The following is a 115343-nucleotide window of genomic DNA, read 5'->3' on the forward strand; positions in this document are numbered from 1 at the left end:
TACCGGCTACTGATTGCGTTCCTACTTATTTCGCTAATGCTCCCAGGCTGCTTTAGCAATAACCGCCACCAAGGGGAGCGGCTGTATGCGCAGCACTGCGCCAGTTGCCACGGCGACCAGGGCCAGGGGCTGGCGCGCCTAGTGCCGCCGCTGGCGGGCTCGGATTACCTGGTGGACCACCGCGCCGAGCTGCCCTGCCTGCTACGCCAGGGCCAGAAGGAAGTCATCGTGGTAAACGGCGTGGGCTACCACAACGTGATGCCCGGCAACAAGGCCTTGAGCCCCGCCCAGCTCACCAACCTGCTGAATTACATCGAGAGCCACTGGGGCAACGAGGCCGCTCCGCGCACCATCCGCGACGTGCAGCAGCAGCTCGACAGCTGCCGCGTGCCCTAGCCCAGCTCCGGCCCGGAGAATGCAGCTAGTGGCAGTGGTGGCTGAGTAGCAGGCCATACCGCAGAAATGGCTCAGCTTAAGGCCCTGATTTGGCCATTTAACCTCTGCAATTGCCCTTTTTCACCCCATCGCAACGCGGTTTTCGCCGTAGATTGCACTTTCAACTCACTCGCTTCGCTTTTCTATTATGGGTCTGCTCGACTTTCTGAAGAATAAACCCGCCGAGGACAAACCGGCCACTCCCGCTCCGGCTGCTCCCGGCACCCCACCCGCCGCCAACGAAAAGCCTGCCGGCGGCCCCCGCTACCAGGGCGCCAAGTTTACGGCTCCTCCCGCGCCCGCCGAGCCGGTCTTCAACATTCCGGAGCCCGAGCCTTTCCCTTTCGAGCCCGAGAACGTGCTGGAGCAGCTCCTGCTGCTGGCCGCTACCGATGAAAACGCCCGCCCGGCCTTCTACCAGGCCTTGTTGCAGGAAGAAATCCTGATGATTTTGGCCCCGATGGAAGGCATTGCCGAAGGGGAAGTGGTGCTGGCCGAAGGCCAGGAAATCCAGCTCCAGATTCTGTCTGATGGGAAACTGCCCATCTTCTCCTCGGTGCCCCGCCTCACCGATGGCGGCGTCGACAACGGCCCCGTGAGCTATGTGCGCCTGCCCGGCCACGCGTTTTTCAACATGGTGCAGGGCCAGGACTGCGTGCTGAACCCCTTCTCGCCCGCTGGCAAGCTGCTGCCCAAAGACGAACTGGCGGCGCTGCTGGCCGGTCAGCTCACCGGCCCCCTCTCGCCCGCGGGTGGCGATGCGCAGGTGCTGCTCAGCCAGCCCGCCGAGTATCCTACGGCTGTGGCCGAGGCCATCAAGACCTGGGCCGCAACCCAGCCCAACATCGAAGCCGCGTACCTGGCCCAGATGCAGCTGGCCGACAACCCCGATGTGCCGCGCCTGCTGCTGGCCTTCGTGAGCAACACCCCCGACCCCAGCTTCATGCAGGAGCTCGGCCCGGTGCTGCAAGGCCAAACCGATGCCTATCAGTTTGTGGACCTGATGCTACTCGACGTGAGCTCCGACGAGGGCGTAAACCCCTACTTCCGCCAGGTTGAGCCGTTTTATAAAGCTGGCTAACGGTTGGCCTGAGTCAGCTGTTGTTTCAGGAACGTCATGCTGAGCGAAGTCGAAGCATCTCGCGTGGGGTAGTAATCCATTTACTATGACACGCGAGATGCTTCGACTTCGCTCAGCATGACGTTCTTTTTTCTTTGTTATTCTGCTCCCCGTCATACCTTCCATCCATGAAAATCGCTACGCTCCTATTCCTGGCGCCCTTTGCCGCCCTCTCCCAGACCAAGCCAGCCCCGCTGCTGCCCCCCGCCGACCCCAAAATCCAGAAGCTGGTCGATGAGATTTCAGCTAAAAACCTGGAGGCCGACATCCGCAAGCTCGTATCCTTTGGCACGCGCCACACCCTGAGCGACACCCAAAACCCCACCCGCGGCATCGGCGCAGCCCGCAACTACGTGCGCGATGAGTTCCTGAAGTACAGCAAAGCCGGCGGCGGCCGCATGACCGTCGAGATGGACACCTTCACGGTGAAGCCCGACGGCCGCCGCATCAACAAGCCCGTGCTCATGGCCAACGTGCTGGCCACCCTGCCCGGCACCGACCCCACCGATACCCGCGTGATTCTGGTGAGCGGCCACATCGACTCCCGCGTGAGCGATGTGATGAACGCCACCGCCGACGCACCCGGCGCCAACGACGACGGCTCCGGCACGGTGCTGGTAATGGAGCTGGCCCGCGTGCTGGCTGGCCAGAAGTTTCCCTGCACGCTCAAGTTTGTGGCGGTGCAAGGCGAAGAGCAGGGCCTCTACGGCTCCGGCCACCTCGCCGAGCGCGCCAAAAAAGAGGGCTGGAACCTGATTGCCATGCTCAACAACGACATCGTGGGCAACTCGCACGGCTTCGACCCGGTCATCAACGACGACAAGCACCTGCGCGTGTTCAGCGAAGGCGTGCCGGCCAATGAAACGCCCGAGCAAGCCAAGATTCGCCGGCAGCTCAGCAACGAGAACGACGGCATCAGCCGCCAGCTGGCCCGCTACTCGCAGCGCGCCGGCAAGCTCTATGGCAAAGGCCACGAGGTGGTGCTGGAGTACCGCCCCGACCGTTTCCTGCGCGGCGGCGACCACACGCCATTCAACCAACAGGGCTTCGCGGCCGTCCGCTTCACGGAGATGAACGAGGACTACACCCACCAGCACCAGGACCTGCGCACTGAGAAAGGCCGGGCCTATGGCGATGTCATCGAAGGCGTGGACTTCGCTTACCTGCGCCGCAACGCGGGCATTAACCTCGCCACCATGGCCAGCCTGGCCCTGGCCCCCGCCGCCCCCGCCAAAGTGGAAGTCCTCACCGCCAACCTCACCAACCGCACCGAGCTGCGCTGGCAGGCTCCCGCCACCGGCGCCAAGCCCGCCAGCTACGTTGTGCTGGTGCGCGAAACCAGCGCCCCCCAGTGGCAGCAGCGCATCCCCATGACCGGCCTAACCGCCGACCTGCCCATCAGCAAAGACAACTTCATTTTTGGCGTGGCCTCGGTTGATGCTGCCGGGCACGAGAGCGTCCCGGTGCTGCCGGTGGTAGGCCGGTAGAAGACTATCCATAATCACCAGTCATGCTAAGCGGAGCGAAGCATCTTATCACCGTTGACGGAATCGTTGACACGTGATAAGATGCTTCGCTCCGCTCGGCATAACAGGTAGTTGCGATTAGGCTGTAATGCCCACGCTTTTTCGGCGATACATCTACCAAACCCTCACCAATCTCCTTCGGTCATGTCGCCGTTCGCCCTCCTTCTCATCGTCGTTCTTCTTCTGCTTTCTGGCATCCGCATTGCGCAGGAATACGAGCGCGCCCTGGTGTTTCGGTTGGGCCGGTTCACAGGGCTGCGCGGGCCTGGTCTTTACTGGATAATCCCGTTTATCGAACGCCAGCAGACCATTGACATCCGCACCAAAACCGTGGATTTGGAGCAGCAGGAAACCATCACCAAAGACAGCGTGACCATTAAGGTGAATGCCGTGCTGTGGTTTCGGGTGGTGAACCCGGCCGATGCCATTATCAAGGTGGCCAATTTCAACCAAGCAGTTTACCAGTTGTCCGTCACGGCATTGCGCAATATTATTGGGCAGCATCAGCTGGATGAGGTACTGCGGGAGCGCGCTCAAATCAATGCGTCGCTGATGCAAATTGTGGATGCGGCCACCGAATCCTGGGGCGTCAAAATTGAGCTGGTTGAAATCAAGGATGTTGAAATTCCGGAATCCATGCAGCGGGCCATGGCCCGCGAGGCCGAGGCCATCCGCGAGAAGCGCGCCCGCATCATCAAAGCCGAGGCGGAATTAGAGGCTAGCATCAAGCTCACGCAGGGCGCTTTGGAGATGGAGAAAAGCCCCATTGCCCTGGAGCTGCGCCGCATGCAGATGCTCTCGGAAATCGGCATCGATAACAACACGACCACCGTCGTGCTCATCCCGTCGGAGTTTACCAATGCGGCCAAAAGCTTCACGCAGATGGTGAACCAGGGCAATAACTCCGCTACCTGATTTATTCGCTTCGCTCGGTAGCAAAAAGGCTCCGCGCAAGTTGCGCGGAGCCTTTTTGTTAAAGTTAAACATCAGCCCAGGCAGCTCTATTTCTTGGCGCCAGCAGCAGTTAGCACCTCCTGGTTCAGGCGCGTGTACTCGGTGCGCGAGACCTCGTTCTTATCGGCTTTTACCAGCTCCAAGGACTTATTGGCCGCCTCGATGGCTTCCTTATTCTTGCCTTGCTTCTGCAGCAGCTTGGCTTTCCAGTAGTAGCTATAGTAGTCAGGTTTGGCCTTAATGGATTCGTCAATCCAGCCGATGGCGGGCGTCAGGTCTTTGCCGGTGTTGTAGTAATACTGAGCGGCCGTGATGTAGGGCTTCTTTTCGCCTTTCATGGCCTCCTGAATCTGGCCCATTACGATGCGGTCGGGGTCGGCGGTGATGGGGAGGGCCACTTGCGTGCGGTCCCAAATCACGACGAGGTCGGCCGCGTTGGGCCGCATGTTCTCGACGGTCAGCGACATGGTTTCGACCGGCGCGGCCAGCTTGGTGGGCTTTGCTTTCACGCGCAGCACGTCGAGGGCCTGCTTGTACTCGTAGGTCCCCCACTGTGCAGTGTCGCGGTTCAAAATGAAGGTCCATTCCTTGGCGTCGGGGATTGTGAGCAGGGCGTAGGCGCCGGCGGGCACGGTTTGGCCATTGATTTTCACTTCCTCGCCAAAGCGCACTTTGGTGATGGTATTGGCCCCCGTGCGCCATACCGTGCCGTTGGGCACCAGGTTGCCGAAGGCCACCCGGCCGCGCAGCGACGGCCGCGAGTAGGTCAGGTCGATGTATGACGTGGAAAAAGATTGGCGGATGTGCGTACCGGGGCTCAGCGGTGGCGCCGTGAGCTTGGTTTGGGCCTGGACTGCGGGGGCAAGCAGCAAACCCGATGCGAGAAGGGAGACGAAGTATTTCATGGGCGCAAAGATGCTGATTAGCCCTTGATAATTCAATAGTTGTAGATAGTCATATTTAGCTGGCAACGAACAACACAGTGCCCTCATTAGTATTCTAAAGGTCGTGCCTTGGCAAGCCGGGCAGCACGGCCGGCTTCACCAGGAAGTACCCGCCCTGACGTCCCCACTGCCGCATGAAAATCCTCCTCACCGGCGCCACCGGCTACATTGGCCAGCGCCTGCTGCCGCTTTTGGCCACAGCCGGCCACGATGTAGTGTGTCTGGTGCGCGACCCGCGCCGCTTTGTGTTGGCCGACGTACTGCCCGCCGCCTTGCACGCGCGGGTGCAGGTAGCCAGCGGCGACCTGCTCCGGCCAGCCACGCTGGCTACCCTTCCCACCGACCTCGACGCCGCCTACTACCTCGTGCACTCCATGAGCGGGCACAGCGAAGACTTCTTCAACCTGGAGCAGCAGTCGGCCGCGAACTTCGTGGCGTACCTGAACACGACCACCGCCCGGCAGGTCATCTACCTCTCCGGCATTGCCAACGACGAGGGCCTGAGCGTGCACCTGCGCTCCCGCCGGGCCGTAGAAACGGTGCTCGGCAAGGCCAGTCCAGCTCAGCTCACGGTACTGCGGGCCAGCATCATTATCGGCTCGGGTTCGGCATCGTTTGAGATAATCCGCGACCTGGTGGAGAAGCTGCCCGTGATGATAACGCCGCGGTGGCTCAACTCTCGTTGTCAGCCTATTGGCATCCGTGACATCATGTTTTACTTGACGTCGGTACTGGACAACCCGGCATGCTTTGGCAAAGGCTTTGATGTAGGCGGCCCCGACATCCTTACCTACCGCGAAATGCTGCTGGGGCTGGCCGCCGAGCGGGGATATAAGCGCTGGATATTCACGGTGCCCGTGCTCACGCCGCGGCTCTCCTCGTGGTGGCTGTACCTGGTCACGAGCACCACGTTTTCCCTGGCCCAGAGCCTGGTCGAAAGCCTGCGGAACGACACCGTGTGCGACCCGGCCAAGAGCATCAATGCGGTGATTCCGCACGAGTGCATGAGCTACCGGGCGGCGCTGGCCCTGGCGTTTCAGCGCATCGAACAAAACGAAGTGGTGAGCAGCTGGAGCGATGCACTGAGTTCGGGCACGATGCGCAAGAACTATATGGACGCCATCCAGATTCCGAAGAACGGCATGTTCTTCGACCGCCAGGTGCTGCCCTTCACGCGGCCCGTGTCGGAAGTGCTCGACAACATCTGGAGCATCGGCGGTGAGCGGGGTTGGTACAAAACCGACTGGCTCTGGCGCCTGCGCGGCCTGATGGACAAAGCCGTGGGGGGCGTGGGCCTGCGCCGGGGCCGCCGCTCGCCCAACCAATTGCGGCCCGGCGACCCCCTCGACTTCTGGCGGGTGCTGGTGGCCGACCGCGACGGCCGGCGGCTCCTCCTCTATGCCGAAATGAAGCTGCCCGGCGAAGCGTGGCTGCAGTTCCGCATCCTGGACCAGCCCAACGGCGGCCACGCCGTTGAGCAGCTCGCCGCGTTCCGCCCTCTGGGCCTGGCCGGGCGCCTGTACTGGTACTTGATGCTGCCGTTTCATGGCGTCATCTTCAAGGGCATGCTCGAGAACCTGGTGCATTTTGGCGAGGCAACACCGGTGGCTTCAAAGTGACCAGGGCTCCTAACAACTACAAAGTATAGCCTTGCTGTAATGTCCCTTATTCACCAAGTGTCATTCTGTGTTGTAGCGCGTTAACTACAGTATCCTTTCAATAACAAAGTCTGGGTTACGCACAATTTGTAGTAGCCCCGGGTGGTAAGTGGAAGTACCTTGCTTCACTCTCTACTTATTCCAACCCTGGATGCCCCAGCTAATGCTGCGCCTGGCTGTTTCCAGCCCAAACGCCTTACTCTACACCACTTTACTTGCCCGGCTTGGCATAAACGCCAGCCGCTTCGCTTGCCCTGCCGTCAAACCCGAGCCTGGCTCTGGTAGTCGTTCGGATAGGCCGGCATGGACGCTGCCAATGGCCCAGCTTCTATTCAACAGCGGGCTGATAAGCCAAATCAAGGCGTACGAGCAGAAGCATTCCTTTCTGCCGGCGAGTGGCTGCATTAGCGAGGGTGTGATTCCTGAGAAACCAGCGCATGGCTTTGCCAAGCTCATTTAATTCGTTTCGCCCATGACCCTTCCTGACTTGCACGGCTACGACTTCTACACCCCATTTTACCTGCTGGCCACGCTTACCAATGTTTTGCTATTATTGGTGGAAGGCTGGCGGCGCGGCTTTCCGTTGCGGCCCTGGCTGGCCCTGGTGGCGGCTAGTAGCCTGGCGCTCATTCTTGGCACTAAGCTTATTACGCATCCCATTGGCGATTGGGGCGAGCTCCTGATTAGCGACGTGCCCGGCTCCACGGCACGCTCCATTTTGGGCGGCGGCCTGGCGGCTGCGCTCACGGTGGCGGCGCTCCGGCGTTGGCTTGGCCTGAGCCGGGCCGCTTTGGATGCATTGGCCCTGCCTCTGTGCGGCGCGTTGGTAGTGCAGTGCCTTGGCTGTGTGCTCACGGGCTGCTGCTTTGGGGTGCCTACGGCCAGTGCCTGGGGCCTGCGCTACGCGGCTGGCACCCTGCCGTGGGTGGTGCAGGTGCAGGCGGGGCTGCTGCCGGCTGGCGCGGCCCATAGCCTGCCGGTGGTACCCACGCAGCTGCTGGCGCTGCTGCTGTGTGCGGCCGTGGGCGGCGTGCTGCTGGCTACCCGGCGTCGGCAGTGGCCCGTAGGCTCGTGGCTACTGCTGCAAACGGGCCTGCTGCTGCTGGGGCGCGCGGGGCAGGCCATTTGGCGGGACCCCGCCGGCGAGCCGGTGGCGGGAACTGTGCAAACCGTACTGGGCGGGCACTGGCTGGGCTTGCAGCTGATATTGCTGCCCATGGGTCTCTTGGCTCTGGGAATCTGGGCATGGCGTGTGCGCCGGTACCGCCCCACTGTGCTGGCGGCCCCGGCAGTGGTTACGACTGTTAATAACTCTGGGCGCCACTTGGCGGTGGTGCTGGCCATGCTGGGCCTCACGGCGTTGCTGGGCCGGCATGCCCTCACGTTCCCCGAGATGCTGGTGGTACGGGCCCTGCTCCTAACGGTGCTGGTGGCCGAAGCCAGCGCCGGGCTGGCCTCCCTGCATGCCCGTGGTCCACGACTGGTAGGACTGCCGGTGAGTTTGCTCCTGGCCGTGATTTTTCTGGTTGGTACCGCGCAGACTTCACCCGAAAAACAACCCCTTGCGGACAGCACCGGCACCACGCGCACCATCACCGTTACGGGCGGAGCGCTGGCGAATCACCACGAAGTAAACCAGGACATTCTTACCAGTAGCTCAGGCTGCAGCGGCCGGCAACGGCTCGCCCTGCAGCAACAAGTAAGTGCCGTGGGCGGCGAAGTAGCCTTTGAAACCGCTCAGGCTTCGGGCAATACCAAAGGCTGGGGCGCCGGCGTATGGGTTGGCCAGCAGCGAATTGACATGCAGCCATTTCCCGACCCCAACGGAAACACCCCCATTGCGTCCCGCGATACCACCATGCGCCGGACCCTGGCCGACCTGCACATCTACCGGGAAGCCCACCGCGAAAATGGCTGGCTCAGTCTCGACTTACGGTTTGGGGTGCATGTGGGGAACCTGGGCTACTTCAGCTACTTCGATGACGGCAACTCCAAGGATGCCACGCCGATAATGCCCGAGGCCATGATTAGGCTGGGAAAGCCGGCGGTGCTCTACGGGCAGGCCGACTTTTGCTACGGCGCCGAAAACGCCCTGGGAGCTTACACCACCCGCCTTGGGTTGGGCTCGGGCCTGGGCATCAGCAATGGGCCGCGCTTGCTCGTTGGCTACGCGCACTCGCCCCATCAGCCCACTCCCAGCCTGGGCTTTGTCAGCGCCTTGCTGCGCCTGCCTGGCCGCACCGGCTTTAGCCTGGAACCGTACTACGCCACCGACCTCGGCCGCCACAATAGCCTCAGCCTGAAGCTCAACTACCAATTCAAGCGCTAGCCTTGTGGGCTCGGCTTAGGCGAACACCGGCACCACGCGCCCTTCCTCCACCTTCAGCGCGGCATCGTACTTCTTCCCCGTTTTGGCGGAGATGAAGCCTTTGATAACACTGGTTTCGCCGCGGCGCAGCAGCAGCTTGAGCTGGGTTTCGGTGAGCGCCTTGCCGCCCCACTCGAAGGCCACCCGGAACTGGCAGTCCTCCCGGAAGCGCGAGCAGCCGTAGGCCGCTTTGCCCTTGAGCATGGTGCCGAGCTTGCACACCGGGCACGGAATCTGACCAGAGTCGGGAGCGGCCCCGGGCTTGCTTTCGGCTACAAGCAGCAGCGTGGGTTGGAAGGCCGTATCGAGCCCAATGGCGGCATCGAACTTCTGGCCATCGGCGCCCACAAAGCCTTTCATGATGGGCGTCCGGCCTTTGGCAAGCAGGGCTTTCACTTGCGGGTCGCTCAGCTTCTTGCCGTGCACTTCGGCGGGCAGGCGGAACGTGCAGCCTTCCCGGAAACGGGCGCAGCCGAAAGCAGTTTTGCCGCGCAGCACGTGCCCGGTTTTGCACATCGGACAGTAGCCCAAGCCGTTGCCGCTGGTGGTACCCGCGGGGTTGGCAGTTTTCGCGGCCTTGGTTCCGGTGAGGCCGGCGGGCACTTTGTTGCCCGCGGCCGCGGCGCCATTGGCCGGGCCCTGGCTCATGGCCAGTTCCGCACTGCCGGACGTGACCATGCGCCCGCGGCCGTCGGTTTTCACTTCCTGCACCATTTCGCGCACCAGCCCGGTGAGTTCGGCCAGAAACTGCTCCGACGACAGTTCGCCCTTCTCAATCTGGCGCAGCTTCCGCTCCCACTGGCCCGTGAGCTCCGCCGATTTCAGCGTGGGGTTGCGAATCAGCCCAATTAGCTCAACTCCCGTGGGGGTAGGCAACAGGCGCTTTTTCTCGCGCCGGATGTAGTTGCGCTTGAACAGGGTTTCGATGATGGCAGCGCGGGTGCTGGGGCGCCCGATGCCATTTTCCTTCATGGCCTGCCGCAGCTCTTCGTCGTCGATGTTGCGGCCGGCAGTTTCCATGCCGCGCAGCAGGCTGGCTTCGGTGTAATCCTTGGGCGGCTGGGTGACTTTGCTGTCGAGGCGTGGGTTGTGCGGGCCACTTTCGCCCTTCACGAAGCTGGGCAGCACGGTGCTCACCACGTCTTCCTGCTCCTCGCCACCGGTCTTTGCATTGGGCGCGGGGGCTGGGGTGGGCGCCTGCTGCTCCTCGGGGTTGCCGTACACCACGCGCCAGCCGGGGCTCAGAATCTGGCGGCCGCGCACCCGGAAGGGGCGCTCGGCGGCTTCGGCCAGCACGGTGGTATTGCTCACCTCGCAGTCGGGGTAAAAGGCAGCGATGAAGCGGCGCGTGATGATGTCGTACACGCTGCTTTCCATGCCACCGCCCGGGCCTGCCGCGCCGGTCGGGATGATGGCGTGGTGGTCGGTCACCTTGGCGTTGTTGAACACCTTGGGCGTCTTCGGAATCTTGGTGGCCAGCAGCGGCGCGGTCAAACTCTCGTAGCCAATGCCGCGCAGAATGCCAGGAATTTTAGCATACTGGTCGTCGGGCAGGAAGGTGGTATCGACGCGCGGATAGCTCACGGCCTTCTTTTCGTAGAGCCCCTGCACAATCTTCAGCGTGTCCTCAGCCGACAGCCCCAGTTGGTTGTTGCACTGCACCTGCAAAGATGTCAGGTCGAACAAACGCGGTGGCGACTCCCGGGCCTTTTTGATTTCCACGTTGGTGATAACCAGTGGGACAGGCCGCACAGACTCAAGTGCTTCTTGAGCTTCCTGCTCAGTCACAAAGTACCCCAGGGCCCGCAGGCGGGTCTTTTCGTCAGGGGCATCTTCGGCGTCCTTGGCCTGCTTGGGTGGGGCAATGTGGCTGAACATGGTGCCCCGGTATTCGGTGCGCAGCACCCAGTAGGGTTCGGGCTTGAAGTTCTGGATTTCGTGCCAGCGGTCTACCAGCAAAGCGAGCGTAGGGGTCTGCACCCGGCCGATGCTCAGCAGCTGCTTGTCCTGGTAGGTGGTGTACTTGAGCGTGAAAAGACGGGTGGCGTTCAGGCCCAGGAGCCAGTCGCCCACGGCCCGGCTCTTGCCGGCTTGGTACAGTTTGTCGAACTCCTTGCCGTCGCGCAGATTGGCAAAACCCTGGCGGATGGCCTCCTCGGTGAGCGACGAAATCCAGAGGCGCTTCACGGGCTTGCGGCACTTGGCTTCCATCAGCACCCAGCGCTGAATCACCTCCCCTTCCTGCCCGGCGTCGCCGCAGTTGATGACTTCCTCGGCCTCGTCTACCAGTTTCTTAATGGTGTGGAACTGCTTCACCACGCCCTCGTCGCGGCGCATGAGTTTGATGCCGAACGACTCCGGAATCATGGGCAGGTTGTGCAGGCTCCAGCGCTTCCATTCGGGCTGGTAGTCGTCGGGCTCCTTGAGCTGGCAGAAGTGCCCGAACGTCCAGGTGACTTGGTAGCCGTTGCCCTCAAAGTAGCCGTCCATGCGGCGGGTAGCGCCTAGTACGTTGGCAATTTCACGCGCTACACTAGGCTTTTCGGCAATACAAACCTTCACTGATTTCGAGTTGATTTTACGAGGACCACCGAGGGTATTCGGGGTGCAGAATCAACAAAGGTAACCGCGAAAAAGGTCGATTTTAGAGCAGCGAGATGCGCCTAACGGGACAGATGGAATTATCCGCATTTCCCGCCTCAGCTACCCTATATGATAGATGGTCAGCCTGGCCTCGCTCTATACAGCTCAAGCTTCTTTCGCAGCCAGCAAACCTCAATTTCGACTTCTGAAAATTAGCTGGTTTGCTTTGCGGATTACACCACCTCGGCCAACGCCGCCAGTAGCTCGCGGTGAATGGTTTGGGTCAGGTAGCGGGCTTCGTCCACGCGGGAATCGTCGTAGCGCTGGGCTTCTTCGGTATCGGCTGGAGGCGCCAGCTGGCGCAGCTCGGCCAGGGTAGCGAGGCGGGTGAGGGTCTGCTGCACCGGACCGTCGAGGCGGGCGCGCAGGGCCGGCACCAGAGTGGCATCGGCAATGCGAACAACTTGCAGGCGCAACAGCTCCTGGGCCACCAGAGCCAGGTCTTTCAGCAGGAGGCCCTCGGCGGGGCTGAGCTCGCGGCGCTGGCGGTCCAGTACGCACAGGCTCCCCACGGCCAGGCCGTCGGGGGTGCGCAGGGCCTGCCCGGCGTAGAAGCCCAGGTTCATCTGCTGCGCTACGAGCGGGTTGACCAACTCACAAGGCTCGGCCACGATGTCATCAAACACGGTGAGGCCGTCGTTCAGGATAGCCACGGAGCACATGCTGTCTTCGCGGTTCACCACCAGGGCTTCCGGTAGGCCCGCATTGCCAATGAATACCACATCGGCGGCGCGTACCAACGACACCAGCGCAATGGGCATGTCGAAGAGCTTGGCCACCACACTCACAAAGTCGTTGAACAGCTCCTGGCCTGGCGTGCCCAGCACCTGGTAGGGCTGCAACGCCTCCATGCGCTCGTGTTCGTAAGAGGGAATAAGGCCGGGGTATTTTATCGTATCCATAGTAAGCGGGCGAACCGAATGCACCATTGTCATGCTTTTAGCATAATGCATCCAGTAGAACCACAAAAGTACACCGCTCTTGCGCAAGCGGCAGGCACCGTTCGGGCAATTGAATATTAAAATCATTCATTGCTACTACCCCAATCCTTATTTGAGGCCAAAAGTTTTCAACCCGCCTCTCCCCTATCTAAACTTGGCGAGGCGCAGCTCAACTAGCGGCTCCGGAAGCATGCGTACTTCCTGCAGTTTAATACTTTGCTATCAGAGCATGGCCATTAGTTTCACGCCCGGCGCGTAAAACCGAGCGCAACCCCAGCCGTAAACCAAGGCTCATCCATTTCCTCGTCATGGCCCGAATTGTCGTTGGTTTATTCACTAGCACCCTCGAAGCGCAGGCTGCCCTCGAGCAGCTGCTGGCGGCTGGTTTCGAGCGCAGTCAGCTCAACCTGGCCACCCAGGACACTTTGCGAGCCCAGCACCTGACATCCGACACTGCTACTCCTACCGAATCGGTTGAGGACGGCATTGTCCGGTTTTTCACCGACCTCTTTGCGGGCAATGAGAACGCCGATGCTCAGGCACACATCGCCGCATCCGGGCCCGACACCGCCGTGCTGACCGTGAATGCTGCCACCGATGAGGAGGCAGGGCGGGCACGCACCGCCCTCAACGCAAACGGCGCCATCGACGTGTATCGGCAGGCGCAAAGCCCTGGCAACGCAGCCGCCGGCAGCACCGTCGAGGATGACATTGTGGACCTGGAAGGCAGCCTTTCCCGCGTGCGCGACGACGATGAGCTGGATGCCAATGGACTCACTACGCACTAGGCGAAGACTGGCAAGAGTAATTAAAGTGAGCCCTAGCCGTGGGCGAAGTCCTGACACGAACAGCAATAAATCTTTAATAAGATTTTGCACTTCCTGAGCTGCTCAACCCCGGCAAGCAAGGCCAGCCACTACTCGACTTTAAGCATGCCAACCTTCTGAATTGCAATCGTCACAATTGGCTGCCTCATCTCAGACCGCAAATCGCATTGCACTTCTTAGCGCAAGCCGCCGCTGGCCTTGCAGGGGCTTGGCCATTTGGCAAAATCAACCCCTTTCTGCTACGACCGTATTCTACGCCATGTCTCCAAACGACCCCGAATTCCTCCCCTCGTCGGCTACGCCCGAGTTCCTGCCCCGGACCATTCCGGTCATCGAAGAAGTAGCCCACATCGAGAAAGAAGTGGTCGAAACGGGCACCGTCACCGTGCGCAAAACGGTGCACAATGAAACCCAAACCGTGAACGTGCCCACCAAGCACGAGCAGGTATCGGTAGAGCACGTGCCTGTGAATCAATATGTGGAGGTGATACCTCCCGTGCGCCACGAAGGCGATACCATGATAATTCCGGTGTTCCGCGAAGAAGTGGTGGTGACTACCCGCATCCTGCTCGTGGAGGAAGTGCACGTGCGGAAGCAGGTAGTTACCACCAATACCGCGCACCAAGTTGAGCTACGCCGCGAGGTCGTCACGGCCGAGCGAGTAGCAGCACCAGCCCCCGGTCCGGCTGGCCCAGCGGCAGCAACTCCCGGAGCTCCCACTAGCTCCCTCCCCTCCTAGCCTTCCCATTCCTTTTCCTTCCTTTCCACATTTTTAGTTAGTTACTTATGGCCCAACAAACAGTAGTAGGCTTGTTCAATAGCGCTTCAGAAGCCCAGCAAGTCGTTCAGAAACTTATGTCCGCCGGTTTTGTAAGCAGCAACGTGGACGTAGCCGCCCAAGACGCCCAAAATGCCCAGCGCATGACCGCAGGTAGCACCGGCACCAGCAATAACGACCCTTCCGATTTCCAGAATACCAGCGGCACGGCCGTTGAAGGCGCCGCCGATGCGACCAGCCGCGCGGCCGGCAAGGCCGAAGACGGCATCAGTCGGTTCTTCAGTAACCTGTTTGGCACCGACCACCAAGACACCCACGCCTACACCAACGCCACCCGCAGCGGCCGCTCGGTAGTAACGGTGCACGCCGCCTCATCGGAAGAAGCCGAGCGCGCCCGTGACATCATGGACGGCAACGGCGCCATCGACGTGCGCGACCAAGCCACCGCCCAAGGCTACGGCATGACCGGCACCCAGGGCAACGCCGCCAACACCGGCACTACCCAAACCGCCACGGGCCAGCAAACCGGTTCGGTGCCCATCATCGAAGAAAACCTGCAGGTGGGCAAGCGCGTGGAGCAAACCGGCGGTGCCCGCATCCGCAGTCGCATCATTGAAAAGCCTGTAGAAGAGCATGTACGCCTACGCGAAGAGCACGTAAACGTGCAGCGCCGCGACGTGAACCGCCCCGCCACCGAAGCCGATTTCGCGGCCTTCAAAGAAGGTGAAATCAAAGTAACCGAGCAGGCCGAGCGCGCCGTGGTATCCAAAGAAGCCCGCGTGGTGGGCGAAGTCAACATTGGCAAAGAGGTGACCGAGCGCGACGAAACCGTGCGTACCACCGTGCGCAAAACCGACGTTGACGTGCAACAGCTCGGCGCCAACGACGCCCGCACCGGCAACGCCAACATGGACAATGACAACCGCACCAACCGTTAACCTACCTTAACGGTCATAAAAAAAGGCAGCTGAGCAATCAGCTGCCTTTTTTATGACCGTTGGGCCCGGAGTTACGCCACCGCTTTGGGAGGAACTTGAGCGGCTGCTTCTTGGGCCAGCCGCAGCTTGCTATGCTTTTTGCCGTAGCCATAGTATATCGCCAGCCCAATGGCCAGCCACACTATCAGGCGCAGCCAGGTTTCGCCGGGCAGCGAAAACATCATCACCAGGCACACGATAATGCCCAGGATGGGCACCACCGGCACCCATGGCGTGCGGAAACTGCGCGGCGCGTTGGGGTTGGTGCGGCGCAGGATGAGCACGCCCAGGCACACCATCACAAAGGCTAGCAAGGTGCCGATGCTCGTCATTTCGCCTACCACGGCGATGGGCACAAAGCCGGCAAACAAGGCAATGAACAGCCCCAGCAGCAGGCTCGACTGAAACGGCGTGTTGAAGCGCGGGTGCACCTTGGAAAACACCGGCGGCAGCAGCCCATCCTTCGACATGGAGAAAAATACCCGCGACTGCCCCAGCAAATCCACAAGAATGACGGAGGTGTAGCCGATAAGAATAGCCAGAATCACGGCCGAGCTGAGCCAGGCGTAGGGCGTCTTTTCAATGGCAATGGCCACGGGCGCCGCGCTGTTTTTGAACTCGGTGTAGTTGGCCACCCCCGTAAGTACGTGGCCGAAGAGCACAAACAACACTGTGCACACCGCCAGCGAGCCCAGGATGCCGATGGGCATGTTGCGCTGCGGGTTCTTGGTTTCTTGCGCCATGGTGGCTACGATGTCGAAGCCGATGAACACGAAGAAAATGACGCCGGCGCCGCGCAAAATGCCACTCAGGCCGAACTCGCCAAACACGCCCGTATTGGCCGGAATATAGGGTTGGTAGTTGGCCGGGTCGATGTATTTCCAGCCCAACGCAATGAACACCAGCACCACGGCCACCTTCAGGGCCACTACCAGCGCATTGAACCACGCCGAGCCCTTGGTGCCCCGCGTGACGATGGCCGTGATAGCCAGCACAATGAGCATGGCCGGCACGTTGACAAAGCCCGACACCACCGAGCCATCGGCCAGCGTGGCTTTCTCGAAAGGCGACATCACCAGTTGAGCTGGAATGTGCAGCCCGTATTTGCCCAGGAACTTGATGAGGTACTGCGACCAGCTGATAGCTACCGTGGCCGCCCCTACTGAGTATTCCAATATCAGGTCCCACCCGATTATCCATGCGAACAGCTCGCCCATGGTGGCGTACGAATAGGTGTAGGCACTGCCCGAAACGGGCACCAGGGACGCAAACTCGGCGTAGCAGAGCGCCGAGAAAGCACAGCCCACTGCAGCCACAATAAAGGAGAGTGTAACGGCGGGCCCGGCATTATTGGCCGCGGCAATGCCCGTGAGTGAAAACAGGCCGGCGCCGATGATAACCCCGATGCCAATGGCAATGAGGCTGATGCCGTTGAGGCTGCGTTTGAGGGTGTTGGCCCCCGTTTCGGCCGCTTCCAATCGAAGCAGCTCCAGTGATTTTTTTAACATGTAATTCGTGAGTACGCGCCATAGGCACGTTAAGTACTAATGCGCATTAATGCGCCTAAAGAACCGTCATGCTGAGCGCAGCCGAAGCATCTCGCTGGCAGTAGTAACTCAATCGTGAGAATTACTTGCACAAGCGAGATGCTTCGGCTGCGCTCAGCATGACGTGCTGGTGTTTGGCAATCCGAAATTGCCGGACTACGCTAAAACTTGAATCACCGACTCGGAGAACCGCTCCATCTCCTCGAGCTGCGGGCTGGCCTGCAGCAGGAAGAAGTCCACGCCTACTTCTTCAAAGGCGCCGATGCGGTCCTGAATCTGGGCCGGCGTGCCGGTGAGGCCGGTGCGCAGACCCCGGTTCGACACCGAGTAATCGTGCAGCGACACCTGCTGCTCGAGCTGGGTGCCGGCCAGCCACTGCTGGTAGTTACCGTAGCCCGCGGCTGACGCCTTCACGTTGGTGATGCGGTCGAGTTCCTTCTTCACGTCCTGGTCGTTGTCGCGCACGATGGTGTAGCCGGCCACGCCAAACTTCATGGGCGGCAGGCCTTTCTGCTCGCGGCGGCGGCGCATGTCGGCAATGCGGGTGCCAATCTGCTCGGGCGAGTCGCCGTGCATCACGTAGCCGTCGCACTGGGTCGATATCAGGTCCTTGGCTGCTTCCGATTCGCCGCCGGCGTACAGGAAGGGCGCCTTGGTGGGCTTGGGTTGCAGCACGTTATCAGCCACCTGGTAGTACTTGCCGTCGTAGCTGAAATGGTCCTGCTTCCACACATTGGTCACCACATCGAGCCACTCGCGGGTGCGGGCGTACCGGTCGTCGTGCTGCTCAAAGTGCAGGCCGTACTTGGTGGCCTCGTCGCGCCACCAGCTCGACACCACGTTCAGCGACAGCCGGCCGGGCGCAATCAGGTCGATGTTGGCGGCCTGCTTGGCCAGCTGCGCGGGGTTGTGAAAGGTGGGGCGCACGGCCACCATGATTTCCAGCTGCTCGGTCACGGCAGCCAGTGCGGCAGCGGTGCTCCAGGCTTCCAGCGAAGGTGCTTCCTGGCCTTTGATGTCGTTGAGGTACAGCTCGGCGATGAGCGTGAGGTCGTAGCCGAGGGCCTCGCTGCGCTGCGCCAGTTTCTTGACGTAGCTCCAGTCGGTGGGCATCTGCTCGTCTTCCACGTTGCGCAGCCAGCCCCCAAAAATGGGCATCCAATATCCGAATTTCATGGCTTAGTGTATTGATTCCGTGACGAGTTGTTGAGCTGATGCGGCCGTAGTTGCAGCGGGTTGGGCCAGTGTGCCGTTACCGGGAAGCTGGGTTTCCAGGTAGTCCACGAAGCGGGCGTAGGGGTCGAAGCCCACCACGTTCACGGCGTCGGCCACGAAGTTGGACAGGGCGTTGATGTCGTAGAACAGCACGTCGCCGGTGCGGTCGTCGATGAGGTATTCGATGCCGCCCACGTCGATTTTGGCGGCGGCCACGATGCGCTCCACGGCCGCAATCACGTCGGCGGGCGGCGTGAAGGCTTCCACCTGAATGCCCTTCTTGGGCGCTTCGGTCAGGCAGAATTCGGCCGACTGCTCCTCCGGAATCTGGCAGATTTCGGCCGGGCACAGGTTGAAGCTCTCGCCGGTGGTGAACACCTTCATGGCATAGAGAAACTTGCCATCCAGCGTTTCCACGCGGTGGATGTTGCCGCCGCGGGGCGTTACATATTCCTGCACCAACGCGGTTTGGTCGATGCCCAGGTCAATCTGATTGTTGTCGACTGCCGCTTGCAGGCCTTCCAGCGTGTCGAAGCGGATGATGCCCGCGCCGCTGCCGCCAATGTTCACCTTCACCACGATGGGGAAGCGCAGTTGCTTAGCCGCATCCACCGCCCGCGAGGCGTGGTTTATCACAAACGACTTCGGGTATTTCAGCCCCAGCGACTCAAATAGCGAGAGTTGGCGGGCCTTGTTGGTTTCAATGGCCGTGGCCGCCGAACCGTTGATAATGCGCGTGCCGATGCGCTCGAGGTGCGTCGCGTAGCCTGCCGTATGGAAAATGCCCTGCCCGTGCCCACGCAGATAGGCCGAGGAGCTCATCCGGTTCACTACCAAGCTGTAGCCACTCTCCTTTTCGGAGGGGTCGAAGAGGTGGTGGGCGGCGTCAATTTTCTCGTAGGCTAGCCCACGGCGGTCCAGCTCCGTAAAGAGTGGCTTAAACCATTCAGGGTGCTCGAAGTAAATACCAATGGGCTTTTGGTTCAGCGACATATCAAAAGAGTTAGTTGAAATAAACGTAGTGAGAGCAGCAGCCTGCAACCAGATTGAGCTGGGCTGCGGCTACAAAAAATCCAGTAAAAGCGAGGGATGATGGGCCCGAAGAGCCTTCCATTCGGGGCAGGCGAACCCTGTGCCGGCGCTTGCCCAATTGGGCCACAACAGCGCAGGCAGTTCGACACGAAGCCGGCTTCGCGCACAGCGAAGCAGCAAGCAGCAACCCAGAAAAAGAGGAAATGAACGCCGCGGGGCGGCAGCACACGGCACACGCAGGCTCCCAGCCTGCGCTACCGCCTACCTACCCGCGAAGAAACGCTCCGGGTAGGCTGGCTAAGCCATACAACAACAGCAACAACAGCCCATGCCAGCCCAACGCATGACAGCGAGGCGAGCAGTAACAGCAGCAATCGGAAGGGGGAGGTTGTTGGCAGCGTCCACGGCAACTTGTTTTTATATGGTCAGGAATTGGCACCTTGCCCGCGGTTGCGGATGGTTGCCGGCGCTTCATTGAGCCTGTCTCTCAGCGCCTCTGTATAAAAACAATCCTTTAGGGAGAAAGAATTGATACGGCAAAGATACAGCGAAGCCCCCGATATGTTCCAAATCGGGGGCTTCAATTGTAAAAAGTACTGGTAGGAACGCGCCTTGGCGCGTTCGGCGTCAGAACGGCGGCTTCAGCATCGTTCAACGATTGAACGCGCCTCGGCGCGTTCCTACCGCTGCAGGGCCAGCCGCAGGCCGCCCATCAGCCAACGGGTGGGCATCTGGGCGCCCAGTAGGTCGGAGTACTGCTCGTTGAACAGGTTTTGCACCTGCCCCGTGAGCCACAGTTTCTTGGGCAGCAGCGCTACTTCCAGGCGGGCATTGAACACCACGTATTCGGCGGCCTGGCTCCGGCTGATGGCGGCCACGGCGGCGCTATTGCGCTGTTTCCACAGGCCGCTCAGGCTGCCGTTTACGCGGTGGGAAGTAATGCCGACCGTGCCCGAAATAACCTGGCGGGCAATGTTGGCCAGGTACTGCGAGGCAATGTTCTCATTGTTGGTAACCCGCACGTTGGTGTAGCCTACGCTGCCATCGAAGCGGGTTTTGGGGGTGAAAGCATGGGCCCAGCTTAACTCCGTTTCCAGCCCCTGGGTGGTCACCTCAAACAGGTTCTGGGCGAAACGGTAGGTGCGGGAGCCGGACAGGTTGGTGAGCCCCGTCACGTAGTAAATGTGCTCGCCGGAGTCGGGCACGTAGTCTATCTGGTTGTTGCCCTTGCGCACGAAATAGGTGGCCTTGGCCGTAAGGCCTGGCAGCGGGCGCACGTCGGCCCCAAGCTCGTAGTTTACCGTGCGCTCAGCTTCCAGAGCGGGGTTACCCACGTTGAAGCCGTTGGGCACAATGCCGGCCCGGCCATTGGAGGTGTAGCGCTCCGTAAAATCGGGGGCCCGGATGGCCCGACCCACGGCGCCGCGCACGGTCAGCACCTCGCCTATCTGCTGGCTGATGTTGAGCTGCGGCACCAGCTCGGTGCCGTAGGCCTGGTCGTGGTCGAGGCGCAGGCCGCCGGTGAGGGCGAGGCTGGGCGTGGGCGTGAGGGCCACCACGCCAAACGCGGCGTAGTGCCACTGCGCGTGGGTGCCCCGGTCGTTGCTGACCACGGCCCGGCGGTCGGCCTGCCCACCCAGGGTGGCGCGCACCTTGTCGGAAAACTGCTGCTGGTGGCTCAGCAGCACGTTGGTGTAGTGCGTGAGGTGGTCGCTGGCCGCCGACGTGGGCGTGAACACATAGTAATCGGTGCTGCGGCTGGCCGATACCTGCGCCTCGGTGCGGCTGCGCTCGTTGTGCTGGTAGCGCAGTTGGCCCTGGTACCAGTCGCGGTTGGTGGTTTCGCGGGCCTGGTCGGTGGGATTAGTGGTGTAGAAATACTGGGCGCTGTAGTCGCGGCGGTCGAAGCTGCCGCGGGCGGCCAGGCTGAGCTTGGGGGCCAGTTCGTAAGCAGCGGAGAGCGAATACGTTTTCAGGTTGGCGTCGCTGCGCAGGGTGCTGGGGTAGTCGCGCGGCTGGCCGTCGGTGGTGTTCAGCAGGATGCCGCCGCCCAAGCGCAGCTTGTCCTTGGCCAGGAAGCCGCCGGTGTTGGTGTGCCACAGGTTCCACTCGCCGCGCATGGTGGTGCTGGTGAGCTCCGCTTCGTTGCGGCGCTCGGTGGCGGCAAAGGTCTTGGTCACGATGTTAATGACGCCGCCCACGGCATCGGGGCCGTAGAGGGCCGCACCGGCCCCGCGGATGATTTCAATCTGCTCAATTTCGGCGGGGGTGATGGGCAGGTAGGCACCGAAGTGGCCCGAAAGCGGGTCGTTGAGCCGCATGCCGTCCAGCAGGAAAAGCACCTGGTTGAAGGTGCTGCCGCGCAGGCTCACGTCGGCCTGGGCCCCGAAGCTGCCGCGGCTCTGCACCTCCAGCGCGGGCAGGCAGCGCAGCAAATCGTCGAGGGAATTGACGGGGTACCGCGCCACGCTGGCCCCGGAAATCACCGTCACGGCGTGGCCGGTCTGGTTCACGGGCTGGCTCAGGCGCGAGGCATACACCGTCACTTCACGCAGCGCACGGCTGCTGTCGGCGGGCGTCTGGGCCAGGGCGTTGAGCGTGGGAATGGCGAGAAAAAGCGGCGTGAGGCTACTGAAACGAAACATTGGGAAATGGTGAATTCGGCCACAAACTTACGCGCCGGCTTGGGCTGGCCGCCGAAACAGGATTTGCGGCATGGTGGGCGGTGGCTCACCAATTACATTCGTGGCTGGAATTGGCAACCTTGCCTAGGCGGCCGGGTCCTTCGCGCGAATCCTCATTTTTTCAACCACTTCTTTTACATGAAGCACCTTTTAGCGTTGGGCCTGCTGGGCTTGGTAGCCGCAGCACCGGCCCTGGCGCAGCCCCCCACCACCCCCGCTGCGAAAGCGGAATCCCCCTACCGCGCCTCGGCCACCAAAATCAACGACTTGGTGCACACCAAGCTCGACGTGCGTTTTGACTACGCCAAGCGCTACCTCTACGGCAAGGAATGGGTAACCCTGAAGCCCCACGCCTACCCCACCGACTCGCTGCGACTCGACGCCAAGGGCATGGACATCAAGACCGTGGCCCTGATGAACGGCGACCAGCAGCAGCCGCTGAAGTACACCTACACCGATGCCGCCAACCTGCGCATCAACCTGGGCAAGACCTACAAGCCGGGCGAGCAATACACCATCTACATCGACTACACCTCCAAGCCCGATGAGCTGAAGGTGAAAGGCAGCGCCGCCATCACCGACGCCAAAGGCCTATACTTCATCAACCCGGACAGCGCCGTGGCCGGCAAGCCCGTGCAAATCTGGACGCAGGGCGAGACCGAAGGCTCCTCGGCCTGGTTCCCCACCATTGACCGGCCCAACCAGAAAACGACCGAGGAAATCAGCATGACCGTGCCGAGCAAGTACGTCACGCTGAGCAACGGCGCCTTGGTAAGCCAGAAGCCCGCCGGCCCCGGTTTGCGCACCGACACCTGGAAAATGGACCTGCCCCACTCCCCCTACCTGTTTATGATGGCGGTGGGCGACTTCCGCATCACCAAAGACACCTGGCGCGGCAAGGAAGTGAGCTACTACCTCGAGCCGAAGTACGCCCCCTTTGCCAAGCAGATTTTCGGCAACACGCCCGACATGCTGGAGTTCTTCTCCAACCGCCTCGGCGTGGAGTATCCCTGGAACAAATACGCCCAGATTGTGGCCCGCGACTACGTGAGCGGCGCCATGGAAAACACCACCGCCACCCTGCACGGCGAGCAAGTTCAACTCACCGACCGCGAACTGCTGGACCGCGAGTACGGCGGCGAATCGGTGATTGCGCACGAGCTGTTTCACCAGTGGTTCGGCGACTACGTGACGGCCGAATCTTGGGCTAACATCACGGTGAACGAGACCATGGCCGACTTCTCGGAAGGCCTCTACGCCGAGCACAAGTACGGCAAAGACGCCGCCGATGCCCACTACTACCGCTATCTGCGCCGCTACCTCAGCAGCCCCCGCGACGCCACCAAAACCCTGGTGCGCTTCCACTACGACGAGCAGGAAGAGGTATTCGACCTGGTGAGCTACCAGAAAGGCGGCGCCATCATGGACATGCTGCGCACTTACCTCGGCGACGACGTATTCTTTGCCGGCCTGCAGAAGTACCTCAAGGATAACGCCCTGGGCAACGGCGAAGCCCACCAGATGCGCCTGGCTTTCGAAGCCGTATCGGGCCAGGACCTGAACTGGTTCTACAACCAGTGGTACTTCGCGCCGGGCCACCCCGTTGTAACTATCGACTATGCCTGGGATGCGGCCAAGAAAGTGCAGTCCGTGACCGTGAAGCAGACCCAGCCGGGCCAAGTGTTCCAGCTGCCGTTTGTTATCGACTACTACGTGGGCGGCAAGGTGCAGCACCAGCCCGTGACCATGACCGAGGCCACCCAGACCTTCACCATGCCCCTCGCGGCCAAGCCCGAACTGGTGAACGTGGACGCCAACAAGAAAACGCTCTGGATTAAAACCGACAACAAGCCGGTAAGCGAGTCGGTCTATCAGTACAGCCACGCGCCCCTGTTCGTGGACCGCCGCGAGGCCGTAGAAGCCGCTGCCAAAGTGCAGACCACTGATGCCGCCGCGCGCAAAATGCTGCTGGCCGCCCTCAACGACAAGTTCTACAGCTTGCGCATTGCCGCCATCGAAGCCCTGAAAATGGACGACAAAGCAGTGGCCAAAGCCGCTGCCCCGGCCCTGCGCAAGCTGGCCACCAAAGAGAAAGACCCGGCTGTTTTGTCGAGCCTGCTCACCACCCTGGCCAAGGCGAAGGACAAGAAAGACGAGAAGTTTTTCTCCAAGCAGCTCAACAGTCAGTCGTACAACGTGCAAGGCGCGGCCCTGCGCGCCCTGGCTGCCGTGAAGCCCTCTGTGGCCCTACTTGAGGCTAAAAAGTATGAAAGCGACAGCCACGCCGCTCTCGCCCAGGCCGTGACGGAAGTGTATGCCAAGAACGGCACCCTGGCCCAGTGGCCTTATGTGCGCGACAAGTTCGACGCGGCCCGGCCCCAGGGTAAGCTCAACCTGATGGCGCCCATAGCCACCATGCTCGGCCGCCTCGACGACCCCACGGCCCTGTCCGAAGGCATCACCCGGTTGAAAGACCTCGGCGTGAAATACAAATCCTACGGCGCCGACAAGCCCATAATTGGCCTGCTGCAAGGCATAGTGCCTGCCAAAGCCGGCCGCGCCAATGCCGCCGAAGCCCAGCAAGCCGTGGAGAAAGCCGTAGCCGAAATTCAAGCGGCGAAGTAATCAGCTCATCGCAATACAAAAAAGCCCGGCGACACTAGCAGTCGCCGGGCTTTTTTGGGCGGTTGAGGCTTGGCCCAATACACAAAAAGCCTTCCGCACAGTGCTGTGTGGAAGGCTTTTCGTGTATTGGGCCACTGCTTATCCTGCTATGCTGGGCAGCGACTGCTTTTCCTTCTCAGGTTTCTGGGCTTTGGCGTTATTGGCGTTTCCGGGCTGCGAGGCAGCGGGCGTTTCCTGTGCAGGGGTTACTTCGTGTTCCTCGGCTTCGGTGCCGTATATGTGCGCCATTTCGCGCATCACGTAGTTGCTGTCCACCTTCATGTCTTTGAGCACGCCATCGGCTACATCGTACACGAGGCCGTGCAGGCGGGGCGGGTCGTCGGAGCGCATGGCGTTCTGGATGATGTTGGTCTTAGCCAGGTTGCGGACCTGCTCAATTACGTTCAGCTCCACCAGGCGGCGCAGGCGCTGCTTGTCGTCTTTGATGCGCAAAAGTTCGGTTTCGTGCAGCCGGATTACGTCGCGGATGGGCGTCAGCCAGTTGTCAATCAGGCCGTACTGCTTGTTGGAAGCAGCGGCGGCCACGCCTCCGCAGCCAAAGTGGCCTACCACCATAATGTCCTTTACGCCGAGCACTTCCACGGCATACTGCAGCACGCTGAGCAGGTTCATGTCGCTGTGCACCACCAGGTTGGCAATGTTGCGGTGCACAAACATTTCGCCCGGACCGGTGCCGGTGATGCCGGAAGCCGGCACCCGCGAATCGGAGCAGCCAATGAACAGGTACTTGGGCTGTTGCCCGTTGGCCAGCCGCTTAAAAAACCCGGGGTCCTGAGCATTTTTCTCGGCCACCCAGTGACGATTGTTTTCAAGAATATTTTCTACACCGGCCATGGCATTGGGGGATTTAGTGATAAGGGAGTGAGCAGTCAAAGTATACGGGATTGTAAAGAAAGAAGAGAACAACCGAAGCCGCCGGCTAATGCCCAGCTACGGCTACCTGAGAAATGCCGCGCAGCTCCAGCTCGATGTGCCGCTCGGGGGCTACCTGGCGGAACGATTCGATGGCTTCGAGCACGTCGTGGTCGATGTCCATCGATTTGCTGCCGTCGAGAATAACGCGGCTGCCCCGGGGCAGGCGCTCAAGCGTGTTGATGATGCTGGCCTTGTTGAGAAAGGACACGTGCTCGGAAAGGCGCAGGTAGAACGTGCCGGGCTCGCGGCCGGGGGCGTCGCGGGTCAGGAAATACGCCTGCTCGGCATTGGCCTTGAGGATGAAGAAGAAGCCCACCACCAGACCCACGCCCACGCCCTTGAGCAGGTCGGTAAACAGCACAGCCACGATGGTCACGATGAACGGCAAGAACTGGGCCCAGCCCAATTTCCACTGCGTGCGGTAGAGCGCCGGCTTGGTCAGCTTGAAGCCCACGGTGAGCAGCACCGCCGCCAGCGCCGAGAGCGGAATCATGTTCAGCACCGAAGCCAGAAACAGCAGGCTGGCCAGCAACAACAGGCCGTGGATAAACGAAGACAGTTTGGTTTGGCCACCGGAGTTGATGTTGGCCGACGACCGCACAATCACGGCCGTCATGGGCAGGCCACCGATGAGGCCGCTCACCATATTGCCCACGCCTTGGGCCATCAGCTCGCGATTGGGCGGCGTGCGGCGCTTGTGCGGGTCGAGTTTATCGACGGCCTCCACGCTGAGCAGGCTTTCCAGTGAGGCTACAATGGCGATGGTCAGGGCCACGCCGTAGGTGGCGGGCCGCGCAAAAGCCGACCAGTCCGGCAAAGTCAATTGGCCGAGCAAACCGCTGAGCGACGATACGATGGGCAGCTTCACCAGGTGCTCGGGGCGTACCTGGTAATCGGGGGCTACGGCACGCAGCAGCTGATTGAGGCCAATGGAAACCAGCACGACCACCAGCGCGCCGGGCACCTTACGGGCCCAGGCCTGGCGCTGCACCGCGCTGGTATCCCACAGGAGCAGCAGCGCCAGCGACACAAAGCCCACCAGCACCGAGCCGGGGCTCAGGGCCTTGGCAGCAGCGCCAATAGCCGAAAAGGTATTCTGGCCGTTGAACTGCAGAAAGTCCATGTCTTCAAAATAGTCGGTATCGGCACCGAGGAAGTGCGGAATCTGCTTGAGAATCAGAATCAAGCCAATGGCAGCCAGCATGCCGCGAATAACCGCTGCCGGGAAGTACATGCCGATAACTCCGGCCTTGGCCACGCCCATCAGCACCTGAATGGCCCCGGCGATTACCGTAGCCGCCAGCAGCGCCTGGAAAGACCCCAACGTGCTGATGGCCGTGAGCACAATCACGGTGAGGCCGGCGGCGGGGCCGCTCACGCTCAGCTGCGAGCCACTGAGCCAGCTCACCAATACGCCGCCCACTATGCCCGTAACGAGGCCCGCGAGCAGCGGCGCCCCCGAGGCCAGCGAGATGCCCAGGCACAACGGCAGGGCCACGAGGAAAACCACCAGCCCGGCCGGAGCATCCTGCCCAATTGAGCTAAAAACCGAAGGCTTGGGCGCCGGGGCGGCCGGCTCGGTGGCCGCCGCAATGCGTGCACCGGTGCGAGCCGGTGAAGAAATAATTTCTGACATAACCGTGTCTTAATTATAGGACGACTGCTGCAGAAGCGAGCAGGCGTCGTAACCGTTGTAATTCTGACACAAGGTTACGGGGGCGCTATTAAGACCGAATTAAACTCGAATTAAAAGGAAATTAAAACCGATAAAACGCCAAAATTGGGCTAAACAGGCCAATTGAGCCATACCTGGGTGCCCGTACCCACTTCGCTTTCGACGCGCACCGTACCGCCGTGCAGCGCCATAATGCGGGCCGCCAGCGGCAGGCCAATGCCGTGGCCGGGCACCGCCCGCGCCGTGGCCGCCCGGAAGAACGGCACGAACACCTGCTGCAAGTCGGCCGGGCTCAGGCCGGGGCCTTCGTCCGAGACCAGCAGCGTGAGGTGGTGGGCGGTGCGGGCCAGCGAAGCCGTGACCGTGCCGCCATTGCCGGCCGAAAACTTACAGGCATTGTCCAGCACGTTGAGCACGGCCGAGAGCAGCAGCGCTTCGTTGCCGCGCACGGTGAAGCAGTTGGCTTCTTCGCCTTCGCGAAAATCGAGGTCGACCCGGCAGGTGGGGTGGCGGCGCAGCAGCTGCTCGTGGGCCTGCAGCAGCAGCTCGTCGAGCCGCACCGGGCCCATGGGCACTTGCGACGGGTCGTCGGAGGCCCGGGCAATCTGCAGTAGGCCGTTCGTGAGCTCGTTGAGCTGGCGGGCCGAATCGAGGGTGCTTTGCAGCACGCGCCGGTACTCGGCTGGCGGGCGCTCGGCTTGCAGCAGGGCCACTTCCAGCTCCCCAATCAGGGCGGTGAGCGGGGTGCGCAGCTCGTGCGAGGCGTCGCGCACAAAGGTGCGCTGGCCGGCAAAGGCCGATTCCAGCCGGTCGAGCAGGCGGTTGAAGCGCTGGGCCAGCCGCCCAATTTCATCGGTTGTACCCGCGGCCTGCGTGAGGCGCTGGCTCAGGTCGGTGGCCGTAATGCCGTCGACCTCCTGCACCATGCGGCGCAGCGGGCGCAGGGCCTGCCCGGCAAAAAACCAGTTGCCGATGCCCATGACCACCAGCGCGGCTAGTAGCCCAACGGCCAGCAGCTGGCGTAGCTGCGCCAGCTGCTGGCGGCTGTCTTCGTCTACGGACGAGGCCACCACCACCAGCGGCCCCAAGCGGGCATCCTGGTAGAGCAGGCCCACGGTTTCGTGGTAGTGGGTTTCGGGCTCCAGCACGGCCCGGCCGCTGCGGCGCACTTCGGCCAGCCAGGCGGCGGGCACTGGCTTGGCGGGGCCCTGCCCTTCCCGAAACACCAGGCGGTTGGAGGCATCATAAACCCGTCCTTCTTCTTCGGGCAGGGTGCGGTAGAGCTGGCGCAGGTAGCGCCGGTACGAGGCTTGCTGGTTGGCGTTGCGGCTTTCCTGGCCTTCGGCGTAGGCATGGCCTACCACCAGCGTCCTTTTAAACAAGCTTTGGGTAAACAGCGCCCGCCGCGACTGCTTGGTGGCAAAGTAGATAGCCAACGCAAACAGCAGCAGCGTCACGGCCAGAATGGCCCCAAACTGAATGGCAAGACGCAGACGTATGGACACGGAGAGGTAGCGTTTAAAAGGATGTTAGATAACTCCCCTCCTTACCAAGGAGGGGATGTTCGAGCCAACGGCTCGGACGGGGGTGGTTGTGCCGTTGAACGATACCCGAACGAACCCAGCGCCCATCGTTCAACGAATCCAACCACCCCAGTGTCCGCTTCGCGGCCACATCCCCTCCTTAGATAAGGAGGGGAATTTTGTTCTTCTACCCTTCCGTCTTCATCACGTAGCCCATGCCTACCAGTGTGTGAATGAGCTTGGGCTCAAAGCCTTTGTCAATTTTCTTGCGCAAAAAATTGATATACACGTCGATAACATTCGAGCCCGTATCGAAGCTCATGTCCCATACGTGCTCCAGTAAGTCGGCACGGGAAACCACGCGGCCTTGGTTGCGCAGCAGGTATTCCAGCAGGGAAAACTCCCGCGCGGTGAGCTGCACCGCCTGCCCGGCCCGCTCCACGCGCTTGGCCGCGGGGTCGAGGGTGAGGTCGGCGAGGTGCAGCACGGCCTTGGGCGCGGGGGCTTCGGTGCGGCGGCGCACCAAGGCGCGCAGCCGGGCCAGGAGTTCCTCAAAGGCGAAGGGCTTCACCAGGTAGTCGTCGGCTCCGGCGTCGAGGCCGCGAATTTTATCATCGGTTTCCCCGAGCGCAGTGAGCATGAGGATGGGCACGCCGGGGTCGTGGGCGCGCACCTGCCGGCACACTTCCAGGCCGCTCAGGCCCGGCAGCATCTGGTCGAGAATCAGGCAGTCGTATTGCGTAGATTGGGCCCGGCGCAGCCCCAGCAGACCGTCGGCGGCCAGGTCCACGGTGTAGTCCTGCTCGGTAAGGCCCTGGTGGAGGAAGGCCGCCACCGCAGGTTCGTCTTCGACTAAAAGAATTTTCATGGGGCCGGAAGGTAGCGCCGACGGCCCGAAAATACAGTCGGCCCGCTCCAGTAGATTTACTACGGAGCGGGCCGGCTTGTTTTACAATCGGGTTCGGCGGGGCGGGCGGGGTTAGCGCGCTGCCACCGTACCACCCGCACCAGGGCCCTGAAAGCCAGCCGGTGCGCTCGTGGTTACTTCTTCCTTTGCAGTCGTTCCTGAGCCCAGCGGGGCAGCTTGCAACCGGACTCCAATAGCCAACAGAATAGATAAAGCCAACGCCAGGTAGAAGCGAAAATACTGTTGAATATTGGTAAACATCATCCAGGAGACCGAAAGTGAAGTGCCGAAAACGACTGTTGCCATTCTCACACTTCGAAAGTATCAGCCACGTGAATATCGTCCCGGTTATTTTAGCCTAACCACACCCTTTTCCAGACGAACTCACGCAACTTCTCGGTGAACCAAGTACTACTCCAACGGTCTAGTTGAGCTAACGTCTTAAAGTACAAAACCAGCAGGCACGTACCATTACCCGAGGTTTGTGGTGCAAAGCATTTCCATTTGATGGACTATAAAAAGGAATAAAACCTCCCGAAAGCGCCTACAAGAAACCCGAAGTCCCGTAATGTAAATCCGAAGTCCCGTAATGTACTTTTCCTATGCCCCACCCATCCCCACTGCAGGTTGCCGCGCAATCCAAGCCTGCCGTTGGCTGTTACTTAATTCATGACTGAACTGCAACGCCTGCTTCTAGCCTACGACCAGCACCGCGCCGATGGGCGGCCCTGCGCCCTGGCCACGGTGGTGGAGGTGCTGGGCTCGGCCTACCGGCGCCCCGGCGCCCGCATGCTCGTCACCGACGACGGCCAGCTCACCGGCGCCATCAGCGGGGGCTGCCTGGAAGGCGACGCCCGCCAGCGGGCCCGGCAAGCTATTTTCCGGGGCCAACCTGCCCTCGTCACCTATGACACCCGCGACGAAGACGACCCACGCCACGGCCTGGGCCCTGGCTGCCAGGGTGTGGTACGCATTCTGCTCGAGCCGCTTGATTTCGCCAATGCCGAAAATGCCATGGAGTTGCTGCGCAGTTTTGCCAGCTACCCGGAGCCCGCCGTACTGGCCACCGTCTTTGCCACCGAAGCGGCCGACTTACGGGCCGGGGTGGGCCAGCGCCTGCTGCTCACGGCGGCGGGCGCAGTACGCGGCACGGCTACCCTGGCGGCCCCACTAGCCGAGTCGGCCCGCGCCACGCTGGCCCAAGGCACCTCGCAGGTGCTGGATATCGACACCGAAGCGGGCCCGGTGCGGGCGCTGGTGGAGCTGCTTACCCCGCCCCTGCGCTTGCGCATCTACGGCGCAGGCAACGATGCTCAGCCGCTGGTGCGCCTGGCTGCCTCGTTGGGCTGGCACATCATCGTACTCGATGGCCGCCCCAACCTGGCCACCCCCGCCCGCTTCCCCGAAGCCGCCGAAGTGCGCGTGCTCCCGGTAGGAGCCATGGCTCAAGAAGCGCCGGGCACTGCCTACGCCGTGCTCCTAAGCCACAACTACGCCTACGACCTGGCCGCCCTGCAGCTGCACCTGGCAACGCCCACGCCCTACATCGGCCTCCTCGGCCCCCGCGCCAAAGCGGCGCGCCTGCTCGACGAATTGGACCTTACCGAAGCCGAGCAGCAGGAACTGCTTGCGACCCGCCTCCACAGCCCCATCGGCTTAGACCTGGGCAGCGAAACACCCGAGGAAATTGCTTTGGCAATAGTGGCCGAAATTCAGGCCAGCCGCAGCAACCGCAATGGCCGCCCCTTGCGCGAGCGGGCGGGCACCGTACACGCGCCCAACACCTTCGAATTGCAAGGCCGGTAACCTTTCGGTTTAGCTCAATAAAAACCGGGCTGCTCACACTTTGCAGTGCGGGCAGCCCGGGAGAAGTGCGGTCGACAAAACCGCGGCTAAGAATGCCTTCGGGTTAGTCTAACCGGCGCCGGCTGTGGCCATAGTTGCCGTAGCCATTGTTGCCACCATCGCGCCGGTAACCATCATAGTGTGAGCGGTAGGGCGGGCGGTAGTAACGGGGCACCACAACCACGGGGCGTGGCGGGTAATAGTAAGGCCGAACGGGAGCGTAGTATGCATGAACCGGTGGATAATACCCATAGTCGGCACCTACCCCAACCGAGGCGGCGCAACCGCTCAGAAGCAGCGCGCAAAAACCAATAGCAAACAACAAGGATTTCGTTTTCATGACCAGCTACGCAAGCGCGCAGAATTAACAAGTGGATACTTCCGTTAATACAAAAAACAGACCAGATTAATTGCGAAAGCTTGCTCTCAGCAATCTGGGCACCAATTTTTTACGGCTTATCCGAGAGTAGGTTTTCCCCTTGTTTTGGCAATGAAATTCTTGGGTTTAGGCGGTGGCTGGCACCTCGGTTTCGCCGTTCAAAATGCGGGCTTTGCCGGGTAGCGTTTTGTGGCGCTCTTTTCCCAGGGCAGCGGCCGGCTCGGGCACCCAATGGTGGCGGCCACCGGCGCGCTCGTCGTTGAACTCGGTGGGTGCGGTGCCGGCTTCGGTGCGCTGCTTCCAGGTGAGATGCTCGGTGCCGTCGTCGGTGCGGTCCATGGTGATGCAGTCTTCCACGGGGCACACTAGCGAGCAGAGGTTGCAACCCACGCAGTTTTCCTCGATGATTTCGGGTACCCGCGTGCCGGCGTTCAGCTTGATGGCTTGGTGAGCACCGTCTTCGCAAGCGGTGTAGCAGAGCTGGCAGCCAATGCACTTGTCCTCGTGGATGTTGGCCGTCACCTTGTACTTCATGTTCAGGTCTTCCCAGTGCAGAACGTTGGGCAGAGCCTTGCCTACGAAGTCGTAGATGGTGTTGAAGCCCTTGTCGACCATGTACTGCTCCAGCCCGGAAGTCATTTCGCGAATGATGCCGAAGCCGAAGTGCATGGCGGCCGTGCAAACCTGCACGCTGCTGGCACCCAGCAAGATGTGCTCCACGGCATCGCGCCAATTCTCGATGCCGCCAATGCCCGAGATGGGCAGGCGCACGTCGGGGTGCTGGGCGCAGTTTTTCACCATGTTCAAAGCAATGGGCTTCACGGCCGGGCCGCAGTAGCCGCCGTTGGTGCCCTTGCCGTCCACAATGGGGTACGGCGCAAACTTGTCCAAATCCACGCCCACGATGCTCTGAATCGTGTTGATAAGCGAAATGGCATCGGCCCCGCCGCGGCGCGCGGCCATGGCCGGCTCCGTGATGTCGGAAATGTTGGGAGTTAGCTTCACGATGACGGGCTTGGTGGCTACTTCCATCACCCACTCCACTATCATCTGCAGCACCTTAGGCTCCTGGCCTACTGCCGAGCCCATGCCCCGCTCGCACATGCCGTGGGGGCAGCCGAAATTCAGCTCAAAACCATCGGCGCCGGCGTCCTGCGATTGCCGCACGATGTCGTGCCATTCCTGCCGGGTTTGCACCATGAGCGAGGCGATGACGGCGTGGTTCGGAAACCGTTTTTTCACTTCCTCAATCTCGCGCAGGTTGTCGGCCAGCGGGCGGTCCGAAATCAGCTCAATATTGTTGAAGCCGACCAATCGTTTGTCGCGGTAGTTTACCCCGCCGTAGCGGCTGGAAACATTGACTACCGGAACCCCCAGCGTTTTCCACACCGCGCCGCCCCAGCCGGCGTCGAAGGCTTTCATGATTTGGTAGCCGGAGTTGGTGGGCGGAGCCGAAGCCAGCCAGAAAGGGTTCGGCGATTTGATGCCGGCGAAATTGATGGATAAATCAGGCATTTTAATTTTTTTATCTGTCATCCTGAGCGCAGCGAAGGACCTTATCACGGTCGACGAATGGGCTTGAACTATGGAGTTACTGCGAATTGTGCTGCTGTCCTTGGGTCCTTCGCTGTGCTCAGGATGACACTTTTTATAGCTTGGGTGTAAAACCTTACTTGCTCAGGTAGGCGTGAATGCCGCGGGCCGTGAGCTTGGCCTCGGCGGCGGCGTTCACCACTTCGGCCCCACCATTCCAGGCATCGCCGGAGGCGAAGTACTGGGGGTTGGTAGTTTGGCCGGTGTGGGCATCGGCCACGATGCGGCCCTTGCCGTCCACCTTCAGGCCCGGAATCAGGCTCAGGAAATTGGTTTGCTTGGCCTGGCCCGTGGCTTTTATCACCATGTCGCAGGGCTCCACGAATTCTGAGCCGGCAATTTCCGATACCTTGCCCTCCTTGGTTTCCGTGCGGATAAATTTCACGCCCGCCACGTAGCCGTTGCCCATAATCTCGACCGGGGCCACGTTGAACAAGCCCTTCACTCCTACACCTTTGGCCAGGTCGTATTCGAAGTCATAGGCGCCCATTTCTTCCTTGCCACGGCGGTAGGCCAGCACTACATTCTCGGCCCCAAGGCGGGCCGATTCGGAGGCCGCATCCATCGCCGTGTTGCCGCCGCCCAGCACAATTACCTTCTGGCCCACCGCTACCTGGTGGTGATGCTGGCGCAATTCCGCAATGAACTCTACGGCGCCGGTGCAATTGATTTTGTCTTCACCCGGCAAACCCAAGTCGTTGGTTTTGCCCAAGCCAATTCCGAGAAAAATGGCGTCGTATTTACTCTCTAATTCCGCTAATTCTTCGCGAGAATTAATCGGCGAATTAAAGTGCACGTTGTAGCCGAATTGTGCTTGCAAATAGGCCATTTCGGCCAGTGTTTCTTCGTTAGTGATTTTGTAGGGTGCCACGCCGTAAACCGTGAGGCCCGAAGGCTGGGCTTTGGCTTCAAAAACGTCCACTTCGTACCCCAACGCCCGCAGCTCGCAGGCTGCCGAAATCCCCGAAGGACCCGCGCCAATTACGGCCACGCTTTTCCCATTGGGCGCCCCCGGGCCAAACAACTTTTTGCCGCTTTCAATGACCTTGGTGGTGGCGTAGCTCTGCAAGCGACCAATTTCGATGGGCTTCACATCCTGCAGGTTGTACACACAAGCACCCTCGCACAGCACCTCCGTAGGGCACACTTTGCCGCAGGCGTTGCCGAAGTAATTAGCCTCGTAAATAGTCCGCGCCGCACCAGTATCGTTGCCCGAATTTATCTGGCGAATAAACTGCGGAATGTCAATTCCTGAAGGGCAGGCTTTGATGCACGGCGCGTCGAAACAAAACAGGCAGCGCGAGCTTTCGTACAGCGCCTCCGTCCGGTTCATGTGGGGCTTGAGCTGCGCAAAATTGAGCTGGAATTCCTGTTCGGTGGTGGGGGTGGAATATTCGGCCATTGGGGGCGGGGGACTCGAATTGTAAGAAAGAGAAGGAGCCGTCATGCTGAGGTCGACAGAAGCACATTACCCGCACCGTCTGTCATGCTGACGAAGGAAGCATCTTCTCACGTTGAAACGATTCGTTCGAACCTGATAAGATGCTTCCTTCGTCAGCATGACAGACGACGTGGTTGAAATGACTTCTTCGACCATTTCAGCATCACCGTTCTGATTACTGGAGTGGCCTACAGCTCCACAAGCTTCTCGTAGGTCTCGGGGCGACGGTCGCGGAAGAACTGCCAGGTGTTGCGCACCTCGTCAATCATATCCAGGTCGAACTCCGATACCAGCAGCTCGTCGTTGTCCTCGCTGGCTTGGGCGATGATTTGGCCGCGTGGGTCCACGAAGTAGCTGGTGCCGTAGAACTTGCCCAGGTTCCAAGGCTTCTCGGTGCCGACGCGGTTGATGCAGCCCATGAAATAGCCGTTGGCAGCAGCGTGCGCGGGCTGCTCCAGCTTCCAGAGGTACTGCGAGAGGCCGGCTACGGTGGCCGAAGGGTTGTACACGATTTCGGCACCGTTGAGGCCGAGCACGCGGGCGCCGTCGGGGAAGTGGCGGTCGTAGCAGATGTACACGCCCACTTTAGCGTACTTGGTCTGGAACACGGGATAGCCCATGTTGCCGGGCTTGAAGAAGAACTTCTCCCAGAAGCCGGAGGTGTGCGGAATGTGGTTTTTGCGGTACTTGCCGAGGTAAGTGCCGTCGGCGTCAATCACGGCGGCCGTGTTGTAGAGGAAGCCAGCGGCTTCGCGCTCGTACACGGGCACAATCATTACCATGTTATATTTCTTGGCGTACTCGGCCATGCGCTCCGTAGTCGGGCCGGGCACGGCTTCGGCCGAGGCGTACCAGGCTTTGTCCTGGCCGGGACAGAAATACGGGGTATTAAAGATTTCCTGCAAGCACAGGATTTGCACGCCCTGACGGCCGGCTTCCTCAATCAGCGGAATGTGCTTCTGCACCATGGCCTCCTTGATTTCCTCAATGGTGCCTTCGCCTTCGGTCATCGGCAGGCTCATCTGAATCAGGCCGGATTTGATAATTCTGGACATGCGGTTGGAGTGGGTTGGGATTAATTGTCATTGCGAGGAGGCACGATGGAGCAATCCGTCCTGGTCTCCGCACAAAGGATTGAAAGGTGATGAATTAAAATTCTTATTCGTCAGCCCAAAGTGGGCTAAAAGTTAAGCAAAAAATAGGGCATTGCGCAAGGTTGAGCTAGCCGCATCGGCACAAGGATTTCCTTCGCTCCAATCGGAACGGAAAAGCGCTTGCCTATCAAGCCAATTAGTTCATTAAAAAGCGGTTTTGCTCCGTTTAATAAACTGTCCGTAGCCTTTCGCCACCTTCGTTTCGCCGGCGTCTACAGCTACTTTGCCGCGCAGCAAAACGGTGTCAATCTTGCCGGTGAGTTCCCACCCTTCGTAGCCGGAATAGTCGCAATTCATATGGTGCGTTTCGGCCGATATTTTGTGCTTTTTAGTGGGGTCAAAAATCACTAAATCAGCGTCGGCACCAATGCTGATGGTGCCTTTGCGCGGGAACATGCCAAAGATTTTCGCGGCATTGGTGGAGGTCACTTCCACGAATTTATTGAGCGTGATTTTGCCTTTGTTCACGCCTTCCGAAAAGAGCAATTCCATGCGGTGCTCCACGGCGGGATGGCCATTGGGAATCTTCGAAAAGTCGTCTTTGCCCATCAGTTTCTGGTCCCACATAAAGGGGCAATGGTCGGTGCCCACTACCTGCACCAACCCTTGGTTGAGGCCGGCCCACAAGGTGGCCTGGTCTTTCTTCTCACGCAGCGGCGGCGACATTACCCATTTGGCTCCCTCCTCTTCGTTTTCATACAGCGAGGCGTCGAGCAGCAGGTACTGAATGCAGGTTTCGACCAGCATGCGCTGGTTGCGCTCGGTAGCGCGGCGTACCTGGTTGAGGGCGCCCTCGCAGGTGAGGTGCACGATGTAGGCATTCACGCCCGTGTAGTTCGCAATGTCGGCGAAGCGGCCCGAGGCTTCGGCTTCGGTCACTTCGGGCTGCGAGAGGTAGTGGTAGAGCGGCGTGAGCTTGCCCTGCGCCCGGTGCTGGGCAATGAGCGTGTCTATCATGTCGCCGTTGGTGGCGTGAGCCGTCACGAGGCCGCCGTGCTTCTTCACTTCCTGCATCAGGCCCACCATTTGCGCGTCGTCAATCATGAGCGCGCCTTTATAAGCCATGAAGGTTTTGAAGGAAGTGATGCCTTCGGCAATCATGTCCTTGATTTCCTCCTTGGTATCGGGGTTGAAATCCGTCACGGCCATGTGGAAGCTGTAGTCGCCCACCGCATTGCCGGTGGCGCGGCCACTCCACTCGTCAAAGGCGGCGCGCAACGAGTTGCCCTGCTTTTGCAGTATGAAATCGATGACCATGGTAGTGCCGCCGTGCAAGGCAGCGCGGGTACCGGTCTCATAGGTATCGCTGCTGAACGTGCCCATGAAGGGCATCTCCAAATGCACGTGCGGGTCGATGCCGCCGGGCACAACGATTTTGCCGGTGCAGTCGATAACCTCCGCCCCTTCGGCCGACAGGTTGCGGCCAATGGAAACGATGGTTTCGCCCTCAATCAGAATGTCGCAAACCGCGTCGGAATCGGCGGTGACGACGTGGCCGTTTTTCAGGAGTATAGCCATAAGGAAAAGTAGCGCGGACTTTGTAGTCCGCGTCCACGCACATTTTTAGCTGTTCAATTTAGGTTACCGCACTCGGACTAAAATTCCGCGCTACTGCTTAGTACACGTACTTATCAGCAATGCTGATGGCCTCCGAAATGATTGCCAGGCCTTCGTCGATTTCCTCTTTGTTAATCGTCAGCGGCGGGCAGATGAAAATGTAGTTCCAGCGCACGAAGGTGTACATGCCTAGCTCGCGGATTTTGGCCGCAACCTGGTTCATGATGGCCATCTGGTCGTTGGTCGCATTCCAGGGGGCCATGGGCTCTTTGGTGTCGCGGTTCTTCACCAGTTCAATGCAGCCGAAGAGGCCAGTGTTGCGCCAGTCGCCGATGCTGGGGTGGTGGCGCATGAGTTGAGCTACCTGCTCGTCCATGTACTTGCCCATTTCCACGGTGTTTTCCAGCAGGTTATCAGACTCATAGATATCGAGCACAGCTACGGCGGCGGCACAGCTCACGGGGTGGGCCGAGTAGGTCAGGCCCAGGGGCAGCGGCTTGTCGTCGAAGGTCTTGGCAATTTTCTCGTCTACCATCACGGCGCCCAATGGCAGGTAGCCAGCGGTAATGCCTTTGGCCATGCACATGATGTCAACTTTTACGCCGTGGTGGTCGGAGCCGAACCACTTGCCGGTGCGACCGAAGCCAGACATCACTTCATCAGCAACCAATAGGATGCCGTGCTTGTCGCAGATTTCGCGGATGCGCGTCCAGTAGCCGGGCGGGTACTTGATGCAGCCCGACGTGCCCGACTCCCCTTCCAGAATAATGGCGGCTACGCTGCCGGGATTTTCGTAGCCAATGATGCGCTCCATGGCATCGGCGGCACGCTGGGCGCACTGCTCGGGCGTTTCGGAGTGCCAGGGGCAACGGTAGAAAAACGGGTTTTCAACGTGCACCACGTTGGGCATGGCCTGGCTATCCACGGCAAACTTGCGGGGGTCGCCGCCGGCGCTCATGGCACCATAAGAAGCACCGTGAAACGACTGGTACAGCGTCACAATCTTGTGGCGGCCGGTGTACACCCGCGCCAGTTTGATGGCGTTTTCGATGGCCTCGGCGCCGCCCAGCGTGAAGAAGGCTTTGGTGAGGTTGGGCGCAGTGATTTCGGCCAGCTTCCGGCCCAGGTCGCCGCGGGCTTTGGTTATCATGCCCGGGTACACGTAGCTCAATTCGCGCATTTGGGCGGCTACGGCTTCGGTCACGCGCTGGTCGCCGTGGCCGATGTTCACGTTCATGAGTTGCGACGAGAAATCGAGGTAGCGCTTGCCGTCCCGGTCCCACACGTACACGCCCTCGGCGCGCTCGGCGTTAATGGGGTTCAGGCCCGTTTGCTTCGACCAGGAAAAGAGGGTGTGGTCGAGGTTGTCGTGCAGGATTTGGTCCTTGTCGGTATCGAGGGTCGGGTGCATAAGTATCGAATGCAAAGGAATGAAAGGAAACGGAAGCGAAGGACTTCCCCGTTCGGCGCAACAACTTACGAAACAGGGGGCAGCCTTCTATCTCTGCGGCCCCGAAGCCAGTAAGGTGTTTGGTACTGTGCGCCGTTCAGAAAAGCCCTCCGTTCCGCCACGGCGCGCGGCGGAAGCGCGACGTGTTGAGTGGGAATTCTCGCCGGGTGTTTATGTTGGTTATCAGTTGTTAGCCAAGCTTCAACAACGAATAACAAGGTCGTCGTCATGCAGAGCGGAGCGAAGCATGACTGTGGTGATTTCAAACTAGCTCATCCAGTTCACCCGGGACTCGGGGTTCCACTTTGTGGTGGTTTTCTTGAGCTGGGTCCAGAATTCGATGGAGCTTTTGCCGGTGATGTCACAGGCGCCAAACTTCGAATCGTTCCAGCCGCCGAAGGAGAACGGCTCGCGGGGCACCGGCACGCCGATGTTCACGCCAATCATGCCGGCGTTGGCGTGGTCCATGACGTAGCGGGCGCTGCTGCCGCTGCTGGTGAATACCGCGGCGGCGTTGCCGTAAGGATTGGCGTTTTCGATGGCAATGGCTTCGTCCAGCGTATTGGTGCGCATGATGGCGAGCACTGGGCCGAATACTTCCTCCTGAGCAATGCGCATGTCGGGCGTCACGTAGTCAATCACGGTAGCGCCCACGTAGTAGCCGTCCTCATGGCCGGGCACCACGGCGTTGCGGCCATCGAGCAAGACCTTGGCCCCGGCCGCTTCGGCTTCGGTGATGTGCTGCTCGATGCGCTCCTTGGCCTCCTTACTGATAACCGAGCCCAGGTTCTGGCCGGGCACAATCTTCTTGGCTTCTTCTACAATCTTGGCCACGATGCCATCAATCGCACCCACGCCCACCATGGTGGAGCCGGCCATGCAGCGCTGGCCCGCGCAGCCCGACATGCTGGCGGCCACGTTCGAAGCCGTCATTTCGGGGTGCGCATCGGGCAATACCATCAGGTGGTTTTTGGCGCCGCCCAGCGCTACGCAGCGCTTGAGGTTGCTGGTGGCGCGGATGTACACCACCTTGGCAATCTTGGTTGAGCCCACGAAGGACACGGCCTGAATATCGGGATGGTCGCAGATGGCTTCCACAATTTGCTTGTCGCCGTTCACGATGTTGAGCACGCCGTCGGGCAGGCCCGCTTCCTTCAGCAGCTCCGCAATCTTCACCGCGCTCAGGGGCACTTGCTCCGAGGGCTTCAGCACCATGGTATTGCCGAGTACAATGGCGTTCGGGATGGTCCAGTGCGGCACCATGTTAGGGAAGTTGAACGGCGCGATGCTGGCCACCACGCCCAGCGGCTTGCGCTCGACGCGGGCTTCCACGCCCTTGCTCACCTCCAGAAATTCGCCCTGGATAAGCTGCGGCATGGAGCAGGCAAACTCGGTCAGCTCAATGGCTTTCTCGACTTCGGCGCGGGCCTCGTCGTAGGTCTTGCCGTTCTCTTCGCGTACCAAATCCGCAAGGGCTTTCATGTCGCGCTCGAGCAGCGTTTTGTAGCGGTAAAAAATTTGCACCCGCTCCTTAATTGGAATCGCCGACCACGCAGGGTAAGCCGCCTTGGCCGCTTGCACTGCGGCGTCTAGGGCGGCTACTCCGCTCAGCGGAACGGTAGAAATTAAGGCCCCGGTGAGGGGGCTAAATACGTCCATTGTGGCAGTACCGGAATCGTTTGCGGGTTGCCCGCCCACATAATTCTGGATGGCGGGATACTTCAGAGTTTGAACTTCCATATTACTTAAATGTTAAGCGGGGCGCAAGCTAAGGGTTTTGCGCGAATTGATGCAATTAGACCATATGTAAATTTATTCTTTTTCATCAGGCAAGCTCAAAAAGCCCTGAAGTCGCCAGCCATTATGGGGTGCAATGGCTGACGACTTCCGGGCTTTATTTTTTACAGGGTTGAGCTAAAAATCAGAGCGAGCGTACTACTTGACTACTTCCCCGCGCCGGTCAATCAGAAAGCTGCGCCCCTTCTGGGTGACGCGGGCGTGGCCATCGACAAAGTCGGCGGCCTGCTCGTAGCGCCCGAAAGGAGCTGTGCCTTCGCTGGGGTCGTCTAGATAATCGGCGGTAATGAAGGTGTAGCCATCGGTGAGTTTCACCCGCGCCAGGCCATCGGCGAATGAATGCGCCTCTTGAAAAATAACGGGCTTGGCAGGCTCGGTGGGGCCGGTGATGTAGTACCAGCCGCGATGGTCGAGCACGGCGGCGTGGCCCCCGGCAAAGTCCCGGGCGTTGAAATAGTAGTTGCCAAACTCCTCCCCGTCCTCGTCAATAAAGGTGTAAGCATCACCAACGCGGGCCCGGGCATAGCCACCGGCGTAGGCATTGAGAGCATCGTAGGCCGGGGGCACCACTTCTTTGCCCGCTTCGTCCACAAACCCATAGGAATGGTCGCGGGCTACCACCGCCCTGCCCGCCTGAAACGGACTTGCCGACGTGAATTGAGCTGGAATCACGGGCTGGCCCTTGCCATCGGCAAAGCCCCACTTCCCATTTTCCTGGTAGGGCACCGGCGGGGTGCTGCCCAGGTGGCTCAGCCCCCACACCCCAAACCCGCCGATGGCGACCACCCCGGCCACCACCGTGAGCCGCGGCAGACGCCGACGCCACACCCGCAGCTGCCGGAACCACGGGCTGGCGGTAGCCACAAGGGCAGGCCGCAGCGCTGCCAAATTAATGCCGCTGGGCTTGGGCGGCTCCGTGGCTGCGGCAGCCGCTGGTGGGCTGTCAGCTGTAGGTGGCGTGGGGCTGGCCGGCTCCGCGGCCGGCTGCGCGCTCAGGCGCTCAATGAGCTGGCTGAGCTGCTGAATCTTGGCGTCGAGTTCCTGGTTGCGGGAGGCCGATTCGGCGCGCGAAGCCTGCATGGCCGCTTCCATGGCGGCTTTTTCGCGGTTTTCGGCGGCCAGTCGGGCGGCGAGCGCCTCCGCTTCGGGGGCAACGGCTGGAGCCTGGGCCAGCGCCGTTCGGAGCTGGGCAATGCTGCGCTCCCGCTCGGTTTCGCGGGCTTCCATGGCTTGCAGCTGGGCGGCCACATCGGCTTGCATTTGCAGCCGGATTTGCTCGAGGCGCTCCTTTTCCTCGCTGCGGGCCGCTAGGGCATCGGAGCTGTACCCGTAGGGTACGTCGTCGGGGATGTCGTCGGCACCAAGCCAGCCCCATAGCTGCCGGGCTTTCTGACTTAGAAAATTAGCCGGCTTGCTACCATCTAAAGGCTGAGGTGCGGGTTGGCCGGCTGGCTCAATTTCTTCATCAAGACCCTCTTCAGCCCAGTCTTCCTGGCTAGCCGGGTTGGCAAAGGCGTTTTCGTTTGTTGCTTCGAATTCGGCCGGCTGGCTGGTATCGGCTGGCGCCAGGGTGGCGGCCCACTCGGCCAGGTCTTCTTCGCTCAGGTCAATTTCGGGGCTGGCGAGCTGGCGCAGGCGGCGGGGCAGCTCGGCGGGGTTGGTCAGGAGCTGGAAGCCGTTGGCCGCCGCGCTGTTGAGCGACGGCTCCACATCGGGTCCAAAAGTGACCGGGCCGCCAAATACCACAATGCCGCTGATAAAGCGCAGGTTGGCCTGCTCGGGGCTCAGGCGCGGGCTCAGCCAAGTTTCCAGCGCCATCCGCTGCTGAATAAACTGCTCAAACGGGTTATCGAACTCGCCACCACAGGCAAACGGTGCGCCATCGAGCAGCCACGAGCCATACCCAAGCGCCGGAATGCTGAGCCGCCCGCCCCGGGGCACAAACACCAGCAGCGTAATGCCATGGGGCCGCATAACCACCGCGTCGAGCGGGCCAATTTCGGCAGTAGCCAAGGCCAGGTTTCCCACCAACAGCGAATCGGGGCCGGCGCTTTCTGCCTGCAGGGCCTCGGCCGCTGCATCAAAAAGGCGCTGGCGAGCGGGGTCAGAAAAAGGAGCAGAAAGGCAACGGTAAAGCATACATGATTAACTAAAGAAACCGGGTGCTAAGAGCTTGGGCTGGTTTCCGGACTTTGGGCGCCTCTGATGTACCAGGGCGCCGGGGTTTGGAGGCAGATACGGCCCAGGCCGTTAATCGTCCTCGCCTTTCCAGCGGCCGTGGCCTTTGCCCTTGCCTTTGCCGTGGTGCTTTTTCGCTTTCTTCACTTTGTACTTGCCCTTGCCTTCGTCCTCATCTTTGTCCTCGTCGTCGGCACTTTCGCCGAAAAGGGCTTGCAGCACGGAGCGGGTAGGTGGTTCTTCGGGGGTGGCCTGGGGTGCAGCTGCTCGCACGGGAGTCCCCAGCGCCAAGGCCCCGCTGGCCGTGGTGAGCACCTTTACGGGGCGGCCGCGCAGGTCGCAGCCTTGGCCGTCGCGCAGCTCGGTGCGCTGGCCGTCGGGGCTCACGATGAAGCCGTCTTTGGTGACCACGGCGCCGGTGGGTAGGCGGGCATCGCGGGTCATGGGCCGGGGCTGGCCGTTGCGGACCACTTCCATCTGGCCGTTGCGGCGCAGGAAGCCGTCGTTGTTGCGGGGCTGCTGAGCGCGGCCGGGCAGGCTTAGTGCCAGCATCAGGCAGGCCGCGCCCATCGCCCCAAGGGTGCGCATTGACATAGAAAAAGAATACTGAATAACGGGGCCGAACGGCGGAATAAGCCGGGCAGCAGGGAGTATACGATAACCCGGGCGCAAAGCTGCGCGGCGGGCTGTTTTGGGCGCATTGGGCAAATCACATTCCAATTCCCCACGGCCCGCCATGGCACATTAAAGCGCGGCACCTTTGCGTTTAGTTAGCAAAGAACGGGCTTTATCTGCCAGCCATTCTACCCAGCCCGGGGTATGCGCCCACGATAACGCTCTTTTGCATTTCCTCATAATTCATAATGGTGCTGCGTCTTGATGGTGCTGCGTCTTGGCAGGGCTTATTACGAGAAGATTTTTCTGCTGCAGATTTGGCTTAAAGGCTTTTTTTTGCCGACTAGGGCGCCCAAGGGAAGCAGCAACTCATACTTGAGCGGCCTCGCTATGGCTTCCTGTAAAGCCTTTTAAGTTAGGGTTGTGGTAAGTTGCGGGTGCCAAAGGAAAGCGGTCGATTCGTTGCTTCATCGAGGCCTGATTTTTCCGGCAACACTACTTCACCATACTATATGAGAAAATACTACGCTTTGCTGCTGGCGGCGCTGATAACGGTTGGGGCGCAGGCCCAGACCAAATCCAACCTCGCCTATTACCTGCCCCAGAACGTGACTTACAACCCGGCCATCCCAACGCCGGCCGCGGTGCTGGGCTACGAGGTGGGCGAATGGCACGCGAGCCACGACCAGCTGCTGATGTACATGCGGGCCGTGGACGCGGCCTCCGACCGGGTGACAATTACGGAGTATGCCCGCACCCACGAAAACCGGCCCCTGCTCCTCCTCACCATTACCTCGCCGGAAAACCAGCGCAACATCGCCCAAATTAAGGCCGACCACCACAAGCTAACCGACCCCGCCGAGTCGGGCAAGCTGGACGTGAGCAAGATGCCGGCCGTGCTCTGGATGGGCTACAGCGTGCACGGCAACGAGCCCAGCGGCACCAACGCCTCGCTGCTGGCGGTGTATTACCTGGCTGCGGCGCAGGGCCCGGCTATCGACGAGGTACTGCGCAACACCGTGGTGCTGGTCGACCCCAGCATCAACCCCGACGGCATGACGCGCTTCTCGAGCTGGGTAAATTCGCGCCGCAGCAAAAACCTGGTTACTGACCCGGCCAACGTGGAGCAGAACGAAGCCTGGCCCGGCGGCCGCTTCAACCACTACTGGTTCGACTTGAACCGCGACTGGCTGCCGCTGCAGCACCCCGAGTCGCGCGGCCGCCTCAAGCAATTCCACGACTGGAAGCCCAACCTGCTGACCGACCACCACGAAATGGGGACCAATTCCACGTTCTTTTTCCAGCCCGGCGTGGTCTCGCGCAAGCACCCCCTCACGCCCGACCGCAACTTCGAACTGACCCAGAAAATCGGCGCCTTCCACGCCAAGGCCTTGGACAAAATTGGCTCGCTCTATTTCACGGAGGAGAACTATGACGACTTCTACTACGGCAAGGGCTCGACGTACCCCGACGTGAATGGCGCGGTGGGCATCCTCTTTGAGCAGGCCAGCTCGCGCGGTCATGCCCAGGAAGGCGCCAATGGCGTCGTACGTTTCCCCTTTACCATCCGCAACCAGGTCACGACTACCCTGTCGTCCATCGAAGCCATGCAGGCAATGCGGGTCGACCTGCTAAACTACCAGCGCGACTTCTACCAAAAAGCGGCTAAGGAGGCCAGTGGACAAGCGGTGCGCGCTTATGTGTTTGGCGCCGAGCAAGACCCGGCCCGCTCCTACGAGCTGGCCCGCATCATCCGCCAGCACCAGATTGCGGTGTACCGGCCCAAAAGCACCCTTCAGCTCAACGGCCGCACCTTCAACCCCACCGACACCTACGTGGTGCCCACCGACCAACCCCAGTTCCGGCTGATTCAGGCAATGTTTGAGGAGCGTAGCACGTTTAATGACAGCATCTTTTACGACATCTCGGCCTGGACCCTGCCCCGCGCCTTCGGCCTCGACATGGCCTCGGTGACCAAGCTCCCTAAAGGCGGCCTGCTCGGCCAGCGCCTCGATAGCGTGAGCTTTCCGGTGGGCAAAGTAACCGGGGACAAAACCGCTTATGCCTACGCCTTCAGCTGGCACGGGTACTATGCGCCGCGGGCGCTCAACACGCTGCTGGCCCGCAAGCTGGTGGTGAAAGTGGCCACCGAGCCCTTCTCCATTGGCGAGCGGAAGATGGACTACGGCACCATCATGGTGCCAGTGGGCGTGCAAACCCTGCCCGCAGACACTGTTTTTGCGCTGATGCAGCAGGTAGCCGCGGCCAATGGTCTTGAAGTAGTGGGCATTACCACCGGCCTTTCAGCCCAGGGCCTGAAGCTGGGCAGCGTGAACTTCGTGACCCTGAAAAAGCCCGAAATCATGCTGCTGGCCGGGCCCGGCGTTAGCCCCACGGACGTAGGCGAGGCCTGGCACCTGCTCGACCAGCGCTTCGGTATGACGCCGAGCCTGGTAGCTCCCGAAAGCCTGGACCGCGTGAACCTGGACCGCTACACCGTCATCGTAGCCTCGGATGGTACGTACAATGGCATCCCCGTGGCGGCGCGCGAGAAACTGCGGGCCTGGGTGCAGCGCGGCAACACACTGCTGGCCATGGGCAAAGGCGCCAAATGGTTGGCCGACAACGGCCTGTCGGCGACCAAGTTCAAGGCCAGTGGCCCCACGCCCATGGCCCCGGAAACGGCGCCCAGCCCGGCCGCGGCTAGCCCAACTGCGCCCGCTACTCCCGCTGTTGCTACTGCGCCCGGCGCCCGAGGCCGCGCCGGCGTGGTGCCGCCCGCCGCTCCGCGCACCGGCGCCCTGCCGCAGCGCCCCTACGTGGGCATGCGCAACACCGCCAGTGCCCAGGAAATCACGGGCGCCATTTTCCACGCCCGCCTCGACCTGACGCACCCGCTAGGCTATGGCTATGACAGCCCGGATGTGTACCTCTTCCGCGACCACACGGTGTTCATGGAGCGCTCGGCTAGCCCGTATGCCAACCCACTCATGTACACGGCCAAGCCACTGGCCAGCGGGTTTATCTCCAGGCCCAACGAGCTAAAACTGCGCAGCACGGCCGCTGCGGACGTGGCCGATGTAGGTGCCGGCCGCATCATTTCGCTCGTCGACAACCCGAACTTCCGGGCGTTTTGGTACGGAACGAATAAGCTGTTCCTGAACAGCATCTTTTTCGGACAGCTGATGCGGGCCAACCCGGCCGCCGCCACGGAAGAAGATTAGGCCGCTGGCTTGGGGCGAACCCATCAAAAGAAGGAATGGTCGTGCTCTGGGCCTGGCCAAAACAGCACCATCCTGCTGAACGCAGCCGACGCATCACTGGCGCGAGAGTAATCATTTACTTGCGCGGCAGTGATGCGTCGGCGGCGTTCAGCAGGACCTGGGGCCACGTGGTAGGAATGTCGGGGCCTCCCAATTGTGCAAGCTGCCGACTATGGTTTAGCCACTTCGTGGCCGTCGGCAGTGAAAATAAGGTCGTGTTTTTTGCCGCCTTCGGTTACTTCTGCCTCGTAGGTGACAGCGTTCGTTTTGCGGGTTACGATTTTGGCTGCTTCCGTCACTTTGGCTGCTTTGTAGCGGGTAGCCAGAACCTGGCGCACCGGCACGGGCAGCTGTGAGGGGCGCATTTCGGTTTCGGTTTCCAACAGCTCACCTTTGGGCGTGAACAGGGCTGACATTTCGCTTTCTCCCAGATTGAAATTCACTTCGTACTGGTTGTTTTCCTTTTCCCATTTCATGCGTTCAGCGGCAGGAAATGCCTTTTTGAAGGCGGCAAGAGGGGCGGCCGGAACCTGCGAACCGGCCAGTTTCTGAGCGTGTGCCGAGCCAGTAAAGAGCATTGCAGCCACCAGGGTTATGAGGAAATATTTCATTGGAGCAAAGGGTATTAGGCGTTAAACTTCAGGCCGAAACTAGCTGGGTATTCTGTTGCTATTCTGTTGGGCGGCTGGCCTCAGCATTGCGTTTAGGTAGGGGCGCAGCGGTATGGCTGAATTCGATACGCAGTGTATGCCGGGTGCCCGCCTCGGTAATGAAATAGTCAATGCCAAAGCCGTAGTAGCCGCAGATTTGCTGAACGATGCTCAGGCCCAACCCCGGCGATTCAGACGCGGCGTTCTGCTTTCGGAACCGCTCGAAAAACCGCGACGGGTCGCCACCAACGGCCGCGCCGGTGTTGCTGATTTTTAGTTCTTGCGGCGCAAGCGTAATGCCTATTTCACCTCCACGCACGTTGTGCTTCACGGCATTTTGCAGCAGGTTTTGCAGCAGCGAGTCGGCTAGGCCGGGGTGCATCTGCACGATTACGGGCCCGCTGGCGATATCCAAGCCGTAGCGCAGCTCACGGGCATCAAACAGTGGCGTGAGCTGGGCCACCTTTTCCTGCAGCAGTTGGTCAAGCCGGATGGGCACGGCCTGGGCAAACTGGCGGTTTTCAATTTTACTGAGCAAACTCAGGGCCTGGTGCAGGCGCGAGAGGCGCAGCGTAGCTCCATAAAGCTCAGCCACGAGCGGGGCCGCGGCATCGTCTTCGGCCAGGGCCGGGATTTGCAGCAGCTGCTCGAGCTGCGCCTGCATAATGGCCAGGGGCGTTTGGGTTTCGTGGGCGGCGTTGCCGGTGAATTCGCGCAGGCTTTCGTAGTCGGATACCAAACGCTGGCTGAGGGTGGTGAGCGCCAGGTTCAGCTCGGCAAATTCGGCGATGGCTGGCGTGGGCAAATCCAGCGCTTTGTGCTGCTGCAAATCGTAGCTGCGCAACGCCGCCAGCGTGTGCTGAAACGGCGCCCACATCCGCCCCGCCAACCAGCGGTTGATGAGCACGACGCCGCCCAGCAACAGCGTCAGCACGCCCAGCATCACGGCCAGCACCACACCCAACAAGTCGTCGGCTTCGACCAGAGACTTCCGTAGGGTCACCCACACGGTTCCCTCGCCGGGCACCGTGAGCGGAAAAGTGAGCTGCCGGTTTGGCACCTGCTCATGTTCCTGTGCATCAAGCAGCAGTGTATCACTGAATCCCACTGGCTTGGGCTGGCGGCTAATAACCAGCAGCGTCTGGAGCACCGCGACAGACGTCAGCTGGTGAGCCTGCACTTTTTCAATCAGCTCCTGCCGCCGGGCCTGCAGCTCTTCTTCAACCTCACCCCGCAATGCCCATTCCACGCCATAATACAGGCCGAAGCTGCCGAGCACAAACAGCAGCGTGGTCAGGGCCAGGTAGTAGCGGGTAGTAGCAGCCAAGAGCTTCATCAGAGGGAATTCAGGCTGGATTTAAATTGGCAGGTTTAAGAAAGATGGCATCCATATGGTGCTTTCGCAAATCCTCACTACAAGCCAAATCTGTACGCTTCATTCATTGCTTAGCTTATACCCTACGCCGTACATGGTGCGGATATAGTTATCAGCCCCTTTCTCCTGTAGCTTTTTGCGCAGGTTCTTCAGGTGGGTATAGATGAAATCGAAGGAATCGGCGGCATCTACGGCATCGCCACAGAGGTGCTCGGCAATGGCCTCTTTGGTGAGCACCCGGCCGGGATTGGACAGGAAGTATAGCAGCAGGTCGTACTCTTTTTTGGTGAGGGTGAGTTGCTCGCCCCGCACGTGTACTTCGGCCAGCTCAGGCCATACCAGCAGGTCGCGGAATACGAGCTGCTGCTGGCCCTGAAACTGCCGGCGCCGGATGATGGCCCGGACCCGGGCATTGAGCTCGGACAGGTGAAACGGCTTTATGAGGTAGTCGTCGGCGCCCAGGTCGAGGCCGGCGACTTTGTCATCCAGGGCATCGCGGGCCGTTATGATGAGCACACCGGCCGGCGAGCCCTGGGACTTAAGCGCCCGAAGGAGGTCGAGGCCGTTGCCGTCGGGCAGGGTCAGGTCGAGCAGCACGCAGTCGTACTGGTAGAGCATAACCTTTTCCTCAGCCTGGGCAAAGTCGGCGGCTTCCTCGACCACGTAGCCCGCTTGGCGTAGCGAGCTGAACAGCGCCCTGCGCAAGGCCGGTTCATCTTCAACGAGCAAAAGCTTCATAACACAAGAATGCAGGGTGGGGCAAACAGGGGAAGGCAGGAGCACGAAGGACGGCCATAAGTTTGAAGACTTTCTGTGAGATTGTACGTAAGCGCAAGACTGGAGCCCCAGGTCCCCGGCTCGGGCCCAATTTTCTTCAGAATTGACCCGCAGCTTTGCAGGGTTCACCATCTTCTTAGCCTGTTGTTCTTTCGCGTCCCCTTACTTATTTGCTGGCTGGCTGGCATGCTGCTGGGGCTGCCCGTTGGCCGGGTTTATGCCCAGAAGCCCGAGCGCACGGCCATTACGCCCTTGCCCGCTGTGGAACCGGCCCCGGCCAGCCCACGCCAGCTCGATGACTTCCTAAGTATAGCCCGCCAAAACAGCCCCCTGCTGCGCGCCACCGCCAACCAAGTGCGCCAAAACAGCCTCGACAGCCTGATTCGGGCCCGGCAAAATGGTGTGCAAATTGGCGGCATTGGCTCGGCGCTCTACTATCCCTCGGTCACGAACAGCAAAGGCGAAAGCGTACTGGGCTATGACAACGCCGTGACCAACGGCGGCAACTACGCGGCCCTGGCCCAGGCCACCAAGCCCATTCTGAACCGGTTTCAGCTCCAGAACGACTACCGCATTCTGGCCAGCCAGGGCCAGGTACTGCGCAATACCGGCCGCCTCACAGCCCTGGACCTGCGCCGCAGCATCACCGACCAGTTTCTGACGGCCTATGCCGCCGAAAGGCAGCTAACCTTCAGCCGGTCGCTGCTGGGCCAGCTGCGCCAGCAGGATGCGCAACTGCGCAAACTGGTAGACGCCGGCATTTTCAAGCAAACCCAATACCTGAGCTTCTATCTCTCGGTGCGCACCCAGGAGGTGACTGTGGAGCAGGACCGGCTGGCCTACCGCCGCGAGTTGGGCACACTGCGCTTTCTGGCGGGCGTGGCCGACACGGCCCTGGTGGCGCTGGAGACTCCTTCCCCACCCTCGCACCGCCCCCTGGCCGGCCTCACGGCGCCCAGCCAGCGCCAGTACACCCTCGACAGCCTGCGCCTGCTGCTCGACCGCCAGGCCGTGGATGCCGCCTACCGGCCCAAGGTGAATGCCGTGCTCGACGCGGGGCTGCAATCCTCGTCGTACCTGCCCATGGCCCTGGCGCACAGTGTGGGCTTTGGGGGCGGGCTGCAGCTGGCGGTGCCGATATACGATGGCCACCAGCGCCAGCTCCAATACCAGCGCCTGGAGCTGAGCGAGCAGTCGCGGCGCGGCTACCGGCAGTTTCTCACGGTGCAGCGGCGGCAGCAGTACGAGCAGCTCGAAGGCCTGATTCGGGATTCGGATGCGCTGCTGGCGCGCATTCGGGAGCAGGTGCGCGTGGCCGAGGCACTGGTGGGGGCCGCCCGCCAGCAGCTGGCAACCGGCGACGTGGCCATTCTCGATTACCTCAACCTGGTGACCAGCTACCGCACCCTGCAGTTCAGCCTCACCCAAGCCGAGATTGACCGACTGCGCAGCCGTTTTGCGTTAGATTATCTGGCTGAGTAAGTCTTAAATGTGAAGAACATTATGTTGAGCCTACTTAGAATAATTGCCTGCCGTAAGTTTCCATTTTAATTCAGTCGTTTGTCATGCTGAGCCTGCGAAGCATCTTATCGCCGCTGAACGAATTGAGCTAACCTGATAAGATGCTTCGTGCCTCAGCATGACAAACGATTATTAGATAACCTCGGCTAGCTCAACCGAATGGCTTTTCAACCTAATGCTTTTTTGATTTTATGAATTTTCACCGTCTGCCCTTATTTCTCCTCCTGCCCGCCCTGGTGGCTTGTGGAGCCAAAGACTCGGCAGCGGACGAGGATGCTGATGGCGAGGAAGAAGCGGTAAAGCCCCGCGCCTTGGTGACGGTGGGCACGGTGCAAACCGATACGCTAACGGACTTGCTGCGCCTCAACGCGGTGTCGGCGTTTCCGGCCAAGGATGCGTTGCGGGCTACCACCACCGGCTACGTGCTGCCCCCGGCGCCAGTGGTGGGCCAGCAGGTGCGCGCCGGCCAAACGGTGTTTACCATCCAAACCAAAGAGTCGAAAGTGCTGCACCTGGACAAACTCACCGGCGACCCGCGGCTCAAGTTCAGTGGCATCATTCAGATAAAAACGGCCCGCAACGGCGTACTGGCTTCCGTAGATAAGCTGCCGGGCGACTACGTGCAGGACGGCGAGCAGCTGGGCGTGACCTACGACAAAAGCCGCTTCGGCTTCATCCTCGACGTGCCCGTGACGCAGCTGCGCTTTGTGCACCCCGGCCAGCCCTGCCGCATTCTGCTGCCCGATGGCCGGGTGCTGCCCGGCCGCGTGGCCGAAGTACTGCCTACCGCCGACGTAAGCACCCAGACCCAGCGCTACACCGTGCGGCCCATCGGCCCCATCCCGGAGCTGCCCGAAAACCTGGCCGTGCAAATTGAGCTAAACCGCACCGAACCCCGCCGGGCCAGCACGCTGCCGCGCACTGCCGTGCTCACCGACGAAACCCAAACGCAGTTTTGGGTGATGCGCCTGCTCAACGACACCACCGCCGTGAAAGTCCCGGTGACCGTAGGCACGCAGGACAAGGACAACATTGAAATCAAAGCCCCCAGCTTTTCGGCAAAAGACAAGATTTTGCTGAGCGGAAATTTTGGGCTAGGCGATACTGCAGCGGTAAAGGTGACACGGTGAATAATTGTGATGTTATAACGGAATGCCGAGCGAAACTGAAGAAGCTCGCGCCTCCTGTCATGCAGAGCGTAGCCAAGCATCTTATCAGGTCAGAACCAATCGTTAGAGCGTGAGAAGATGCTTCGCTGCGCTCTGCATGACAGGAGGCGCGAGGCTGCGCTCTGCATGACGAATTACTAAAACGATACTACTACCCTTATGCCCCGCACCTCCCCTTTTCAAGCCTACAAAGCGCCGATAACGGTGCTGCTGGTGCTGGCCCTGGCCTTGGGAACGGTGGCGTACCGCCGCATCAACGTGGCCTTGTTTCCGGAAGTCACATTCCCAAAGGTGAAGGTCATTGCCGAAAACGGGCTGCAGCCCGTGGACCGCATGATGGTGACCGTGACCAAGCCCATGGAAGACGCCATCAAGCGGGTGCCGGGCCTGAAGCTGCTGCGCTCCACCACCAGCCGGGGCAGCTGCGAAATCTCGGCTTTCCTGGACTGGGGCGCCAACGTGGCCACCAGCCAAACCCTGATTGAGTCGCGCCTGAACCAGATTCGGGCTGACCTGCCGGCCACGGTGCAAATCACCGTCGAGCGCATGAACCCGGCCATTCTGCCGGTGATGGGCTACACGCTCGAAGCGCCGGGCAAGTCGGCGCTGGAGCTGCGCAAGCTCGCGCTGTACACCATTAAGCCGTTTTTGTCGCAGGTCGATGGGGTGTCGTCGGTGCAGATTCAGGGTGGGCGCACCAAAGAATACCAGGTGCAGCTGCTGCCCGACCAGATGGCGGCCCTCGGCCTGGGCCCCGACGACATTACGAAGGCCCTCACCGCCACCAATTTCGTGCAGAGCAACGGCTACCTCAGCGACTACCGCCGCCTGTACCTGACCGTGACGGATGCCACCATTCTGCAGAAAGAAGACCTGGAAAACATTGTGCTGCGCAACGACGGCCGCCGCATCGTGCGCCTCACCGACGTGGCCACCGTGAACCTGGGCGAGCAGCAGGAGTACATCCGCATCAACGCCAACGGATCCGACGCGGTACTGATTTCCATCCTGCGCCAGCCCGATGCCAACGTGGTGCTGGTGTCGGATGGGGTGAGGGCCAAGGTAGCGGCCCTGCGGGCGGGCCTGCCGAGCGGCGTTAAGCTGGCGCCTTACTACGACCAGGCCGATTTTGTGGCCGAGGTGGTGCGCTCTGTGCAGGATGCGCTGTGGATTGGCCTGGCCCTGGCCCTGGTGGTCACGGCGCTGTTTCTGCGCTCGGTGAAGGCCACGCTCACCATTCTGGGCGCCATTCCGGTTGCGCTGGCCCTCACGGTGGCCGTGCTGTATTTCGTGCTGGGCTATTCGTTCAACATCATGACGCTGGGCGCCATCGCCGCCGCCATTGGCTTGATGATAGACGACGCCGTGGTGATGGTGGAGCAGCTCCACCGGGTGCGCGAAGACCATCCCTACGAGTCGGCGGGCGAAGTGGTGCGCCGCTCGGTGGGGCACCTGCTGCCCGCGCTGGTCGGGTCGAGTTTGAGCACCATTGTGATTTTCCTGCCCTTTGCGCTGCTGGGCGGGGTGGCCGGGGCCTATTTCAAGGTGCTGGCCACTACCATGGTGGTGGCACTGTTATGCTCGTTTTTTGTAGCCTGGCTGGGGCTGCCGGTCATCTATCTGCTGCTCAGCCGGAAAATGAAAGGCGAAAAGGCCGAGGCGCCGGATGATATCGACGCCGATGATGCCTTTAACCAAGTGAGCGGCGAGGGTGGCGCGGCCCTTCCGCCCAAAACCGACTCCAACCACCACGAAATTCCGTGGGTGCGGGCCGTCATCCGGCACCCGGCCTACAGCATCATCGGCATCGTTGTGCTCATCGGCTCGATGGTGCTCATCATCCCGCGGCTGGCCACCGGTTTCCTGCCCGAGATGGACGAGGGCGCCATCGTGCTTGACTACCACTCGCCCCCCGGCACCGGCCTGGAAGAAACCGACCGCATGCTGCGCCAAGCCGAAAAGCTGATTGCCAAGGTGCCGGAAGTGGCCAGCTACTCCCGCCGCACGGGCACGCAGATGGGCTTTTTCATCACCGAGCCCAACAGCGGCGACTACCTCATCCGCCTCAAAACGGACCGCAAGCGCACCACCGAGGAAGTCATTTCCGACATTCGCCAACGCGTCGAGGCCACCCAGCCGGCCCTTACCATTGACTTTGGCCAGGTGATTGGCGACATGCTCGGCGACCTCATGAGCACGGTGCAGCCCATCGAAATCAAGGTATTTGGGCCCGACGCCGCCAAGCGCTACGCTCTGGCCGACCAGGTGACGGCCGTGGTGGAAAAAGTAGCTGGCACGGCCGACGTCTTCAACGGCATCGTGCGCATGGGCCCGAGCGTGGACGTGCGCCCCGACCCGCGCCGCCTGGCTCAATTTGGCCTCACGGCCACCGATTTCCAGACCCAGCTCCAGACCCAGCTGGTGGGCACCACGGCCGGCAGCGTGCTCGAAGGCGAGCAGCTGCTCAACATCCGCCTGCGCTACCCCAACGCCGCGCAGGCCACACTGGAGCAGCTGCGCGCCGAGCCGGTGTTTCTGCCCAACGGCCAGCGCCGCCGCGTCGATGAGCTGGCCACCGTGCGCGTGACGCCCAGCGAAGCCGAGCTGGAGCGCGAAAACCTGCAGGCCATGACGGCCGTGACGGCGCGCCTCGACAACCGCGACCTGGGCAGTGCCATGAGCGAAATCCGCCAGAAGCTGGAAAAACAGGTGCCGCTGCCACCCGGCTACTTTATCCAGTACGGCGGCTCCTATGCCGAGCAGCAGAAGTCGTTTCAGGAGCTGCTCACCATTCTGGGTTCGGCCTGCCTGCTGGTGTTTGCGGTGGGGCTGTTCCTGTTTCGGGACCTGAAGGCGGCGGGGCTGATTTTGCTGGTCGCCATCCTGGGGCCCGCGGGGGGCAGCTTAGCCTTGTTCCTCACCAATACCCCGCTGAACGTGGGCTCCTATACGGGCCTTATTATGGTGGTGGGCATCATTGGAGAGAATGCCATTTTCACCTTTCAGCAGTTCAACGAGGCCCGGGCGGAGGCGCCCGTGGAGCAGGCCATTGGCTACGCCATTGCGGCCCGCCTGCGGCCCAAGCTGATGACGGCCTTTTCGGCCATCGCGGCGCTGCTGCCGCTGGCGCTGGGCATAGGGGCGGGCGCGCAGTTGCACCAGCCGCTGGCCATTGCCGTGATTGGGGGCTTGCTGCTGGCGCTACCCCTGTTGTTGGTGGTACTGCCCAGCTTGCTCCGCATGGCCTACCGGCAAAAGCAGCAGGTGGCGCTGGTTTCGGCCGCCTAGAAATTCCCAGCGGTGCAATCTTACTTGATTGTCGATGAAATCACCCCTTAGCGTCGAGATAAGAAGTAAATTCTTTGTCGAAGGGGTTAAATTCACCCCTGCCTTGCCAACCTTTGTCGAACTAAATGGTTAAAGGCCCTTGCAATCGAGCCGACTTGGGAAAACTCAGCAGATAACGTGGTATGTGGATAGTTAGGCTGGCGCTGGCGCGCCCATACACCTTTGTGGTGATGGCGCTGCTCATCCTCGTGGGCGGCGGGCTCACCATTCAGCGGATGGCGGTGGACATCTTCCCCGACATTCCCATTCCCGTGGTGGGCGTGGTGTGGGGCTACGCCGGTATCTCGCCCGAGGAGATGAACCAGCGCATCGTGATTCCCAACGAGCGCGCCTTCACCACTACCGTCAACAACATTGAGCACATTGAAAGCCAAAGCCTTAAGGGCGTGGGCCTGATTAAGGTGTTTTTCCAGCCCGGCTCTAACCCTGATGCCGGCGTGGCCCAGCTTACGGCCATTACTCAAACGCTGCTGCGCATCCTGCCGCCGGGCATTTCGCCCCCGCTCATCATCCGCTACTCGGCTTCCAATGTGCCCATAGCCCAAACCTCGCTCAGCAGCGAGACCCTGGGTGAATCGGACCTGTTTGACGCTGCCAACGCCTTCATCCGGCCGGGGCTGGCCGTGGTGCAGGGGGCCTCGGTGCTGCTGCCCAACGGCGGCAAACCCAAGCAAATCATGGTCGACCTCGACCCCGACAAGCTGGCCGGCAAGGGCCTGAGCGGCAACGACGTGGTGGCTACGCTCATCTCCCAGAACGTCATCATCCCGGCCGGCTCGGCCAAGCTCGGCGACCGGGAGTACGACGTGAAGCTCAACTCCAGCCCCGAGGCTATTGCCAGCCTCAACGACCTGCCCATCAAGACGGTGGATGGCACGCCGGTGTACATCCGCGACGTGGCCTTTGTACACGAAGGCGCCGCCGTCCAAACCAACATTGTGCGGCAGAACGGCCGCCGCACGGCCATCATCCCCATCCTGAAAAGCGGCTCGGCGAGCACGCTGGACATCATCGACAAAATCAAAAAGGCGCTGCCCAACATCCAGGCCAACGCCCCGCCCGGCCTCAACATCAAGCTGCTGTTTGACCAGTCGTTTTTCGTGCGCGCCAGCATCAAAGGGGTAATCGTGGAGGCCTGCATTGCCGCCGCCCTTACGGCCCTGATGATACTGCTGTTTCTGGGCTCGTGGCGCTCCACGCTCATCATTGCCACCAGCATCCCGCTTTCTATTCTGGTCAGCATCATCATCATGAACATGCTGGGCCAGACCCTGAACATCATGACCCTGGGCGGCCTGAGTCTGGCCGTGGGCATCCTGGTGGATGACGCCACGGTGGAGATTGAGAACATCCACCGCAACATGGGCATGAAAAAGCTGCTGAAACGCTCCATTCTCGATGGGGCTCAGCAGATTGCCACGCCCGCGCTGGTGGCCACGCTCTCCATTTGCATTGTGTTTGTGCCGGTGTTTTTCCTGGGCGGGGTGGCCTCGGCCATTTTCGCGCCGCTGGCCACGGCCGTGATTTTTGCCATGCTGGCGTCCTACGTCCTGAGCCGGACGCTGGTACCCACGCTGGTGATGTACCTGCTTCGCAAGGAGCTGCCCATCTACCACGCCCTGGCCGAGCCCGACCTACCCAGCCTGCACCAGCGCGACGGCCAGCCCGTGAGCAAAATAGAGCGCGACCTGGAGCTGATTCGGCACGAGCAGTTTGAGAAAGCCCACCCCAGCGCCACGCCCGAGGAAGAAGCCGAAGAAGCCATCACCGACAAGGAGCGCGCGGCCGGATTGGCCATCACCAAAACCTGGGTCTGGAAGCTGCACGAAGCCTTCGACCACCGGTTTGAGAAGTTTCGGGCCGGCTACGGCCGCGCCCTGGACTGGGCCCTGAGCAACCGGCTCAAGGTCATTGTGGCCTTTGTGGTGCTGTTTGTGGGGTCGCTGGGGCTGTTTCCGCTCATCGGCCAGAACTTCTTCCCGACGGTGGATGCCGGGCAGCTGCGCCTGCACGTGCGGGTGCCCACCGGCACACGGGTAGAAGAAACGGAGGCCCGGTTCCGGCAGGTGGAGGGCGTGATTCGCAGCGTGATTCCGGCCAAGGAGCTGGACCTGGTGCTTGATAATATTGGCCTGCCCGTCATCCCCATCAACCTGCTGCTGAGCGATAACCCCACCATCGGAGCCGGCGATGGCGAAATCCTGGTGAGCATGAAGGAAGACCACGGCCCCACGGCCGACTACATCAACGAAATCCGCCGCCGCCTGCACAAGGAACAACCCGACCTCACCATCTTCTTCCAGCCGGCCGACATCGTAAACCAGACGCTAAACTTCGGCCTGCCCGCCCCGATTGACATTCAGGTAATCGGCCGCGACAAAGCCGCCAACCAGCGCATTGCTGGCGAGCTGCGCACCAAAATCAACAAGGTACCCGGCGTGGTCGATGCCTTTATCTACCAGGCCTTTGACCAGCCCCAGCTGCGGGTCGACATCGACCGCGTGCGAGCCCAGCAAGCGGGCATTTCGCAGCGCGACATTGCCAACAACGTGCTGGTGAGCCTCTCCTCCAGCACCCAAACCAACCCCAACCAGTGGCTCAACCCCACCACCGGCGTTAACTACACGGTGGCCGTGCAAACGCCGCCGCGGGCCCTGTCGACGCTCGATGAGATTGGCAGCATCGGCATCACCAGCGCCACCCAAAACCGCGCCCAGCTGCTCAACAACTTCGCCACGGTGCGCCGCTCGCTCACCACGGCCGTGGCCTCCGACTACAACATCCAGCGCACCGTGGACCTCTACGCCAGCGTGAGCGGCCGCGACCTGGGCGGCGTGGCCAAGGACGTGCGAAAAATCCTGGCCGACACGGAAAAGCAGCTGCCCAAAGGCACCACGCTGGCCCTGCGCGGACAGGCCGATTCCATGCGCACGTCGTTTGCGGGGCTGGGCCTGGGGCTGGCCGGTGCCATCATCCTGGTCTACCTGCTGATGGTGGTCAACTTCCAGAGTTGGCTCGACCCGCTTATTATTATCACAGCGCTGCCCGGGGCGCTGGCAGGGATTCTGTGGATGCTGTTTGTGACCCAAACCACCCTGAGCGTGCCCGCGCTAATGGGTGCTATCATGTGCATCGGCGTGGCCACGGCCAACAGTATTCTGCTCGTCACTTTTGCCAACGAGCGTCGCGAAGAACAACCCGACCTCTCCCCGCGCGACGCCGCCCTCGACGCCGGCTTCACCCGCCTGCGCCCCGTGCTGATGACAGCTCTGGCCATGATTATCGGCCTGCTGCCTATGTCGTTGGGCATGGGCGAAGGCGGCGAGCAAAACGCGCCGCTGGGCCGGGCCGTGATTGGCGGGCTCATGCTGGCTACTGTTACCACCCTGTTCTTTGTGCCCATCATGTTTTCCTATTTGAAAAAGCAAGCGCCGGTGCAAAACGCTGCGGCTTAGGTTTTATGGGTTGAATATGGCCCTGATGCCTAGCACAGCAAACTGAAGATTGCGTAGCCAAGCATTTCTACCTCATAAATACCCCAATCGCCTGTCATGCAGAGCGCAGCGAAGCATCTTCTCACAGTTGAACGAGTCGTCCTAACGTGATAAGATGCTTCGCTGCGCTCTGCATGACAAATGGCGCGAACGAGATGCTTAGCTACACCGACCTTAGGTTCCCTCTGCATGACGGTCACTACACCACGTATGACCGTTCTGGAATTTGATTGAATACCGTCTTAATGTCTGAACCTACAACTTCCAGCTCCCGCCGCTTCTGGCTCATCATTCTCATCGTACTGGCGGTGTTTGGAGGCTTGTTTTTGCTGGGCTACATGCCGCGCCACAGCCGGGAGAAAGCCCGCGACAATGAGGCTAGCCAAAATGCGGCGGCCGCTCCTACCGTGACGGTGGTAGCCGCCCAGGCCGCGCCCGACACCACCACTCTCACCCTGCCCGCCGACACCAGGTCGAACCGGGAGACCTTCGTATTTGCCCGCGCCAATGGCTATGTCAAGTCATGGTCGGCGGATATTGGGCAGAAGGTGAAGGCCGGGCAGGTGCTGGCCGAAGTCACCACCCCAGAGCTCGACCAGCAGATTGCCGAAGCCCGTGCCACCCTCGGCCTGGCCCGCACCAGCTACAACCGCCTGGCCGGAATTGGGCTGCCCGGTGCCATCTCCAAGCAGGAGCTGGACGCCGCCCAGGCCCAGTACGCCGCCCAACGAGCCGGCGTGCAGCAGCTGCTGGCGCAGCAGGCGTTCCGGCGCGTCACGGCGCCGTTCAGCGGCATCGTGACGCAGCGCAACGTGGAAGTGGGCAGCCTGGTAAACAGCAGCAACACGCCCGGCTCGCACCTTTACAAGCTTGAGCAAACCGATAAGCTGCGGGCCTACGTGCAAGTGCCACAGAACTTTGCGCCCGCCATCAAACCGGGGCTGACGGCCGACTTTCTGGTGCCGGAGTTTCCAGGCCGGGTTTTCGCCGGGCGGGTGGTGCGCGAAGCCGGTGCCCTGGATGCCAACACCCGCACGCTGCTCACCGAAGTGGAAGTGCCCAACCCCCGCGGCGAGCTGCGGCCGGGCAGCTACGCCCAAGTGCGGTTCCAATTGCCGCGCACCTCGCCCGGCGTGCTGATTCCGGCCAATGCCCTGGTGCCCGGCGGCACCGACGTCCGCGTGGCCACCGTGCAAGACGGTAAAATTCATTACCAGCCCATCACTACCGGCCGCGACTTTGGCTCCCAGCTGGAAGTAGCCCAGGGGCTGAAAGGCGGCGAACTGCTGGTGCTCAACCCCGCCGAAACCTTAACCGAAGGCCAGGCCGTGCAAACCCGCGACTACAAGCCCGCCCCCAAACCCGCCGGCCCTCCACCCGCCAAGCCCCGGCCCAACGACCCCGACGCGCCGCGCGTTTCGTCGCCGGCGCTGTTGAAATAAGAAAAGTTGACAGTGAGTGGCTGGAAAGCAGCGAGGTACTGAATGGTACCGCTGGCGCTGCTTCCTGACGACTCAATTCTGAGTACCAACCCCATGAGCTTCCGCTTTTCGCCTTCCTTACTTGGGCTGCCGCTTTTGCTGAGTGCCTGTGCCACCGCGCCCCGATACCAGCCGCCGGCGGTGAGCACGCCCGCGGCCTGGCAAAATGCCGTGCCGTCCGATACGGCCGGCTCGCGCATCCCAACCGCCGCCGAAACGCGGGCCAAAGCCTCGGTCACCTCCACAAGGTTTGGGGGCCAAGCGCCGCAAGTGCAAGCCGTAGCGCCCGCACGGTCTGCCCCCGACTCATCGGCCACAGATACCCAGACCAAGCCGCAACAGCTACCCCAGGCGCCGCCCGAAACGGCCTGGTGGACGGTCTTCAACGACCCGGTTTTAGCTCAACTCGAAGAACAGGCGCTGGCTCAGAATTTCACGGCTCGGGCGGCGCTGGCCCGAGTCGAGCAGGCCCGCGCCCGGTTGCAGGTGGCCGATTCGTACCGCACGCCCGACGTCACGCTCAACCCTTCGGCCTACCGTACGCAGCTCTCGGGCTTGCGGCCGGTGCCCTTCGATGTGCCTGCCCGGGCCATCACCCAAACGCAGTACTTCGTCCCCGTCAACGTCAGCTACGAGGTAGACGTGTGGGGCCGCATCCGGCGCAATATCCAGGCGGCCCGGGCCGATGCCGCCGCCGCCGAGGCCGACGTGCAGGCCGTGCGCCTGTCCCTCACCGCCGACGCTGCCACCTACTATTTCAACCTGCGCGGCCTCGATGCCGAACTGGCCGTGCTCGACAGCGCCCGGCTGGCCCGCGTGCAAAACGTGCAGCTCACCCAAGCCCGTTACCAGGCCGGAGTAGACAATGAAATAGGCTACCGGCGCGCCCAAACCGAGCTGGCAACTCTGGAAGCCAGCCTGCTGGAGCTGGCCCGGCAGCGCGCGGGCGTAGCGGCCGCGCTGGCCACGGTGGTGGGCCAGCCCGCCAGCAGCTTTGCTCTGCCACCGACGGGCGGCACGGAGCTACCCGCGGCCCCGGACATTCCCCCGGCTTTGCCCGCCGCGCTCCTCGCCCGCCGCCCCGATTTGCGCCGCGCCGAGCGCCAGCTGGCCGCCGCCAATGCCCGCGCCGATGCTGCCCACCTCGCGCGCCGGCCCACCGTGCAGCTCAACGGCTTCATTGGGCCCCAAAGCGCTACCCTGGCCAAGCTGCCCCAGCTGGCCAATGGCTTTACGTACTACCTGGGCGGCGGCGTGGCCATTCCCATTTTCAACGGGGGCCGGCTGCGGGGCAACGAGCAGCTGGCCCAGGCCCAATACCAGGAGCTGGAAGCCCAGTACCGGGGCGCGGCCCTCACGGCGTTTCAGGATGTCGAAACCGCCCTGGCCAACCTGCGCTTGAGCACCGCCCAGCTGGCCGCGCAGCAGCGCGCCCTGCGGGCCGCCCGCCTGGCCGGGCGCCTCACCAACGTGCGCTACCGCAGCGGCCTCACCAACTACTTCGAAGTAGTAGATGCCGACCGCCAGACCCTGGAAGCCGCCCGCGCCCTGGCCCAAACCCAAGCTGCCCAGCTTCGCTACGACGTGCTGCTGGTGCGAGCTCTGGGCGGCAGCTGGTAGCGTTTTTCGGCAACGCCTCTTCAGTTTCTCAGTCCACTGCAGCTACGCCAAGCCAGAGAATGCCTCATGTAATACATGGGGCTTTTCTCATTTCATAAATTCAAGTCACGAATTATCAAAAAATTAAGATTTTCAACAGAATATGCCGTTACGTTTATAGCTCACATCCGTACTAACGGGTTCGAAATAATCCTGACCCCATTTATCTTTCATGCGCTCATTTCTCGTTACCCGTTTCGCCGCCGCTGCGCTGTTGTTCGGGGCGCTCCATCCAGTCCAGGCCCAAATCAAGCCGACTCCTACCGATACCACTAGAAAGTACGCGAACCCCGGCGGTGTCCCTTCCCCGGTGAAAGCCGTCTGGTACAAGAGTAAGTTCGTCAGAGCCATGGCCATTCCGGCCGTGTTAATTGGCTACGGCGCCATTTCAGCCCAAGGCGATGCGGGCATCAATCACCGGGAAAGAACATTCGTCCAGAAGCAATTCCGGCCGGTAAGCACGGGCTTCGACAATTCGCTGATTATCGCGCCGTATTTCGAGCTGGCGGCGGTAGCGTTGGCGGGCGTGGAGTCGCACAACGACCGCATCAACATCTTGCTCATCATTGCCAAGGGCGAGGCCGTCATGCTGGCCTCCACTTTTGCAGTGAAATACTTGAGCCACGAGACACGTCCCAACGGCTCCGATAACCTTTCCTTTCCTTCGGGCCACACAGCGCAGGCGTTTTTGGCCGCCAGCATCGTGCACACCGAATTTCGGGACAAAAGCCAGTGGTATGGCATCGGGGCCTACACCATTGCCACCAGCGTAGCCGCCCTGCGCATGATTAACGACAAGCACTGGCAGAGCGACGTGGTGGCGGGCGCCGGGTTCGGCATCATGTCGGCCCACCTCGCCTACCTCTCGCACCGCAACCGCTGGGGCCGCAAGGCCATCGGCCGCGACGTGGGCATGGCCCCCATGTACTTCGGCAACGGCACGCCGGGCCTCACCATCAGCTGGCACCCGTCCCATTAATAAGCCCGCGCTACACCTTACGCCGTGGCCCGGCATCTCCTGTGCCGCCCGATTTAGCCCAATTGCAAAAGCCCCGACTCGTGCTGAGTTGGGGCTTTTGCGTTTTATCCCGAGCCCCTGGCTGAAGAATTTCGTCCGGTAACCAAGGCTTTTGGCCTGCTTGGGCCAGCCGGTTTAACATGAATTCAAAATAAATCCTAAGATTAACGCAACAGTGCGGGCAACTTCATGTCTTTTCAGTTAAGATTTGTGCTCATCTTTACGAATCTACTTTTTCTATTTCCGAATCTTTACCCTCCTTTGAAACGTCGCGACTTTGTGGGACTCTCCGGCCTGGCGGCCGGCGCCCTGTTTCTGCCCAACTTTCCCAGTTTAGGAGGCACGCCGGTTGACCCGTCCCGCCTGCTGGAAGGCATCGACCCCGCCCTGAAAAAGCGCCTGGCCAATGCGGGCCTCAACGCCGCCAAAACGGCCGGCGCCAGCTATGCCGATGTGCGCATCGGCCGCTACCTCAACCAAAGCATTTTCACCCGCGAAAAGCAGGTGCAGAACATCGCCAGCGGCGAGAGCTTTGGCGCCGGGGTGCGCGTGCTGGCCAATGGCACCTGGGGCTTCGCCGCTACCAACACCGTCACCGAAGCCGACATTGCCAAAGCCGCCCAACTGGCCGTGGCCATCGCGAAAGCCAATGCCAAAGTGCAGAAGGAGAAGGTGGTGCTAGCCCCAGAAAAAGGCCACGGCGATGTGACCTGGAAAACGCCCATTCAGCAAAACGCCTTTGAGGTGCCGGTGGCTCAGAAGGCCGAATTGCTGCTGGCCGCCAATGCCAAAGCCTTGGAAAACGGCGCCAGCTTCGTCAATTCCTCTCTCTTTCAAATCAACGAGCAGAAGTACTTCGCCAGCACCGACGGCTCCTACATCGACCAGGACGTGCACCGCATCTGGCCCACCTTCAGCGTGACGGCCATCGACCGGGCTTCGGGCAAGTTCCGGAGCCGCGACGCGCTGAGCGCGCCCATGGGCCTGGGCTACGAATACCTCACGCCCAAGGCCGCTGATAAAATTGCGGGTGCCGCCGGCACCGGCCTTATCGGCTACCGCAACAGCTACGACATGCTGGAAGATGCCGCCCTGGCCGCCAAGCAGGTGAAGGAAAAGCTGACCGCCAAGTCGGTGACTGCCGGCAAATACGACCTCGTACTCGACCCGAACCACCTGGGCCTGACCATTCACGAAAGCGTAGGCCACCCGCTCGAATTGGACCGCGTGTTGGGCTACGAAGCCAACTACGCCGGCACCTCGTTCGCCACCCTGGAGTGGAAAGCGAAGAAAATCCCTTACGGCTCGAAGCTGGTGAACATCGTGGCCGACAAGCTGCAGCCCGGCTCCCTGGGCGCGGTGGGCTACGACGATGAAGGCGTCAAGACCAAGCGCTGGGACCTCATCAAAGAAGGTATCCTGGTGGACTATGAAAAGATTCGGGACCAGGCACACATTGTGGGGCAAAACGAGTCCGACGGCTGCTGCTACGCCGACTCCTGGGACTCGGTACAATTCCAGCGCATGCCCAACGTGAGCCTGCAGCCCGGCACCGCCAAAATGAGCGTCGACGACATGATTAAGAACGTGGACAAAGGCATCTACATCGCCGGCCGCGGTTCCTATTCCATCGACCAGCAGCGCTACAACTTCCAGTTCGGCGGGCAGGTGTTCTACGCCATTGAAAAAGGCCAGATTGCGGGCATGATTGAGGACGTGGCTTACCAGGCCAACACCCAGGAGTTCTGGAACAGTTGCGCCGCCATCTGCGACCAGAGTGACTACCGCTTGTTCGGTTCGTTCTTCGATGGCAAGGGCCAGCCTTCGCAGGTGTCGGCGGTGAGCCACGGCTCGGCGACCACGCGCTTCAACGGCGTCAACGTCATCAACACCGCCCGCAAAATCGGGTAATCGTCGAACGACAACTCCCCTCCTTGGCAAGGAGGGGATGTTTCAGCGCCAGCTGAAACGGGGGTGGTTGAATCGTTGCACGACACACGAACGATTCAGACCCCCATCGTGCAACGTCCGCAACCACCCCAGCTCAACTTGGCAGTTGAGCGTCCCCTCCTTGGTAAGGAGGGGAGTTAAAAAAACACTCGCATTTCCAATTGCACTTCACTCCCTAAATGGCAATTCTCTCTCAAACCGAGGCGCAGGACATCCTGAAGAAAGTCCTCAGCTTCAGCACCGCCGATGAGTGCGAGGCGACCCTCAACGGCAACATCGGCGGCAACGTGCGGTCGGCGCGCAACACCATCAGCACGGCCGGGGCGGTGGACAATGTCTCGCTGGCCGTGCAGTCGCGCTTTGGCAAGCGCAGTGGCCTGGCCACCTGCAACGAGTTCGACGAAGCCAGCCTGCGCCGCTGCGTGCAGCGGGCCGAGGAAATTGCCAAGCTCGCGCCCGAATCGCCGGAGTACGTGCCCCTGCTCGGGCCGCAGAAATACCTGGCCTCGCCCAGCTCGTTTGCCCAACGCACGGCCGACATCACCCCCGACTACCGCGCCCAGCAAATTGGGGCGAGCATGGCGCTGTGCGAAACCAAGAAGCTTTCCTCGGCCGCCTTTTTCAACGACTCCGCCGGCTTCGTGGCCAAGCGCAATTCCAAAGGGCTGGAGGCCTACCAGCGCCTCACCAGCGTGGACTTTTCCATCACGGTGCGCACACCCGACGGAACCGGTTCGGGCTACGCCATCACCAACTACACCGACCTGGCCAAGTTCGACGCCGCCCGCCTAACCCGCGTGGCCGCCGAGAAAGCCGCTTCGTCGGTGAAGGCCAAGGCCATTGAGCCGGGCAAGTACACCGTCATCCTCGAGCCCGCCGCAGCGGTGGATTTGCTCAGCAACATGATGGGCGCTTTCGACGCGCGCAACGCCGACGAAGGCCGCAGCTTCCTGAGCAAGAAAGGCGGCGGCAACAAGAAGGGCGAGAAGGTCTTCGACGAGCGGGTGACCATCTACTCCGACCCCACGCACCCCGACGTGCCCGACCTGACCTTTGCCGGCGACGGCCGCCCCCAGCAGAAGGTGACGTGGATAGAAAAAGGCATTGTGAAGAACTTGTATTCTTCCCGTTTCTGGGCCCAGAAAGCCGGCATTCCGGACGTGCCCCCTCCCGGCGGCTGGATAATGGAAGGCGGCAACCAGAGCACCGCCGACCTGATTAAGGGCACGGCCAAAGGCATTCTGATTACGCGCCTCTACTACATCCGGGCCGTTGACCCGCAGACGTTGCTGTACACCGGCCTCACCCGCGACGGAACATTTTACATTGAGAATGGGCAGATTAAGTTCCCCGTGAAGAACTTCCGCTTTAACGAGAGTCCGGTGATTATGCTCAACAATCTGGAGGCCGTCGGCAAGCCGGTGCGCCTGAACGGCAACCTCGTGCCGCCGCTCAAAATCCGTGACTTCACCTTCACCAGCCTGTCCGACGCCGTGTAGCGTTTCGGCCCCTACCTTAGCCACCTCAGTTCATCCGATTACACTGCTTTTATGAAACGTCGCGACTTTGTGGGACTTACTGGCCTGGCGGCCGGAGCCCTGTTCATCCCCACCCTCCCCAGCTTCGCCGGTAACCTGGTGGACCCCGCCCGCCTGCTGGAGCCGGGGGCGGACGTGGCCATGAAAAAGCGCCTGGCCGATGCCGGCCTCAATGCCGCCAAAGCCGCTGGCGCCACCTACGCCGATGTGCGCATTGGCCGCTACCTCAACCAAGGCGTGTTCACCCGCGAGAAGCAGGTGCAGAACATCTCGAGCACCGAGAGCTACGGCGTGGGCGTGCGCGTGATTGCCAACGGCACCTGGGGCTTCGCCGCTACCAACACCGTGACCGAAGCCGGCATTGCCAAAGCCGCCCAACTGGCGGTGCAGATTGCCAAGGCCAACTCGAAAGTGCAAAAAGAGAAGGTGCAGCTGGCCCCGGAGAAAGGCCATGGCGAGGTAGCCTGGAAGGCGCCCATCCAGCAGAACGCCTTTGAAGTTCCGATTAAAGACAAGGTTGATTTACTTCTGAGCGTCAATGCAAAAGCACTTGAACTTGGTGCTTCATTTGTTAACTCGGTGCTGTTCCAGGTGAACGAGCAGAAGTACTTCGCCAGTACCGACGGCTCGTACATCGACCAGGACATCCACCGCATTTACCCCACCTTCGGTGTCACGGCCATTGACCGGGCTTCGGGCAAATTCCGTTCGCGGCAGGCGCTCAGCTCGCCCATGGGCCTGGGCTACGAATACCTCACCCCCAAGGCCGCCGACAAAGTGGCGGGCCCGGCCGGCTCCAACATCATCGGCTACAAGAACAGCTACGACATGCTGGAGGACGTGGCCGCCGCCACCAAGCAAGTGAAGGAAAAACTGACCGCTAAATCGGTAACGCCGGGCAAATACGACCTCGTGCTCGACCCCCATCACCTGGGCCTGACCATCCACGAAAGTGTGGGCCACCCGCTCGAGCTCGACCGCGTGTTGGGCTACGAGGCCAACTACGCCGGCACTTCCTTCGCTACGTTGGAGTGGAAGGCCAAGAAGATTCCTTACGGCTCAAAGCTCGTGAATATTGTGGCCGACAAGCTGCAGCCCGGCTCGCTCGGCGCCGTGGGCTACGACGACGAAGGCGTGAAAACCAAACGCTGGGACCTCATCAAGGAGGGCACGCTGGTGGACTACGAGAAAATCCGCGACCAGGCGCACGTAGTGGGCCAGAAGGAATCCGATGGCTGCTGCTACTCGCAGTCGTGGCAGGATGTGCAGTTTCAGCGCATGCCCAACGTGAGCCTGCAGCCCGGCACCGCCAAGCTGAGTGTGGATGAGCTGGTGAAGAACGTGGACAAGGGCATTTACATCGCCGGCAACGGCTCCTTCTCCATCGACCAGCAGCGCTACAACTTCCAGTTTGGCGGCCAGGTGTTCTACGCCATCGAGAAAGGCCAGATTACCGGCATGCTCGAAGACGTAGCGTACCAGGCCAACACCCAGGAATTCTGGAACTCGTGCTCGGCCATCTGCGACCAGAGCGACTACCGCTTGTTTGGCGCCTTCAACGACGGCAAGGGCCAGCCCTCGCAAAGCTCGGCCGTGAGCCACGGCTCGGCCACCACCCGCTTCAACGGCGTCAACGTCATCAACACCGCCCGCAAAATCGGTTAATCTACTCCTTCGCTTTTCAGAATCATGCCCATTCTTTCTAAAGACGACGCTCAAACCATCCTGAAAAAGGTGCTGAGCTTTAGCACAGCCGACGAGTGCGAGGCTTCCCTCAACGGTCAAATTGGCGGCAACGTGCGCTCGGCGCGCAACACCATCAGCACGGCCGGCGCCGTGGATAACGTGTCTTTGGCGGTAGAAAGCCGCTTTGGCAAACGCAGCGGCCTGGCCACCTGCAACGAGTTCGACGACGCCACCCTGCGCCGCTGCGTGCAGCGCGCCGAGGAAATTGCCAAGCTCGCCCCCGAGAGCCCCGAATACATGCCCATGCTCGGCCCGCAGCAGTACCTGGATGGTAGCAAATCCTTCGCTGCTTCTACCGCCGCCATCGACCCCGACTACCGCGCCCGCCAGATGGGCGCCAGCACGGCCTTGTGCGACCAGAAAAAAGTGAGTTCCGCCGGCTTTCTGGTAGACTCGGCCGGCTTCGTGGCCAAGCGCAACTCGAAGGGACTGGAGGCTTACCAGCAATTCACCAACGTGGAGTTCAGCGTGACGGTGCGGACCCCGGACGGCACCGGCTCGGGCTACGCCGCGGCCGACTATACCGATGCCAGCAAGTTCGACGCGGCGCGTCTCACGCGCGTGGCCGCCGAAAAGGCGTCGTCCTCGATGAAGGCTCGCGGCATTGAGCCCGGTAAGTACACCGTGATTCTGGAGCCTAACGCCTTGGTTTCGAACGTGGACACTTCGCTAATGGCCGCCCTGATGGGCGCACTGGATGCCCGCAACGCCGACGAAGGCCGCAGCTTCCTGAGCAAGAAAGGCGGCGGCAATCGCAAGGGCGAGAAGCTGTTCGACGAGCGGGTAACCATCTACTCCGACCCGCTCAACGCCGAGATACCCGACCTCACCTTTTCTGGCGATGGCCGCCCGCAAAAGCGGGTGACGTGGATTGAGAAAGGTGTGGTGAAAAACCTGTACTCCTCGCGCTACTGGGCCCAGAAAGCCGGCATTCCCGACCTGCCCCGCCCCGGCGGCTGGATTATGGAAGGCGGCACCCAAAGCACCGCTGACCTTATCAAGGGCACGGCCAAAGGTATTCTGGTGACGCGCCTGTGGTACATCCGCCCGGTTGACCCGCAAACGCTGCTCTACACCGGCCTGACCCGCGACGGAACCTTCTACATCGAGAATGGCCAAATCAAGTTTCCGGTGAAGAACTTCCGCTTCAACGAAAGTCCGATTATCATGCTCAACAACCTGGAAGCCATTGGCAAGCCGGTGCGCTTGGGCGGCAATCTGATTCCGCCGCTCAAAATCCGCGACTTCACCTTCACCAGCTTGTCCGACGCTGTTTAATTGACCAACCCAGGGCCGTCATGTTGAGCTAAATTGAAGCCCTTTATTGCGCAAGTAATCCGATTACTTTCCCAGTAGAGCTGCTTCGACTTAGCTCAACTCGACGGCCTTTTTGGTACCCTGCCATTTCCTTTAACCCTAAGTTATTGATTCACCTTTACTGCTGCAAACAATGAAAAGACGTGACTTTGTAGGCCTCACCGGCTTGGCGACTGGTGCGCTGTTTCTCCCGAGCCTGCCCGGCTTTGGCCACACGGCCGTCGACCCAGCTCGCCTGCTGGAGCCCGGCGCCGATGTCATCGTAAAAAAACGCCTGGCCGACGCGGCTCTAAACGCCGCCAAAACGGCCGGCGCCAGCTACGCCGACGTGCGCATTGGCCGTTCCCTCAACCAGTATGTGTTTGCCCGCGAGAAGCAGGTGCAGAACATTGTGAGCACTGAGAGCTACGGGGTAGGCATTCGGGTGCTGGTAGCGGGCTGCTGGGGCTTTGCCTCGACCAGCGTGGTAACCGAAGCCAGCCTGGCCGCCACCGCCCGCGCGGCGGTGGACATTGCCAAGGCCAACCGGCTGCTGATGAAGGTGCCCGTGCAGCTGGCGGCCCAACAGGGCTACGGCGAGGTGAGTTGGAAAACGCCCCTGCAGCAAAGCGCTTTTGAGGTGCCCGTTAAACAAAAAGTGGACCTGCTGCTGGCGGCTAATGCCGCGGCGCTCGATGCGGGAGCCAATTACATCAACTCGGCGCTGTTTCAGGTGAACGAGCAGAAGTACTTCGCCAGCACCGACGGCTCCTACATCGACCAGGGCATTCACCGGCTGTGGCCGACGTTCAACGCCACGGCCGTGGATACGAAGTCGGGCAAATTCCGCTCGCGCCAGTCGCTAAGCGCGCCGGTTGGGCTGGGCTTCGAGTACCTCACGCCCAACGCGGCGGAGCAGGTGCGCGGCCCGCAGGGCACCGATACCGTGGGCTACAAGCTGCGCTACGACATGCTGGCCGATGCAGCCCTGGCGGGCAAGCAGGCCAAGGCCAAGCTGACGATGAAATCGGTAACGCCCGGCAAGTACGACTTGGTGCTCGACCCGGGCCACCTCGGCCTGACCATCCACGAATCGGTGGGCCACCCCACCGAGCTTGACCGCGTGCTGGGCTACGAGGCCAACTACGCCGGCACCTCGTTCGCAACGCTGGAGTGGAAGGCCAAGAACCTGCCCTACGGCTCGAAAGAAGTCAACATCGTGGCCGATAAGCTCCAGCCCGGCTCGGTGGGGAACGTGGGCTACGACGACGAGGGCGTGAAAACGCGCGAGTGGGACATTATCAAGGAAGGCAAGCTGGTTAACTACCAGAAAATCAGGGACCAGGCGCACATCGTAGGTCAAAAAGAATCCGACGGCTGCGCCTATGCCCAGTCGTGGGAAGACGTGCAGTTCCAGCGCATGCCCAACATCAGCCTGCGCCCCGGCAAAGCCAAAATGAGTGTCGATGAAATGGTGAAGGGCGTGGACAAAGGCATTTACATTGCCGGCGCGGGCTCGTTTTCCATTGACCAGCAGCGTTTCAACTTCCAGTTCGGCGGGCAGCTATTCTTTGCCATCGAAAAAGGAAAAATCACGGAGCCGCTGGAAGATGTGGCGTACCAGTCGAACACCCAGGAATTCTGGGGGGCCTGCGCGGGCTCGTGCGACCAGTCCGACTATCGCCTGTTCGGCACTTTCTTCGACGGCAAGGGCCAGCCGGCGCAGGTGTCCTCGGTGAGCCACGGCTCGGCGACCACGCGCTTCAATGGCGTGAACGTCATCAACACAGCGCGCAAGGTTTAGCGTCAAGCCGAACATCCCTCTACACTAGAGGGGGTTCTCCACCTTTCAAATCCTGCAAATCCATCATGGCAATTCTCTCCAAAGACGACGCCCAGACGTTACTAAAAAAGGTCCTCAGCTACACCACTGCCGACGAATGCGCGGCCACGCTGCGAGGCCGCACCGCTGGCAACATCCGTTACGCCCGCAACAGCGTGAGCACGGCCGGCTCGCAAGACTCCGTGTCCCTGGCCGTTGAGGCGCGCTTCGGCAAACGCAGTGGCATTGCCACGTGCAATGAATTCGACGATGCTACCCTGCGCCGCTGCGTGCAGCGGGCCGAGGAAATCGCCAAGCTCGCGCCCGAAAGCCCGGAATATGTGCCGTTTATTGGCCCCCAAACGTATTTGAGTCCGCCCTCCACGGCCACTACCCTGCTCACGGCGGCCACCCGGGCCCAAGCCGCGGCCGACAGCATGGCCGTGTGTGCGGCCAAAAACCTAACCTCGGCCGGATTTCTGGATGGCGGCACCCGGTTTGTGGCCCTCCGCAACTCTAAGGGCCTAGAAGCCTACCAGCAATCTACCAATACCGACTTTTCGGTGACGGTGCGCACGGCCGATGGCAAAGGCTCCGGCTACGCCATTGCCGACGTGACTGACCCCGCCAAGCTCAACGCCAAGGGCATCACCGAACGCGCCGCCAACAAGGCGCTGAGCTCGGTGGGTGCGAAAGCCATTGAACCTGGCAAATACACCGTGATTCTGGAGCCCGCCGCCCTGATGGCCGGGGACGACCTGTCGCTGTTGGGCGGGCTCGTCTTTGGCATGGGCGCCCGCGAGGCCGACGAAGGCCGCAGCTTCCTGAGCAAAAAAGGCGGAGGCAACCGCAAAGGCGAGAAGCTGTTTGACGAACGGATAACCATCTACTCGGACCCCATGAACGCGGAGGTGCCCGGCAATGCTTTCGATGACGACGGCCTGCCCACCAAGCGCCAAACCTGGGTGGAGAAAGGCGTGGTCAAAGACCTTTTTTACACCCGTTTTTGGGCGCAGAAAAGCAACGTACCGGCAACGGCTTACCCGAACGGCTTTATCATGGCTGGCGGTACCCAAAGCACGGCCGACCTTATTAAGGGCACGGCCAAAGGCATTCTGGTCACCCGTCTGTGGTACATCCGCGAAGTAGACCCGCAAACGCTGCTCTACACCGGCCTGACCCGCGACGGAACCTTCTACATCGAGAACGGGAAAATCAAGTTCCCCATCAAAAACCTGCGCTTCAACGAGAGCCCCATCATCATGCTCAATAACATCGAGGCCATCGGCAAGCCGCAGCGCCTGGCCGGCTGCCTGGTGCCGCCGCTAAAAATCCGCGACTTCACCTTCACCAGCCTGTCCGACGCTATTTAATTAACTAGGTAAGAGATTGGTAGAAAGAGGATAGAGAACGTCATGCCAAGCGGAGCCAAGCATCTCTACCGCAGTACTAACCCTTCATCTATTAGCCCCGTCTGTCATGATTAGCCCCGTCTGTCATGCAGAGCGCAGCGAAGCATCTTATCAGGCCAGCACGACTCGTTCAACGGTGAGAAGATGCTTCGCTGCGCTCTGCATGACAGACGATTGGGCCATAAGACAGGCGGTTTAGCTAGTACAACCCGCGAGATGTTTTACTCCGCTCGGCATGAACCTCTAATTTTCTTCACACCATCTCAACCCTACTTCTTGCCAAACTGCAGCGCTGCATACACTTGAAACACCCGGTTCTGAAGGCGAGGGTCGTTGATGCCGGAAAGGTTCTTCACATCGTTTATGTCGTTGAGGCCGGCCACCAGCCGGCCACCCAGCGAGAAGTTGCCGGCCAGCTTCAGCCCAACGCCGCCCACCAGGCTGAAGTCGCCGCGCTTGAAGCTACCGGTGGCGGGTCGCGACTCGTTGCCATAGGCGGGAGTGCCATCGGGCGCAAGGCCGACCTGCAGCTTGCCCGATTGCTTGGCGCTGAGCAGCACCCCGAACTGCGGCCCGCCTTCCACAAACACCGGCCCCACGGTAACTTTGGCCAGCACCGGAACCGTGAGGTAGTGCAACTCGCTGTCGTAGTTGGTGAAGGCCGATTTCAGGTTGCCGCCAGCCACGGAGTACTGCACTTCCGGCTGGATGGCAAGCGGCCCCAGCAGGTTGGCTTGGTAAAAAATACCGACGTGGTAAAAGGCTTTGTATGACGCGCTTTCTCCCTCACGGCCGGTCAGCTCAGCGACATTCAAGCCGCCTTTTACTCCAAACTGTGCTTGCGCCATGGGTGCAGACAACACACTTAGCAAGATGATAATCAGGGCCTTTTTCATAGCATAAAATAGAATAATGGACGGAGATAAACTGCTGCGATGCTTTTAATTGAGGAGCTTGTTTTCGTCTTAAAAAACAGCTCAACTTGAAGGCGTAGCAATGAGTACGCCAGCTTCCCAACTAAAAGTTGCAACCCACCTTCCCCACTCAGCTCAAGAAGTGCCCCGGCCACTGCGGCCCAATTGCAACGAAAAAGCAACGCCTTTATTTTTAATCCGAATAACAGCCCAACGGCCCTGCTTCCCGGCTGCTTCCCCTTTTACTACTCTATTTCGTTATCTGTGCCCGGTACCCCTTTCACTTTCGTGCGTTTGAAATACCACTCCGGCGACTGGGACGCGGTGGACGAGCGGATGCCGGCCAACCTGCTGCACTCCTTGGTGCAGTACACCACGGTGCCCGTCGACCCCAAGGAAAAAGTAGTGGCTCTGGATAGTCCGGAGCTGTTCAACTACCCTTTCTGCTACCTGTCGGGCCACCGGCTGGTGCAATTTTCGGCCATCGAGAAAAAGAACTTTACCCAGTATGTGCGCAACGGCGGCTTCGTGTTCGTCGACGATTGCAACCACGACATCGACGGGCTTTTTGCCCGGTCCTTCGAGGAGCAGATGCGCCAGTGTTTCGGCACCGGCGCCCTCAAGAAAATCCCTAATACCCACCCGATTTACTCACAGTTTTTCAAGTTCAAAGAAGGCCCGCCCAACACGGGCTTTGAGCTAAATGGCTGGGGCGACGATCTGGTGCACGACTACCTGAAAGCCGTGGAAATCAAGGGCCGTATCGGCGTGCTTTACTCCAATAAAGACTACGGCTGCGAGTGGGATTACGACTTCCGCAACAAGCGTTTTCTGGCCGAAGACAATACCAAGTTCGGGGTCAATATTCTGCTGTATGCCCTTACCTGATGTTGAAATTCAATCGTTTGTGAATATGACCAGATGTAGGAACGCGCCTTGGCGCGTTCGGCAGCACAACGACTCAGGCAGAACAACCAAGACCACACCGTGCAACGATTGAACGCACCAAGGCGCGTTCCTACCCCTTAAACTCACCAATCTTTTCCGTGACTGAACAAGAAGTGAATACCCTGCTGGCCAAGCTGCCAGTGCTCAAAGCCGAAATTGCCAAGGTCATTGTGGGCCAGGAAACCGTGCTTGATGAAGTATTGGTAGCGCTGCTGGCAGGCGGCCACGCCCTACTGGAAGGCGTGCCGGGCCTGGCCAAAACGCTGCTTGTGCGCACGCTGGCTGCGGCCACCGACCTGCCCTTCCGCCGCATTCAGTTCACACCGGACCTGATGCCAACCGACATCCTCGGCACCGAGGTGCTGGAGGAAGACCACGGCACCGGCCACCGCTCGTTCAAGTTCAACCCCGGGCCCATTTTTGCGAGCCTGGTGCTGGCCGATGAAATCAACCGGACGCCGCCCAAAACCCAGGCAGCCCTGCTCGAAGCCATGCAGGAAGGCCACGTTACCTACGCCGGCACCGAGCACGCCCTGCCCAAGCCCTTCTTCCTGCTGGCCACCCAAAACCCCATCGAGCAGAGCGGTACCTACCCCCTGCCCGAAGCCCAGCTCGACCGCTTCCTGCTCTACGTGCGCATCGGCTACCCCACGGCCGCAGAGGAGCTGGCGGTGCTGCGCGGCACCACCGGCGCCAACGGGCAGCAGGTGAAGCCCGTGCTAGGCGGCGCCGACATCCGGCAGCTCCAGCAGCTGGTGCGCCAGGTCAGCTTTAGCCCCGAGCTCATGGATTTCGTCAACCGCTTGGTGCGCGCCACCCGGCCGGCCACATCGGAAGTACAGTTTATCAAAGAGTACGGCCGCTGGGGCGCTGGGCCGCGGGCTGGGCAGGCGCTCATCCTGTGTGCTAAAGCCCGGGCCTTGCTGCACGGCCGCTTCGCCGCAACGCTGGAGGATATCCGCACGCTGGCGCCGCCAGTATTGCGCCACCGCGTGCTGCTCAATTTTAATGCGGAAGCTGAGAACCTGACCGCTGATGATGCAGTAGCTGCGTTGCTAGGAGCCGTTGCAGTCACGGTGTAGCTGGAAATAGAACGTCATGCTGAGCGTAGTCGAAGCATCTCTACTGCTCAACTAACTTCAATCGACTGCCCGTTAATTGTCTGTCATGCTGACGCAGGAAGCATCTTATCAGGCTAGAACGAGTCGTTCAGCGGCAATAAGATGCTTCGCTGCGCTCTGCATGACAGACGGTAAATAGCATAGCCGCACTGCCGATAAACACAACTCCTCAAGCCCCTACCAGACACTCTGACTCCAAGCCCCACATGCTGAACCCCGAACTCCTTCACGGACTGCGCAACCTCTCCCTGGCCGCGCGGCAAGCGGCCCAGGGCTTTATGAACGGCGCGCACGCCAGCCGCCGGCACGGCCCGGGCATGGAGTTCAGCCAGTACCGCCCCTACCAGCCCGGCGACGACCTGCGCCGCCTCGACTGGCGCCTGGCCGCCCGCTCCGACCGCTACTACCTGCGCGAGTCGGAGGTAGACACCAGCCTGACCGTGCACCTGCTGCTCGATGCCAGTGCCAGCATGAACCACCGCGACGACAACGGCCTGACCAAGCTCGAATATGCCCGACTGCTGCTGGCCGCCCTGGCCTACATCAGCCACCAGCAGGGCGACTCCGTTGGGCTAACCATCCTGAGCCCGGCGGGCCTGCGCCACCTGCCCGCCCGCGCCGATACCCGCCAGCTGCCGCGCCTCTACCACGCCCTCGAAACGGCCGAAGCCACCGGCCACTTCCCCGATGCCGCCACGCTGGCCCCGCTCACGGCGCGGAGGCAGCGCTCGCTCACCGTCTGCGTGAGCGATTTGTATGAAGAAGAATCCGAGATAAATGCCCTGCTCACCCGCCTGCGGGCCGTGAGCGGCGACGTTTTGCTGCTGCATTTGCTCGCGAATAACGAGCTGAAATTCAGCTACCAAGGCGCCGTTACCTTTAGGGATTTGGAAACTGGCCGCACAATGCAGCTGGATGCCGACCAGCAGCGCCCCGCCTACCAGCAGCAGCTGCAGCTGTGGCTAAAAGAAACGGCCCAGGCTGCCCGCCGCAAAGGCTTCGACTATCACAAGCTCAACACCGCCGAACCGCTGGACCTGGCCATCCGGGAGTTTCTGCGCCGCCGCAATTTGTCGAGTTGAGCTGTAGGGCAAGCGGCCGTGCTTGGGCTAATCAGGGGCAGAAGTCACCCTGTATTGCCAGGCTTTTTTGCTGGCGTTAACCGCTAAAGCCACTGGCACAAGGTGAAGAAACCGGGCGACTGCGAAGGCATTCTTTCGCTAAAAAAGAACCAGAGCCGTAAGTGACCATGTTTTTGGGCCGGTAATTGCCCATCCTGGTTGGCGCCCGGTAGCCGGACGTTCGTATAGTTTCCCTTTACCCAACTTATGAAACGCATTCTTCTCCCCATCGCGCTTATCGCCCTGATGTTTCCGCTGGCCGTTACCGCCGCCTCGGCCCAACAGACGACAGCGGCCAAGAAAACCACTACCTCTGCCACCACTTCTTCTGCCAAGGTAGCCACTACCACCAAAGCAACCACCACGGCCAAAAAGACTACCGTAACGACCAAAGCAGCTGCTCCCAAAAGCAAAGCTCCGGCCACTACCCCCGAACAGGCCCTGCGGACGTTCAGCAATTGGGTCGATGCAAAGCTTGAGCTGAACATGGCCACGGTGCGCCTCGACTGGGGCACGATACAGAGCGATTACACCCGCATGACCAAGCGCCTTGATGCCGCCACCGACAGCCTCTCCGTGCAGTCGCGGCGGGAGTACCTGGGCCAGAAGGCCCGCTACAAAGCCTGGGCCGCCGAGCAGGGCCACCCCGTGCCCGAAACCGTGCTCGTGGGCGAAGCCCGCGACAGCGCCGTGAGCACCGTGCAGCTCAAGCTGCTCAACACCAGCGCGCCCATCAACCGGGCCATGGCCAGTGCTCTGCCCGACCTCTACTCGCGCCTGGTTGAGTCGACGCGGGCGCAGCACAGCCGCTGGACCAAAGCCAACTGGGAAGAAGCCAACCTCGTGTTGAGCCGCCTCAACGACCGTTATAGCCAGGTGGGCGACCAGCTCCCCATCGAAGACCGGGTGCGCGTGCGGTCGCTGCAGGCCGAGTTTAAGACCCTAGAAAAAGCCCGCGACCTGAAGGGGATTCTGGATGGCTTTTAAGCCGTTGGGCATAAGCCAGCCCCTGGTGTAGGCCAGTTGCGGCAGTATGGACAAGGTCAAGGCATAGTTCAGGTAGGGGGATGCAGAAATAAGTGCAAACGGGTTGACCGCTTCGCCTACTTTTGTTATTCCCGTTTCTCCCGCTGCACCGCTCTTTGTTGAGGGCGCGTGCAATGGTCAGCAACATTCCTGCGTCTGTGCCCTGACTTTACCCGACCCTAGCTTCCTTGTTTACGCTGCTCACCCCATCTGCACTGCTGGCCTTACTGGGGCTGTTGGTGCCGGTGGCGATTCATCTCTGGAACCGCCGACCGGGCCGCGAGGTGGCAGTGGGCAGCCTCCGCTGGCTGGAGGCCGGCGCCAATCGCCGGCTCCGCAACCTCAAGCCCGAGCAGCTCTTGCTGCTGCTGCTGCGGGCGGCCCTGCTTTCGGTGCTGGCCGTAGCGCTGGCGGGTCCGGTGTGGCGCCAGGCGCTGCCGGCCGGCCGGGGCCAAGTGCTGGTGAGCCCCGAACTGATTGGCACTCCCGCCCTGGCGGCATCACGGCCGCTGGTTGACTCGCTGCGGCGCAAGGGCTATGCGCTACGCTGGCTGGCCTCGGGCTTCCCCAAGATGTCGCGGGCTGCCTGGCGCGCCGATTCGCTGGGGCAGCGCGATAGTGCGCGGCTGCTGGCAGCCGTAAGCCCTTCAGGGGCGAATTTTCAGTGGGCACGGGTTCAGCAGGCGGCCGGCACGTTTCCGGGTCAGCCACTTTTCGTACTAACGCCAGCCTCGCTGCGTGGCTTTCAGGGAATTCAGTCCCCGCTTCCGGCTACTATTACCTGGCAGGCCCTGCCCAACGCCGCCGCCGAAACCTGGGTGCAGGCGGCCGCGCTGCAGGGCGACAGCTTGCGCCTGCTGTTGGGCCAAAGCAACGAAACCCGGACCTCGTTTCGGGTGGTATCGGTGGCTCGGCAAGCGGCTGGGGGCATTGTCCGCCTTGCCGGAGTGCCGCCGCTTCGCTTCGAGACCAAAGCCGACGGCAGCCAATTGCAGCCCATTACGTCAGCTTCGGGCACCGTCGCCAAACAGCTGACCCCCATCCAGGTTCGCTCGAAGCCGATGCGCATAATTATTTATGCGACTGCTGATTATGCTTCGGATGCGCGTTACATGCAAGCCGGGCTCAGGGCTGCCGCCGCTGGCCTGCCTGTGCCACTGGCTTTGAGCACAACCAGCACACCACCCAGCCCAACTACCTCACCCGACTGGCTGTTTTGGCTGACCGATGCTCCTTTGCCTACCGCCTGGCGAGATGCCGTGAAGGCCGGCGCTCAGGTCTGGCTAGAAGCTCCCGGGGCTGGCGTAGTCGATAAGGCTAGCCTGGCCGTGACCGAGGCAGATGAAATTCCGGCAACCATATTCCGCCACAGTGCCAAGCAGCCCCGCCAAGCAACCGCTGCGGCCAGCTACCCGCTGTGGACGGATGGCCGGGGCCGGGCAGTGCTTTCGCGGCAGAAGTTGGGCCAGGGCGCGTTCTACCAACTGGCCACCCGCCTAGCCCCAGCCTGGAGCGACCTGGCCGACAACCCCACATTGCCCACGCGCCTGCTCGCCCTGCTGCAGCCCGAAACAGCTGATGCAGTAGACATTGCCGAGCCTGCCCTTGCCAAAGAGCTGGCTTCCCATGACCAGCGCGCGCTGGACCCCACGCAGCTGCGCTTGAGTGCTGGCGCCGCCGCTGGCACTTCGGCAGTTGTGACGGCCAGTGCCGTTCCGCAAAGCTTCCGCCAATCCGATTTGCGGCCGTGGCTGGTGCTGGTAGCCGGGCTGCTGTTTGCCCTTGAACGCCTGCTGGCCCGTCGCCGAGAAACGCAGGCATTGCCTTCTTCTACTGTTCTATGAGCCAGCCGGTAGCTACTTCTCAAACGCTGGATTTAGCCCAGGCCCGACGGCAACTGCGGGCAGTGGGGCGCCGCTATGCCTGGCGGCGCGCGGCCGGCATTCTATTGCCCGCGGCGGCTGGGGCTTTGCTGCTGGTTTTGCTGAGCCGGCACTGGCCCGCAGCTCAACTGGGCTTTGCTGCATTGGCAGCACTTGGGCTGCTAGCCATAGGGTGGCTGCTATGGCCGCTGCGGCACCTGCCCGGCACCATCGCGCCCCGCCTCGACCGACAATTTCCGGCTCTGGAAGACAGCACCGGCCTACTAATGCAGCAGCCCGAAAACCTGAACTTACTGGAGCTGCTGCAGCAGCAACGGGTAGCGCGGCGGCTGGGTGAGCTGGAAGCGGCCAGGGAATTATCCCTTCCTGTTTCCTTCCGAGGGCCGCTGGTGTTCACGGCATTGCTCCTGGCGGCCAGTGCGGCGGTGTGGTGGTTGCCCCTGGCCAAAAAGCTGGTGAAGCCGGCTGGAGTTGCCGTACGCTATTCCAACAGCGTCCCCACCGTAGCGGGGCAAGTTCCGGCCCGCATCTTGGAAACGCAGGTGCGGGTGACGCCCCCGGCCTACACCCGCCAACCCAATTTTGCGCCCACGCAAGCGTCTTTCCAGTGCCCACAGGGGTCGCGGGTGCGGTGGCAGGTACGGGTAAACAAACCCAGCCGCACGGCGCCCGAAGTAGAGCTGGGCCGGCAGCGGCTGCGCCTGCAGCCCGTGGCCGGGCAGCCAGGCGTGTATTTTGCCGAGCAAACCTTGGCGGCTTCTACCCTCTACCGCCTGCGCTTCGCCGGGACCGTGTCCGATGACTACGCCATCGATGTGCGCGCCGACCTGGCGCCCATAGTCCGCATTCAAACGCCCAAGCCTTATACCCTGGTGGACTTTGGCATGCGGCCCGACTTGCCGGTGCGGGCCACTGTGCGCGACGATTACGGCCTGAGCCACGCCGAGCTGGTTATTACAGTAGCTCAAGGCCAGGGCGAGGCGGTTAAATTCCGGGAAGTGCGGCGCGATTTGAGTGTCGGCCTGGGCACCCAGCCCACCCAAATCAGCCTTGCCAGCCAGCTCAACCTGCCCAAGTTGGGCCTCACCTATGGCGACGAACTGTATTTCTACATCGCGGCCCGCGACAACGCCGGCCACTCGTCCCGCACCGACTCCTACCTCGTGCAGTGGCAGGACACCGCCGTGGCCGACAGCCAGGCCGACATGGGCATGGGCATCAAAGTGGCGCCTGCCTACTTCCGCAGCCAACGCCAAATCATCATCGACACCGATAAGCTGATAGCCGAAAAGCCCCGGCTCGACGCCGCCACGCTGGCCAACCGCGCCAATGCCCTGGGCTTCGACCAGCAGACGCTCCGCCTGCGCTACGGCAAGTTTATGGGCGAAGAAGTGGGCGGGAGCATTGGCCCCCAGGCCCCGCATTCGCCCATTGCTGAAGACGAGGGAGACGCGCCCACTGAGCACGCCGCCCCCACCGCCGAGGCCGCCGAGGAAGAACACCACGACCACCCCGAGCCGCCCGCCTCGTCGGCCAAAGCCTCGCCCACTGCCGAAACCGACGCGCTGATGGAGCCCTACATGCACAAGCACGACGATTCCGAAACGGCCGACTTCCTGGAACCCGCTGTGAAGGCCAAGCTGCGCGCTGTGCTCGACCAAATGTGGGCCGCCGAGCTGCGCCTGCGCACCGGACAGCTGGCGGCCGCCCTCCCATATGAGTACCGGGCCCTGCGCCTGCTCAAGCAAGTGCAGCAGCAAACCCGCGCCTTCGTCAAAAAAGCCGGCTTCGTGCTCCAGCCCCTGCCCGAAGCCACCCTGCGCCTCACCGGCGACCTGGCCGGCGCCGCCGTGCCCCAGCACCAGCAGCAGTTGCCCGCGCCCGCCACCCAGCCCGAAGTGCGGGCGGCCCTGCTCTGGCTGGCTCAACACTCCAGCGCAGCCAGCACCAACCCGGCCGATGCCCGCGTGCTGGAGCAGGCTGGCGCCGTGCTTTCGGGTGCGGCGCTGCAGCGGCCGGGCGTGTACTTACCGGCGTTGCGGGCACTTCGGCAACTGGTGGCCGATGTGCGGGCCGGGCGCCCCGCCTGCGCCGAGTGCCGCCCGCCCGTGGAGCGCGCCCTCACCGATATGCTGGCGGCCCCGCCCCCGGTGCCCCTGGCCGCTCCTGCCCCCAACCGCCTGGCCCGCCGCTATTTTGAAGAGTTAAGCCGCTAGAATTTTGCTCCAAACGCTACCCCACCCTACGGTTTATTACATCCTGCTGGCCTTATGCCTGGTGCTCGGCCTTGGGCTGATGGTGCTGGCCTGGCAGCGGCCGCGCCGGCGCCAGCGCGGGGCGCGCGTAATAGCCGGTGCCGTGGCTGCCGGGGCGCTGTGGTTCCTGGCCTTCCCGCCCATGCGCCAGCTGCCCGCGGCCCGCGCCGAGGCCATACTGCTTACCGACGGCTACCAACCCGATACGCTGCGCCAGCTTTTGCGCCGGCTGGGCGCCGGCACTCCGGTGTGGTACTACGGCACCGCCGCCGCGCCCGCCAAAGCCCGCCCCCTGGCCAGCCTGCTTGCCCTAGCTGAGCAGCGGCCCGCATTACGCTGCCTGCACGTGGTGGGCCAAGGCCTGCCAGCAGCTGAGTTGGCACCGCTGGGCAATATGCCGGTGCAGCTGCATCCCGCCCCAGATTTTAGCGGCTTTCGCACGGCTTTATGGCCGCAGAAGCTGGCGCTGGGCGAAGCCCTGCATGTGGAAGGAACCGTCTCGGCTCCTAAAGGGAGCAAGCCGGCATGGGTCTATCTGCGGGCCGCCGGCACCGCCCGCGATTCTGTGCGATTGCCCACTGGCAGCGGGGCCTTCCGGCTGCGATACCAGCCCAAGACGGCCGGGCTGGCGCTCTACGAGCTGCAACTCCGCCGGCCGGGCCAGCTGCTGGCCGCCGAGCCGGTACCGGTGGAAATAACCACCGCACCACTGCCTGCCGTGCTGCTGCTGACGGCGACGCCCTCCTTCGAATTTAAATTCCTAAAAAACTACTTAGCCGAAGCTCACTACCCGGTGGCCTTGCGCACCACAGTGAGCCGCGGCCTGGTGCAAACCGACTTCGTGAATCAGCCGGCGCTGGCGTTAAACAGCCTCACACCGACCCTGCTCAGCCACTATTCGGTGGTAATTGCCGATGCGCCGACGCTGGCCGGCCTGACGGGTGCCGAAGTGCGCGCCTTGCAAACGGCCATCAACTCAGGCCGGCTTGGGCTGGTGGTGCTGGCCAATGGCAGTACCTTGCCCCGGGCCATGCCCGCCCGGGCCGATTTTGCAGTACTGCCTCGCGCGGCGGCTCAGGCCCTTCCGCAAGCCCTCGCTTGGCCCGATGCACCGGCCGAAGCCCGGGCTGCTATGCCAGCTCAACTGCGCCCAGCCCCGGCGCTGCATCCGCTCGTCACCGGCCCGGGCCAGGCGCTGGTAGCCGCCAGCCGGCGCATGGGGTTGGGATTCGTGGTGGTGTCCGTGGTTCCTGAGACTTTCCAGTGGACGCTGCAAGACCGCACGCCGGTGTATGCCTCGTTCTGGACCCGGCTGCTCACCGCCGCCACGCCTCCAGCCCAACCCGCAGCTACCTGGCACATTTCCCCGCGCTGGCCCCGCCCGCATCAGCCAACCACGCTGCGCCTCACGGGGGCAATGCCCGATGCCCAGCCCTCGGTGGGCGCCTTGGCCGGAGGCCCAGCCGTGCGCCTGGCCCTGCGCCAGGACACGCGCCTGCCCGAGTGGAGCACCGCCCAATTCTGGCCGGCTGCACCGGGCTGGCACCAGGTACGTGGCCCCGGCCGCACTTCCCAAAGTTTCTACGTCTTCCCGGCCACGGCCTGGCAGGGCCCCGAGCTACAAGAGCGCCAACTAGCGGCTGCCGGGCGCGCAACACCCGCCGCCAGCCCAGGCCAGCAACCAACAGAAACTGTACTGGTGCCATGGCCAGCAGCCTGGTTTTTCGGGCTATTCTTGCTAGCAACCGGGTACTTGTGGCTCGAAGAGAAGCTATAAGACCCTGCTTTACTGTATTCAGAACGATGTAGAGACGCGACACTTCGCGTCTCGTCGTGGGTGCCGTTCGGAAATCGTCCACCGATTACCGTTCAACGACGAGACGCAAAGTATTGCGTCTCTACACCGTTCTGGCAGCCCAATTGTTAACTCAAACATCTTCTTAAAATCCTTCGAACAAAAAAGGCCCCTTCTGTAGCAGGGGCCTTTTTACTATCCTAGAATGCAGCGCAACCAAAAGTTGGGCTGTAGCTCAACTAGTTTTTCTGCACGCGGCGCACAGCTGTAACGGCGCCCTGGCGTACTTCGAGCAGGTAGGTGCCAGCGGCCAAGCCAGCGGGCAGGCGCAGCTGGTGGTCGGTGCCGAGAGCGGCTGGGGCCAAAACCGAACGCCCGGTCAGGTCACGCAAAGCAACCGTAGCGGCGCCTGTCTGAGGCAGCGCCACCGTGATGCGGTCGGTGGCAGGGTTTGGGGAGATGGTCAGGCCGGGCAGGGCATTGCCGGGGTTGGTGGCCGATACTGTGCTGCAGGCGTTCGTGTTCAGGGGTGTGTCGGTAGACGTCAGTACGATAGCCGCGCCGGGGCCGCCGGTTGGGTTCACGGTATTTGCACCGCTGGGCCAAACGCCATCCGCATCGGAAGCGCATCCCACGATGGAGTTATCCACGATGGAACGCTGCTCTACGCGGCGCAGGCCATTGGGGAGGGTATTGGGCAACACCGTGGTATAGGAGCCGTCGGTGGTGCTGTAGGTATAGGCGGCAGCGCCTGCCTGGGTCGTGCCCGTTACAACGCCTGCGTTTTCTACCAGGGCACCGCTTAGGGGACGGCCCGTGCCAGCCGCGTTATCGTAGGTGAACACCAGATTTTTCGGCGTGGCCGACGAAGACCCTGTGAGCAGGGTGCCATTGTTGGCGCCGGCCGCATTGATGAACCCCAGCAGGGTCATGCTCTGGTCGAGGGCACGGCGCGCAACGATGGTTGCGGGTGTGGCATCGGTAGCCAGCGTAATGGTCGGAAACAACACCATACCAGGCACTTGAAAGCGGGTAGCGTTATTGGAGTTTACGTATGCAAACCAGCCCGTGTAGCTACCGGCGGCATTGGTTGTAAAGGTCGCAAATTGCCCAGTTGTGGTTAGGCTGCCGGTGCTGGTGGTGAGGTAAGTAGTCGCGGCCGTGGTGGCGCCGGGGTTCACCATCAGCAGTACGCCCGCGCCGGAGGCCGTGCCTCCAATGTCGGTCTGGGTAGCTGCCTGCACATAGTAGCGGTAGAGGGTGCTGGGCGTAAGGTTGGTGAGTGTAGCACGAAACACCACGGCCAAGCGCGGGCCCGGGAAAGCGGTAGCGCCTGTAGTAGCGCTGTTGTTACCGTTGCTGAGGTACTGAGGCACCAGTACCCCTGTAAAATCGGCCTGGGTGAGCGTCTGGGCCCACCCGGCAAGCGGCATTACGGAAAGTAGTGTGAGGAGAAGTTTTTTCATGAAACCGATAAAGAGGGTGAAGGGGTATGTGAAATACTGAGAAACTACCAGCAAGTTAGGAACTGGAGGCCATAGCTTTAGTACCGAACACAGCCGAGACCGATAAAAACGGCCAAAAGGAGCTACTCCCAGAGCGGGTAGTGCTCCAAATGCACTTCCTGCTCGAAAAAGATGCGCGTACTTTCCTCAAATGAGCGGGTGAAATCCGACACGTAGAAGTGGTGCGCGGGGGGAGTAGCCGCCGCGGGCGCCAGCAGGCCCCGGGCCGCGAGGTAGGCTTCGGCATCGGCGGCCACCACGTCCGAGGCATCGAGCACATCGACCCGGCCGTTGTAGTAGCGGGCAATCTGCTCTTTTATGAGGGGATAGTGCGTGCAGGCCAGCACCAGCGCGTCGATATCGGCCAGGGCCGCGTGGCTGAGGTAGGTGCCGATGATGTCGTCGCTGATGGAATTTTTAAAGAAGCCTTCTTCAATCATGGGCACGAGCAGCGGCGTGGCCAGGGACTGCAACTCGACGCCGGCGTCGAGGTCGTCGACTTTCTTTTTGTACACGTTGGAGTTCACCGTTTGCTTGGTGCCGATGAGGCCCACGCGGCGGCCGCTGTAGGCCTGGCCCAGGTGCGCCACAATGGGGTCAATGACGTTCAGCACCCGCGCTTTGGAGCCCACGTACTCGCGCACCAGCTCGTAGGCCGCAGCCGAGGCGGAGTTGCAGGCAATCATAATCACCTTGCAATGCTGACGCAGCAGTAAGTCGCAGATTTTGACTGAATAAGCCTGAATGGCGGCGGCGCTTTTGTCGCCGTAGGGCAGGTGGGCCGTGTCCCCGAAGTATACAATTCGCTCGTGGGGCAGGCGGCGGGCCACGGCCCGGGCCACCGTGAGGCCCCCAATTCCGGAATCGAACATACCAATGGGCCGGGCGGCCAGCGCGGCGGTCGAAACAGCAGACGCAGAAGCAACAGTAGTCATGTGGCAAAGGTAGTTGGCAGCCGCAGCGCCTCCGTATCGGCGCCATTCTTTTGAGTAGCAGCTTTCCAGATTCTTAAAAACCTCCTATATTTCCGCCCCTTCCAGGACATCTAATTCCCATGAGCAACATTTTAACCGAAATAGACCAGGTACTGGCCACCCGCGATGGCCGCCTGGGCCGCCCTGTGGCCATCTATCTCGGCGAGCGCAAGTTCACCCAGCTAACCCTCGACGCGGCCCGCTTCCCGCTGCCCGAGCTGAGCACCGACGCCGGCCGGCCCCTCGCCTACCGCAACCTGGAGCTGCTGCGCGACGAGTTCGACATCGACGGCGTACGGTTGATTTGAGCGACTAATTTGAACCCACGCTGCCTTACTCCGTGGCCGGTACTTCCAGCAGCGGCTGCAGCGTGTGCCACACCGTGCGCGCCACAATGCGGTGGCCGGCCGGTGTGGGGTGAATGCCATCGGCTTGGTTGAGGCGGCGGTTGCCGCCTACGCCTTCGAGCAGAAATGGTATCAATACTAGCTGATTCTTTTCGGCAATTTCCTGGTAGAGGGCCTTGAAATCATTCGAATAGGTTTGGCCCAGGTTGGGCGGAATCTGCATGCCAGCCAGCACAATTTGTGCCCCGGGGCTGCGGCGGCGCACCGTGTCGATGATGGCCTGCAGGTTGCGGCGGGTGTCGGTGAGGGGGATGCCGCGCAGGCCGTCGTTACCGCCCAGCTCCAGCACAAACACGTCCACGGGCTGCCGCAGCACCCAGCTCACGCGGCTGCGGCCCCCGGCGGTGGTTTCGCCGCTCAGCCCCGCGTTTATCACTGCATAGTTCAGCCCAAGCGAGTCGATTTTCTGGCCCACCAAGGCGGGGAAGGCCTGTTCAGGCTCCACGCCGTAGCCCGCGGTGAGGCTGTTGCCGAAAAACAGCAAGCGCTTTTTGCCAGTAGAAGCGGCAGGCTTGGGATTGGCCGACCGGACGGCGGGAGCCGCCGGCGCGGTACGCACCGTTTCGGTGGCCGGGTCAGAATTGCAGGCGCTGAGCAGCAGGGCAAAAACAGCGACAAGCGAGGAGCGAACTACGGTCATGGGCAGCATTTTGGGCACTAAGCCGAAAGGACAGAAAACATGGCAAAGGGTTTGACGTCTTCCGTAAGCATAACGAATGGCAGCCCGGCCGGTTGCTACGCCGGGAAGCCGGGGGCACTTGGGCCCGCGTTTTCGGAGCACTATCTTTTGACTCCCTGCGCCCCCACCGCGGCCCCACCACTGACATCATTTTTTCTGCATGAGCATACTTCGAGTCGAAAACCTCACCAAAACCTATGCCAGCGCCGGCCATGCGCTCACCGTGCTGCACGCCGTGAGCTTCGACCTGGCGGCCGGCGACACCTTTGCCATCGTGGGACCGTCAGGCTCGGGCAAAACCACCCTGCTGGGCTTGTGCGCTGGCCTCGACCGGGCCACTTCCGGTAGCGTCTGGCTCAGCGGCATCCGGCTCGATACCCTGGGCGAAGACCAGCGGGCGGCTGTGCGCAACCAACACGTGGGCTTCATTTTCCAGAACTTCCAGCTTCTGCCCACTCTCACGGCGCTCGAGAACGTGCTGGTGCCACTGGAGCTGCGCGGGCAGCGCGGGGCCTCGCACACGGCCCTGGCCCTGCTCGACCGCGTGGGGCTGGCCGACCGCGCCCACCACTACCCAGCTCAACTTTCGGGCGGCGAGCAGCAGCGCGTGTCGCTGGCCCGGGCCTTTGCCAACCGCCCGTCGGTGCTCTTCGCCGATGAGCCCACCGGCAACCTCGACCCCGACACCAGCGAGCGGGTGGTGAACCTGCTCTTTGAGCTGAACCGCGAAGCCGGCACCACGCTCGTGCTGGTAACCCACGACCTGGAGCTGGCCGCCCTCACGCAGCGCACCCTGCGCCTGCGCGGCGGCAAGGTGGTAGAAGGCCAAACCACGAACGCCCCTTCTACCCTTTCTCATGAGTAACCTGCTCTGGCTCTTGCGCATGGCCTGGCGCGACAGCCGCCGCAGCCGGGCCCGGCTGCTGCTGTTCATGGCCAGCATCGTGCTGGGCATTGCGGCACTGGTGGGCATCAATTCATTTGGCGACAACCTGGCGCGAAGCGTCCGCGAGCAGGCCCGTGAGCTGCTGGGCGCCGACCTGGTTTTGTCGGCCAATAAGCCCTTTGCCCGGTCCCTGAAACCGGTGTTGAGCCGGCTGGGCGAGGCCCGCACGCGCGAGGTATCGTTTGCTTCCATGGCGGAATTTCGGCCGGGCAAGGGCGTGCGGCTTGTGCAGGTGCGGGCCCGCGACGGCGGCTTTTTCTACGGCGAGTGGCTCACTGAGCCCCGGGCGGCAGCCCAACGCTTCGCCGCGCCGGGCGCCGCGCCCGGCGCCCTGGTCGACGACGTATTGCTTTCGCAGTTTGGGGCCAAAGTCGGCGATTCGGTGCAGGTGGGGCGTGTCACGCTGCCCATTATCGGGCGGGTGCTGAAAACGCCGGGCCAAACGGGCATTGCCACCGCCGTGGCACCTACCGTGTTTATACCGGCCAGCCTGGTTCGCCAAACCGGCCTGCTGCAGCGCGGCAGCCGCGTGCAGTACCACCGCTCTTTCCGCTTCGCGCCGGGCACCGACGTGGCAGCCGCCATCAAGCCCCTGCAGGCGCGTCTCGACAAAGCCGACATCGACGTGGACACCGTGGCCAGCCGGCAGCAGCAGGTGGGCCGGGCCTTCGCCGACCTCACCCGCTACCTGAGCCTCGTAGCCTTTGTGGCGCTGCTGCTGGGCTGCGTGGGCGTGGCCAGCGCTGTGAACCTGTACGTGCGCGAAAAGCTGGCGGCGGTGGCCATCCTGCGGTGCCTGGGTGCCAGCGGCCGGCAAGCGCTGCTGATTTATCTGCTCCAGACCTCGGGCCTGGGGCTGGTGGGGGCAGTGCTGGGCGCGGCCTTGGGCGCCGCAGTGCAAACAATGCTGCCGCGGGTACTGGGCGACTTTCTGCCCGTGGCCATCACCGTGAGTGTGTCGTGGCCGGCGGTGCTCACGGGCCTGGCCACGGGGCTGCTCATGGCCGTGCTCTTTGCGCTGCTGCCGCTGCTCAGCATCCGGCGGGTGTCGCCGCTGCGGGTGCTGCGCGTGGCCTTTGAGGACGATACCACGGCGCCCGACCCATTGCGGGGCGTGGTGCTACTGATAATTGGGCTGTTTATTCTGGCCTTTGCCTATCAGCAAACCCGCGACTGGAAGCTCACGCTGGGCTTTGGGGCCGGGCTGCTGGTGGCCTTCGTGGCTCTCGCAGGCATAGGCCGCCTGCTCATGGCGCTGGTGCGCCGCTTCTTCCCGGTGGGCTGGGGCTACGTGTGGCGGCAGGGCCTGGCCAACTTACACCGCCCCCAAAACCAGACGCTTACTCTGATAACCTCCATTGGGCTGGGCACCTTCTTGCTGGCCACCCTTTTCCTGACCCAGGCTCTGCTGCTCGGGCGCGTGCAGATAGCCGGCCGGGGCTCTCAGCCCAATCTGGTGCTGTTTGACATTCAGCGGGAGCAGCGGGCCGGCGTGGAAAACTTGCTGCGGGCGCAGCGCCTACCCGTGCTGCAGCGGGTGCCCATTGTCACGATGCGGCTGCTGGCCATCAATGGCCGCTCGTCTTCAGCGCTGAAAAAAGACACCGCCGGAATTCCGCCGTGGGTGCTCTCCCGCGAGTACCGGGTAACGTACCGCGACTCCCTGAATTCGTCGGAAAAGCTGACTTCCGGGCAGGCTCCCACCCTCGGCACCGATGGCATCCCGCTCATTTCCATCGAAACCGCTTACCTTAAACGGGCCAAGCTCAAGCTCGGCGACACGCTGGATTTCAACGTGCAAGGCTCTCCCCTGCGCGCCATTGTGGGCGGCAGCCGCGAGATAGACCGCAGCCGGGTGCAGCCGAGCTTTTTGGTCTTGTTTCCGGCCGGGGTGCTGGAAGAGGCACCGCAGTTTCAGGTGCTGCTCACGCGCACGCCCAACACGGCCGCGCTGGCCGCCGTGCAGCAGGGCCTGGTGCGCGACTTCCCCAACGTATCGGCCATCGACCTCGGCCTGATTTTGCAAACCGTGGAAGACATTCTCGACAAAATCTCCTTTGTTGTCCGGTTCATGGCCGGCTTCAGCATCCTCACGGGGTTGCTGGTGCTGAGCAGTTCGGTGGTTATCAGCCGCTACCAGCGCGTGCGGGAAAGTGTCTTGCTGCGCACGCTGGGCGCCAGCCGCCGGCAAATCCTGCGCATCACGCTGGTCGAATACGGCCTGTTGGGCTTGCTGGCGTCGCTGGCAGGCATTGGCTTGGCCGTGCTGGCCGCCTGGGCGTTGGCCGTGTATGTGTTCGAAGTGGGCTTTGGGCCGGCGCTGCTGCCGCTGCTGGGCCTGGCCGGGCTGGTGACGGCCCTCACGGCCTGCATTGGGCTGTTCAACAGCCGCGACGTGTTGCGCCGCTCGCCGCTGGAAGTGCTGCGGGCAGAGGGGTAAGTTGGTGGCGAGGCGCTGTGTCTGTGGTTATCTTATGAAGGCACATTTGGCTTCTCTATATAGTAGTCGTTCGCGTTAATCATCTAAATACCAGAACGGGGTAGAGACGCAACACTTTGTGTCTCGTCGTTGAACGACATTCATGCGGCGCGGACCCGGAGAGGCAAAGTGTTGCGTCTCTACCCCGTCGTGGTTGCAATACAGACCTTTAAGGCTTGTGCTTACATGCGAGAAACGAGAGCGCCGGTTGCTCCCGTAGCGGCAAATTCCGGGGCATTTTTACTGTTGTGACTGCCTTCAGATGTTAAGCCAGCTCAACCAAGGATTTCGCAATACCTTTCGGCTATCAAATCGTCCTTTTTCTGAGCTTATGCCCAACTATTTACTTGCCCTGACGGCGCTGGCGGTTTCATTACCGCTCGCGGCGCAGGCGCAACAGCCACCCGCCCTCACGGCCCAGGACTATGCGCGGGCCGAACGATTCATGGGCTACAACACCCAGGCGCTGGTAGACCACAGCATGGGCCAGCCCAACTGGCTTGCGGGCGACCGGTTCTGGTACCGGGTGATGACCCCGCAGGGCAGCGAATTTGTGCTCGTGGACCCGGCCCACAAGTCGAAAAAGGCTGCCTTCGACCACGCCAAGCTGGCGGCGGGGCTTTCTACAGCCAGCGGCAAAAGCTACGAGGCTACCCGCCTGCCGTTCCGCAGCTTCGCGTTTTCGCCCGATGACAAGCTGGTTTTGTTTTCCTCCGGCGGCAAGAAGTGGCAATACGACACGGCCAGCGGCCAGGTGAGCGCCGACCCAACGCCGGCGCCCAGCCCTGGCGCAGGGGCCAATTCCCGGAACGAAGTGGTGTCGCCGGATGGCCAGCGGGCCGCCTACATCCAGGACAACAACCTGTGGGTACGCGACACCAAAACCAACAAGCTAACCCAGTTGACCACCGACGGGGCCAAGGACTACGGCTACGCCACCGACAACGCCGGCTGGACCACCAGCGACAAGCCGGTGCTGCTCTGGTCGCCCGATTCGCGCAAAATCGCTACCTACAAGCAGGACCAGCGCACGGTGAGCGACATGTACCTGGTGACCACCAACGTGGGCAAGCCGACCCTGAAATCCTGGAAATACCCGCTGCCCGGCGACAAGGACATCATCACCATCGAGCGCGTCATCGTAGAAGTGGACCAGCCGAAAGTGGTGAAGTTCCAGATGGCGCCTGACCCGCGCCGCGGCTCGCTGGCCGATGACATCTCGGCCGGCGCCAACGGCTTCGACGACGTGGACTGGAGCCCCGACGGCACGCAGCTGGCATTCGTGTCGACCTCGCGCGACCACAAAGTGGAAAAACTCCGGGTGGCCTACGCCGCCACGGGCAGCATCCGGGAAGTATTTTCCGAAACTGTGCCCACCCAGTACGAATCGGGCCAGGGCGACATCAATTGGCGCTACCTGCCCAAGTCCAAGGAAGTTATCTGGTACTCGGAGCGCGACAACTGGGGCCACCTCTACCTGTACGACGCCACCACGGGCAAACCCAAGCAGCAGATTACCAAAGGCAACTGGGTGGTAACACAACTGCTGAAGGTGGACGAGAAAGCCCGCCAGCTATACTTTCTGGCCGATGGCCGGGAGCCGGGCAACCCCTACTTCACCCACCTCTACCGTGTGGGGATGGACGGCAAACACCTCACCCTTCTCACGCCCGAAGCCGGCAATCACCGCATTAGCCTGTCGCCCTCCGGCCGCTACTTCCTCGACAGCTATTCCCAGCCCAACGTACCCACGGTGAGCCTCGTGCGCAGCCTGGACGGCAAGCTTGTGACGCCGCTGGAGAAGACCGACATTTCGCGACTCACGGCCACGGGCTGGAAGGCCCCCACTCCCATCACGGTGAAGGGCCAGGACGCGCAGACCGACCTCTACGGCCTGATGTTTACGCCCACCACGCTGGACCCCAATAAGAAGTACCCGGTTATCAACTACATCTACCCGGGGCCGCAGGGCGGCAGTGTGGGCAGCTGGTCGTTTGCCCCGGCCCGCGGCGACCACCAGGCGCTGGCGGAGCTGGGCTTTGTGGTAGTGGTGCTTGAGGGCAGCTGCAACCCCTTGCGCTCCAAAAGCTTCCACGATGGCTGCTACGGCAACATGGCCGAAAACACCCTCGCTGACCAAACCGCCGGCATGCGCCAGCTGGCCCAGCGCTACCCCTACATCGACCTGAGCCGGGCCGGCATCTGGGGCCACTCCGGCGGCGGGTTAGCCGCCGCCTCGGCCATGTTCCGCTACCCGGATTTCTTCAAAGTGGGCATCTCCGAATCGGGCAACCACGACAGCCGCAACTACGAGGACGACTGGGGCGAACGCTACATCGGCCTGCTCACGACCCAGCCCGACGGCACCTCCAACTACGACTCCCAGGCCAACGCCACCTACGCCAAAAACCTGAAGGGCAAGCTTATGCTGGCCCACGGCCTGATGGACAACAACGTGCCGCCCTATAACACGCTGCTGGTGGTGGAAGCTCTCATCAAGGCGAATAAAACCTTCGACCTGGTAGTATTCCCCAACGCCACGCACGGCTACGGCGCCTATTCTGACTACATGACCCGTCGCCGCTGGGATTACTTCGTGCGCAACCTGGCCGGCGCCGAAACCCCGCAGGACTACCAGCTGACCACCAAGCCCGACCCGCGCAACGCGACGCTGTAAGCAGCCTGCTGCACCATCTTTTTCCCGCTCAATAGCGGCACCAGCCCCAGTGGGGCGACCCAGCCAGACGCCCAAACGGCGCGCTGATATGGGTCGCCTCATTGGGGCTTCTGCTTTAGCAGCTCGGGATTTTTCAGTTGCAGCTCAATTGTTCCTAAGTGCAAGGCAGTGATGAAAACATCAGCTCAAGAATAGTGAAGTCGCTCTCTTAAAAGCGGTTTGCCCAACTAAACTCAACCTGAACCAACCCGCACTTTCTCAGTATGTAGCAGCAGGAGCTGGTGATGGATTTTAGCTAAACCCTGCGATAAGCAGCTTGCCAGCAACTGGCTACCTACCCCGGCGCCCACCCGAAAAGCACCCGACGTATTGTTTTCCTTCAGCGAACAACACAATGGACAGCCAAGCCCACAGCCTTTCGCGTGCGCCAGCCGGCCCTCCTACTTACTGGCTCACCCGGTTTGTAATTCTGCGCTTGCTGGGCGCCATCTATGCGGTCGCATTTCTGGTGGCCATCAACCAGCTAGTGCCCTTGATTGGCTCCCACGGGCTGCTGCCGGTGGGCACGTTTTTGCGGCGGGTGAGCCAGGTATTGGGGTCTGATGGAGCGGGCTTTGCGCACCTGCCGTCGCTGTTCTGGCTCTGGCATTCCGACACTGCTTTGTTGACGGTGGCCTGGCTGGGTCTGGGGCTTTCCTGCGTGGTGGCGGCCGGCTGGGCCAATGGGCTGCTGCTGGCGGTGCTTTGGGTGCTTTATATGTCCATCGTGCACGTGGGCCAGGAATGGTACGGCTACGGCTGGGAGATTCAGCTCACCGAAACCGGGTTTCTGGCCATCTTTCTGTGCCCCTTTTTCGACTGGCGGCCTTTTCCCCGGTACGCCCCGCCCATGCCCGTTATCGTGCTGTTTCGGTGGCTGGCCTGCCGCGTCATGCTGGGGGCCGGCCTGATTAAGGTGCGCGGCGACGAAGTGTGGCGGAACAGCACCGCGCTGTATTATCACTTCGAAACCCAGCCCATTCCCAACCCGCTGAGCCGGTGGTTCCATTTTCTGCCGCGTGTGGCGCTCCGAATGGGCGTGTGGTTCAACTGGCTGGCCGAGCTGGTGGCGCCCTTTTTCGTGTTTGGGCCCCGGCTGGCGCGGCACCTGGCGGGCACTGTGATGGTGTTGTTTCAGCTCAACCTCATTCTCAGCGGCAACCTTTCGTTCTTGAACTGGCTGACCATCGTGCCGGCGCTGGCGTGTTTCGACGATGGCTTCTGGGCCCGGCTGCTACCCCGCCAGCTGGTGCGTCGGGCCGAAGCTGCCGCTGCCGGCGCCGAGGAGTCGCGGCCCATGCGCACGGCAGCGTGGGTCGTCACCACGGTTATTGCCGTGCTCAGCATCCGGCCGGTCCTGAACATGGTGTCGCCGGGGCAAATCATGAACACCTCCTTCGACCCGCTCGACCTCGTGAATACCTACGGCGCCTTCGGCACGGTGGGCAAGGAGCGGCTGAACGTGGTATTTGAAGGCACCCTGGACGAAAACCCCAGCGACAACGCCCACTGGAAACCCTACCTCTACAAAGGCCTGCCGGTGGCCCTGAACCGCCGCCCGCCGCAAATTGCGCCCTACCAGCTGCGGCTCGACTGGCAGATGTGGTTTGCCGCCATGGCCTCCCCCAACGAATACCCCTGGACGGTGAACCTGGTATGGAAGCTGCTGCACAACGACCCCGGGGCCCTGAGTCTGTTTGCCAATAACCCCTTCCCCGACCGGCCGCCGCGCTACATCCGGGCCATTCGCTACCGCTACGCCTTTGCCAAGCCCGGCAACGAGCAGGGCCTGTGGTGGACCCGCGACCGGCTCGACGTGTGGCTGCCCGCCATCTCCACCGATAATCCGCGCCTGCTTGCCTTTCTGAAACAGACCGGCTGGATTCCCTAACTTGAGCCGTTTAGCTCAATTTCCTCCCCACGTATGAGCACCTCCGCGTACGATGCCGTTGTCGTCGGTTCCGGCCCCAACGGGCTGGCGGCGGCCATTGCGCTGCAGCAGGAGGGGCTTTCGGTGCTGCTGCTGGAGGGCAAGCGGGAGCTGGGCGGCGGCCTGCGCACGGCCGAGCTGACTCTGCCGGGTTTTCGCCACGACATCTGCTCGACCATTCACCCGCTGGCCGCTGCCTCGCCGTATTTCCAGACCTTGCCACTGGCCCAATACGGGCTCCAGTACATCACTCCGCCCGTGGCCGCCGCGCACCCCTTCGACGATGGCACTGCCGCGGTCGTGGTCACTTCCCTGGCCGATACCGCCCGCAGCCTCGGCCCCGACGCGGCGGCCTACCAACGGCTACTTGCCCCGCTGGTGGCGCGCTGGCCCAACATCGCCAACGACGTGCTGGCCCCGCTGCATTTCCCCAAGCATCCGCTGGATATGGCCCGGTTTGGGCTGTCGGCCCTGCAGCCGGCTACCCTGCTGGCCCGGCGCTTCACCGGCGAAAAAGCCCGGGGCCTGCTGGCCGGCATGGCGGCCCACGCTATTCAACCCCTGTCCAACCTCACGACCTCGGCCATCGCGCTGGTCTTGCTGATTGCGGCACACCGGGGCGGCTGGCCCCTGCCCCAGGGCGGCTCGCAGGCCATTGCCGATGCGCTGGTGGCCCACTTCCGGGCCCTGGGCGGGCACATCGAAACGGGCACGTTCGTGCGCTCGCTGGCACAGTTGCCTTCGGCGCGGGCCGTGCTGCTGGACGTAACTCCAGCTCAACTCATGCAGATTGCGGGGCACAGCCTGTCCAGCATCTATCAGTGGCAGCTCCGGCGCTACCGCTACGGCATGGGCGTGTTTAAGGTCGATTGGGCTTTGGCCGAACCCATCCCCTTCACCGCCCCGGAATGCACCCAGGCGGGCACGGTGCACTTGGGCAATACTTTGGAAGAAATCGCCGCCGGTGAGCGCGCCGCCTCACGAGGGCAGCACCCAAACCGGCCCTTTGTGCTACTGGCGCAGCAAAGCCTCTTCGACGCCACCCGTGCCCCAGCTGGCCGGCACACCGCCTGGGCTTACTGCCACGTGCCGAACGGCTCGCGCGTGGACATGACCGCGGCCATCGAGAGCCAGGTGGAGCGGTTTGCGCCCGGCTTCCGCGAGCGCATCCTCGGCCGCCACTCCTTCGACACCGCCCAACTGGAAGCGTACAACCCGAACTACGTAGGGGGCGACATCAATGGCGGCTTGCTGGACCTCAGCCAGTTGTTTACGCGGCCGGCCCTGCGGGCTTCGCCCTACCGCACCTCCCAGCGGGGGCTCTACCTCTGCTCCTCGGCCACCCCGCCTGGCGGGGGCGTGCACGGCATGTGCGGCTATTATGCTGCCCGCCGCGCCCTGCGCGACGTGTTTGGCCTGCCCGCCCCGCACCTGCACGGGAAGCGGTGAAAGCCCAGCTAGTTTGCATTTAAGGCGCTTGGGTCAGCCAGATGCAGGAGCAACGCGGCCCTCCAACTGCTTGAGCCACACCAGCAGAAACGAATTAGGCTAATAGCTCCACTTCAGGCACAGGTACGCCATGGTTTCTGCCAGGTAATGAGCAGGAGCATAAGGAATTCGAAACTTGAGCCAGGGCTTACCAGTTATTTATCCAAGCCGGCAAGCTAAGCTTGTCGAAGCAGCTTGACCGCTCTTTTTAGCAGCTAGGTGGATAGACTTTAATCTTATAAACGGGAAGGGCGCCGAAGCGCAAACGGCATTTACCCATAGGCCGGCGCGGTGGGAAACTGCTCCCGGCTATCGGACTCCCGAGCAGCGAGCACCGCACTGGACTTCATTGCCCGCGAGAACAAACCGGCCATCATAACCATTGACCCCACCGCAGTCACGCACCAAGGAGACGCCAGATACAACAAAGCAATGGAGAAATGGGGATAGAAATACACAACGCACACAAGCGGCGTGACGAGGGCATGCGCCAGTAAAAAGTCGCGGATCCGGCGTTGAAACCCCTGCTTCGCCAGGGCCGGAACGGCGAACAGCGCGGCCAGGCCCATGTTGATATAAGCCAGGGCATCAAGGGTCCAGAAAAACGAATGTGGGGCCACCACCAGCACCGGGTTGGTGACGCCATACGGCATGACGGCAGCCAGCTGCACGGTGTATACCAGAATGGCAAACCCGGTGTATAGCAGCGCGAAGAGCACCGAGGCGTGGCTCCAGAACCGCCGCTCTACCGGCACCGAGTAGTGCAGCGCCAGCATGGCCAGCAGAAAAGCCGGCGCAATGCCCAGCGAAAACCCGTAGATAAGGATGCCATCCCAGGGCGGCACCAGGATTCCGAAGTTCTGAAGCAGCTGAGCAGCAGTAAACCCAATGCAGGCAATAGCCGCCACGGTAGCGGCATAGAACCCAGCCTTTGCGATAGCATGCATGACTTTTGTCTATTTAATTAGCTCAATTTTAAATAAATACACATAAAGACTAATTCATACTCCCCCAACAGCGCCGGCTTAAGGCCGCATGGCCGGCGCGGTGGCCGCCTGCATTATCGGGTCAAACCCGATGCGCTGCATGGCCTCGGCCCAGGAACCGGTAAAGCGGATGGGATAGCAGGACAGATTGAGCGGCACGTTGAAGCGCAGGGAGCGATAGAGCAGCACAGTTTTCTGGCCGGGTTTGTCGGCGGGCGTCATTTCCAGACTGGTGGGCAGCCGGCCATCGGCTACAGCACGGCTGCTAACAGCCACGCAAATTGCTGCTTCAGCATGAAAAGACTACGGCACACGAGCAACACAAATTATTTAAAGTCAATTATCTATGACAAGCAATACAACTATCAGCCGGCGCCTGCAAAGGAGCGCCATATCTAGAGCGGTGCTGGTGCAGCCGCCCGTGCTCATTATAAAATTAGCCGGCAGCAGAGCCGAAAAACAGGAGCAGTGTTAAGCCTCGTCTTGACAAAAGTCATTGCCCTATTTAATCACTAACTCAAATAGGATGAGCTTTTTACTTATGACTATGCCAAACCCTGCCCCCACCCCTGCAGTTGCTGCGCGGGCCGGAAAAACAACATGTATACCCCCATCACCCACCCAATGGAGCCAACCCAGCCCGCAGCTACATCGGACGCAAAGTGGGCGCCGAGGTACATCCGGGCCACGCCCATGCCCCCGGCCCACAAGATGCCCACCACCAAGGCTAGCCAGCGCCAGCGCGTGGGCCAGAGCATTAGGGTAAGTGCCGCGGCCAGGGCCGCCGCCGCAATAGCGTGACCGCTGGGAAAGGAGTACACCGTGGCTGGGATAGGTGGCTCTTCCACCAGCTGGACCCACTCTTCGGGACGGGTGCGCTCGAACATGGCTTTGACGCCCAGATGCAGCAACCAGGTTCCGGCCATGCTCGCGGCCACCAGCCCGGCCTGCCAGCGGCGGTGGGCCAGCAGCAGCCCGCCCATCAGGCCCGCGCAGAACGCCCACATGGCCACCGTGCCGCCCAGCCGCGACAGCACCACGGCCACAGCGTCTAGTGAAGTTTGCCGGTGGGCCTGCAGCCAGGCCAGTAGCGCCCTATCGCGCACGAAACCTTCGTTTCTCCAGACGTTTTCTGCCAAATCCACGAATATCAGCCACGGAATCAGCCACCCCAGCACCAAAAACGCCACCCCTGCCTTATGATGCCGAAACCAGCGTTCCGTCTTTACCACTGAATGCAGAAAGGACATAACTCCGATACCCTAAGCGCTACATGCTATCAGAAGCATGCTTTGTTTTCTACGTAGAACGTTGCCCGGGTGACACCAATAGATTGAGCCATTTGGGCCGCTCTGAGAATTGTCATTCTCAGCAATTGCCTTTGCAACCGCCGAGACAGGTGGTGTCGCTCGCCGCTGGAGGTGCTGCAGGTAGAGGGCCGAAGCAGCACGGCTTAAGTATGCTACCGCAGCAAGAAAGGCACACGGTTTACTCCAAATTCGCGCCGGGCGGAAATACTTGCAACTGCCCAGCGCCTGAGCTCAACCTCTGCCATTGCAGCGGCTACCTTCGCTTCCGTGAGCCGGCCCTCTGGGGCCCTTGGTCGTTTCTCATTATCGCCTTGCAATCTGTTCCTTCCTATGCGCCTTGTCCTGCTTCTCTGTTTCGCCTTGCTGCTCCTTAGCGGCGCCAGCCACGCCCAACAGCTTACCATCGTGCACGTCAACGTGGTCGATGTCGTATCCGGCCGCATTCAGCCCGACATGACGGTGGTTATTACCGGCAAGCGCATTGCCCGGGTGAGCCCGTCGGCCCGCGTTAGTCCGCAATCCGGCAAGGTGGTCGACGCCACCGGCCAGTACCTTATCCCCGGGCTGTGGGACATGCACACCCATGTGTATTTCGACGGCACGGCGGCCGCCGGCACCGACCTGATTCTGCCCTTGTTCGTGGCCAACGGCGTCACCGGCATTCGCGACATGGGCAGCGAGCTGGAGGCCGTGCTGCAGGCGCGGGCCGACGTTGCCGCGCACCGGCTGGTGGGCCCGCGCATGGTGGTGAGCGGCCCCATGCTCGACGGGCCCAAGTCGCCCTACAAGGCCTCCATGGCCATTGCCACGCCGGAAGACGGGCGCAAAGCCGTTGACCAGCTAAAAGCCCGGGGCGTCGACTTTATCAAGGTGCAGTCGCTGGTGCCCCGCGAAGCCTACTTTGCCATCGCCGCCGAAGCCAGGAAAGCGGGCCTCCCCCTGGATGGCCACGTGCCCGACGCCGTGCGCGCCACCGAAGCCATAACGGCCGGCCAACGCACTTTTGAACACCTGATTGGCATTTTTGAGGCCAGCTCAACGGCTGAAGACGGCTACGTGATGGGCCAGGAAAAATCGCCCGGCCGCTTGCTGGCTACCTACGCCCCGCCCCGCGAAGCCGCGGTGGTCCGGCTGCTGGCGGCCCACCCGCTGGTGTGGCAATGCCCCACGCTGTTCTGGGAGCGTGGCCAGTGGCTGGTCGACTCCATTGCCTGGCGACAGGACCCCGACCTGAGCTACGCCGGCCGCAGCTGGACGAACCAACGCTGGCCCAAAGCCCAAACCAACATTGCCCGCACCCTCGACACCGAGCCGCTGGCCGTACGCGCCCGTTTCGTCACCCACGAGCTCGACCTCGTGCGCAAGCTGCACGCGGCGCACGTTGGCTTCCTGGCCGGCACCGATACGCCCGCCGGCGTCGACCTGATTCCCGGGGCCAGCCTGCACCTGGAGCTGCAGCGCTTCGTGGCAGCCGGCTTCACGCCCCTGGAAGCCCTGCAAACGGCCACCCTCAACCCGGCGCGGTTTTTCAAGCGGACGCAGGATTTCGGCACCGTGCAGGCCGGCCGCCTCGCCGACCTGGTGCTGCTCGGCGCCAACCCGCTGGCGGATATCGCCAACACCCGCAGCATCGTGGGCGTGCTGGCCGATGGGCAGTACTTCTCGCCCGCCGATTTAGCGCAGCTGCGGCAGCGGCTACAGCAGGTAGCGGCGGGGAAGTAGGGTGTACACAGGAAGGAATAGCGTCAGGGTATCTGAACGTCATGCCGAGCGCAGCCGAGGCATCTCGCGTGCCACCACTAATCTAATCGGTGCAGCGGCAGTAGTTACTGCATCACGCGAGATGCCTCGGCTACGCTCGGCATGACGATTTGCGTGACCCACATCAACCACCTTAACATTCGGCAACCAACTTCCTGATGGGAGTATATTTGGGAAACCTCCTTTGTACATGCATAAGCACTTACTCCTAATTGCCGCGCTGATTTGCCAGCTGCCCGCGCTGGCTCAGCAAGCCCCCAAAAAGCCGCTCGACCACTCCGTTTATGACAAGTGGGAAAGCGTCATCAACCAAAAAATCAGCAACAACGGCAAGTACGTGCTGTACCAGGTGAAGCCCCAGCAGGGCGACGGCACGCTCTACCTGAAAACTGCCGACAACCGCCCGCTGGCCCAGATTAGCCGCGGCGATTCGGCTGCCTTCTCGGCCGATTCCAAGTTTGCGGTGTTCCCCATCAAGCCGCCGTACGCGCTGGTGCGCCAGGCCAAAATCAAGAAGAAAAAGGCCGACGACATGCCCAAGGATTCGCTGGGCGTGTACGCACTGGAAACCGGCAAGCTCACCAAATACCCCAACGTGAAGTCGTGGCAGCTGGCCGAGAAAGCCTCGGTGCTGGCCTTCCTGGGCAATAAGCCGGTGGTGAAAGACACCAAGCCCAAAGCCCCGGCCGATACGCTCAAGAAGCTCACCGACGGCCTGCTCGACGCCAACAAAGCCGGCGCGCCCCTCACCTTGGTAAACCTGCTGACCGGCACCACCCGCGAGTTTGCGTCGGTCACCGATTACCAGCTCAGCAAGCCGGGTAACCGCATGGCCTTCGCCGTGCTGGCCCCCAAAGGCAGCAAGGACGTGAAGTCGGGTCTGTTTGCGTTCGATGTAGCGGCCGGGAAGCTCAAGAAGCTGAGCACCGGCAAGGGCACTTATAAGAATCTGGCCTTCGACGACGCGGGCAAGCAGCTGGCATTCGCAGCCGAGAAGCACCCGGAGAAGGCGCTGGTGAAGCCGTTCAGCCTGTACTACTCCAACTTCGCCGCTGATTCGGCCGCCATTATCCTGCGGCCCGGTGATAAGGCGCTGAAAACGAACTGGTCGCCGAGCGGCTTCGGCAAAATCCTGTTCAGTGAGAACGGCGAGAAGCTGTTTTTCGGCACCGCGCCCGACCCCATTCCGCAGGATACTTCGCTGGTGGACTTTGAACACGCCAAGCTTGACATCTGGAACTACAAAGACGACTACCTGCAGCCCATGCAGCTCAAGACGCTGAAGAAGGACCTGCAGCGCAACTACCTGGCCGTCATCTACCCGAAGCAGGCCAACAAGTTTGTGCAGCTCGAAGACGAGTACCTGCGCGACTCCTACATGGCCGACAACACCAACGCCGAATACGTGCTGGCCACCACCGACACCGCCAAGCGCGTTTCGATGCAGTGGGAAGGCAACACTCGCAAGCAGGCCTACCTCGTGTCGACGCGCACCGGCCAGCGCATTTCCATCAACCCGAAAGCCTCCAAAAGCCGGTTCCAGATTTCGCCCCACGGCGACTACGCCCTGTGGTACGACGACGCGGCCAAGGCCTGGTTTGCCTACTCCGTGGCCACCCGCCAAACCGTCAACCTTACCCAGAAAGCAGGTGTGTCCTTCGCCGACGAGGAGAACGACTCGCCCACCGACCCCGAGCCCTACGGCTTGGCCGCTTGGACCAAGAACGACGAAGCCGTGCTGCTCTACGACCGCTACGACATCTGGAAAATCAACCCCAAAACCGGCCTTGCCACCAACTTCACCAACGGCCTGGGCCGCCAGCAGAAGCTGCGTTTCCGCTACCGCATCCCGGTGGACAAGCAGAAATTTATCGAGCCAAAAGACGAGCTGCTGCTCCTGACGCAGCACGACGTGGACAAGACCTGGGGCTACTACCGCAAGCCGCTCGGCAGCACCAAAGCCCCCGAGCGGCTGGCCATGGCCCCGATGACCTTCTCGAATGTAGAGCAGGCCAAAAACGCCCGCCGCTACATCTATACCAAATCGAGCGTGAGCCAGCCGGCCGACGTGTACGTGAGCGCCGACCTGAAAAAGGAAACCAAGCTCAGCGCCATCAACGCCCAGCAGAAGGACTACAACTGGATGACGGCCGAGCTCGTGCACTGGACCACTCCGCAGGGCCACGCCGCCACCGGCGTGCTCTACAAGCCTGAAAACTTCGACCCCACGAAGAAATATCCGATGATTTCGTACTTCTACGAGAAGGTGTCGGACGGAATCTACCGCTACCAGGGGCCCGCGCCCACCCCCTCGCGGCTCGACATCACCATGTTTGCCAGCAATGGCTACCTCGTGTTCACGCCCGACATCAGCTACACCGTGGGCGAGCCCGGCCCCTCGGCCGTGGAGTACGTGAACTCGGGCGTGGAGGCGCTGAAGAAAAACCCCTGGGTTGATGCCGCCCACCTGGGCATCCAGGGCCAGAGCTGGGGCGGCTACCAGGTGGCCTACCTCATCACCCAAACCAACATGTACGCCGCTGCCTGGGCCGGCGCGCCCGTCGTGAACATGACCTCGGCCTACGGCGGCATCCGCTGGGAGTCGGGCATGAGCCGGCAGTTCCAGTACGAGCGCACCCAGAGCCGCATCGGCGCCACGCTCTGGGAAAAGCCGGAGGCCTACATCCGCAACTCGCCGCTATTCCAGCTGCCTAAGGTGCAAACGCCGGTGGTCATCATGTCGAACGACGCCGACGGCGCCGTGCCGTGGTACCAGGGCATCGAGATGTTCACCGACCTGCGCCGCCTGGGCAAGCCCGTGTGGCTGCTGCAATACAACGGCGAAGCCCACAACCTCATCAAGCGCGAAAACCGCAAGGACATTTCCATCCGCGAGCTCCAGTTTTTCGACCACTACCTGAAAGGTGCTCCTGCGCCGGTATGGCTCGACAAGGGCGTGCCTGCTGTTGAGAAAGGCCGCAACTGGGGTTTGGAGGTTTCGAAAGGGACCGGGATGTAGAGTAGCATAATGACTAAAAAGGCCCGTTTCCCAGTTGGGAAACGGGCCTTTTGCGTTGGTGGTACTGCGGGAAAAGTGATTGAGGCTCAGCCGCTGAACTAGCGCGAGCTTAGCGCAGCGTAACTCGTGACGGTTTATTTGGGCGAGGCTGTGCCTCGCATCCGAACGACCCAGCAATAGTCTTCTTATGGCCAGTCTTGCATTGCCGCCGAAGCGGCAGTGGAGGCCCAGCCTCTACCTCATAGCTGGTCACGAGTTACGCTGCGCTAAACTCGCGCCAGTTCAGGGGAGACGATACAGCCAGCTTATGCTTCGCCACTTCCGCGATGGGGAGTGTCGGAGGCCGCTTGAGTGACATCCTCAGTGGCAGACTTTCTCCCTAAAAGCTGCCACTTGAGTGTTGTTAACTCCAAGTTCCTCACAGCGCTTTAAATCAGCACAACAGCCGTTTAAGTCCTGAATCAAATATTTTGCAGAGGCACGATTTTGATAAGCTACAGCATACGTAGGGTCAAGCTTGATAGCTTGGTCATATGCCTTAATAGCTTCGGGATATTTGTTTGCGTGCAAGTAGGACTTTCCAAGTCCGTAAAAGATTGTTTTTGAGGCAGGATTGATTTCTACAGCATGACTAAAATTCTTAATTGCTCTTGCAAAATCATGCTCCTCTAAGAATCCATAACCCAAGCCTTCGGATATCCGAACGTCTGTGGAATCGGCCTTTTGAGCTTGAAGAAAATATTGCCGAGCCTGCTCAAATTGTCGGAGATTATTATTACAAATTCCCAAATTCAAAAGAGCCAAATAATCCTGCTCAGAAAAGACAGTTGGATTAATAGCCAAAATCTGCTGTGCGTCTTTAATAGCTCCTTGGTAGTCTTGCAACTTGTATTTGGCTTTGCACCGAAGCAACAAAGCTCTTTCCGATTCGGGGCCATTTTTAAGAATTGCATCGAACCGACGAATTGCCTCTTGGCTATTTCCTGCACTAAGTGCTTGTTCTGCTGCCGAGAATTCCTTCAACTGCTCTTGTTGGCTCTGCGCTTGGCAACCTTGGCAGAGGGTTAATGTAATTACCCAGAGAAGTAGTCTTTTCATCCAACAAATATGCGTTCAGCTTATTGAACCGTAGTACTGTTTGCAACGCAGATTGCAATACCGTCAACCCAACCCCGCCCGCCCCGGCCGTACCTTTGCGGTCTATGAATCTGTTATCCGCCGAGAACATCTCGAAGAATTACGCCGACCGCTGGTTATTTAAAGACCTCAACTTCGGCCTGCAACAAGGGCAGCGCGTGGCCTTTGTGGGCATCAACGGCACGGGCAAGACCACGCTCATGCGCGTACTGGCCGGCCTCGAAATCCCCGATACCGGCCTGGTGAGCGTGCGCAAGGGCATCCGCGTGACCTACCTGGGCCAGCAGCCCGTGTTCGACGAAAGCCTGAGCGTGGAGGAAACCATCTTCGCCAGCCAGAACGACACGCTCAAGGCCATTCAGGAGTACGAGCACGTCATCAACGACCCCAACCACAAGTCCGACGACCTCCAGCGCGTGCTCGAGCGAATGGACGCCCTCAACGCCTGGGACTACGAAGCCCAGGTACAGCAAATCCTCGGCCGCCTCGGCATCCTGGGCGAGCTGCTGACCCGCAACGTGGCCCAGCTCTCGGGCGGGCAGCGCAAGCGCGTGGCTCTGGCCCGCGTCCTCATCGAAGAGCCCGATGTGCTGCTGCTTGACGAGCCTACCAACCACTTGGACCTGGCCACCATCGAGTGGCTCGAAAACCGGCTGTCGTCCCCCACCCTCACGCTGCTGATGGTGACCCACGACCGGTACTTCCTGGACAAAGTGGCCAATGAAATCGTGGAGCTGGACAAAGGCAACATGTACCGCTACCAGGGCAACTACGCCTATTTCGTGGAGAAAAAGGCCGACCGCGAAATGCGCGAAACCGTGGAAGTGGAAAAGGCCCGCCAGCTCTTCAAAAAGGAGCTCGACTGGATGCGCCGCATGCCCCAGGCCCGCGGCACCAAGCAAAAAGCCCGCATCGACGCCTTCTACGTGACCAAGGAAAAGGCCAGCACCAACCTCAACAAGCAGCAGGTGGAGCTAAGCGTGAAAACCACCCGCCAGGGCGGCAAAATCATCGAAGCTGACAGCCTGAATAAGAAATTCGGCGACAACGTGGTGCTGAATGATTTCAGCTACGTCTTCAAAAAGAAGGACCGGATTGGCCTGGTGGGTCCCAACGGCGCAGGCAAATCCACGCTGCTCAACATGCTCACGGGCAAGCTGCAGCCCGATTCCGGCACCATCGACGTGGGCACGAACACCGTGTTCGGCTACTACACCCAGACCGAGCTGGAATTCGACCCTTCGCAGCGCGTCATCGACATCGTGAAGGAAGTGGCCGAAGTAGTGGAGCTGGCCAACGGCGACGTGCTCACGGCCAGCCAGTTCCTCAACCTATTTCTGTTCCCGCCGGCCCAGCAGTACACGCTGGTGAGCAAGCTGAGCGGCGGCGAAAAGCGCCGGCTGCAGCTTCTGCGCGTGCTCATCAAAAACCCCAACTTCCTGATTCTTGACGAGCCGACCAACGACCTGGACCTGGCCACGCTCAACATCCTGGAAGACTTCCTGCTGCACTTCACCGGCTGCCTGCTCATCGTGAGCCACGACCGGTACTTCCTCGACCACCTCGCCGAGCACCTCTTCGTGCTCGAGCCCGGCGGGGCCGTGCTCAACTTCCCCGGCAACTACACCGACTACCGCGAGTACCTGGAAGAGCGCGAAACCGAAGCCGCCCTGGAAGCCGAAGAGAAGGCCGCCAAAGCCGCTCGTGCCGCCGCCAAGGCGGCCATCGTGCCCGCAGCTGTGAGCACGGCGGTGGCCCCGTCGCCGGCCAAGCGCCGCGCCACCTTCGCCGAGAAGAAGGAATACGAGCAGCTTGAAAAAGCCATGGCCGTGCTGGAAACCGAAAAAGAGCAGCTCACCGCCAACCTGAACGGCGGCAGCGGCAGCCCGCAGGACTTTGCCGCCTGGGGCGCCCGCCTCCAAGCCCTGGAAAAGGAATTGAGCCAAAAAGAAGAACGCTGGCTGGAGCTGGCCGACTACATGTAAGCACTACCGTCTCACGATAAACGCAACAGGCCCCCGCGAGCTATTCGCGGGGGCCTGTTGCGTAGCTGGCAGCTTACCAAAGCGGCAGGCAACTGCCGCTTATTCCCCTGTGGCGATGTTGATAACGCGGTTATCGCCGTCGAACAGGATTTCAAACCAGCCGTCGTATTTCTCGTCGCCGTACCGCGTATGGTTAGCCGCAATGGCCTTGTAGTTGATATTCCGGGACCTTCCGGGCTTGGCAATCGGCTTTAAATCTCGGAGCACATTATTGTCTATCAGATACCGGGTATAGGTAGTTGGGGCGCCTGACTTGAGGGATTTTGTTTCGGTAAAGGGTTTGATTTCGGAGGTCAGAACGCCGCCCACCCGAAACGCCTGCTCTGGTGATTTGCCAAAGGCCAGCGTGTTGTCATTCAGCTCAAAGCCCACCAACCCATCTTTGAGGAAGTAAAGCTTATTGGCGTTGTAGTAATACACCACGGCCGTATCGGCTTCCATTTCAAAGTACATACTTCCCTTCCGGGTGGGCCGGCCCAGGGCCTTCACAGCGGCCTTGGTGCCCTGGCCCAAGCCAAGTTTGGTCTTGCTCCCAGTCTTGGCATTCAGCAGCCCAAGATGCTGCACATCAAAGCCTTTCTGGGCAAAAGCGGTGGTACCCCAGCCCAACTGCCAGGCCATCACAATGGCCAGGAGGCACGCTATTCTCTTCATCAAGGCGGTAGACTTTTTGGTAGTAAAGTAGGGCGCTAAAGTTAGCGCTACCTACGAGTACGTACCTGAACAAATTCCAGCGGTACCGCGCTGCGGCCCACGGGCGCCTGCACCACGAGGCCATCGGCCGCGTCGTAGCGCGGGAAGTAAAGGTAGCCCCGCACCTGATAGCCCGGCGCCAACGACACCTTGCGCAAGGCAAATTCCTGCAGGTTGGCAGCACGCTCATGCATGGCCTCGGCAGCTACGGCGTGCCCGATTTTGGCAGCCGTGGAAATGGCGCTATAAGTAACGGCCGCGTCGTGAATGGCGGCGCGGCTTTGGTATTGTTGGGCGGTTTCCCGCTTGCCGATGCTGGCCACATCGGTGGCCAGGCTGGCAGCGCCCAGAGCCAGGCCAAACCAGTCGATGCGGGCCGCTTTGTCCGCTTCCTTTTTGGCCCGCTCAGCCAAAGCCATTATTTCGGGCTCAGGGTCGAAGGCCGACACGGCTTGGGGTGGCAAGGGCGGCAGCGGCAGGGCCATGCTGGCAGCGGCCACGGCAGCCGTTACCTCGGCGCCGGGCAGGGGCTTGGGCCTCTTAGCTTTCTGGCCCGGGGCTGGTGCCGGAGCCGGCAGCCGGCTGGCTTGGTACTGAAACGCGGCGGGGTCGATGACCAGCGTCCGCTTGGTGGGGTTAAAGTATTCGGCCTCAAACACGACCCGCGTGGGCTCGTAGCACACGAAACTCAGGCGAACTTCCACGCTGTCGCCCACAGCCAGGGCCTGCTCCCGGCCTTCGTTGTTCCGGCCTTTGGGTTGAGCTGGTTTCAGCCCCAGCTGATACGTAGGGGCGCAGGCCGTAGTAGCTAGCCCAACCAGAGCCAGTAATTGGAAGTGGCGGAAGTTAAAAGGCAGCATAAGACCAGGCGAAAGGAAAAGTGCTTCTGGCCGGAAGATGCTATTTGCTACACTGAGGTTGCAAGGCCCGGCACATTTATTTCGCAATATGGTGCTACCCGCCCATTCATTCAAGCCGCGAAATACGCACGGCTTTTTTCAGCTCAATTCGGTGATGCGAAGGCGCTTATTAATAAATTATTCCGCTCCGCCACTCAGCTCTGCAGGCAGTTGGAACTGCCCGGCCGTATCGGGCGCGAATGGCCACACGTGGCGCACCGCCGCAAGGGGTACCGGCCCAAATACATGTGCGAAGGCTTCGCCGCGCGAAGCCACCCACTCGCGCTCTACCCGCACATCGGCGGCCGCCAACGCAGCTTCGTCCCACTCCAGCAAAACCAAATCGGCCCGCCCGGCATAATACCGGCGGGCCGTTTCGAGTATTTGCGACTGTTCCGAGGAGTGAATAAAGCCCTCGGCCTCCAAATCGGCGCTGGCAAAAAAGCCGGTTTGTTGGGCATTTTGCCAGTCGCTGGCTTCGGCAATGCGGTAGAGCACAGTGTTTAAATTATTGAGCTAAAAAAAGCCCGTTATGCTTAGCGGCGTCTGTCATGCTGAGCCTGCGAAGCATCTTATCACCGTTGCACGAATCGTTGTGGCGTGATAAGATGCTTCGCTGTGCTCTGCATGACAGACGTCGCGGACATGACGGTGTTTTATCCTTTAATTAGAAGGGACTTTTCAGCCCAACCTACGCCTTCCAAAGCTCCTGCTGCACTTGTTTGCCCACCGTAAGCATGATGCGCACGGGGTTCGGTATCAGCGTGATGCGGGCTTCTTTGCCGGGGTACTTCTCCGAGTCAACCCACACGCCTTCTTTGGGCGAGGGCGTGGAGTTGGGGTCGCTGGGCAGGTAGGCCGTTGGCAGCAGCACGTCGGTGTCGGACTTCAGGTCGGTGTGCACTTTGTCGAGCGCCGTTTCGAGGAAGTCGCCGTACTCGTCGTTGAAGTCGTCTTCCAGGTCATGCAGGGCCTCTTCTACGTCGTCGTAGCGGGCATCGTCGTAGGTGAGGGTGTGCAGCTCGGCCTTCTTTTCAATCAGGGCCACAAGGGCGCGGTTCAGTTCTTCGGTATTCATGGGAGCGCTAAGGCAGATGATTGGGCACAAAAATGGGAATGATTTGCTAAACACTCGCCGCGGCCGGCTATCAATTTTTAAGTACCAGCCAATTTATATCCGAACCTGTAATTTTACCGCATCATCCCCACCCTCCTTTTTCCCTCCCACCCATGCAATCCATGACCTCGCCCGAAGTGCTGGCCCAACCCGCTCAGGATTTCCTGCCCCTGAAAGGCACCGACTTTGTTGAATTCTACGTCGGCAACGCCAAGCAGTCGGCTTACTACTACCAGGCCGCTTTCGGCTACGAGCTGGTGGCCTACGCCGGCCCCGAAACCGGCCTGCGCGACCGCGCGAGCTACGTGCTGCAGCAGGGCAAAATCCGGCTGGTGCTCACCACCTCCCTCCTCCCCGACTCCGACATTACGCGGCACGTGGCCCAGCACGGCGACGGCGTGAAGGTGATGGCCCTGTGGGTGGACGACGCCCGCAAATCCTTCGAAGAAACCACCAAGCGCGGCGCCCGCGTGGCCTTCGAGCCCTACACCATCGAGGACGAATTCGGCTCCGTGACGCTGGCCGGCATCTATACCTATGGCGAAAGCATCCACACGTTTGTGGAGCGCACCAACTACACCGGGCCCTTCATGCCGGGCTACGTGGCCAAGAAAAGCCTGGTGCCGCAGGGCGAGCCCGTGGGCCTGCTGCACGTGGACCACTGCGTGGGCAACGTGGGCTGGGGCGAAATGAACACCTGGGTGAAGTTTTACGAAGACGTGATGGGCTTCAAATTGCTGCTCACCTTCGACGACGAGGACATCAGCACCGAGTACTCGGCCCTGATGAGCAAGGTGGTGAGCAACGGCAACGGCTACGTGAAATTCCCCATCAACGAGCCGGCCGAAGGCAAGAAAAAGTCGCAGATTGAGGAGTACCTCGACTACTACCACTCGCCCGGCGTGCAGCACATCGCCATCGCCACCAACGACATCCGCCGCACCGTAACGGAGCTGCGCCGCCGCGGCGTGGAGTTCCTTTCGGTGCCCGGCACGTACTACGACGACCTGCTCGACCGTATCGGCGCCATCGACGAAGACTTGGCTTCAATTAAGGAGCTCAACCTGCTCGTGGACCGCGACGAGGAAGGCTACCTGCTCCAGATTTTCACCAAGCCCGTGGAAGACCGGCCCACCGTTTTCTACGAAATCATCCAGCGCAAAGGCGCCAAGAGCTTCGGCAAAGGCAACTTCAAGGCGCTATTTGAGAGCATTGAGCGCGAGCAGGCGCTCCGCGGCAATCTGTAGGTTGAATTATCCGTAGAGACGCATATTTGCGTCTTGTCTTTGAGCGTGGCCCCGGCCACCTGTTCGACGACAAGGCGCAAATATGCGTCTCTTCATTTCCTGCCCTCACACCTTTTCTTTCCCATGGCCCTATCTCCCGACATTCAGAAGACCGTCGACTCCTGGCTCACGCCCGACTACGACGCTCAAACCCAGCTCGCCATCCGCGAAATGGTGGCCAGCGGCCAGCACGAAGCCCTGACCGACGCCTTCTACCGCTCCCTCGAATTCGGGACCGGTGGCCTGCGCGGCATCATGGGCCCGGGCTCCAACCGCATGAACCGCTACACGCTGGGCATGGCCACGCAGGGCTTGTGCAACTACTTAATAAAGAGCTTTCCGGGCCAGGAAATTAAGGTAGCCATTGCGCACGACAGCCGGAACAACAGCGCCGAATTTGCGCAGATTGCAGCCGGCATTTTCTCGGCCAATGGCATCACGGTGTATTTATTCGACGCCCTGCGCCCCACGCCCGAGCTGTCGTTCACCATTCGGGAATTGGGTTGCCAAAGCGGCTGTGTGATAACCGCTTCGCACAACCCCAAGGAGTACAACGGCTACAAGGTGTACTGGAACGACGGCGCCCAGGTAGTAGCGCCGCACGATAAAAACATCATCGACGAGGTAACTAAAATCACCAGTGTCGGAGCGGTTAAATTCGACGCTGACCCTTCTAAAATCATCAGCATTGGCCGCAATCTGGACGCCCTTTATTTTGCCCAGGCGCGCCAGCTCAGTATTGACCCCGCGGCCATCAAGCGCCAGCACGATTTAAAGATTGTGTACACGCCCATTCACGGCTCGGGCATTGCGCTGGTGCCGGGCTTGCTGAAGGAGTTTGGCTTCACCAACGTGAGCGTGGTAGATGCCCAGGCCACGCCCGATGGCAACTTCCCCACCGTGCAGTCGCCTAACCCCGAGGAGAAAAGCGCCATGCAGCTGGCCCTCGACCAGGCCCAGGCCCAGAACGCTGACATTGTATTGGCTACCGACCCCGACGCCGACCGCGTGGGCGTGGGCGTGAAGAACGACAAGGGCGAATGGGTGCTGCTAAACGGCAACCAGACCGCCGCCCTGCTCACCTACTACCTGCTCTCGGCCCGGCACCGCGCCGGCCAGGCGGCGCCCAACGACTTCATCGTGTACACCATCGTAACGAGCGAAATCATTGGCGACATCGCCCGCCAGTACAACATCAAAAGCTACCAGACGCTTACCGGCTTCAAGTACATCGCCGGCATCATCCGCGACCTCGAGGGACGCGAAACCTACGTGGGCGGCGGCGAGGAAAGCTACGGCTACCTCATCGGCGACTTTGTGCGCGACAAAGATGCCGTGTCGGCCTGCGCCATGATTGCCGAAATGGCCGCCGTGGCCAAAGACCAGGGCCGCACCCTCTACCAGGAAATGGTGCACATGTACGCCCACTACGGCCTCTACCTGGAAGACCTCATTTCGCTGACCAAGAAAGGCAAGCGCGGCGCCGAGGAAATTCAGGAAATGATGGCCCAACTGCGGGCTACCCCCCCGGCTACCATCGCCGGCCTGAAAGTGGTGGAAATCCGGGATTACAAAACCGGCCGCATCCACAACCTCACCACCGGCCGCATTTCCGAAACCGGCCTGGAAAGCTCCAACGTGCTCCAGTTCCTCACCGAAGATGGGAGCAAAATATCAGCCCGCCCCAGCGGTACCGAGCCCAAAATCAAGTTCTATTTCAGTGTAAAGGAGCCACTACGCTCCGCCGTGGATTACGACCTGGCCACGCGCTTAGCTAAGGAGAAAATCCAGGCGATAATTGCGGATATGAAGCTGCAATAGCGCGCAAGGTTTCACGAAGTTTAAAAAGGAAAGTCCCGCAAAGTTTGGCAGAACGTCAAACTTTGCGGGACTTTCCTTTCTAACTCCGCGAACCTTTTCGCGCTACAGGCGCACCCCAATGCCCGGCCCCAGCAGGTAAAACCACTTGCCAGCGCCCAACAGCCGGCCGCCGCCCAGGTACAGCGGGAATGTGAATTTGGCATCGCGGCGCGTGGGATAAACAGAGCCCAGAATCACAATACCCAGGTCCCGTTCACTGCTGGTTTGCTGGCTGAGGTTGAAGGCGTTGAGGGCCACGAAACCCGCGCCAATTTTGTACGGGCGCAGGCGGTTGATTTTGTCGGGGCTGTAGAAACTGAGCTGCGCCAGCGTGGCCAATGAGATGCCGCCGAAGTTGCCATAGCCGGTTTCGCCCTGACGGCGGGTGAGCAGGCCCGCTGGGAAACTCACGTCGATGTCGAACTTATAGCGGCGCTTGAGCACCAGCTCCACGGTTTGGGTGTAACCGGGCTCGGCGTACTGGCTGGCCTGGTGTTTTACCGTTACCACGATGCGGCTCCAATCGTCGAAGTCGTAGGTTTTGCGCGACAGCAGGGAGTTGAGGCTGAGCGGGTCGGTCCGGCACTGCTTGTCGGAATAGAAAACGGCGCGGGGCGAGTTGTCGCCGGGGCAAATGACTACGTTGTCGACGCTGCGCATCTCCATCAGTTCGCCTTTGCTGTTGAGGGTGCGCACTTCAAAGCTCAGGAACTGCTTGCCGTAGAGCTCGTCACCTTTGTCGATGCCATTGGGGTTAAACTGGAATACCACGTCGCGGATGGTGCCATCGTGCAGCACCGGGCCATCGAGCCGCGTGATGGGCCGGGCTGCCTCACCATAAACCACCGACACAAAATTGAGCGGGTGGGGCCGCTGAAACTCTCTTACGCCCAGCGTATAGCCGGTGGGCTGCCCGGCGTTGAAGATGGTAATCTTGCGCTTGGCAAAATTCACGGGCACCTGCACCCGATACACCAACCGGGTATCGGTGCGCACCGACGAATCAGAGCGCATTATCGGCAAATCTTCAAAGGACATCCGCGCTTTTTGCAGGCCCTCGCCTTCCAGGCGCACGTCCACGGTTTCGCCGGGGCTCACGCTGAGCGAGGGGGTCCATTCGCCGCCCCGGTGCAGCACCTGCGCGCTGCGAATCACGGTTTGGGGCGTGATGTCGAGGTTGGTGATGTAGCGGGCCACGTCGGCTTCCTTGATGTAGAGGTAGCCTTCAGTTTGGCGGTGCGTGTTGTAGGGGCGCAGGTAGCAGAGCACTCGGTCGTTGCTCAGGTACTGGCGCGTAAATACTTCGGCAATCAGCGAGCCCCCGGCTTCTTCCTGGTCCTCAATGCGGTATGTGCGGTGCAGCTCGAAGCTGCGGCCGTTGTCCAGAATCAGCTCAACGCCCCGGCGCCGGCTCAGGTCGTCCATTGTCACGCTACGCTGGTCCGGCGACAGGAACCGCAGGCGGCTTCCTTTCACGTTGAACTCCTGCCGCAGCACCGGCAGCTGGTAGCTGAGGCGCCCGCCGGGCAGTAGGCTGGGCCGCTCGGTTTGCAGCTTCACCAGCAGCGTGCGGGCGCCGAGCTGGTTGGGCAGCACGTGCAGGCGGAGCAAGCCATTGGCTTCGGCCACTACGCGGTAGTCAAAATCGTTGCCGCGCACCCACTCGCCGGTGGCGCGCACATTGCGGGCGTTCGAGCTGGTTAGCTCAAATACCTTCTCCTCGCCCACAAAAAGTTCGGCATCGGGCACGCGCAACGCCAACGAGGTGCGGGCCAGCGGCAGCAGCGGCACCACCTGCCGGTGCGGCTCCCGGCCCACCGAGTCAGCCGCCTGCTCCACTACCAAACGCAGAAAGCGGGCAGTGGTCAGGTTCTGAAACTTGAGGCGCGTGCGAAAACTGCCGTCGTCTTCTTTCGTGAGCGAGTCGAGCTGCTGGTAATCGGGGTTTCGGCGCAGGCGCAGCGGTTTCGAGCTGGCGGCATTGGCGGGAAACAGGCGCAGCTCCACGGTTTCATCGTCGCGCCGGTGCCACAGGTACAGCGTTGGTATGCCTTGCACCACTACCGTATTTCGGCTCAACAGGAAGGTAGCGGTATCGGTGCGCAGGCTGACTTCGTGCAACACGGGCGGGCCCGATGGCGCCGTTTGGGCATGGGAAAGA

The 115343-nt window shown here is 61.3% G+C and carries 78 protein-coding genes, 1 pseudogene and 1 riboswitch (1 of these 80 cut by a window edge); of the genes and pseudogenes, 43 read left to right on the forward strand and 36 right to left on the reverse strand.

Annotated elements, in window-relative coordinates; genetic code table 11:
• Positions 1-36 precede the first annotated feature (36 nt).
• From LJ738_RS04115 to LJ738_RS04130, 4 genes are all read left to right on the forward strand, one after another.
• Positions 37-396 carry a c-type cytochrome gene (locus LJ738_RS04115; RefSeq protein WP_227785045.1) on the forward strand — a complete coding sequence of 120 codons (360 nt, stop codon included), beginning with the start codon at positions 37-39 and terminating at the stop codon, positions 394-396.
• Positions 397-583: 187 nt separating this feature from the next.
• Positions 584-1516 carry an enhanced serine sensitivity protein SseB C-terminal domain-containing protein gene (locus LJ738_RS04120; protein WP_227785046.1) on the forward strand — a complete coding sequence of 311 codons (933 nt, stop codon included), beginning with the start codon at positions 584-586 and terminating at the stop codon, positions 1514-1516.
• Positions 1517-1683: 167 nt separating this feature from the next.
• On the forward strand, positions 1684-3042 hold the full coding sequence (locus tag LJ738_RS04125; protein ID WP_227785047.1) for a M28 family peptidase: 1359 nt from the start codon (positions 1684-1686) through the stop codon (positions 3040-3042).
• Positions 3043-3225: 183 nt separating this feature from the next.
• The gene (locus tag LJ738_RS04130) at positions 3226-3996 is read left to right on the forward strand and encodes a slipin family protein (protein WP_227785048.1); all 771 of its coding nucleotides are present in this window, start codon (positions 3226-3228) and stop codon (positions 3994-3996) included.
• Positions 3997-4082: 86 nt separating this feature from the next.
• Here LJ738_RS04130 and LJ738_RS04135 read toward each other — a convergent pair whose 3' ends face one another.
• Positions 4083-4940, reverse strand: coding sequence for a DUF2911 domain-containing protein (locus tag LJ738_RS04135; protein ID WP_227785049.1), 858 nt, complete (start codon positions 4938-4940; stop codon positions 4083-4085).
• Positions 4941-5113: 173 nt separating this feature from the next.
• Here LJ738_RS04135 and LJ738_RS04140 point away from each other — a divergent pair, with 173 nt between their 5' ends.
• Positions 5114-6598, forward strand: a complete 1485-nt coding sequence (locus LJ738_RS04140; protein WP_227785050.1) for an SDR family oxidoreductase — start codon at positions 5114-5116, stop codon at positions 6596-6598.
• Positions 6599-7109: 511 nt separating this feature from the next.
• Positions 7110-8966, forward strand: coding sequence for a prolipoprotein diacylglyceryl transferase family protein (locus LJ738_RS04145; protein WP_227785051.1), 1857 nt, complete (start codon positions 7110-7112; stop codon positions 8964-8966).
• 15 nt (positions 8967-8981) lie between these two features.
• On the opposite strand, the gene LJ738_RS04150 is transcribed toward LJ738_RS04145, so the two are convergent.
• Positions 8982-11567: a type IA DNA topoisomerase gene (locus tag LJ738_RS04150; protein ID WP_227785052.1), complete on the reverse strand. Its 2586-nt coding sequence runs from the start codon at positions 11565-11567 to the stop codon at positions 8982-8984.
• A 254-nt stretch (positions 11568-11821) separates the two neighbouring features.
• Complete coding sequence (locus LJ738_RS04155; RefSeq protein ID WP_227785053.1) at positions 11822-12550, reverse strand: hypothetical protein; 729 nt, start codon at positions 12548-12550, stop codon at positions 11822-11824.
• 347 nt (positions 12551-12897) lie between these two features.
• Here LJ738_RS04155 and LJ738_RS04160 point away from each other — a divergent pair, with 347 nt between their 5' ends.
• The 3 genes and pseudogenes from LJ738_RS04160 to LJ738_RS21585 all read left to right on the forward strand — a co-directional run.
• A complete protein-coding gene (locus tag LJ738_RS04160; RefSeq protein ID WP_227785054.1) occupies positions 12898-13377 on the forward strand; it encodes a general stress protein in 480 nt (159 codons plus the stop codon).
• Between the two features lie 298 nt (positions 13378-13675).
• Complete coding sequence (locus LJ738_RS04165) at positions 13676-14155, forward strand: YsnF/AvaK domain-containing protein (protein WP_227785055.1); 480 nt, start codon at positions 13676-13678, stop codon at positions 14153-14155.
• Positions 14156-14655: 500 nt separating this feature from the next.
• Positions 14656-15000: pseudogene (locus LJ738_RS21585) on the forward strand (YsnF/AvaK domain-containing protein); the annotation flags it as partial.
• A gap of 203 nt (positions 15001-15203) precedes the next feature.
• Here LJ738_RS21585 and LJ738_RS04175 read toward each other — a convergent pair.
• The 4 genes from LJ738_RS04175 to LJ738_RS04190 form a co-directional block, all read right to left on the reverse strand.
• Complete coding sequence (locus LJ738_RS04175; RefSeq protein ID WP_227785057.1) at positions 15204-16679, reverse strand: amino acid permease; 1476 nt, start codon at positions 16677-16679, stop codon at positions 15204-15206.
• A gap of 195 nt (positions 16680-16874) precedes the next feature.
• Positions 16875-17894 carry an LLM class flavin-dependent oxidoreductase gene (locus LJ738_RS04180; RefSeq protein ID WP_227785058.1) on the reverse strand — a complete coding sequence of 340 codons (1020 nt, stop codon included), beginning with the start codon at positions 17892-17894 and terminating at the stop codon, positions 16875-16877.
• 3 nt (positions 17895-17897) lie between these two features.
• Entirely contained in the window at positions 17898-18926 is a 1029-nt protein-coding gene (locus tag LJ738_RS04185) for an ATP-grasp domain-containing protein (protein ID WP_227785059.1), read from the reverse strand.
• A gap of 453 nt (positions 18927-19379) precedes the next feature.
• Positions 19380-19472: riboswitch (SAM riboswitch) on the reverse strand.
• Between the two features lie 173 nt (positions 19473-19645).
• On the reverse strand, positions 19646-21610 hold the full coding sequence (locus LJ738_RS04190; RefSeq protein WP_227785060.1) for a TonB-dependent receptor plug domain-containing protein: 1965 nt from the start codon (positions 21608-21610) through the stop codon (positions 19646-19648).
• A 177-nt stretch (positions 21611-21787) separates the two neighbouring features.
• Between LJ738_RS04190 and LJ738_RS04195 the strand changes: the two genes are divergently transcribed.
• Positions 21788-24274 (forward strand): M1 family aminopeptidase, encoded by a 2487-nt coding sequence (locus LJ738_RS04195; RefSeq protein ID WP_227785061.1) that lies wholly within the window; start codon positions 21788-21790, stop codon positions 24272-24274.
• Between the two features lie 138 nt (positions 24275-24412).
• Here the strand turns inward: LJ738_RS04195 and LJ738_RS04200 are convergent, their stop codons facing one another.
• The 5 genes from LJ738_RS04200 to LJ738_RS04220 form a co-directional block, all read right to left on the reverse strand.
• Positions 24413-25168 (reverse strand): carbonic anhydrase, encoded by a 756-nt coding sequence (locus LJ738_RS04200; RefSeq protein WP_227785062.1) that lies wholly within the window; start codon positions 25166-25168, stop codon positions 24413-24415.
• An 85-nt stretch (positions 25169-25253) separates the two neighbouring features.
• Entirely contained in the window at positions 25254-26885 is a 1632-nt protein-coding gene (locus LJ738_RS04205; RefSeq protein ID WP_227785063.1) for a SulP family inorganic anion transporter, read from the reverse strand.
• A 149-nt stretch (positions 26886-27034) separates the two neighbouring features.
• Positions 27035-28429, reverse strand: a complete 1395-nt coding sequence (locus LJ738_RS21430) for a HAMP domain-containing sensor histidine kinase (protein ID WP_227785064.1) — start codon at positions 28427-28429, stop codon at positions 27035-27037.
• 205 nt (positions 28430-28634) lie between these two features.
• Positions 28635-29315, reverse strand: coding sequence for a response regulator transcription factor (locus tag LJ738_RS04215; protein WP_227785065.1), 681 nt, complete (start codon positions 29313-29315; stop codon positions 28635-28637).
• Positions 29316-29426: 111 nt separating this feature from the next.
• Positions 29427-29660: a hypothetical protein gene (locus LJ738_RS04220; protein WP_227785066.1), complete on the reverse strand. Its 234-nt coding sequence runs from the start codon at positions 29658-29660 to the stop codon at positions 29427-29429.
• A 363-nt stretch (positions 29661-30023) separates the two neighbouring features.
• Between LJ738_RS04220 and LJ738_RS04225 the strand changes: the two genes are divergently transcribed.
• On the forward strand, positions 30024-31160 hold the full coding sequence (locus LJ738_RS04225) for an XdhC family protein (protein WP_227785067.1): 1137 nt from the start codon (positions 30024-30026) through the stop codon (positions 31158-31160).
• 544 nt (positions 31161-31704) lie between these two features.
• On the opposite strand, the gene preA is transcribed toward LJ738_RS04225, so the two are convergent.
• The 8 genes from preA to LJ738_RS04265 form a co-directional block, all read right to left on the reverse strand.
• Positions 31705-33093, reverse strand: a complete 1389-nt coding sequence (preA, locus tag LJ738_RS04230; protein WP_227785068.1) for an NAD-dependent dihydropyrimidine dehydrogenase subunit PreA — start codon at positions 33091-33093, stop codon at positions 31705-31707.
• Between the two features lie 154 nt (positions 33094-33247).
• Complete coding sequence (locus LJ738_RS04235; RefSeq protein ID WP_227785069.1) at positions 33248-34573, reverse strand: FAD-dependent oxidoreductase; 1326 nt, start codon at positions 34571-34573, stop codon at positions 33248-33250.
• Between the two features lie 227 nt (positions 34574-34800).
• Positions 34801-35667 carry a nitrilase-related carbon-nitrogen hydrolase gene (locus tag LJ738_RS04240; RefSeq protein ID WP_227785070.1) on the reverse strand — a complete coding sequence of 289 codons (867 nt, stop codon included), beginning with the start codon at positions 35665-35667 and terminating at the stop codon, positions 34801-34803.
• Positions 35668-35910: 243 nt separating this feature from the next.
• The gene (gene hydA / locus LJ738_RS04245) at positions 35911-37284 is read right to left on the reverse strand and encodes a dihydropyrimidinase (RefSeq protein WP_227785071.1); all 1374 of its coding nucleotides are present in this window, start codon (positions 37282-37284) and stop codon (positions 35911-35913) included.
• A 97-nt stretch (positions 37285-37381) separates the two neighbouring features.
• Positions 37382-38734: an aminotransferase class III-fold pyridoxal phosphate-dependent enzyme gene (locus LJ738_RS04250; protein WP_227785072.1), complete on the reverse strand. Its 1353-nt coding sequence runs from the start codon at positions 38732-38734 to the stop codon at positions 37382-37384.
• A 306-nt stretch (positions 38735-39040) separates the two neighbouring features.
• Complete coding sequence (locus LJ738_RS04255) at positions 39041-40513, reverse strand: CoA-acylating methylmalonate-semialdehyde dehydrogenase (RefSeq protein WP_227785073.1); 1473 nt, start codon at positions 40511-40513, stop codon at positions 39041-39043.
• Between the two features lie 195 nt (positions 40514-40708).
• On the reverse strand, positions 40709-42709 hold the full coding sequence (locus LJ738_RS04260) for a WG repeat-containing protein (RefSeq protein ID WP_227785074.1): 2001 nt from the start codon (positions 42707-42709) through the stop codon (positions 40709-40711).
• A 111-nt stretch (positions 42710-42820) separates the two neighbouring features.
• On the reverse strand, positions 42821-43342 hold the full coding sequence (locus LJ738_RS04265; protein ID WP_227785075.1) for a DUF6799 domain-containing protein: 522 nt from the start codon (positions 43340-43342) through the stop codon (positions 42821-42823).
• 533 nt (positions 43343-43875) lie between these two features.
• On the opposite strand from LJ738_RS04265, the gene LJ738_RS04270 reads away from it, so the two are divergent.
• On the forward strand, positions 43876-46587 hold the full coding sequence (locus LJ738_RS04270; protein ID WP_227785076.1) for a M14 family metallopeptidase: 2712 nt from the start codon (positions 43876-43878) through the stop codon (positions 46585-46587).
• 209 nt (positions 46588-46796) lie between these two features.
• Here LJ738_RS04270 and LJ738_RS04275 read toward each other — a convergent pair whose 3' ends face one another.
• From LJ738_RS04275 to LJ738_RS04285, 3 genes are all read right to left on the reverse strand, one after another.
• Positions 46797-47237 carry a PepSY-like domain-containing protein gene (locus LJ738_RS04275; RefSeq protein WP_368045534.1) on the reverse strand — a complete coding sequence of 147 codons (441 nt, stop codon included), beginning with the start codon at positions 47235-47237 and terminating at the stop codon, positions 46797-46799.
• 58 nt (positions 47238-47295) lie between these two features.
• Entirely contained in the window at positions 47296-48612 is a 1317-nt protein-coding gene (locus LJ738_RS04280) for a sensor histidine kinase (RefSeq protein ID WP_227785078.1), read from the reverse strand.
• 99 nt (positions 48613-48711) lie between these two features.
• Positions 48712-49389 carry a response regulator transcription factor gene (locus LJ738_RS04285; RefSeq protein WP_227785079.1) on the reverse strand — a complete coding sequence of 226 codons (678 nt, stop codon included), beginning with the start codon at positions 49387-49389 and terminating at the stop codon, positions 48712-48714.
• A gap of 183 nt (positions 49390-49572) precedes the next feature.
• On the opposite strand from LJ738_RS04285, the gene LJ738_RS04290 reads away from it, so the two are divergent.
• The 13 genes from LJ738_RS04290 (at position 49573) to LJ738_RS04350 (ending at position 72843) form a co-directional block, all read left to right on the forward strand.
• Positions 49573-50910: a TolC family protein gene (locus tag LJ738_RS04290; RefSeq protein WP_227785080.1), complete on the forward strand. Its 1338-nt coding sequence runs from the start codon at positions 49573-49575 to the stop codon at positions 50908-50910.
• 230 nt (positions 50911-51140) lie between these two features.
• Complete coding sequence (locus LJ738_RS04295; RefSeq protein WP_227785081.1) at positions 51141-52079, forward strand: efflux RND transporter periplasmic adaptor subunit; 939 nt, start codon at positions 51141-51143, stop codon at positions 52077-52079.
• Between the two features lie 198 nt (positions 52080-52277).
• On the forward strand, positions 52278-55406 hold the full coding sequence (locus LJ738_RS04300) for an efflux RND transporter permease subunit (RefSeq protein ID WP_227785082.1): 3129 nt from the start codon (positions 52278-52280) through the stop codon (positions 55404-55406).
• Positions 55407-55588: 182 nt separating this feature from the next.
• Positions 55589-58921: an efflux RND transporter permease subunit gene (locus tag LJ738_RS04305; RefSeq protein WP_227785083.1), complete on the forward strand. Its 3333-nt coding sequence runs from the start codon at positions 55589-55591 to the stop codon at positions 58919-58921.
• 284 nt (positions 58922-59205) lie between these two features.
• On the forward strand, positions 59206-60402 hold the full coding sequence (locus LJ738_RS04310) for an efflux RND transporter periplasmic adaptor subunit (RefSeq protein ID WP_227785084.1): 1197 nt from the start codon (positions 59206-59208) through the stop codon (positions 60400-60402).
• A 93-nt stretch (positions 60403-60495) separates the two neighbouring features.
• Positions 60496-62061 carry an efflux transporter outer membrane subunit gene (locus tag LJ738_RS04315; protein ID WP_227785085.1) on the forward strand — a complete coding sequence of 522 codons (1566 nt, stop codon included), beginning with the start codon at positions 60496-60498 and terminating at the stop codon, positions 62059-62061.
• A 211-nt stretch (positions 62062-62272) separates the two neighbouring features.
• Positions 62273-63079 carry a phosphatase PAP2 family protein gene (locus LJ738_RS04320; protein WP_227785086.1) on the forward strand — a complete coding sequence of 269 codons (807 nt, stop codon included), beginning with the start codon at positions 62273-62275 and terminating at the stop codon, positions 63077-63079.
• A 300-nt stretch (positions 63080-63379) separates the two neighbouring features.
• Entirely contained in the window at positions 63380-65029 is a 1650-nt protein-coding gene (locus tag LJ738_RS04325; protein WP_227785087.1) for a TldD/PmbA family protein, read from the forward strand.
• 218 nt (positions 65030-65247) lie between these two features.
• Entirely contained in the window at positions 65248-66567 is a 1320-nt protein-coding gene (locus tag LJ738_RS04330) for a TldD/PmbA family protein (protein ID WP_227785088.1), read from the forward strand.
• Between the two features lie 51 nt (positions 66568-66618).
• Positions 66619-68271 carry a TldD/PmbA family protein gene (locus tag LJ738_RS04335; protein WP_227785089.1) on the forward strand — a complete coding sequence of 551 codons (1653 nt, stop codon included), beginning with the start codon at positions 66619-66621 and terminating at the stop codon, positions 68269-68271.
• 24 nt (positions 68272-68295) lie between these two features.
• Positions 68296-69630 carry a TldD/PmbA family protein gene (locus LJ738_RS04340; RefSeq protein ID WP_227785090.1) on the forward strand — a complete coding sequence of 445 codons (1335 nt, stop codon included), beginning with the start codon at positions 68296-68298 and terminating at the stop codon, positions 69628-69630.
• A 172-nt stretch (positions 69631-69802) separates the two neighbouring features.
• The gene (locus LJ738_RS04345) at positions 69803-71452 is read left to right on the forward strand and encodes a TldD/PmbA family protein (RefSeq protein WP_227785091.1); all 1650 of its coding nucleotides are present in this window, start codon (positions 69803-69805) and stop codon (positions 71450-71452) included.
• Positions 71453-71517: 65 nt separating this feature from the next.
• Positions 71518-72843, forward strand: a complete 1326-nt coding sequence (locus LJ738_RS04350) for a TldD/PmbA family protein (protein WP_227785092.1) — start codon at positions 71518-71520, stop codon at positions 72841-72843.
• A gap of 308 nt (positions 72844-73151) precedes the next feature.
• Here LJ738_RS04350 and LJ738_RS04355 read toward each other — a convergent pair whose 3' ends face one another.
• A complete protein-coding gene (locus LJ738_RS04355; protein WP_227785093.1) occupies positions 73152-73778 on the reverse strand; it encodes a porin family protein in 627 nt (208 codons plus the stop codon).
• A gap of 282 nt (positions 73779-74060) precedes the next feature.
• Between LJ738_RS04355 and LJ738_RS04360 the strand changes: the two genes are divergently transcribed.
• The 7 genes from LJ738_RS04360 (at position 74061) to LJ738_RS04390 (ending at position 83927) form a co-directional block, all read left to right on the forward strand.
• The gene (locus tag LJ738_RS04360) at positions 74061-74684 is read left to right on the forward strand and encodes a DUF4159 domain-containing protein (protein ID WP_068193881.1); all 624 of its coding nucleotides are present in this window, start codon (positions 74061-74063) and stop codon (positions 74682-74684) included.
• A 158-nt stretch (positions 74685-74842) separates the two neighbouring features.
• Positions 74843-75826, forward strand: a complete 984-nt coding sequence (locus LJ738_RS04365) for an AAA family ATPase (protein WP_068193878.1) — start codon at positions 74843-74845, stop codon at positions 75824-75826.
• A 245-nt stretch (positions 75827-76071) separates the two neighbouring features.
• On the forward strand, positions 76072-76947 hold the full coding sequence (locus LJ738_RS04370) for a DUF58 domain-containing protein (protein ID WP_227785094.1): 876 nt from the start codon (positions 76072-76074) through the stop codon (positions 76945-76947).
• A gap of 246 nt (positions 76948-77193) precedes the next feature.
• A complete protein-coding gene (locus LJ738_RS04375; protein WP_227785095.1) occupies positions 77194-77973 on the forward strand; it encodes a DUF6565 domain-containing protein in 780 nt (259 codons plus the stop codon).
• A 227-nt stretch (positions 77974-78200) separates the two neighbouring features.
• Positions 78201-79856, forward strand: a complete 1656-nt coding sequence (locus LJ738_RS04380; RefSeq protein WP_227785096.1) for a BatA domain-containing protein — start codon at positions 78201-78203, stop codon at positions 79854-79856.
• Positions 79853-82111, forward strand: coding sequence for a DUF4175 domain-containing protein (locus LJ738_RS04385; RefSeq protein ID WP_227785097.1), 2259 nt, complete (start codon positions 79853-79855; stop codon positions 82109-82111). Before LJ738_RS04380 ends, LJ738_RS04385 begins: the two co-directional genes overlap by 4 nt.
• A 4-nt stretch (positions 82112-82115) precedes the next feature.
• Entirely contained in the window at positions 82116-83927 is a 1812-nt protein-coding gene (locus LJ738_RS04390) for a hypothetical protein (protein WP_227785098.1), read from the forward strand.
• A 257-nt stretch (positions 83928-84184) separates the two neighbouring features.
• On the opposite strand, the gene LJ738_RS04395 is transcribed toward LJ738_RS04390, so the two are convergent.
• Both LJ738_RS04395 and murI read right to left on the reverse strand, forming a co-directional pair.
• Positions 84185-85411: a T9SS type A sorting domain-containing protein gene (locus tag LJ738_RS04395; protein ID WP_227785099.1), complete on the reverse strand. Its 1227-nt coding sequence runs from the start codon at positions 85409-85411 to the stop codon at positions 84185-84187.
• A gap of 122 nt (positions 85412-85533) precedes the next feature.
• Positions 85534-86385 (reverse strand): glutamate racemase, encoded by an 852-nt coding sequence (murI, locus tag LJ738_RS04400; RefSeq protein WP_227785100.1) that lies wholly within the window; start codon positions 86383-86385, stop codon positions 85534-85536.
• Between the two features lie 119 nt (positions 86386-86504).
• Here murI and LJ738_RS04405 point away from each other — a divergent pair, with 119 nt between their 5' ends.
• Complete coding sequence (locus LJ738_RS04405; protein ID WP_227785101.1) at positions 86505-86732, forward strand: hypothetical protein; 228 nt, start codon at positions 86505-86507, stop codon at positions 86730-86732.
• 25 nt (positions 86733-86757) lie between these two features.
• Here the strand turns inward: LJ738_RS04405 and LJ738_RS04410 are convergent, their stop codons facing one another.
• Positions 86758-87471, reverse strand: coding sequence for an arylesterase (locus LJ738_RS04410; protein WP_227785102.1), 714 nt, complete (start codon positions 87469-87471; stop codon positions 86758-86760).
• Positions 87472-87670: 199 nt separating this feature from the next.
• Here LJ738_RS04410 and LJ738_RS04415 point away from each other — a divergent pair, with 199 nt between their 5' ends.
• The 5 genes from LJ738_RS04415 (at position 87671) to LJ738_RS04435 (ending at position 97030) form a co-directional block, all read left to right on the forward strand.
• On the forward strand, positions 87671-88375 hold the full coding sequence (locus LJ738_RS04415) for an ABC transporter ATP-binding protein (RefSeq protein ID WP_227785103.1): 705 nt from the start codon (positions 87671-87673) through the stop codon (positions 88373-88375).
• Positions 88368-90896, forward strand: a complete 2529-nt coding sequence (locus LJ738_RS04420) for an ABC transporter permease (protein WP_227785104.1) — start codon at positions 88368-88370, stop codon at positions 90894-90896. The genes LJ738_RS04415 and LJ738_RS04420 overlap by 8 nt, the downstream gene beginning before the upstream one ends.
• 370 nt (positions 90897-91266) lie before the next feature.
• Positions 91267-93612 carry a S9 family peptidase gene (locus tag LJ738_RS04425; protein ID WP_227785105.1) on the forward strand — a complete coding sequence of 782 codons (2346 nt, stop codon included), beginning with the start codon at positions 91267-91269 and terminating at the stop codon, positions 93610-93612.
• Positions 93613-94006: 394 nt separating this feature from the next.
• Entirely contained in the window at positions 94007-95542 is a 1536-nt protein-coding gene (locus LJ738_RS04430) for a lipase maturation factor family protein (protein ID WP_227785106.1), read from the forward strand.
• 33 nt (positions 95543-95575) lie between these two features.
• Positions 95576-97030, forward strand: coding sequence for a phytoene desaturase family protein (locus tag LJ738_RS04435; protein WP_227785107.1), 1455 nt, complete (start codon positions 95576-95578; stop codon positions 97028-97030).
• 311 nt (positions 97031-97341) lie between these two features.
• On the opposite strand, the gene LJ738_RS04440 is transcribed toward LJ738_RS04435, so the two are convergent.
• The 3 genes from LJ738_RS04440 to LJ738_RS21435 all read right to left on the reverse strand — a co-directional run bounded on the left by LJ738_RS04440 (position 97342) and on the right by LJ738_RS21435 (position 99287).
• On the reverse strand, positions 97342-98016 hold the full coding sequence (locus LJ738_RS04440; RefSeq protein WP_227785108.1) for a hypothetical protein: 675 nt from the start codon (positions 98014-98016) through the stop codon (positions 97342-97344).
• Between the two features lie 78 nt (positions 98017-98094).
• A complete protein-coding gene (locus LJ738_RS04445) occupies positions 98095-98331 on the reverse strand; it encodes an outer membrane lipoprotein-sorting protein (RefSeq protein ID WP_227785109.1) in 237 nt (78 codons plus the stop codon).
• A gap of 269 nt (positions 98332-98600) precedes the next feature.
• On the reverse strand, positions 98601-99287 hold the full coding sequence (locus tag LJ738_RS21435) for a phosphatase PAP2 family protein (protein ID WP_227785110.1): 687 nt from the start codon (positions 99285-99287) through the stop codon (positions 98601-98603).
• 408 nt (positions 99288-99695) lie between these two features.
• On the opposite strand from LJ738_RS21435, the gene LJ738_RS04455 reads away from it, so the two are divergent.
• Positions 99696-101087, forward strand: coding sequence for an amidohydrolase family protein (locus LJ738_RS04455; protein WP_227785111.1), 1392 nt, complete (start codon positions 99696-99698; stop codon positions 101085-101087).
• A 229-nt stretch (positions 101088-101316) separates the two neighbouring features.
• Positions 101317-104145 carry an alpha/beta hydrolase family protein gene (locus LJ738_RS04460; RefSeq protein ID WP_227785112.1) on the forward strand — a complete coding sequence of 943 codons (2829 nt, stop codon included), beginning with the start codon at positions 101317-101319 and terminating at the stop codon, positions 104143-104145.
• 360 nt (positions 104146-104505) lie between these two features.
• Here the strand turns inward: LJ738_RS04460 and LJ738_RS04465 are convergent, their stop codons facing one another.
• Positions 104506-105243: a tetratricopeptide repeat protein gene (locus LJ738_RS04465; RefSeq protein ID WP_227785113.1), complete on the reverse strand. Its 738-nt coding sequence runs from the start codon at positions 105241-105243 to the stop codon at positions 104506-104508.
• Between the two features lie 104 nt (positions 105244-105347).
• Between LJ738_RS04465 and LJ738_RS04470 the strand changes: the two genes are divergently transcribed.
• Positions 105348-107267: an ABC-F family ATP-binding cassette domain-containing protein gene (locus LJ738_RS04470; RefSeq protein WP_227785114.1), complete on the forward strand. Its 1920-nt coding sequence runs from the start codon at positions 105348-105350 to the stop codon at positions 107265-107267.
• A 99-nt stretch (positions 107268-107366) separates the two neighbouring features.
• Here the strand turns inward: LJ738_RS04470 and LJ738_RS04475 are convergent, their stop codons facing one another.
• From LJ738_RS04475 to LJ738_RS04490, 4 genes are all read right to left on the reverse strand, one after another.
• The gene (locus LJ738_RS04475) at positions 107367-107981 is read right to left on the reverse strand and encodes a hypothetical protein (RefSeq protein WP_227785115.1); all 615 of its coding nucleotides are present in this window, start codon (positions 107979-107981) and stop codon (positions 107367-107369) included.
• Between the two features lie 47 nt (positions 107982-108028).
• Positions 108029-108880, reverse strand: coding sequence for a hypothetical protein (locus LJ738_RS04480; RefSeq protein WP_227785116.1), 852 nt, complete (start codon positions 108878-108880; stop codon positions 108029-108031).
• A gap of 177 nt (positions 108881-109057) precedes the next feature.
• Positions 109058-109417, reverse strand: coding sequence for a DUF952 domain-containing protein (locus tag LJ738_RS04485; protein ID WP_227785117.1), 360 nt, complete (start codon positions 109415-109417; stop codon positions 109058-109060).
• Positions 109418-109610: 193 nt separating this feature from the next.
• Entirely contained in the window at positions 109611-109997 is a 387-nt protein-coding gene (locus tag LJ738_RS04490) for a hypothetical protein (RefSeq protein WP_068193808.1), read from the reverse strand.
• A 152-nt stretch (positions 109998-110149) separates the two neighbouring features.
• On the opposite strand from LJ738_RS04490, the gene hppD reads away from it, so the two are divergent.
• Positions 110150-111283, forward strand: coding sequence for a 4-hydroxyphenylpyruvate dioxygenase (gene hppD, locus LJ738_RS04495; protein ID WP_227785118.1), 1134 nt, complete (start codon positions 110150-110152; stop codon positions 111281-111283).
• A gap of 123 nt (positions 111284-111406) precedes the next feature.
• Positions 111407-113143, forward strand: coding sequence for a phospho-sugar mutase (locus tag LJ738_RS04500; RefSeq protein ID WP_227785119.1), 1737 nt, complete (start codon positions 111407-111409; stop codon positions 113141-113143).
• A gap of 102 nt (positions 113144-113245) precedes the next feature.
• Here LJ738_RS04500 and LJ738_RS04505 read toward each other — a convergent pair whose 3' ends face one another.
• A protein-coding gene (locus tag LJ738_RS04505; RefSeq protein WP_227785120.1) for a hypothetical protein crosses the window boundary here: on the reverse strand, positions 113246-115343 show its 3' portion. It continues 11 nt past the right edge of the window; the window shows 2098 of its 2109 coding nt (coding positions 12-2109); its start codon lies off the right edge, out of view — the gene reads right to left on this strand; the stop codon is at positions 113246-113248.

The organism is Hymenobacter plasmatis, assembly GCF_020711255.1.
In the GTDB taxonomy this organism is placed as follows: Bacteria; Bacteroidota; Bacteroidia; order Cytophagales; family Hymenobacteraceae; genus Hymenobacter.

Bases quoted from the DNA above. Each gene is read 5' to 3' on its own strand.
- LJ738_RS04115 (WP_227785045.1), top strand. From the start codon at position 37: ATGCTCCCAGGCTGCTTTAGCAATAACCGCCACCAAGGGGAGCGGCTG.
- LJ738_RS04120 (WP_227785046.1), top strand. From the start codon at position 584: ATGGGTCTGCTCGACTTTCTGAAGAATAAACCCGCCGAGGACAAACCG.
- LJ738_RS04125 (WP_227785047.1), top strand. From the start codon at position 1,684: ATGAAAATCGCTACGCTCCTATTCCTGGCGCCCTTTGCCGCCCTCTCC.
- LJ738_RS04130 (WP_227785048.1), top strand. From the start codon at position 3,226: ATGTCGCCGTTCGCCCTCCTTCTCATCGTCGTTCTTCTTCTGCTTTCT.
- LJ738_RS04135 (WP_227785049.1), bottom strand. From the start codon at position 4,940: ATGAAATACTTCGTCTCCCTTCTCGCATCGGGTTTGCTGCTTGCCCCC.
- LJ738_RS04140 (WP_227785050.1), top strand. From the start codon at position 5,114: ATGAAAATCCTCCTCACCGGCGCCACCGGCTACATTGGCCAGCGCCTG.
- LJ738_RS04145 (WP_227785051.1), top strand. From the start codon at position 7,110: ATGACCCTTCCTGACTTGCACGGCTACGACTTCTACACCCCATTTTAC.
- LJ738_RS04155 (WP_227785053.1), bottom strand. From the start codon at position 12,550: ATGGATACGATAAAATACCCCGGCCTTATTCCCTCTTACGAACACGAG.
- LJ738_RS04160 (WP_227785054.1), top strand. From the start codon at position 12,898: ATGGCCCGAATTGTCGTTGGTTTATTCACTAGCACCCTCGAAGCGCAG.
- LJ738_RS04165 (WP_227785055.1), top strand. From the start codon at position 13,676: ATGTCTCCAAACGACCCCGAATTCCTCCCCTCGTCGGCTACGCCCGAG.
- LJ738_RS04175 (WP_227785057.1), bottom strand. From the start codon at position 16,679: ATGTTAAAAAAATCACTGGAGCTGCTTCGATTGGAAGCGGCCGAAACG.
- LJ738_RS04180 (WP_227785058.1), bottom strand. From the start codon at position 17,894: ATGAAATTCGGATATTGGATGCCCATTTTTGGGGGCTGGCTGCGCAAC.
- LJ738_RS04185 (WP_227785059.1), bottom strand. From the start codon at position 18,926: ATGTCGCTGAACCAAAAGCCCATTGGTATTTACTTCGAGCACCCTGAA.
- LJ738_RS04190 (WP_227785060.1), bottom strand. From the start codon at position 21,610: ATGTTTCGTTTCAGTAGCCTCACGCCGCTTTTTCTCGCCATTCCCACG.
- LJ738_RS04195 (WP_227785061.1), top strand. From the start codon at position 21,788: ATGAAGCACCTTTTAGCGTTGGGCCTGCTGGGCTTGGTAGCCGCAGCA.
- LJ738_RS04200 (WP_227785062.1), bottom strand. From the start codon at position 25,168: ATGGCCGGTGTAGAAAATATTCTTGAAAACAATCGTCACTGGGTGGCC.
- LJ738_RS04205 (WP_227785063.1), bottom strand. From the start codon at position 26,885: ATGTCAGAAATTATTTCTTCACCGGCTCGCACCGGTGCACGCATTGCG.
- LJ738_RS04215 (WP_227785065.1), bottom strand. From the start codon at position 29,315: ATGAAAATTCTTTTAGTCGAAGACGAACCTGCGGTGGCGGCCTTCCTC.
- LJ738_RS04220 (WP_227785066.1), bottom strand. From the start codon at position 29,660: ATGGCAACAGTCGTTTTCGGCACTTCACTTTCGGTCTCCTGGATGATG.
- LJ738_RS04225 (WP_227785067.1), top strand. From the start codon at position 30,024: ATGACTGAACTGCAACGCCTGCTTCTAGCCTACGACCAGCACCGCGCC.
- preA (WP_227785068.1), bottom strand. From the start codon at position 33,093: ATGCCTGATTTATCCATCAATTTCGCCGGCATCAAATCGCCGAACCCT.
- LJ738_RS04235 (WP_227785069.1), bottom strand. From the start codon at position 34,573: ATGGCCGAATATTCCACCCCCACCACCGAACAGGAATTCCAGCTCAAT.
- LJ738_RS04240 (WP_227785070.1), bottom strand. From the start codon at position 35,667: ATGTCCAGAATTATCAAATCCGGCCTGATTCAGATGAGCCTGCCGATG.
- hydA (WP_227785071.1), bottom strand. From the start codon at position 37,284: ATGGCTATACTCCTGAAAAACGGCCACGTCGTCACCGCCGATTCCGAC.
- LJ738_RS04250 (WP_227785072.1), bottom strand. From the start codon at position 38,734: ATGCACCCGACCCTCGATACCGACAAGGACCAAATCCTGCACGACAAC.
- LJ738_RS04255 (WP_227785073.1), bottom strand. From the start codon at position 40,513: ATGGAAGTTCAAACTCTGAAGTATCCCGCCATCCAGAATTATGTGGGC.
- LJ738_RS04260 (WP_227785074.1), bottom strand. From the start codon at position 42,709: ATGCTTTACCGTTGCCTTTCTGCTCCTTTTTCTGACCCCGCTCGCCAG.
- LJ738_RS04265 (WP_227785075.1), bottom strand. From the start codon at position 43,342: ATGTCAATGCGCACCCTTGGGGCGATGGGCGCGGCCTGCCTGATGCTG.
- LJ738_RS04270 (WP_227785076.1), top strand. From the start codon at position 43,876: ATGAGAAAATACTACGCTTTGCTGCTGGCGGCGCTGATAACGGTTGGG.
- LJ738_RS04275 (WP_368045534.1), bottom strand. From the start codon at position 47,237: ATGAAATATTTCCTCATAACCCTGGTGGCTGCAATGCTCTTTACTGGC.
- LJ738_RS04280 (WP_227785078.1), bottom strand. From the start codon at position 48,612: ATGAAGCTCTTGGCTGCTACTACCCGCTACTACCTGGCCCTGACCACG.
- LJ738_RS04285 (WP_227785079.1), bottom strand. From the start codon at position 49,389: ATGAAGCTTTTGCTCGTTGAAGATGAACCGGCCTTGCGCAGGGCGCTG.
- LJ738_RS04295 (WP_227785081.1), top strand. From the start codon at position 51,141: ATGAATTTTCACCGTCTGCCCTTATTTCTCCTCCTGCCCGCCCTGGTG.
- LJ738_RS04300 (WP_227785082.1), top strand. From the start codon at position 52,278: ATGCCCCGCACCTCCCCTTTTCAAGCCTACAAAGCGCCGATAACGGTG.
- LJ738_RS04305 (WP_227785083.1), top strand. From the start codon at position 55,589: ATGTGGATAGTTAGGCTGGCGCTGGCGCGCCCATACACCTTTGTGGTG.
- LJ738_RS04310 (WP_227785084.1), top strand. From the start codon at position 59,206: ATGTCTGAACCTACAACTTCCAGCTCCCGCCGCTTCTGGCTCATCATT.
- LJ738_RS04315 (WP_227785085.1), top strand. From the start codon at position 60,496: ATGAGCTTCCGCTTTTCGCCTTCCTTACTTGGGCTGCCGCTTTTGCTG.
- LJ738_RS04320 (WP_227785086.1), top strand. From the start codon at position 62,273: ATGCGCTCATTTCTCGTTACCCGTTTCGCCGCCGCTGCGCTGTTGTTC.
- LJ738_RS04330 (WP_227785088.1), top strand. From the start codon at position 65,248: ATGGCAATTCTCTCTCAAACCGAGGCGCAGGACATCCTGAAGAAAGTC.
- LJ738_RS04335 (WP_227785089.1), top strand. From the start codon at position 66,619: ATGAAACGTCGCGACTTTGTGGGACTTACTGGCCTGGCGGCCGGAGCC.
- LJ738_RS04340 (WP_227785090.1), top strand. From the start codon at position 68,296: ATGCCCATTCTTTCTAAAGACGACGCTCAAACCATCCTGAAAAAGGTG.
- LJ738_RS04345 (WP_227785091.1), top strand. From the start codon at position 69,803: ATGAAAAGACGTGACTTTGTAGGCCTCACCGGCTTGGCGACTGGTGCG.
- LJ738_RS04350 (WP_227785092.1), top strand. From the start codon at position 71,518: ATGGCAATTCTCTCCAAAGACGACGCCCAGACGTTACTAAAAAAGGTC.
- LJ738_RS04355 (WP_227785093.1), bottom strand. From the start codon at position 73,778: ATGAAAAAGGCCCTGATTATCATCTTGCTAAGTGTGTTGTCTGCACCC.
- LJ738_RS04370 (WP_227785094.1), top strand. From the start codon at position 76,072: ATGCTGAACCCCGAACTCCTTCACGGACTGCGCAACCTCTCCCTGGCC.
- LJ738_RS04375 (WP_227785095.1), top strand. From the start codon at position 77,194: ATGAAACGCATTCTTCTCCCCATCGCGCTTATCGCCCTGATGTTTCCG.
- LJ738_RS04385 (WP_227785097.1), top strand. From the start codon at position 79,853: ATGAGCCAGCCGGTAGCTACTTCTCAAACGCTGGATTTAGCCCAGGCC.
- LJ738_RS04395 (WP_227785099.1), bottom strand. From the start codon at position 85,411: ATGAAAAAACTTCTCCTCACACTACTTTCCGTAATGCCGCTTGCCGGG.
- murI (WP_227785100.1), bottom strand. From the start codon at position 86,385: ATGACTACTGTTGCTTCTGCGTCTGCTGTTTCGACCGCCGCGCTGGCC.
- LJ738_RS04405 (WP_227785101.1), top strand. From the start codon at position 86,505: ATGAGCAACATTTTAACCGAAATAGACCAGGTACTGGCCACCCGCGAT.
- LJ738_RS04410 (WP_227785102.1), bottom strand. From the start codon at position 87,471: ATGACCGTAGTTCGCTCCTCGCTTGTCGCTGTTTTTGCCCTGCTGCTC.
- LJ738_RS04415 (WP_227785103.1), top strand. From the start codon at position 87,671: ATGAGCATACTTCGAGTCGAAAACCTCACCAAAACCTATGCCAGCGCC.
- LJ738_RS04420 (WP_227785104.1), top strand. From the start codon at position 88,368: ATGAGTAACCTGCTCTGGCTCTTGCGCATGGCCTGGCGCGACAGCCGC.
- LJ738_RS04425 (WP_227785105.1), top strand. From the start codon at position 91,267: ATGCCCAACTATTTACTTGCCCTGACGGCGCTGGCGGTTTCATTACCG.
- LJ738_RS04430 (WP_227785106.1), top strand. From the start codon at position 94,007: ATGGACAGCCAAGCCCACAGCCTTTCGCGTGCGCCAGCCGGCCCTCCT.
- LJ738_RS04435 (WP_227785107.1), top strand. From the start codon at position 95,576: ATGAGCACCTCCGCGTACGATGCCGTTGTCGTCGGTTCCGGCCCCAAC.
- LJ738_RS04440 (WP_227785108.1), bottom strand. From the start codon at position 98,016: ATGCATGCTATCGCAAAGGCTGGGTTCTATGCCGCTACCGTGGCGGCT.
- LJ738_RS04455 (WP_227785111.1), top strand. From the start codon at position 99,696: ATGCGCCTTGTCCTGCTTCTCTGTTTCGCCTTGCTGCTCCTTAGCGGC.
- LJ738_RS04460 (WP_227785112.1), top strand. From the start codon at position 101,317: ATGCATAAGCACTTACTCCTAATTGCCGCGCTGATTTGCCAGCTGCCC.
- LJ738_RS04465 (WP_227785113.1), bottom strand. From the start codon at position 105,243: ATGAAAAGACTACTTCTCTGGGTAATTACATTAACCCTCTGCCAAGGT.
- LJ738_RS04470 (WP_227785114.1), top strand. From the start codon at position 105,348: ATGAATCTGTTATCCGCCGAGAACATCTCGAAGAATTACGCCGACCGC.
- LJ738_RS04475 (WP_227785115.1), bottom strand. From the start codon at position 107,981: ATGAAGAGAATAGCGTGCCTCCTGGCCATTGTGATGGCCTGGCAGTTG.
- LJ738_RS04480 (WP_227785116.1), bottom strand. From the start codon at position 108,880: ATGCTGCCTTTTAACTTCCGCCACTTCCAATTACTGGCTCTGGTTGGG.
- LJ738_RS04490 (WP_068193808.1), bottom strand. From the start codon at position 109,997: ATGAATACCGAAGAACTGAACCGCGCCCTTGTGGCCCTGATTGAAAAG.
- hppD (WP_227785118.1), top strand. From the start codon at position 110,150: ATGCAATCCATGACCTCGCCCGAAGTGCTGGCCCAACCCGCTCAGGAT.
- LJ738_RS04500 (WP_227785119.1), top strand. From the start codon at position 111,407: ATGGCCCTATCTCCCGACATTCAGAAGACCGTCGACTCCTGGCTCACG.